We start from the raw sequence: 108,012 nt of genomic DNA on the forward strand, positions 1-108,012 counted from the left end.
CGGCGAGCTCGGCCGGCGAGACCACCGGCTCCTGGGCGCGGGACCTGGTGCGGGGCCTGGCCAGCATCGCCGCCCTGACCCCGGCGCAGGCCGCCTCGCCGGACGACTTCAAGGCGCTGGCCGACACCATCCGCAACGGGTTGCAGAGCGCCGCCAACGCGCTTGCCGACGAGCAGGGGGCGCTCGGCCAGACCGAGCAGCAGCTCACCGGCATGCAGGCGCGGCATGCCGAGATGCGCGACGCCCTGAAGGTGCAGCTCGCCGACATCGAGGAGGTGGACATGGCCGATGTGCTGACCCGGCTCCAGGCGACGCAGATCGCGCTCGAGGCCAGCTACAGGGCCATCGGCACCATCGGGTCCCTCAGCCTGGTGAGCTATTTGCGGTGATCGTCCGCGCCGGTTTCAGTCCGCGTTAAGCGACGCATGCGACCATCCGCCAACTCTCCGCCACGCGGAGCCGAAAGGAACAAGAATGTCCACGCTGGTGCTCGAATTGCGGCAGGGCGACATGATGGTCGTCAACGGCGCGCCGATCCGCTTCCGCAACCGCACGCGGATCGAGCTGGCGGCCAAGGCGCGCTTCCTCTTCGGCAAGCAGATCATGCCGCCGGAAGCCGCGACGACGCCGGCGCGCCGCATCTACTTCGCCCTGCAGACGGCCTATATCGGCACGGATGACGAGCGGGCCGGCGGCCTGCAGGCGGCGCGCGGGCTGATCGGCGAATTCCAGCACGCGACCACCTCGGCGCTGGCGCGGGACATGCTGGGCCAGGCGCTGGCCCTCGCCGAAGCGGATGACTGCTACCAGGCGCTGAAGCTGGCGCGGCGGGTGATGCGGCATGAGGAGGAGGTGCTTGGCCTCGCCCCGCTCGCCCCGGCCCGGCCGCCGGCTCATGGCGAGGGACGGACGACGCTGACGCTGCGGGCCAGCTAGCTTGATCGTTGCGGCTGCGCGGCCGCCTGCTGCGGCGTGGCGGCGGGCCCCGGCGCCGCCTGGGCACCGGAATGCTCCCGCCGACCGCGGCGCTGGGCGGCGTGATAGGCGTCCAGCTCCCGCTGGGTCGGCAGGGTGGCGGCGACGGCGCCGGAGCGGTCGCGGAACTCCATCACCACGATGCCGAGGGCGGGGTCGATCCGCAGGCTCGGATTGGGATGCACGGCCGGCAACGGGTCCCGCGGGGCGGCCGGGGCGCCTACCGACGGGCGGGCAGGAAGGGGGTCCGTGCCTCGGCTGGCGATCGGGGGGATGGCGCTCGGCAGGATCATGGCGACTGAGACGCGACATGGCGCAGCGCAGGTGAATCGGGCGTTAAGAGGCATCCCGGAAGGCGCGGCACCCGCCGGCATGCGCCGGGGCAGGGCGCGGGGCGGACCCCGCCGGCCGGGCCTGGCGCCCGGGCGCTCGCCGTGCCGGTGTGGCCTATTCGCGGCGCAGGATGCCGTCGACCAGCCGGTCGGCCCAGGGGCGGGACTGGAAGGCCTCGCGCAGCGCCGCCTCGGAATAGTCCTCGCGCAGCCATTCGAGGAAGGGCTTGCCCTCCCGCCCATGGGCGGCGGCATAGGCGAGGAAGAAGGCGTCCAGGATGCCGGTGCGGCCCTGCCGGACATGGCCGTGCCGGAGGGAGAGCTGCGCCAGCGCCTCCGCCGGCGGCCGCCCCTGCAGCAGCAGCCAGAGCCCGGCGGCGAGGCCGGTGCGGTCGGCGCCCGACTTGCAGTGCAGCAGCGCCGGCTCCTGCATGGTGCGGAAGGTCTCGGCGAGGCGGAGGATGCGGTCCTTGTGCGGCGCGCCGCGGCTCTCGAAGGGCGCGTCGATATGGACAAGGCCGAGTTCCGCCGCCGCCGCCCGGCCCAGCCGGTCGGAGCCGCAGCCCGTGCGCTCGCCGCGCAGGTTGATCACCGTCCTGAGGCCGAAGCGGCGCGCGGCGGCCCGCAGCTGCCAGGGCATCGGATGGTTAGAGCGGTAGAGCCGCCCGGCCTCCACCACCCCCCAGTTCCGCCAGCCGAGGCGCAGCAGGGCGTGGTCCACGAACAGGCTGTTGAGCCAGAGCGGCGCGGTGTCGGAGGCGGGCATGGCGAGCGGTATGCGGCCCCGCGCGGCGGATGACCAGGGGGAACGCCCAGCCGCGGGGCGGCGTTGTGGCCGCTCATCACCTGACAATGGGGGACGCCATGTCATCGAAGGCCCATCTGCCGCCGGTTCCGCCGGCCAATCGCAGCCCGCACGGCCCCGGCGCCCAGAGCCCCGAGGGCGATATGGGCGCTCAGACCGCCGAGGCGGTGAAGTCCAGCCGCGACCGCAACCTCGGCCAACAGGGCCGGCAGGGCGACATCAAGCAGAACACCACCCACCAGGGCTACCAGCAGGACCGGTAGCCCCGGCGAGGCGCCGCCTCAGTCCATCCGGGCGCCGGAGATGCGGACCATCTCCTTGAGCATCGGCCGCTGGCTGGCGGCGTGCCTCACCGCATCCTCCGGCGTGCTCCAGACGCAGCGGGCGCCCGTCTGCTCGAAGCGCCGCTGCATGGCGGGGTCCTCCGCCACCTCCTTCATCGCCGCGTTCACCCGCTCGACGATGGGCCGGGGCATCCCCGCCGGGCCGACCCAGGCGCACCAGGAGGTAACGGTGAAGTCGGGGATGCCGGCCTCCCCCATGGTCGGGACGTTCGGCAGGGAGGGCCAGCGCGCCGGGCTGGTCACGGCGAAGGCCTTGATCCGGCCTTCCTGGATCACCGGCATGTAGCTGGCGAGGTTGTCGATGGCGAAGGTCAGGTCGCCCGCCAGCATGGCCGGGATGATCTGCGCCGCGCCGCGGAAGGGGACGTGCTGGCCGTCGATCTTCTGCCGGTCGCAGAACATGCTGCCGCAGAGATGCGCGGTGGTCCCGACGCCCGGGCTGCCGAAGGAGACGCCGTTCGGCCGCACGCGGGCCCATTCGACAAATTCGCGGGCGTTGTTCGCCGGGCAGAACTGGGCCGGCGCCACCAGCACGTTCGGCAGCTCCCAATGCATGGAGATGACCGAGAAGTCCCGCTCCGGGTCGAAGGGCAGGCGGGAGTAGAGGAACTGCGCGATCGAGAGGTTGGCGATGGTCGCCGGCCCCTGGGTGTAGCCGTCGGGCGCCGCCTTGGCGATAGCGTCCATGCCGATATTGCCGCCGGCGCCGGGGCGGTTCTCCAGCACGTAGTTCTGGCCGAGCTTCTGGCCGAGCTGCTCGCAGAGCAGGCGCGCCAGCACATCGGTCGAGCCGCCGGGCGGCCAGGGAATGACCGCGCGGATCGGCCGGTTCGGCCAGTCACCGGTGGATTGGGCGCCGGCGGACTGGGCGAGGGCGGGCGCGGCGAGCAGGCTCGGTGCGCCCGCGAGCAGGGCGCGGCGGCGGATCATGGCGGTTCTCTCCCGGCGGGTGTCTGATACACCCGCAGCATGGCCTCCGCGTTGCCGCCGGGAAAGATGCCCCATGCTGATCTTCGAGACCGTCATCGGGCTCCTGCTCGCGGGCGCCCTGCTGGCCATGCTGGCGAAGCGGCTCCGCGCGCCCTATCCAGCGCTGCTGGCCCTGGCCGGGACCGGCGGCGCGCTGGTGCCGGGCCTGCCGCAGGTGACGCTCGATCCGGAGCTGGCGCTCGCCCTCTTCGTCGCGCCCACCCTGCTGGATGCGGCCTATGACGCCTCGCCGCGCGACCTCAGGGCCAATTGGCGGGCGGTCGGCGGGCTGGTCCTGGTCTGCGTGCTCTGCACCGCCTTCGCCGTCGCCTGGGTGGCACGGCTGATCGAGCCGGGGCTGCCCTGGGCGGCGGCCATCGCCCTCGGGGCCATCGTGGCGCCGCCGGATGCCTCGGCCGCGGCGGCGGTGCTGCGCCAGCTCCGCCCGCCGCACCGGGTGCTGGTGATCCTCGAGGGGGAGAGCCTGCTCAACGACGCGACGGCGCTGCTGCTGTTCCGCGTCGCGGTCGGGGCGGCCATGGGCAGGGCGGTCAGCGGGTGGGAGGTGGTGCCGCTGCTGCTGCTGACCTGCTGCGGCGGCGCGCTGTTCGGCATCGCCGCGGCCTGGCTCTGGCTCCGGCTGGAGATCCACCGGCACGACATCGCCATCTCCGTGCTGGTGCAGTTCCTCGGCACCTTCGCGGTCTGGCTGCTGGCGGAGCGGCTGGGGCTCTCGGCCATCATCACCATGGTGGCCTATGCGATGACCATCGCCCGCACCGTTCCCTCCCTTATCGGCGGGCGGGAGAGGATTGCCAGCTACGCGGTCTGGGAGGTGGCGGTCTTCGCCCTCAACATCCTGGCCTTCATCCTGATCGGGCTGCAGCTGCGCGGCATTCTGGAGCGGCTGGGCGGCTGGCAGTGGCGGGACGCCGCCTTCGCCGCCGCCGCCTGCGCCGTCGTCATCTTCATGCGCTTCGCCTGGGTGATGGGCTATGTCGGCATCGCCCGGCTCGGCAGGACGACCGAGCGCTCGCCGACCGTGAAAGGAGGCCTCGTCATCGCCTGGTGCGGCATGCGGGGGATCGTCACCCTGGCGGCGGCGCTGGCCCTGCCGGAGGGCTTCCCCTACCGCGACCTGATCCTGCTGACCGCCTTCTCGGTCACGGTCGTGACCCTGGTGCTGCAGGGGCTCAGCCTGGGCTGGCTGCTGGAGCGGCTGCGCCTGCCGGACGATAGCGGGGTGGAGCGGGAGGTGGCGCTGGCCCGGCAGGCAACGGCGCAGGCGGCGCTCGAGGTGCTGCGCTCGGCGCCCCGGGGCAGGGCGGCGGAGGTGCTGGAGCGGGAATACGTCGCCCGGCTGCGGCCGGTGGCGGGCGACGGCGAGGACCTCTCGGGCCTGCAGCGCCAAGCGGTGGCGGCGCAGCGCCGGGTGCTCCAGGCGCTGCGCTCGCATGGCACGATCGGCGATGACGCCTTTCACGTCATCGAGGAGGAGATCGACCTGCTCGACCTCACCGCCGACCCGCGCATCCGGGCCCTGAAGGCCTCCACCTGAAGGCCCTGGCCGATGGCTGAACCGGTCAGCAATCCAGGACGAGATTGCCGATATAGGCCCCCTTCTCCACCGCATCCTGCGCCGCGGCGCAATCGGCGAGCGGGGCATGGGCGGCGACCGCATGGCGGATGAGGCCGCGCTCCAGCCAGGGGGTCAGGGCGCCGATGGCGGTGGCCCGCTGGGCCGGCGTCAGCTCGTAGACGATGAAGAAGCGCAGCGCGATGCCGCGCATGATGGCGGCGCCGAAATTCACCGTGGCATCGGCCCCGTTCGCGCCATAGACGGCGCAGACCCCGCCCGGCGCCATGAGGCGCGGCAGCAGCGCGGCGCCGCTGGTGACATCGACCTCGACCACCCGGTCGACGCCGGCACCGCCGCTTAGCGCCAGGACGCGGTCGGCGACATCCTCGTTGCGGTAGTTGACCGTCTGGTCGGCGCCGGCGGCCATGGCGTGGGCCGCCTTCGCCTCGCCGCTGACCGTGGCGATGACCTGCGCCGCGCCCAGCAGCCGGGCGAACTGGATGGCGTAGTGCCCGACCGAGCCGGCCCCGCCGGTGACCAGCACCCTCTGGCCGGTGACGCCGCCATCGGTCAGCAAGGCGTGCAGCGCGGTCAGCGCCGGGATGCCGAGGCAGGCGCCCTCGGCGAAGCTGGTGCCTTCCGGCAGCGGCACGGCCTGCTCGGAGGGCAGGGCGATATGCTCCGCCGCCGTGCCGAGGGCGCGCTTCCACTGCCCGTTCCAGATCCAGACCCGCTGGCCGATGCGCTGGCGCGGCACCCCCTCCCCCACCGCCTCGACATGGCCGGCGCCGTCGCTGTGCGGGACGACGCGGGGGAAGGCCATCGGCCGGCCGCGGCCGCTGCGGCTCTTCCAATCCGACGGGTTCACGCCCGAGGCGGCCAGGCGGACCAGCACCTCGCCCGGGCCGGGGCTCGGCGTCGGCAGCTCGCCATAGGTCAGGACCTCGCCGGCCGGGCCTTGCCGGTCGTACCAGACTGCGCGCATCGGGCGTCTCCTCAAGCTTCCGTCGCAGCCTGGACCGGGGCGGCGGGGCGCGGCAATCGGCCGCTCAGGGCCATTTCGCTTCCGGCGGCAGGGACATGAGGATCGCCTCCACATTCCCGCCCGTCTTCAGCCCGAAGAGCGTGCCGCGGTCGTGGAGCAGGTTGAACTCCACATAGCGGCCGCGGCGGACCAGCTGGTGCTCGCGCTCCGCCTCGGTCCAGGGCTCGCGCATCCGGTGGCGGATGATGGCGGGGTAGCTCTCGAGGAAGGCGAGGCCGACATCCTTGACAAACTCGAAGTCGCGGTCGGCCCCATGCCCCGGCGTCCGGTCGCCGAGCCAGTCGAAGAAGATGCCGCCGAGGCCGCGATGCTCGCCCCGGTGGGGCAGCCAGAAATACTCGTCGCACCATGCCTTGAAGCGCGGGTACCAGGCGGGGTCGTGGCGGTCGCAGGCGGCCTTGTAGGCGGCGTGGAAGCGGGCCGCATCCTCCTGCGACTCCGGGGCGTCGAGCGCCATCGGGGTGAGGTCGCCCCCGCCGCCGAACCAGGCGCGGGAGGTCGAGAGGAAGCGGGTGTTCATATGCGCTGCCGGCACGCGGGGGCTGCGCAGATGGGCGACGAGGGAGATGCCGGTGGCGAAGAAGCGCGGGTCCTCCTCCGCGCCCGGGATCTGCTTGCGGAACTCCGGCGAGAATTCGCCATGGACGGTAGAGCAGTTCACCCCGACCTTCTCGAAGACCCGCCCCTTCATCACGGCCATCACCCCGCCGCCGCCGCCCTCCCGCGTCCATGCGGTGCGCTCGAAGCGGCCGGGCGGGAGGCCGGCATGCGGGCCGGTGTCGCACTCCTCCTCGATCGATTCGAAGGCTGCGCAGATCCGGTCGCGCAGGCTCTCGAACCAGAGCCGGGCCGGCTCTGCGAGGCGGTGCGTGGCCGGGTCCTGACCGGGTGGCGGGGTTTCTGTCACCGATTTCCTCTCCTTGGCGCCGCCGGGGCGTAACAATAGCCGGATGATTGCCTCCCCGGCGGATTGCCACTCTGCATAGCGTACCTTTATATGCGGCGCAGCGCGTCAGGACGCATGATCCAAGCCTGGTGGATCCCGTGCGACCCGGCCGCGGCAATCGCATTCGGCCCTCCCCTCCCGCCCCGGGAGCGGGAGAGCGCCGCGATCAAGGACGATGAGGCATGGCCAATAGCATGGCGCAAGCGGCGCCGCAGGACGGCGGGACCCGCCGGGACTTCCTGTACCTCGTGACAGGTTCCTTCGCGGCGGTCGGCGTCGGCGCGATCGCCTGGCCGTTCATCAGCTCGATGAACCCGGCGCGCGACACGCTGGCCGTCTCCACCACCGATGTCGACCTGAAACCGATCGCCGCCGGTTCCGCCATCACGGTGGTCTGGCGCGGCAAGCCGGTCTTCGTCCGGAGCCGGACCGAGGAGGAGATCAAGTCGGCCCGCGCCACGCCCCTGTCCGAATTGCGCGACCCGCAGCCGGACCAGGTACGCGTCAAGAAAGATCAATGGCTGGTGGTCGTGGGTATCTGTACCCATCTGGGATGCATTCCGCTCGGGCAGAAACCGACCGACGAGCGCGGCCCCTTCGGCGGCTGGTTCTGCCCCTGCCACGGCAGTGCCTACGACACCTCGGGCCGCATCCGTCAGGGGCCGGCGCCTCTGAACTTGGCAGTCCCGACTTACGCCTTCACCTCCGATACGCAGATCCGGATCGGCTGAGGAGCCCACCCATGGCCATTGGCCTTCATAAGAGCGACTTCAAGAACCCGGTCATCCGCTGGGTCGATGCCCGCCTGCCCATCTTCACGATGGTGCAGAAGGAGTACGGGACGTTCCCGACGCCCCGTAACTTCAACTACTTTTGGAATTTCGGCGCGCTGGCCATGATCAACCTGCTGATCATGATGGCCACCGGCATCTTCCTGGCGATGAACTACACCGCCCATACGGGCCTCGCCTTCGATAGCGTCGAGCGCATCATGCGCGACGTGAACTACGGCTGGCTGCTTCGCTACGCGCATGCGAACGGCGCCAGCATGTTCTTCATCGTGGTCTACATCCACATCTTCCGGAACTTGTACTACGGGTCCTACAAGGCGCCGCGCGAGCTGCTCTTCATGCTCGGCGTGGTCATCTTCCTGCTGATGATGGCGACGGCCTTCATGGGCTACGTGCTGCCCTGGGGCCAGATGTCCTTTTGGGGTGCCACCGTCATCACCAACCTGTTCAGCGCCTTCCCCCTGGTCGGGGAGAGCATCGTCACCTGGCTCTGGGGCGGCTTCAGCGTCGACAACCCGACGCTCAACCGCTTCTACAGCCTGCACTACCTGATGCCCTTCCTGATCCTCGGCGTCGTCTTCCTGCATGTGGCGACGCTGCACATCACCGGCTCGAACAACCCGCTCGGGATCGACCCGAAGGGGCCGCAGGACACGGTGCCGTTCCACCCGTACTACACGGCGAAGGACAGCGTCGGCCTCGTCGTCTACTTCATCGTCTTCGCGGTGCTGGTCTTCTTCTTCCCGAACGTGCTGGGCCATGCGGACAACTACATCCCCGCCAACCCGCTGGTGACGCCGCCGCACATCGTGCCGGAGTGGTACTTCCTGCCCTTCTACGCGATCTTGCGCGCGGTGCCGGACAAGCTCGGCGGCGTGCTGCTGATGTTCGGCTCCATCGCCATCCTCTTCGTGCTGCCCTGGCTCGACACCTCGCCGGTGCGCTCCATGCGGTTCCGCCCGCTGGCGCGGCCCTTTTTCATCGCCTGGTGCGCCTCGTTCCTGGTGCTGCTCTATGTCGGCGGCAAGCCGCCGGAGGAGCCCTATGTCACCATCGCCCGGGTCTGCACGGCCTACTACTTCCTGTACTTCCTGGTGATCCTGCCGCTGCTCGGGCGGCTGGAGCGGCCGCTGCCGCTGCCGGAGAGCATCGCCCGCCCGGTGCTGCGCGGCGGTGGCCCGCTGCCGGCCGGCGCCATGAGCAAGCCGATGGAGAAGGCCTGACATGCCCGCTTTCCCAAGCCTCAAGGCGCTGGTCCTCGGCCTCGGGCTGATCGCGGGGGCGACGCCTGCCCTCGCCGCCGGCGGCGCGATCGAGGTGCCGAACACCCGCTTCTCCTTCGACGGGCTGTTCGGGCATTTCGACCGCGCCTCGGCGCAGCGCGGCTTCCAGGTCTATAAGGAGGTCTGCTCGTCCTGCCATTCCATGCACCTGCTCTCCTACCGCAACCTGCGCCAGCTCGGCCTGTCGGAGACCGAGGTGGCGGGCATCGCGGCGACGGTGCAGGTGATGGACGGACCGAATGACGAGGGCCAGATGGTGGAGCGGCCGGGCCGCGCCTCCGACCGGTTCAAGAGCCCCTTCCCCAACGAGCAGGCGGCGCGGGCGGCCAATAACGGCGCCCTGCCCCCCGACCTCTCGGTTATCACCAAGGCGCGCGAGGGCGGGGCGGACTACATCCATGCCCTTCTGGTCGGCTACGAGGACCCGCCGGCCGGCATGCAGATCGCCAACGGCATGTACTACAACAAGTACTTCGTCGGCCATCAGATCGCCATGCCGGCACCGCTCAACTCCGAAGGCCAGGTCGAGTACCATGACGGCACCAAGGCGACCGTGGACCAGATGGTGACGGATGTGACGCAGTTCCTGACCTGGGCGGCCGAGCCGGAGCTCGAGGAAAGGAAGGCGCTGGGGGTGAAGATCGTCCTCTTCCTCACCGTCCTCGGCGGCCTCGCCTATGCGGTGAAGCGCAAGGTCTGGGCCGACGTGCATTGAACCCCGGCCCTGGCCGGGGCTGAGGCAAGGGCCGCCCTCGGGCGGCCCTCTGCAATTCAGCGGGCCGGGGCGGCCAGGTCCGGCGGCGGCAGGGCGGTGCCGCGTTGGATGCGGCTGCTTTCCATCGGCGACGTCACCGCGCTGCAGGCGCCGAGCAGGAGAAGGAGGCAGGCGAGGTGGGCGGTCATGCGGCTACTCCGGTCGGCGTGATGCCGCCGAGCATGGCCCGCCGCGCGCCGCCCGGCCATCGCCCGCGGTTGATCACGGGGCAAGCCCCGGCCTAAAGCCGCTCATCTTTCGGAGATGCACCCATGCCCGACATGATCGAACCCGTCATCGGCCTCATCGGCGGCTCCGGCCTCTACGACATCGACGGGCTGGAGGAGCGCGAGTGGCGCCGGGTGGAGACGCCCTGGGGCGACCCGTCGGACGAGCTGCTCTTCGGCCGGCTGGCCGGCGTCCGCTGCGTCTTCCTCCCCCGGCACGGGCGGGGGCATCCGACGCCGCCCTCGGCGCTGAACTACCGCGCCAATATCGATGCGCTGAAGCGCTCCGGCGTCACTGAGATCCTCTCGCTCTCGGCCGTCGGCTCGCTCAGGGAGGACCTGCCGCCCGGGCATTTCGTCATCGTCGACCAGTTCATCGACCGCACCTTCGCGCGCGAGAAGAGCTTCTTCGACACCGGCTGCGTCGCCCATGTCTCGGTTGCCGAGCCGGTCTGTCCGCGGCTCGGCGATACGCTGGAGGGCGCGGCGCGTGACCTCGGCCTGCCGGTCACGCGGGGCGGGACCTATCTCGTCATGGAGGGGCCGCAATTCAGCACCAAGGCGGAGAGCCTGCTCTACCGGTCCTGGGGCTGCAGCGTCATCGGCATGACCAACATGCCGGAGGCGAAGCTCGCCCGCGAGGCGGAGCTCTGCTACGCGACCGTCGCCATGGTGACGGATTTCGACTGCTGGCACCCGGACCATGACCATGTGACGGTCGACCAGGTGGTGAAGGTGCTCCTCGGGAATGCGGACAGGGCGCGGGCGCTGGTGAAGGCGGTGGTGCCGCAGCTCGGCGCGCCGCGCGGCCCCTGCCCGGCCGGCTGCGACCGCGCCCTCGACCATGCGCTGATCACCGCGCCCGAGCGGCGCGACCCCGCCCTGCTGGCGAAGCTGGATGCGGTGGCTGGGCGGGTGCTGCACCCCGCCGCCTGAGGGCGCGGCGCGGACACAAGCGCGCGAATCCGCGAGGCCGTGATCCCATCGCCTGCCCAACCCGTGGCAGGCGAGGGGGATGATCCGCGACCTCGCCACACCCGCCCCCGCCGTCTCCATCCTGACGCCGGCCTTCGATGTCGCCCGCTTCGTCGGCACCGCGGTCGACAGCGTCCTGGCGCAGAGCTTCCCCGACTGGGAGATGCTCGTCATCGACGACGGCTCGCGCGACGGCACGGCGGAGGTGGTGGCGGCGCGCGAGGACAAGCGGATCCGCCTCATCCGGCAGGAGAATGCCGGCGTCTCCGCCGCCCGCAGCCGGGCCATCGCCGAGGCGCGGGGCGAGGCGGTGCTCTTCCTCGATGCCGATGACTGGCTGGCGCCGGATGCGCTGGAGCGGCTGATGGTGGCGCTGGCCTCTGTTCCCGCCGCCATCGCCGCCCATGGCGCCTATGCGGTGATGGCCGAGGATGCGAGCCCCGGCGACCCGCCGCTGCGGCTGAAGGGTGCCCCTGCCCTCTCCGGCGACTTGCTGGAGCGACTGCTGGTGCAGAACCTCTTCGTCAATGGCGGGCACCTGCTGATCCGGCGGGAGGCGATCGCCGCCGCCGGCCCCTTCCTGCCGCATCTCCGCTACGGCGAGGACTGGGAGTACTGGATCCGCCTCGCGCTCCAGGGGCCCTTCGTCGCGGTGGAGGATGCGGAGCCGGTGCTCTTCGTCCGCGAGCGGCAGGGCAGCGCCTACCGGCGGATGGCACGCGACCCGGCGGCCTTCGCCCCGGCCATGGCCGCGATCTATGCCAACCCGCTGCTGGCGGAGCGGTTGGGGCCTCAGCGCCTTGCGCAGATGCGGCGGCGGGCTGAGGCGGAGAATGCCTGGATCGTCGGGCGGGAGCTGATCCGCCATGGCGACCGGACGGCGGGGCTCGGGCAGCTGCGCGCCTCGGTCGCGGCGGCGCCCTCGCCGAAGCGGGCGCTGCTGCTGGCGGCCGCCCATGCCCTGCCGCTGCTGCCGCGGCCGCTACATGGCCCGTTCGTGGCGTATCCGGGCTAGCCACGCCGCCACCGCGACGATCAGCATGCCGAGGCCGGCGGTGACGGCGACCGCCGGCAGCGCCTTGTTGGCGAGGAGCACGGCGAGCAGCGCCCAGAGCAGCGCGCCAGCATACCAGAGGTCGCCGCGGCCCCGCCGCAGCACGGCGCTGCCGATCCAGGCGGCGAGCAGGATCAGCCCCATCGCCACCAGCACCGGGTCGGTGCCGCCCCAGTTCACGCCCTCGGTCGCCGCCGCGCCGGAGAGGTTGACGATGCTCGCAGCCGAAACCCAGCCCGCCAGCAGCCCGAAGAGCGGCCGGACGATCCAGCGCCAGCCCGCACCCTCCGCCGGCTGCATGGCGGCGCGGAGAAAGGCCAGCAGCGCCGCCGCCAGCAGCGCGAGGATGATCGCCAGCAGGTGCCAGCCATTGGGCGTGAGTTGCGCCGCCACCATCCAGAGCAGCATCAGCGCGAAGGCCGCTGCCGCCGGGCCGCGCAGCCGGGCGAGGCGCGGGTCGGCGCGCGGCCCGGGCCGCATCTGCCAGACGCCCCAGGCCAGGGCGAGGGCGAAGATCGCGCCCCAGATCGAGAAGGCATAGGGCGCCGGCACCACCGGCGTGCGGATGCTCTGCATCGCCCAAAGCGGATGGCCCATTCCGATGAGGCTGGCCATCACCCCGGCGAAGGGCAGCAGGGCGGGGAGGAGAAGGTTCAGCATGGGCAGGAATCGAGGCATGCTGGCCACTCTGGCAGGGGAGCGCGACGCATGCACCAGCCGGCCGAACCCGATCCCTTCCTCGCCCATCGGCCGCGGCTGCTGGCGCTGGCCTACCGCATGCTGGGCGCGACCGGCGAGGCGGAGGAGGTGGTGCAGGAGGCCTGGATCCGCTGGCAGGCGGCGGACCGGCCGGGGATCGCCGATCCCGCCGCCTGGCTGGTGACGGCGGCGACCCGGCTTTGCCTCGACCGGCTGCGGCGGGGCGAGGCGGCGCGGCGCGGCTATCCCGGCCCCTGGCTGCCGGAACCCTGGCTGGAGGAGGTGCCGGCCCCGCCCGAGAGCGCGGCGCCGGACCGGAGGCTCGACCGGGCGGCCGACCTGTCCATCGCCTTCCTGCTGCTGCTCGAGCGGCTCTCGGCGCCGGAGCGGGCGGCGCTGCTGCTGCGCGACGCCTTCGGGGCGGAGTACGAGGTGATCGCCGCGGCGCTCGGCCGGACCGAGGCGGCCTGCCGGCAGCTTCTCCACCGCGCGCGGGAGCGGCTGCGGGAGGCCGGGCCGGCGCGGCAGGCGGCGAGCCCGGCGGCGCATCGGCGGCTGCTGGGCGCCTTCCTGATGGCGGCGCGCTCGGGCGATGCCGACCGGCTCCTGCGGCTGCTGGCCGAGGACGCGCAGCTGTTGACCGATGGCGGGGGCAAGGCGCAGGCGACGCTCAACCCGATCCTCGGTGCCGCCAAGGTGGCCCGCTTCGCTCTCGGCGTGCAGCGGCGCTTGCCGCCGGGCCTCGAGGCACGGCCGATCGTCGTCAACAACCAGCCGGGCCTGGCCCTCCTGCTCGGCGGCGCGCCTTGGGGCGTGCTGGGGGCCGAGGTGGCGGATGGGCGTATCCAGGCGCTCTACCTCCTCCGCAATCCCGACAAGCTGCGCAAAATTGTGCCGGGCGCTGTCACAGGCGGCGGGGGTGGCGCGTCCTTGGCGCAGCAGGCGGCTTCCCCGCCTGCCTGACCGAGGGACCAGACCGATGAGCCAGAGACTGAACCCGCCGCAGGCGAATCCGGAGCTCTACAAGGCGCTGATCGCGCTCGAGACGCAGATCCGCAACAGCGGCCTGCCGCATGGGCTGATGGAGCTGGTCAAGACCCGCGCCTCGCAGATCAACGGCTGCGCCTACTGCATCCACATGCACAGCCGGGATGCGCTGAAGGCGGGCGAGACGCCGGAGCGGCTGCTGCTGCTCTCCGCCTGGCGGGAGAGCTCGCTCTACACGGCGCAGGAGCGGGCGGCGCTGGCCTGGACGGACGCGCTGACCCTGCTGCCCCAGACAGGCGCGCCCGACCCGGACTATGCGGCGGCGGCGGAGCAGTTCTCGCCGGCGGAGCTGGTCTCGCTGACGACGCTGGTCGGCATGATCAACCTGTGGAACCGGCTGGGCGTCGGCTTCCGCCTGCAGCATCCCACCCGTTGACGCGGAAAGGGCCGGGTCCTGCGACCCGGCCCCTGATCACTGAGCCAGCGATTCACGCCCTTCGCATGCCGCTCAGGGTGACTGCGGGCCGCCTCAGCGCGAGTAGAACTCGACGACCAGGTTCGGCTCCATCTGCACCGGGTAGGGAACGTCCGAGAGCTTCGGCGCCCGGACGAAGCGGCCGCGCATGGCGCGGTGGTCGATCTCCAAGTACTCCGGCACGTCGCGCTCGCCGTTCTGCACGGCGTCCAGCACCACGGTCATCTGCTTCGACTTCTCCTTCACCTCGATCAGGTCGTTGTCCTTGACCTGATAAGAGGGGATGTTGAGCCGGCGGCCGTTGACTGTGACATGGCCGTGGTTGACGAACTGCCGCGCCGCGAAGGGCGTCACCGCCAGCTTCATGCGGTAGACGACGCAGTCCAGCCGGCGCTCCAGCAGGGCGATCAGGTTCTCGGAGGTGTCGCCCTTGCGGCGCACGGCCTCCTCGTAATACTTGCGGAACTGCTTCTCGCCGATGTTGCCGTAATAGCCCTTCAGCTTCTGCTTCGCCATCAGCTGCACGCCGAAGTCGGTCGGCTTCTGCTTGCGGCGGGCGCCATGCTGGCCGGGGATGGTCTCGCGCTTGTTGATCGGGCTCTTGGCCCGGCCCCAGAGATTGACCCCGAGGCGGCGGTTGATCTTGTACTTGGATTCAAGGCGCTTGGTCATAGGCTCATGCGTTCCGCCCCGGTTTCCGGATGCGGCCTTCCGCTAGCGATGTTGTCCCGGTAGGCCCAGGCCCGGTACGGGCAAGGGCGGGCGCGCAGCCCGAAGCTGCGTCCACGTTCCCAGGAGGAGGCGCGCGTATAGAAGCGCAGGCCCCGCCTTGTCAAACCCCGCGGCCGGCGCCTATTCCCTCCCCCATGGTGACGCGTGCGGAAATCCTCATCCTCGGCCTGACCGCCGGGGTGGTCGGCAGCCTCGTCGGCGGGCTGATGCTCGGCGTCGGCCTCGGCCTCGTCGTGCAGAACGTCCATATCGGCTGGCTGCTGGTGCTGCCGGCAGCGCCCGTCGCCGGGCTGCTCGGCTACGTTCTGGCGCGGAAGCTGGCGAACCGGCTGCCGAACCTGCAATGACGGGGTTCAGGCTTCCCTGACCGGCCGGCCTCTGCTTCGCTGCAGGCCAGCGAAGGGAGGATGCACCGCATGCCCGGCCATGACCTCGTCGCGCTCTGGGAAGCGCATTGCCGTTACGAATTCGAGACCCGCGACGTCGAGGCGACCATGGCCTCCATGGTGTCGGAGCCCTATGTGAACCACGTCCCGACCATGACCGGCGGCGTCGGGCACGACCAGCTCAAGCGCTTCTACAAGTACCACTTCATCGGCGCCAACCCGCCGGACACCGAGCTGATGCCGATCAGCCGCACCGTCGGCGAGAGCAGCATCGTCGACGAGATGCTGTTCCGCTTCACCCATACCTCCGGCATCGACTGGATGTTGCCGGGCGTGCCGCCCACGGGACGGCGGGTGGAGGTGGCGCTGGTCGCCATCGTCCAGTTCCAGGGCGACAAGCTGGTGCACGAGCACATCTACTGGGACCAGGCCTCGGTGCTGGTCCAGGTCGGGCTGCTCGACCCGAAGGGGCTGCCGGTGGCTGGCGCCGAGGCGGCGCACAAGGTCCTCGACAAGACCCTGCCCAGCAACGCGCTCATGGGCGACGGCTGGGCGCGGAGCGAGGGCAAGCCGATCTGAGTTGGCAGAGCTGATGCACGCCTCCGGGCGGTCCCGCTCCGCGGCGATCAGCTCTGGTCGAGATGGGCAGAGCTGATGCGCGCCTCCGGGCGAGCCCGCCCTGCGGCGATCAGCTCTGGTCGAGGTCCGGCCGCCCGCGGCGCATCCGCCCCTGAGAGAGCTCCGTCACCACGCCGTGCAGGGTGCGGAGCTCCTGCTCCGTCACCTCGCCGCGCTCGAACCAGTGGCGGAGGTTGCGGACCATGTTGGCCCGCTTCTTCGCGGGCTCGAGGAAGCCGGAGGCGTCGAGCTCGCTGACCAGCCGGTCGAGGAAGGCCTCGAGCAGCCCCTTGCTGGCGACCGGCGTGCCGTTGGTGACGAGGCGGCGGGGCGGCGAGGTCTCGCGCGCCGTCCACCATTCATAGGCGAAGATCATCACCGCCTGGGCGAGGTTCAGCGACATGTGCGCCGGGTTCAGCGGGTAGCGGACCAGCGTGTCGGCATGGGCCATGTCGTCGGCCTCGAGGCCCGCGCGCTCCGGGCCGAAGAGCACGGCGCAGCGCAGCCCGCGCTCGTTGACCTCGCGCACATCCTCGGCCGCGGCGCGGGCGGTGCGCAGCGGCTTGATCATGTGGCGCGGCCGCGGGCAGGTGGCGAAGACGCGGTGGCAGTCGGCGATGGCGCTCGGCACATCGGGGAAGACCTGCACCGCCTCGAGGATGGCATCCGCCCCGGAGGCGGTGCGCCAGGCGCGGTCCTGCGGCCAGCCATCCCGCGGGGCGACCAAGCGCAGGTGGAACAGCCCGCCATTCGCCATGGCGCGGGCGGTGGTGCCGATATTCTCGGCGAGCTGCGGGCGGACGAGGACGACGACCGGGCTCTCGCCCTCCACCGGCTCCAGCCGCGCAGCGGGCTTGCCGCCGCGGGTCCAGGCCTCCGGCACCACGCGATGGATGCCGAGCGCGAAGGCGAGCGGGGCCTGGAGGCGCCACGCCCCCTCCCCGGCCGGTTCCGCCAGCAGGGCCAGCGGCTCCGGGGGCAGGTCGGTTTCCAGCGCCGCGGCCAGCTCGGCGGCGAGGGCGCGGTACTCGGCCATGGGCTGCCCGGCCGCGGCGGCCAGCTCGGCCTCGGTCGCGGTGCAGCCCGGGGCATCGACATGGGCGCGGAACCAGGCCCGCTTGAGGTCAGTGAGGGCGATGCGCTTCAGCGCATCCATCCAGTCCTCGGCGGTCAGCGGCATCGGGCCCGCCCCGGACCTTCGGTGCCCGGCTGCGCCCCCTGGTCATCGCACCCGGTCACGCCCGCCGCCACGACGTGCCCTGCGGCCCGTCCTCCAGCAGGATGCCGCGCGAGCGGAGGTCGTCGCGGATGCGGTCGGCCTCGGCGAAGTTGCGCGCCTGGCGGGCGGCGAGGCGGCCGGCGATGGCCTGGTCCACCCAGCCGGTATCCTCGCCGCCGCGCAGCCAGGCCGCCGGCTCCGACGGGTAGAGGCCGAGCACCGCCGCCGCCTCGCGGAAGGCTTCCGCCGCCAGGCCGGCGACGACCGGCCAGGGCTTGCCGATCCGGTGCAGCACCGAGGTCGCGCTGCCGCCGACGCTCGCCACGTTCTCCAGCGTGCGGAGGTCGCGCAGCCGGGCCAGCGCCAGCGGGGTGTTGAGGTCGTCGAGCAGCGGCTCCAGCGCCCAGTCCACCATCGCCTCCCGCGTTGCCTCATGGCCGTCGGCGGGGGCGACGGCGCGGGCGAGCATGGCATAGCCGTCGTCCAGCTCCGCCTTCGCCTCCTCGAGCCCGGCGAAGGTGAAGTCGAGGTCGGCGCGGTAATGGGTACGCAGCAGCAGCAGGCGGAAGGCCTCGCCGGCCCAGGCGCCGCGCGCCAGGATGTCGCGCACGGTCAGGAAATTGCCGAAGGACTTCGACATCTTCTCGCCGTCGACGCGCAGCATGCCGTTGTGCAACCAGGCATTGGCCATGCGCGGCGTGCCGAAGGCGCAGCGGCTCTGCGCCACCTCGTTCTCATGGTGCGGGAAGATCAGGTCGTGCCCGCCGCCATGGATGTCGAAGATTTCTCCCAGCGCCTGCCAGGACATCGCCGAGCACTCGATGTGCCAGCCGGGGCGGCCGCGGCCCCAGGGGCTGTCCCAGCCGGGCGTCGCCTCGTCGGAGGGCTTCCAGAGGACGAAGTCGCCCGGGTCGCGCTTGTAGGGCGCCACGTCCACCCGCGCGCCGGCGACCAGCTCGTCCGGGCTGCGGCCGGAGAGGGCGCCGTAGTCCGGGAAGGAGGGCACGCTGAACAGCACATGCCCATCGGCCGCATAGGCATGGCCGCGGTCGATCAGCCGCTCGATGAGGGCAATCATCGGCGCGATGGATTGCGTCGCGCGCGGCTCCTCATCCGGCGGCAGGGCGCCGAGGGCGGTCATGTCGGCATGGAAGTCGGCGACGGTGCGGGCGGTGATGGCGGCGATCGGCTCGCCGCTCTCGGCCGCGCGCGCGTTGATCTTGTCGTCCACGTCGGTGATGTTGCGGACATAGGTGACGCGCGGATAGAGCCGCCGCAGCAGCCGGGCGAGCGCATCGAAGACCACCACCGGCCGCGCATTGCCGAGATGCGCCAGGTCATAGACCGTCGGCCCGCAGACATAGAGGCGCACATGGCCGGGATCGATCGGCGCGAACTCCTCCTTCGCGCGCGTGAGGCTGTTGTGCAGGAGGAGCTGGGTCATCGCGGGGTCCATCGTCGCAAAGGGCAGGCGGCTGAGACCGCGGGCCGGGCCCGCGGGCGGGAGAGGTTCAGCAGCGGCAGCGACGGGCCTGGCACATGGCCCATAGTCTAGGCAGGTCGCCGCCGAAGCTCAACCCTCTCCGCCGAGCCGCAGCCGCAACGCCGCCCGCTCCCGCCCGATCAGCGGCAGGAGGACCTTGAGGTCGGGCCCATGGTCCTCGCCCGTCAGCGCCAGGCGGAGCGGCAAAAAGAGCGCCTTGCCCTTGCGGCCGGTCGATTGCTTCAGCGCCTCGGTCCAGGCGCCCCAGGTCGTGCCGTCCCAGGGCGCCGGCGGCAGGGCGGTGAGGGCGGCCCGGAGGAACTCCCCCTCACCCGGCTGCACCGGCGGGACGATGCTGCCGCGCACCACCTCGAACCAGGGCTTGGCCTCGCCGAGCAGGTCGAGGTTGCCACGCACCGCGAGCCAGAACTCCTCATCGGCCCCGGCCGGCAGCTGCGCCCGCACCGCCTCGAAGGGGAGGCCATGCAGGTGCTTGCGGTTCAGGGCGAGCAGCTGCTGCACGTCGAACCGGGCGGCGGAACGCGAGATGGCGGTGAGCGCAAAGCCCGGCACCAGCTCCGCCGGCATCCCCGGCGCGGGATCGGTCGAGGTGCCGAGCGCGGCGAGGTAGCCGGCCAGCGCCGCCGGCTCCACCCCGTCGCGGCGAAGCTGGCGCAGCGAGAGGCTGCCGAGGCGCTTCGACAGCGGCCCGCCATCCGCATCGGTCAGCAGCGGCAGATGGGCGAAGGAGAGCGCCTCCGGCCGGATGTCGTCCCGCCTGGCCAGCGCCTCCCAGATGTCGAGCTGGACGCCGGTATTGGTGACGTGGTCCTCGCCGCGGATGATGTGGGTGACGCGGCTCTCGAGGTCGTCCACCACCGAGGTGAAGGTGTAGAGCGGCGAGCCGTCGGCGCGGACCAGCACCGGGTCGGAAATGGCGGAAAGCTTCACCGCGCGCCGCCCGAGCACACCATCCTGCCACTCGCGCTGAAGGCCGCCCAGTTTGAAGCGCCAGTAGGGCTGCTTGCCATTGGCCAGCGCCCGCTCGTACTGCTCCGGCGTCATCTTGAGCGCGCCGCGGTCGTAGAGCGGTGGGCGGCCCTGCTTGAGGCGGAGCTCCCGCTTGTAGCGCAGCTCCTCCTCGCTCTCGAAGCACGGGTAGAGATGGCCGGAGGCCTTCAGCCGCTCGGCCGCCGCGGCATAGATCGGCAGGCGGTCCGACTGGCGGAAGCTCTCATCCCAGTCGAGGCCGAGCCAGCGAAGGTCCTCCTGCAGCGCCTCGGCATACTCCGCCCTGGAGCGCTCGAGGTCGGTATCGTCGAGGCGGAGCAGCACGGTGCCGCCGCGCTGCCGGGCGAAGAGCCAGTTCACCAGCGCGGCGCGGGCATTGCCGACATGCAGCAGCCCGGTCGGCGAGGGGGCGAAGCGGAGCTTCATCCCTGCCCCCGCGGCGCGAGCGCCATGGTGCCGGGCCCGGCCTTGCGGCGGGTGTCGATGCACGGCACGGCCCGGGCCTCATGGTCGAGGCCGGGGGTGTGGGCTGGGTCGCCGAAGCTGCGATGCATCTCTCTCGATTCCTCGGCGGCGCCGGCTCCGGCCCGCCCATGCTCGATCCGGGCGCGGATGGCGCGGCGCGGCGCTTCCGTACCGGCGAAGCCCTCCGGTGCCCATGCCCGGTCCGGATTGCCATAATCCCCGCGGCGGACGGCGCGAAGCCTCAACCCTCCTCCTCGTCCGTCTCGTCCTCGTCGCGGCGGGGGTCGAGGGCGCGCCAGTTGCGATCCTCGGCATCGCGCACCGGCTGGGCGGCGAAGTCGGCGAGCTCGGTGGCGCTGGTCCAGGCCTGCTCGCCGGCGCCCTGCACCTCGGCATCCTCGCCGAAGGCGAACCAGCTGGCGATCACCTCATCCGCCGTCATGCCGGCGATGCGGGAGCGTTCCAGGCTGTCCCGCACATAGCGACGGGCGAAGGCATTGGCGTGCTCGATGGTGCGGAAGCCGGTCACGGTCTCGACCGGCTCGGCGCCGTTGGCGCCCGACAGGTCCATGATCCGCACCGAGAGCCCGGCCTGCAGGAAGGGATTGGGACGGAAGATGGGGTCGTCGCTCATGGCCGGAAGCTAGGGACGGGGCCGGCCAGGGTCAACGCGCCCGCCATGCTGGACTGCCATGCTGGACCGGGCGGCGGGCCGCGTGATAGCTCGCCGGGGCCGATCACGCCGGGCGGAGCACGCATGAGCCTCCAGTTGAACTACGTCCAGAGCTACGCCGCCATGGTCCGCGCCTATCTCGCGGCCCTGCCGGAGGATGAGGCGGTCGCCCGCTCGGTCGGCGGCGATCTCGAGCTCTTCGGCGTGCTGGAGCACAGCCTGCTCCGGCAATACGGGCTGCGCGAGGACAGCCGCGTCGTCGATGTCGGCTGCGGCGCCGGGCGGCTGGCGGCGCAGCTCCGGCGCTATCCGAAGCTGCGCTATCTCGGCCTCGACGTGGTGCCGGAGCTGCTCGACTATTGCCGGCGGAAGATGGCGCGGCCCGACTTCCGGCTGGAGCTGAGCCAGGGCAACCGCATCCCGCTCGCGGATGGGGAGGCGGATTTCGTCACCTTCTTCTCCGTCTTCACCCATCTCCTGCACGAGGAATCCTATGTCTACCTGCAGGAATGCACCCGGGTGCTGGCGCCGGGCGGGCGGGTGATCTTCTCCTTCTTCGAATTCGCCGTGGATGCCCAGTGGAGCGTCTTCGAGGGGAATGTCGACTGGGTGCGCAAGCGCTCCTATCTCGGCCACATCAACGTCTTTATGCATGCCGACGACCTGCAGCTCTGGGCGAAGCGCCTCGGCCTTGCCGTCATCGCCATGGAGCGCGGCGACAGGCCGAGCATCGCCGTGACGCCGGAGACCGCGACCGGGGCTGTGCCGCCGGGGAAGCGGGCGCTCGGCCAGTCCCACTGCGTGCTGGAGAAGCCGAATTCGTAACGATTCTCACCTGTCCGTTACGGGGGTGGCCCGGACGGCCGGCGCGCGATACGGAGACGACAACAACGGGAAAGACGAGCATGCGCGTCCTGGTCATCGGCGGCGGCATCGGCGGGCTGGCGACGGCGCTGGCGCTGCATGCGGCGGGGATCGAAGCCGAGGTCTTCGAGGCGGCGGCGGAGGTCCGCCCGCTCGGCGTCGGCATCAACCTCCAGCCGCATGCGGTGCGGGAGCTGACCGAGCTCGGCCTCGGCGAGGCGCTGGCGGCGAACGGCATCGCCACCCAGGAATTCCGCTACGCCAACCGCTTCGGCCAGACCATCTGGGCCGAGCCGCGCGGCCTCGCCGCCGGCTATCGCTGGCCGCAATACTCGATCCATCGCGGCCAGCTGCAGATGCTGCTCTGGGCGGCGGCCGAGGCCCGACTCGGCCCGGCGCGGCTGCATCGCGGGCGCCGGCTCGCCGGCTTCAGCCAGGACGAGGCGGGCGTCACCGCGCAGTTCGAGGATGGCGGCACGGCGCGCGGCGACGCCCTGGTCGGCGCGGACGGCATCCATTCCGCCGTGCGCGCGCTCCTTGTCCCCGGCGAGGGGCCGCCGCGCTGGAACGGCGCCCTGCTCTGGCGGGCGGTGAGCACGGCGGAGCCCTTCCTCACCGGCGCCTCCATGGTGCAGGCCGGGCACCGGGACACGAAATTCGTCTGCTACCCGATCGGCGAGGCACCGGGCGGGCGGATGCTGGTCAACTGGATCGCCGAGCAGCGCTTCCCCGCCGATACCCCCTGGGCGCGGGAGGACTGGAACCGCCCCGCCCGCATCGAGGACTTCCTGCCGATCTTCGCCGACTGGCGCTTCGCTTGGCTGGACGTGCCGGGGCTGATCCGCGCCGCCGAGGCCGTCTACGAATTCCCGATGGTCGACCGGGACCCGCTGCCGCGCTGGCGCCAGGGGCGGGTGACGCTGCTCGGCGATGCGGCCCACCCGATGTACCCGATCGGCTCCAACGGTGCCTCCCAGGCGGTGCTGGACGCGCGCTTCATCGCCCTGCAGCTCGCCCGGCACGGCGCGGTGGAGGCCGGGCTCGAGGCCTATGAGGTGGTGCGGCGCCCGGCCACCGCCGCGGTCGTCGAGGCCAATCGCGGCGACGGGCCGGACCGGGTGATGGACCTCGTCCATGCCCGCGCCCCGGACGGGTTCGAGCGGCTGGAGGATGTCATCCCGCGCGCGGAGCTGGAGGCGACGGTCAACGGCTACAAGCGCATCGCCGGCTTCGACCCGGCGACGCTCAATGCCCGCGAGAGCTGGAGCGTCACGACTGCTCCTACACCGGGACCTCGCCCGGTGGCTTGAGCGCGGTGAGCACGAAGCTGCTGCGCGTCTCCTTCACCCCCGGCATGCGCAGCAGGGCCTTCAGGGCGAAATCCGCATAGGCCTCGAAATCCGCCGCGAGCACGTGGAGCAGGTAGTCCATCTCCCCGCTCATTGCATAGGCGGCCAGCACCTCCGGTCGCTCGGCCAGCGCCTTGTGGAAGCGGTCCACCACCTCCTCCGCATGGCTCTCGAGTGCCACCATGACGAAGGCCTGGAGCGGCAGGCCGAGCCGCATCGGGTCGAGCACCGCGCCGTAGCGGGTGATGATGCCCGCCTCCTCCAGCCGGCGGACGCGGCGCTGGCAGGGGGTGGGCGAGAGGCCGACCTGCTCGGCCAGCGCCACCACGGGCAGCCGGCCGTCACGCTGCAGCGCACGCAGGATGCGGCGGTCGAGCGCATCGAGCGCGATGGGGGTTTTCGCCATCAAGGAGCCTCGGCCTAGCGGATCCCGCTCATTATAGGGCCGTCTAGGGCACACTTCGCCGGAAAACCCTCCACGACCTCGGCTAGTCTCCGGCCAAGCATGGGAGGTCCGTCATGGATGGGCTGATCGAAGGTCTGCCAGCTGGTTTGCGGGGCGACTACGCCTCCGCCGCCCCGGATTTCACGCTGGTGCAGGACATGGCGGGCTACACACCGGCCGACCACGTCACCTGGCGGACGCTCTACGTTCGCCAAGCGGCGCTGCTGCCGCGCCACGCCGCGGCGGCCTTCCGCACCGGCCTCGCCGCGCTCCCCTTCGCCGAGGGCGTCCCGGATTTCACGCAATGCTCCGCCCGGCTGCGTGCGGCCACGGGCTGGAGCCTGGTCGCGGTCCCTGGGTTGATCCCGGACGGTACCTTCTTCGGCCATCTGGCAGCGCGGCGCTTCCCCGTCACCTGCTGGATCCGCCGGCCGGAGGAGCTGGACTACATCGTGGAGCCGGACATCTTCCACGACGCCTTCGGCCATGTCCCGCTGCTGACCCAGCCCGACTTCGCCGACTTCCTCGCCGCCTATGGCCGGCTCGGCGAGGAGGCGGCGCGGATCGGCGCGCTCAAGCCGCTCGCCCGGCTCTACTGGCACATGGTCGAATTCGGCTTGATCCGCGAGGATGGCGGGCTCCGGGCCTATGGCGCCGGCATCCTCTCCTCCGCCACCGAGACGGTGCATGCGACGGAGGGCGACCGCCCGCGCCGCCTCCGCTTCGACCCGCGCCGGGTGCTGCGGAGCGACTACTTCATCGACGACCTGCAGCCGACCTATTTCGTCATCGACTCCTATGGCGAACTCTTCGCGGCGATGCAGGACCTGCCGCGTTTGCTGGCCGAGGCGCGCGATGCCGAGCCGATCCCGCCGGGTGCGGCTGCCCCTGGCGACCAACCCGTCTGAGGAGACCGAGCATGGACATCCCCCCCGATCGCACCGGCTTCGCCGGCGCCATCTCCGACCAGAACCCGATGGGCACGGACGGCTTCGAATTCGTCGAGTTCACCGGCCCGGATATGCCGGGGCTGGAGGCGCTTTTCGGCCGGCTCGGCTTCACCCGCGTCGCCGTGCATCGCAGCAAGCAGGTCTCGCTCTGGCGCCAGGGCGACATCAACTTCATCCTGAACGCCGAGCCGGAGAGCTTCGCCCAGGCCTTCCAGAAGGTGCACGGGCCGTCCGCCTGCGCCATGGCCTTCCGCGTCGCCGATGCCGCTGCGGCCTATGAGCGGGCGATCGCGCTCGGCGCCAAGCCCGTCACCGGCAAGGTCGGGCCGATGGAGCTGAACATCCCGGCGATCGAGGGCATCGGCGGCTCCCTGCTTTATTTCGTCGACCGCTACGGGGCGAAGGGGAGCATCTACGACGTCGACTTCCGCTGGATCGACGGCGCCAACCCACGGCCGGCCGGCCAGGGCCTTACGGTCATTGACCACCTGACGCACAACGTGCATCGCGGGCGGATGGATGTGTGGTGGAGCTTCTACGAGAAGCTCTTCAATTTCCGCGAGATCCGCTACTTCGACATCGAGGGCAAGCTGACCGGCCTCAAGTCGCGCGCGCTGACCTCGCCCTGCGGCCAGATCCGCATCCCGATCAACGAGTCGAGCGACGACAAGTCGCAGATCGAGGAATACCTCCGCGCCTATAACGGCGAGGGCATCCAGCACATCGCCCTCGGCACGAGCGACATCTTCGCCAGCGTAGAGGGCATGCGCGGCCAGTCCGTCGAGTTCATGGACACGCCGGACACCTATTACGAGCTGCTGCCGAAGCGCATGCCGGACCTGACCGCCGAAGAGATCGGCCGCCTGGCGCGCAACCGCATCCTCACCGACGGCGCGCCAACGCCCGAGGGCGGGCGGTTGCTGCAGATCTTCACCGGCACCGTCATCGGCCCGATCTTCTTCGAGCTGATCCAGCGCAAGGGCGACCAGGGCTTCGGCGAGGGCAATTTCCGCGCCCTCTTCGAAAGCATCGAGCTCGACCAGATCCGCCGCGGCGTGCTGGCGGCGGAGTAGCCTATCTCCGGTCCGCCGCGCGGGCGTCCATGCGGCGGGGCGCGTTCGGGTCCTGGCCGGTGAGGTCGCGGAAGAGGCGGTCCACCTCCGCCGAGCGTGCCTGGTCGGCCTGGGTTGGCCGGCCGCGGGCCCGGCTGCGCGCCTCGATCTCCGCCGGGTTGGGCTGGTGCTTCTGCCAGCCCCATTCCGGGCCGATGCGCTGCGGCGTCTCGGCGGGCTGGGCGAGCGCCGGGCCCGCCAGCAGGAGCAAACAGGCCGCGGCCAGCAGGGGCCGCCATGGCGTCAGGTCGAGCATCGCACTGACTCCTCTCCCTCCAGATTGCCAGCCTGCACCCCGCCGGTTGTCCCTGTCCTGGCCGATACCTGTCATTCCCGCAGGTTTGACCGGGCGGCCGCCTCGTCGAGCAAGGCTTGGGCGCGGCGGAGCGCCTTGCGGCGGCTGGCCGCGGCCCGAGCCTCGCGCAGCAGCCCGAGCGCCCGCTCGGCGGCGCGGCATTCGGCAAGGCCTTGCTGGGCCAGCTCGGCGCTGTCGGTGGCGAAGCCGGCGGCGCGGTTGGCCCGGTCCCGCTCCGCCAGGCCACGGAGGAGCCAGCGGCCGTAATCCCCCTCCCCGCCCGGCCTGGCTTCCGCGGCAAGCGCCGCAGAAGCCGAAGCAGCGCGGGCCTCGGCGGCGGCCAGGCGCGTATTGGCCTCCCCGAGCACGCGCCGCGCCGCGTCGCTCTCCAGCCGCCGCAGCCGTGCCAGGGCGGCGAGCGGGTCACGCGCCATCGGCATTGCCCAAGGCAGCGGCCAGGGCGGCGAATGCGCCGGCGACGCCGTCGCGCTCGCCCTTGGTCTGCGCCAGCATGGCCTCGATCCGCGGGGCAAGGCGCATCGCCTCATCCACTGCCGGATCGGCGCCAGCCTTGTAGGCGCCGAGGCGAACCAGATCCGCCATCTCCGCATGCAGGGCGAGGATGGCGCGCGCCCGGCGCATCAGCGCTGCCTCCTCCGGCCGCAGGCAGCCGGGCACGGTCCGGGAGAGGCTGCGGAGGACGTCGACCGCCGGGTAGCGCCCGCGCTCGCCGATGGCGCGGTCGAGCACCACATGCCCGTCGAGGATGCCGCGCACGGCATCGGCCACCGGCTCGTCATGGTCGTCGCCCTCGACCAGCACGGTGAAGAGGCCGGTGATGGCGCCGGTGCAGCCTTCCTCGCGCGGCCCCGCCCGTTCCAGCAGCCGCGGCAGCTCCGCGAAGACGCCCGGCGTGTAGCCGCGCGTCGTCGGCGGCTCCCCCGCGGCGAGGCCGATCTCCCGCAGGGCCAGGGCGAAGCGGGTGACGCTGTCCATCATGAGCAGGACGTGGCAGCCGGCATCGGCGAAATGCTCGGCAATCGCCATGGCGGCGAGCGCTGCCTCGCGCCGCATCAGCGGCGGACTGTCCGAGGTGGCGCAAACGACGACGCTGCGGACGAGGCCGGCGGGGCCGAGGTCGTCCTCCAGGAACTCCCGCAGCTCCCGCCCCCGTTCGCCGACCAGCGCGAGCACGGCGACGTCGCACTCAGCCCCCGTCGCCAGCATGGAGAGCAAGGTCGACTTGCCGACGCCGGAGGCGGCGAACAGGCCGAGCCGCTGGCCGCGCCGGCAGGTGGCGAAGGCATCGAGCGCCCGCACCCCGAGACCGAGCCGCGGCCCGAGGCGTGCCCGCACCCCCGCCTGCGGCGGCGCGGCCCGGACCGGGCGCGGCGTCGGCCCCGGGCGGAGCGGCCCCTTGCCGTCCATCGGCTGCCCGAGCGGGTCGACCACCCGGCCGAGCCAGCTCTCGTCGACGAAGAAGCAGGCCGGCGGGGCGAGCACGGCCGGCGTCCCCGGCGCGATCCCCTCCAGCGGCGCGAAGGCCAGGGCCCGGGCCCGGCCAGCCTGGAAGCCGACGACCTCGGCCGGAACCGGCCCCCGCTCAGGCGGCCGCAGATGAAGCCGGGCCCCAACCTGCAACCAGGGGTCGAGCCCTTCGAGGCTGAGCTGGAGGCCGCTGGCCTTTGCAACCCTTCCGTGCAGGCGCAGCGGTTCGAGCCGGCGAAGGGCGGGTTGCAGGCCCCGGAACCGGGCGACTTGCTGCTCTGGCATGGATCCAGGCCTCATCTGAGGATTTTGAAACACTGTCTCCGATCTTTATACGTCCAAAGATGAATAAGTTCTTCCAAATGCGCGGGAAAATGATATCTTTTTGCACGTAAAACGTGTATATACCCGCAACATGCGCGTGCTTCTGGTTGAGGATGATCTGACGGCATCCCGTGGCATCACCGCCATGCTGAAGGCTTCGGCCATGGTGGTGGATGCCGTGGACAGCGGCGAGGAAGCGTTGGAGCTCGTCCGTCTCTACGACTACGACATCATCATCCTCGATCTCGTCCTGCCGGACATGGAGGGCTACGAGGTTGTCCGCCGGCTGCGCGCCGGGCGGGTGGAGACGCCGGTGCTGATCATCTCCGGCCTCGCCCGGCCGCAGGCCAAGGTGAAGGGCTTCGGCGTCGGCGCCGACGACTTCATCACCAAGCCCTTCGACGGACAGGAGCTGCTGGCCCGCATCCAGGCGGTGGTGCGCCGCGCCAAGGGCTTCGCCCAGCCGAGCCTCTCGGTCGGCGGCCTCACCCTCAACCTCGGCTCGCGCGAGGTGACGGTCAGCGACCAGCAGGTCCACCTCACCGGCAAGGAATATGCGATTCTTGAGCTGCTGACCCTGCGCAAGGGCATGGTCCTCACCAAGGAGGCCTTCCTCAACCACCTCTATGGCGGCCTGGACGAGCCGGAGGTGAAGATCATCGACGTGTTCATCTGCAAGCTGCGCAAGAAGCTGGCCCAGGCCGGAGCCGACAACTTGATCGGCACCGTCTGGGGGCGCGGCTATGTCCTGCGAGACCCGGAGGCCCGCCTCGCCGCTGACTTCGTCCCGTCGCATCCGGCCGTCCCTGCTGCCGCACGCCAGGTTGCCTGACGCGGGAAAGGCCCGGTGGGCTCGTCCCACCGGGCCTTCCGAGGCCCTGGCACCGACCAGCATCAGCCCGCCAGCGCCGCCTCCGCCGGCCGCTCATAGGCACCGCGCTCGCCCGGTACCGGCACCAGCCGGTCCGACAGCCCGAGCACCGTCTCCGCCCAGCCCCAGGTAAAGCACGCCATCGGGCTGGAGCTGCGCCGCAAGGGCGTCCAACACCCTCGCCTTGGTCGGCGTGTCGAAATAGATCAACACGTTGCGGCAGAAGATGACGTCGAACCGGCCGAAGCCGCGCAGGTCGCCGAGCAGGTTGCCGCGATCGAACCTCACCATGCCCCGCAACCCGGGCGAGACCCGCCAGCGCCCGCCCTCCTGGTGGAAATGCTTCACCAGGAGGCGCGCCGGCAAACCGCGCTGCACCTCGAACTGGGTGAAGAACCCTTCCCGCGCCCGGGCAATGACCCCTTCCGCGATATCCGTGCCGATGATCTCCACGCGCCGCCCGTCCAGCGAGAGCTCGCCCAGCAGCATGGCGATGGAATAGGCCTCCTGTCCCATCGAGCAGGCCGCTGACCAGATGCGAAGCGTCGCACCGGGAGGCCGGGCGCCGGCCAGCATCGGCAGGATCTTGCGCAGATGGTCGAACGGCTTGCCGTCACGGAAGAAGCTGCTCTCATTGGTCGTGAGAGCCTCCGTCACCGCCTCGGCCAGGGTCCCGGCCTGCGGGTTGCGCAGCTTGGCCGCAAGCGCATCCAGGCTGGCGATGCCATCGCGCTTCAACAGCGGCCCGAGCCGGGTTTCCAGCATGTAGCCCTTGTCCGGGGCCAGCACGAGGCCCGAGCGGGATTTCACCAGGCCGGCGATGAAAGCGAAGCTGTCGGGCCTCATGCCATCGCTCCCTGCCGGGTGAAGCGAGGCCGGGATGCGGCCGCCGCGACGATCTGCTCCGCCAGCCCATCGGGCGGCAGCAGCGCCTGCGCCAGGCCGGCCCTCGCCACCGCACCGGGCATGCCCCAGACCACCGAACTCGCCTCGTCCTGCGCCAGCACCGCCCCCCGGCCGCAGCGACAGCGCGGCAGCCGAGCAGCCCATCCTGCCCCATACCGGTGAGGATCACGGCCACCATCGCGCCGCCGCAGGCGGCAGCCAGGCTGCGCAGCATGGGATCGACGGCAGGGCGGCAGAAATTCTCGGGCGGCGCATCCGAGCGTCGGGCGACCAGGCCCCCATCCGTCCTGCCCTCGACCAGCAGGTGCCGGTCGCCCGGCGCGAGGTAGAGGCGGCCGGGCTCCAAGGTCTCGCCATCCCGTGCTTCCGCACAGCTGGGGCCGCCAAGCCGGTCGAGGTGATCGGCGAGCATCGCGGTAAAGCCGGCCGGCATATGCTGCGCGGCGATGATCGGTACGGGCAGGCGCCGGCCGAGGCCGCGCAGCAAGGCGGCCAGCGCCTGCGGCCCCCCGGTGGAGCAGCCGATGCCAATTGCCTGCAAGCCGCGCCCCGGGGCGAGCGGCGGCGCACGCAAGGCGGCTGCGGGCCGGGCCGCCGGCCGCGACGGACCGACCCGCGCCCAGCCCTTCACCTTCGCCAGCAACTCTTCCCTGAAGGCGGGATCGGCAAGGCCGCCGCCAGCGGCGCCGGGTTTCGGGATATAGTCCGCCGCCCCCGGCGCGGAGGGCGGCCATGGTGGCGCTGGCGCCCTTCTGCGTCAGCGCGCTGGCGACGATGACCGCCGGCCGCGGCTCCTGCCGAAGCAGCAGCGGGAGGGCGGTCATGCCGTCCATCACCGGCATCTCGAGGTCGAGCAGCACCACCTGCGGTCGGGCGGCGGGCGGCAGTGCGGCGAAAGCCTCGATCGCCTGCTTCCCGTCGCCGACGCGGGAGACGACCTTGATGCCGGGATCCGCCTCTAGCACCCGTGCCAGGGCGGCACGGACGGTTGCGCTGTCGTCGCAGCGCATCACCCGCGCGAGGGCGGCGCTCATGCAGCATGGTCCTGCAGCAGCCCAGCCTGCTCGAACTTGTCGCGCAGCAACTCCTCGTCGAAGGGCTTCATGATGTACTCCTGCGCCCCGGCGCCGAGCGCCTCGATGATGCGCTCCAGCGCCGCCTCGGTGGTGCAGAGGACGATGGTCGGCCGGTCGGGGCCGAATTCCAGGCGGGCCTGGCGGAGAAAGGTGATCCCGTCCATCACCGGCATGTTCCAGTCGAGCAGGACCACCTGCGGCATGGCGGCGCGGCAGGTGGCCAGCGCCTCGGCCCCGTCGCCCGCCTCGGCGACCGCGAAACCGAGCCTCTCCAGGATCCGCCGGGCGGCCTTGCGCACGGTGCGGCTGTCATCGACCACGAGGCAGGTGGCGGAGCTTGCGCCGGTCACGATGCGGTCTTCCCTGTCCAGAGGCGCGGCTCAACCGATCGCCAAGATGCGCTCCACATCGATGACGATCAGCAGCCGTTCGCCGATGCGGTGGACGCCGCACGACACCTCGCGCCAGACCGCATCGAGCGTGACCGGGTTGGGCGCCCGCTCGGCCCGGGGCAGCGGCAGCACCTCTCCCACCTGGTCGGCCAGCAGGCTGTAGAGCTCGCCATCGCGCTCGACGACGATGCTCATCGCGCCGCGATGCCCGTCCGGCCGCGGCGGCAGGCCGAGCCGGCAGCGAAGGTCGATCGCCGTGACGATGCGGCCGCGCAGGTTCAGGCTGCCTGCAACCTCGGCCGGCGCCAGCGGGATGCGGGTGATGGCCTGAACCCCGAGGACGTCGCGGATGGCGAGCACCGGCACGCCGCAGAGCTGGTCGGCCACCGTCAGCGTCAGGTAGATCTCTTCCGCCGCATCGGCGGAAAGGCCGCTGCGTGCCAGCGGGCCCGGCGCCGGGCCGGCATGGGTCTCAGTCTGCATGGGGGCTCTCCTCAGCCGGCGACCGGGGCGCTGAGGCACTGCCGGAGGCTCTCCAGCAGCGCCGCGCGGTCGAATTTCGCCACGTAGTCGGTGAAGCCGGCGGCGCGCCCGCGCTCGATATCGGCCGGCTCGGCCTGGCCGGTGAGGGCGATCAGCGGCAGGTCGCGCCAGGCGCCGCCCTCGCGCAACGCCCGCGCCAGGGCGATGCCGTCCATCCCCGGCATGGCGATGTCGGAGATGACCGCGTCGAAGCTGGCGCCGGCCTCGCGCAGCCGCAGCGCCTCCTCGGCATCGGCGACGGCGGTCACGTCGTAGCCCGCGGCGCCGATGGCCGGGATGACGAGGTTGCGGAAGAAGGCGCTGTCCTCGACCAGCAGGATGCGCCGGCCGCTGCTCGCGCATCGCTCGCCGCCCTGGCCGAACCAGTCCTCGCCAGCCTGACGCAACCACCAGGCGGTATCCAGCATCTCCGTCACCTTGTCGCCGATCACGGTGGTGCCGAGGAAGCCGGGCCGCTCGCCGGCGCCGTCGATGGTCAGATGCTCCTCCACCACGTCGAGGATCTCGTCGACCATCAGCCCCATCGTGCGCTTGCCGTCGGAGAAGACGAGCACCGGCTGGCGCTCCGGCGCCGTGGGCTGGTCGCAGTGGCCGCTCAGCGGCACCAGCGGCATCAGCTTGCCGCGGTACTGCACGAGCGGCCGGCCGCCGGCATTCTCGATCCGCTCCCGCTCGACATCCTCGAGCCGGGCGATGAGGCCGAGCGGCACCGCCTTCGGCGTCGCATCGCCGGCGCGGAACAGCAGCAGCGCCGTGCGCTGGTCTGAATGATGGGCGACGGCCTGGCGCTTGCCGTCCCGCTCCGCCTCCCCTTCCCCGCTCTCGGCGCCGGCGCCCGTCGCGCGGGCGATGCCGTTCGGGTCGAGGATCATGATGACGCTGCCGTCGCCGAGGATGGTGTTGCCGGAGAACATCGTCACATGGCGCAGGATCGGCGCCACCGGCTTCACCACGATCTCCTCGGTGTCGAAGACGCGGTCGACGATGATGCCGAAGACATGCGCGCCGACCTGGGTCACGACGACGAAGGCGCTCTCCTCCCCGGCCGGGCTCTCCAGCTGCAGCAGGCTGGCGAGGTTGACGAGCGGCAGCAGCCGGTCGCGCAGGCGCAGCACGGAGCTGTCCTTGATGCGCTCCAGCTGCGGCGCGCCCTCGCCGCCGACGCGCACCAGTTCCACGACGCCGATCTGCGGGATGGCGAAGCGCTCGCCCCCCGCCTCGACGATCAGGGCGGAGACGATGGCCAGCGTCAGCGGGATCTTGACGATGAAGGCGGTGCCGCGGCCCTCCTTCGAGCGGACCTCGATGGTGCCGCCGATGCGCTCCATGTTGGTCTTGACGACGTCCATGCCGACGCCGCGGCCGGAGACGGCGGTGACGGCGGCCGCGGTCGAGAAGCAGGGGCGGAAGATGAAGCGCTGGACCTCCCGCTCCGGCATCGCCGCCAGTTCCGCCTCGGTGGCGAAGCCCTGCGCCAGCGCCTTCTGCCGGATGCGCTCGACATTGAGGCCGCGCCCGTTATCGCCGATCTCGATGATGATGTGGCCGCCCTCATGCGAGGCGTTCAGCATGATCCGCCCGGCCTCCGGCTTGCCGGCGGCCAGGCGCTGCTCCGGCGTCTCGCGGCCATGATCCGCCGAGTTACGGACCATATGGGTCAGCGGGTCCTTGATGAGCTCGAGCACCTGCCGGTCGAGCTCGGTCTCGGCGCCGCGCATCTCGGGCTCGATCTTCTTGCCCAGCTCGACGCCGAGGTCGCGCACCAGGCGCGGCAGCTTGGCCCAGGCATTGCCGATCGGCTGCATGCGGGTCTTCATCACCCCTTCCTGCAGGTCAGAGGTGATGTGGGACAGGCGCTGTAGCGGCACGGCGAAGGCATTGTCGGCGCCGTTGCGGGACAGCTGGAGGAGCTGGTTGCGGGTCAGGACCAGCTCGGGAGACGAGCATCATCAACCCTTCCAGCACGTCGACGGCGACGCGGATGGTCTGCGGCGGGGCATTGGCGCCGCCGGCCTCGGGCTCCGCCGCGGCAGGCGGCGATGGCGCGGCCGCCACCGCGGACGACGCGGAGGGCGGTGGCTCGGGCGCGGGCCCGGCGGCGACGGGCGCGGCCTCGCCCGAGGCGACCGCGTCGAGCGAGGCGATCAGCTGCGAATCGTCGCCCGCCGGCTCCGCCCCCGTCCCCTCCAGCGCCGCGACGATGGCGCGGATGCAGTCGATGGCGCCGAGGATGGCCGAGATGCCGGACTGGGTGGCGCGCAGCGTCCCGTCGCGATAGCGGCCGAGGACGTTCTCGGCGGCATGCGCCACGCCCTCCATCCGGGTGAGGCCGAGGAAGCCGCAGGTGCCCTTGATGGTGTGGACGATGCGGAACACCTCGGAGAGGGTCGCCACGTCGTCGGGCGCCCGCTCAAGCCGCAACAGCGCGGCGTCGAGCGCCCCGAGGCCTTCTTGCGTCTCGGTCAGGAAGTCGGCGAGCAGGTCATCCATGGCAATCCTCAAGGCGGTCTGCGGAGGGCAGACTGCGCCGCGAGGGGTGAAAAATCGGTAAAGACGCTCATCCCGGCATCATCAGCAGCGGCGCCGCCTGCCGCGCAGGCCCATGGGCCAGGCTCGCGCTCCACCCGGCCTCGGCCAGCAGGGCGTGCAGCAGCAGCCCCAGCACCTCCCGCGGGCCGGGCGGCGGCACCGCCTGGCCGGCCATCAGGGCGAGGAAGCCCGCGGGCCAGGCCGCGGCCGGGGCGCCGAAATCGGCCGCAGGCAGCACCACCAGCCCATCCAGGGGGGAGCCGGAGAGCCGGACGGTGCCGCCCCGCGGCAGCGCCTCGGCGGCGAGCAGGGCCGCATTGAGGGCGATGGGGACGAGCGGGGCCGGCAGTGCCACCGCCTGTTCCAGCCCCGCCAGGTCGAATCGGACCCGCGGCGCGGCCGGGGCGCCGCGGAGCAGGACCTCCATTGCCGCCGGCTCCATCGCTTCGGTCGGACCGCCCCAGGCCGCGCCATAAAGGCGGAGGCGCTGGCGGAGGGCGACGCCACTCTCCTGCGCCACCTCCAGCAGCTCGTCGCCGGCCTGCGGCAGCAGGTCGAGCGCGCCGGCGAGGCTGCCGATGGCGCCGCCGAGGTCGTGGCAGAGCCGGGCGCAGAGCGTCCTCGCCAGGCTGATGTCGGAAGGAGGGGTCATAGGCGGTTTCCTATGGGCCGCCCGCTGGGCTAGCGTGCCGGTGTTAGCGAAACGTTGCACGGCCTGCTTTGCAGGGGGAGTCCAGGTGCCGAGCCTACTCGAACCAGGCATGCGGGTGCGCCATCCCGGCCAGCCGGATTGGGGGATCGGGCAGATCCAGTCCGTCATCGGCGACCGGGTGACCGTCAATTTCGAGAATGCCGGCAAGGTCCTGATCAACGCCGCCGTGGTGACGCTGGAACCCCTCGCCGAGCCATGGCCCTGACGCAGGGCTGCGCCGCAGGGGCCGGGGGCTTGCGGATGACGGGGGTCGCGGCCCAAATGGGCGTCACCGTGTCATCCGCCCGGAGGGAAGCCCGTCCATGATCGATCCGTTCGGCCGACGGATCTCCTATCTCCGCGTCTCCGTGACCGACCGTTGCGACCTTCGCTGCGTCTACTGCATGGCGGAGGACATGACCTTCCTGCCGAAGCGGGAGGTCCTGACGCTCGAGGAGCTGGACCGGCTCTGCGGCGCCTTCATCGGCCTCGGCGTCGAGAAGATCCGACTGACCGGGGGCGAGCCGCTGGTGCGGCGCGGCGTCATCGGCCTGATCCGCAGCCTCGGCGGGCGGATCGGCGAGGGCGGGCTCAAGGAGCTCACCATCACCACCAACGGCACCCAGCTGCCGAAGATGGCGGATGACCTGTACGCGGCCGGCGTGCGGCGCATCAACGTTTCGCTCGATACGCTGGACCCGGGCGTGTTCAAGGCGGTGACGCGCTGGGGCGAGATCGGCCAGACGCTGGACGGCATCTTCGCCGCCAAGGCGGCCGGGCTCGCGGTCAAGATCAATGCCGTCGCACTGAAAGGCGTGAACGAGGGCGAGTACGACCGCATGCTCGCCTGGTGCGGCGAGCACGGCTTCGACCTCACCCTAATCGAGACCATGCCGCTCGGCGAGATCACGGGCGACCGGATGGACCAGTACCTGCCCCTCTCCGCGGTGCGGGACCGGCTGCGCGAGCACTGGACGCTGGAGCCGACGGATTACCGCACCGGCGGCCCGGCCCGGTACTACACGGTTAAGGAAACCGGAAGGCGGATCGGCTTCATCACCCCGATGACGCACAACTTCTGCGAAAGCTGCAACCGCGTCCGCCTGACCTGCACCGGCACGCTCTACATGTGCCTCGGCCAGGAGGATGCCGCCGACCTGCGCCAAGTGCTGCGCGACCCCGGGGCCGGCGACGGGGGCCTCCGCGCGGCGATCGAGGCGGCAATGCTGCGGAAGCCGAAGGGCCATGACTTCGTCATCGAGCGGCGCGAGGCCCGGCCGGCCGTCGCCCGCCACATGAGCGTGACCGGAGGCTGACCCCCATGACCCTGCTGCAGGATCTGGCCTCCCGCCTCGCCATCCCCGGCCTGCCGGACTGGACGGGGCTGCTCGCCCTGCTCGTCCTTCTGCTGGTCGGCCTCGCCTATCTGCTGATGCCCTTCAGCGTCTTCGGGCTGAAGGGGCGGCTCGACACGGTCGAGGCGCAGCTGGACGAGATCCAGGGTGAGCTGCGGCTGATCGCCATGCGCCTCGCCGATGCGCCGCGCCGCAGCACCGTTTCCGAGGACTGGATGGACCTGCCCCCGGCCCAGCCGGAGCCGCGGCGGCAGCCTTCCTGGCAGGAGGCCTCGCGCCGCGGCCGGGCGGAGCCGCGGATCGACTAGGCCTAGCTTGCCCTCGCGGCCCGGGCGAGGCTTGATGGCCCATCCGGCGGAGTGGGGCGATGCGCGTCAGCGTCATCCAGATGAACCAGGGCAGCGAGAAGCAGGCCAATCTCGACCAGGCGCGGCGGCTGATCGAGGCCGCGGTGGCGGCAGACAGGCCGCATCTCGTCTCCCTGCCCGAAACCTGGACCAATCTCGGCGGCGGCCGGGAGAGCCGGCAGGCGGCCGCCGAGATCCTGCCCGCGCCCGGCGAGGCGGGCGGCGCGGCCTATGAGCTGATGCGCGGCCTCGCCCGCGGCCACGGAATCCATCTCCATGGCGGCTCGATGATCGAGGCGCCGGGGCCGGAGGATGATCCGGAGAAGCTCTACAACACCACCGTGGTCTTCGACCCGGAGGGGCGCGAGATCGCCCGCTACCGCAAGATCCACATGTTCGACATCGTGGCCCCCGACGGCACCGGCTACCGCGAGAGCGCCCTCTACGGCGCCGGCGACCGGCTGGTGACCTTCGAGGCCGGCGGCATCGCCTTCGGCTGCACCATCTGCTACGACATGCGCTTCGCTGAACATTACGTGGCGTTGCGGCGCCTGGGGGCAGAGGCGATCCTCGTGCCCTCGAACTTCACCCTGCAGACCGGCAAGGACCATTGGGAGCCGCTGCTGAAGGCGCGCGCCATCGAGACCCAGTGCTGGGTCATCGCCGCGGCCTCCACCGGGCAGTACCTCGAGCGCGGGCAGCCGCGCTCGGTCTACGGGCATTCGCTGGTGGCCGACCCCTGGGGGCATGTCGTCGCCCGCGCCTCCGACGGCACCGGCTGGGCGACGGCGCGGATCGACCCGGCCATCACCGCGCGCGTCCGGCGCGACATGCCAGTGATGGACCACCGTGCCGCCCGCCGGCTCGACCTCGACGCCGCGGCGCGCGGCGCGTGACGGAGCCCGCGCCGGCGCCCTTCCCGCAGCCGGTGAGCCTGGCGCCGAGGGATTTCGCCGGGCGCATCACCTTCTTCGCCGCCGCAACCGAGGTGGCGGCGGCGGCCAAGGCCCGGCTGATCGCCCGCTACGGCGATGCGCCGGTGGAGCAGGCCCGCGCCATCGTCTCCCTCGGCGGCGACGGCTGCATGCTGGAGACGCAGCACCGGCTGCTCGGCCGCAACCTGCCGGTCTACGGGATGAATTGCGGCAGCGTCGGCTTCCTGATGAACGACTACCGCGAGGAGGCGCTGCCCGAGCGCCTGGCCGAGGCGCAGGCCGCGACGCTGCATCCCTTGCGCATGCGCGCCACCTCGGCCGACGGCACCGTGCGCGAGGCGCCGGCGATCAACGAGGTCTCGCTGCTGCGGGAGACGCGGCAGGCGGCCAAGATCCGCATCCTGGTCGACGGCAAGGAGCGCCTGGCGGAGCTGATCTGCGACGGCGTGCTGGTGGCGACGCCGGCCGGCAGCACCGCCTACAACCTCTCGGCGCATGGGCCGATCGTGCCGCTCGGCGCCAACCTCCTGCCGCTGACGCCGATCTCCGCCTTCCGCCCGCGGCGCTGGCGCGGTGCGCTGCTGCCGGGCGATGCCTCGGTCGTCTTCGAGATCCTCGAGGGGCCGAAGCGCCCGGTCGCCGCCGTCGCCGACTATACCGAGGTGCGCGACGTGCGCCTGGTCGAGGTGCGGGAGGACCGCAGCCTGGCGCTCACCCTGCTCTTCGACCCGGACCACGGCCTCAGCGAGCGGATCATCGCCGAACAGTTCACGGTTTGAGGAGCATCGGCTAGGCTCGGCGCATGGAAGGCAGCCTGCCCGCCTCGGATCGCCGCCTCATCCTCTGCATCGCCATCGGCCAGCTGATCGGCTGGGGCACGCTCTTCTCCGCCTTCCCGCTCTTCGGCGCGCCGATGGCGGCGGAGCTCGGCTGGACGAGCACCGAGTTCAATGCCGGGCTGACCCTCTCCCTGCTCGTCTCCGGCCTTGCCGCCGTGCCAGCCGGGCGCTGGGTGGACCGGCGCGGCGGGCGCTGGCTGCTGGCGCTCGGCGGCTGGGGCGGGGCGGTGCTGCTGGCGGCCTGGTCGCAGGTCTCCGCCCTGCCCGCCTATTGGGCGATTTGGGCGGCGATGGGCCTCGCCCAGGCGACGGCGCTCTGGAGCCCGGCCATGGCCGTCGTCGTGGCGCAGGCGCGGGAGCCGGTGCGGGCCATCACCGGCATCACCTTCATCACCGGCTTCACCGCGACGCTCTTCGTCCCGCTCACCGCGCTGCTGATCGAGCGCCTGGGCTGGCGCGATGCGCTGCTGGCGTTGGCGGCGCTGCAGGCCATCCCCGGCCTGCTGGCCCTCTGGCTGCTGCCGCCGGATGCGGCGCGGGCGGAAGCCGCGAGCGGCGGCAGCTCCGACCTCGGCCGGGCGATGCGGAGCCCGGCCTTCCTCGGCCTCGCCGGGGCGCTGGCGGCGCATGCCTTCATCGGCGTCGGGCTCGGCGCCCATGCCATTCCCCTGCTGCGCGAGCGGGGGTTGCCGGAGGCCTCGGTGCTCGCCCTCGTCGCACTGCATGGGCCCTTCCAGGTGGCGGCGCGGCTGGCGCTCTTCGCGCTCGGGCGGCGGGTGACGATGCGCGGCGTCGGGCGCCTCGCCTCCACCCTCGTGCCCCTCGCCATGCTGGCGCTCGGCCTGGCGCCGCCGGAATTCACCTGGATGCTGCTCTACATTCTCGGCTGGGCGATGGCCGACGGGCTGATGACCATCGTCCGCGCCGCCGGTGTCGCCGAGATCCTGGGCCGCGAGGGCTATGGCGCCATCACCGGCGCGCTGAGCGCGGTGACCGTCCTGCCGCGCACGCTGGCGCCGGTGCTGATCGCGCTGATCTCGGAGGGCGCCTGGGGCTATGGCCCAGTGCCTTGGCTGCTGGCCGGGCTCGGGGCCTTCGGCGCCGCCTGCTTCGCGCTCGCCGCTGCTCAGCGGGGCCGCTGATCCCCGCGGACCGTGCCGCCGGCCGAGCCGCCGACATAGGGCCCGCTGGTGCCGCCCGACTGGCAGGCGGCGAGCAGCAGCAGGGCGAGGAGGATCGCGCCCCTCATGCGGCGTCGTTCAGGTGGCAGGCGCTGCGATGCCCGGCGCCGACCTGTTGCAGCGCCGGCCGCTCCACCCGGCAGCGGTCGAAGGCGAAGGGGCAGCGCGGATGGAAATGGCAGCCGGACGGCGGGTTGAGCGGCGAGGGAATCTCGCCCTTCACCCCCGCGAAGGCCCGTTTGCGGGCCTCGATCCGCGGCACCTCGGCGAGCAACGCCTGGGTGTAGGGATGGTTCGGGCGCCGGAAGACCTCCTCCGACGGCGCCTCCTCCACCACGCGGCCGAGATACATGATCACCACGCGATCCGAGAGATGCTCCACCACGCCGAGGTCATGGCTGATGAAGAGATAGGTGAGGTCGAGCTCCCGCCGCAGCTTCATGAAGAGGTTGAGGATCTGCGCCTGGATGGAGACGTCGAGCGCCGCCACCGCCTCGTCGCAGACGAGGAATTCCGGCTGCACGGCAAGCGCGCGCGCGATGCCGATGCGCTGGCGCTGGCCGCCCGAGAACTGGTGCGGGTAGCGCCCCTTCAAAGCCGGGTCGAGGCCGGCACGGCGCAGCTGGTCGTCGACATAGGTCTCGATCTCGCCGCGCTTCGCCAGGCCGTGGTATTGCGGCGCCTCGCCGACGATCTCCTGCACCTTCAGCCGCGGATTGAGCGAGGCGTAGGGGTCCTGGAAGATCATCTGGGTGCGTAGCTTCGCCTCGCGCGTCTCCGCGGCGTTGAGGCTGCGGAGGTCGCGGCCGCGCCAGAGGATGCTGCCGTCGCTCGGCGGCATGATGCCGGCGACCATGCGGCCGAGCGTCGACTTGCCGCAGCCGCTCTCGCCGACGAGGCCCACCACCTCGCCCTTGCGGATGGTGAGGTCGACGCTGTCCACCGCGTGCACCACCTCCTCGCGGAGATTGGCGCCGAGGCGTTTCGCCAGGCGGCCAGCGAAGTCCAGCGTCTTCGAGAAGCGCTTGGAGACGCCGCGCAGCTCGATGATCGGCTCGGCCAAGGTCTCGGCGGCGGGCGGCGCGGTCAGGGTCTCGCTCATGCCGCCACGGCCTCCTGATGCGGGTGGATGCAGCGGGCCTGCTGGCCCGGACGGTACTCGGCGAAGGGCGGCGGCTCGGCGCAGCCCGGCTCGGCGCGCGGGCAGCGGGAGCGGAAGGCGCAGCCGGCCGGCAGGTTGAGCAGGGAAGGCGTCATGCCCGGGATCTGCCGCAGCGCCTCGCCGCGCTTGTTGCGGCTCGGCACGCTGCCGATCAGGCCGAGCGTGTAGGGATGCAGCGGCGCATCGAGCACCTGGGTGACAGGCCCGCTCTCGACCACCTTCCCGGCATACATCACCGCGATGTCGTCGGCGAGGCCGGCGACGACGGAAAGGTCATGGGTGATCCAGACCAGCGCGGTGCCGAATTGTGCGCAAAGCTTCTGCGCCTCGGCGAGGATCTGGCCCTGGATGGTCACGTCGAGCGCCGTGGTCGGCTCATCCGCCACGATCACGTCGGGCTTGTGCAGCAGCGCGATGGCAATGGCGACGCGCTGGCGCATTCCGCCCGAGAACTGGTGCGGATAGGCCTTCAGCCGCTCGTCCGGGCTCGGGATGCCGACCTGGCCGAGCGCGTCGCGGGCGCGCTGCCGTGCCTCCTCGCGGCTGACCTTGGCATGGGCCTGGACCGTCTCGATCATCTGCGTGTCGATGCGGAGGACCGGGTTGAGGGTCATCATCGGGTCCTGGAAGATCATCGCGATGCGGTTGCCGCGCAGGCCCCGCATCTCGGCTTCCGGCAGCGTCGCCAGGTCGCGGCCCTTGAACAGGATCTGCCCGCCCGCGATCCGCCCCGGCGGGTCGACCAAGCCGAGGATCGAAAAGCCGGTGACGGTCTTGCCCGAGCCGCTCTCGCCGACAAGTCCCATCACCTTGCCAGCCTCGACGGTGAAAGAAACGTCGTCCACCGCCTTCACCACGCCGGCGCGGGTGAAGAAATGCGTCTTGAGGTTCCGCACCTCCAGGGTGGGGGCGCTCACTTCTTCAGCCTCGGGTTCAGCACGTCGCGCAACTGGTCGCCGACCAGGTTGATCGAGACGATGGTCACAAGGAGGGCGATGCCGGGATAGAAGCTGATCCAGTACTTCCCGCTCAGCATGTATTCGTAGCCGTTGGAGATGAGGAGGCCGAGCGAGGGCTCCGTGATGGGCACGCCGAGGCCGAGGAAGGACAGCGTCGCCTCGAGGGCGATGGCCCGGGCCACCTGCATGGTGCCGACGACGATCAGCGGCGGCAGGCAGTTCGGCAGCAGGTGGCGGAAGATGATGCGACGTGTCGGCAGGGCGAGGCACTGTGCCGCCTCGATATACTCCCGCCGCCGCTCGACGAGAGCGGAGCCGCGCACGGTCCGGGCGTAATAGGCCCATTCCACGATCACCAGCGCGAGCACGACGTTGAAGATGCCCTTGCCGAGGAAGGCGAGGATCATCAGCGCGGCCAGGATCGCCGGAAAGGAGAGCTGGAGATCGACCAGCCGCATGATGAGGCTGTCCGTCCGCCCACCGGCATAGGCGGCCAGCATCCCGAGCGAGGCGCCGACCAGGCAGGCGATGATGGCCGAGCCCGCGCCCACGATCAGCGAGATGCGGAGGCCGTACATGATCCCCGAGAGCATGTCCCGCCCCTGGTCATCCGTCCCGAGCCAGTAGGTGAAGCCGGCGCCGCCCACCGTGCCCGGCTCCATCCGCCCGTCCATGATGTCGAGCTGGGCGAGGTCGTAGGGGTTCTGCGGCGCGATCCAGGGCGCCAGCACCGCGATGGCGACGATGGCGAGGAAGACCACCAGCCCGAAGAGCGCGATGCGCGAGGCGGCGAATTCCGAGACGAAGCGCTGGAAGGGCGTCTCGACCTTCGGCGCCGGCGCCGCGGGGGAGGCGCCGATCGTGGTGCTGCTCATTGCTTGCCCTCCAGCCGGACGCGGGGATCGAGCAGGGAATAGGTGATGTCGACGACGAGGTTGATGGTGATGAAAAGCAGCACGATCATCATCAAGTAGGCGACCATCACCGGCCTATCGAGCACGTTAATGCTGTCGATGATGAGCTTGCCCATGCCAGGCCAGGCGAAGACGCTTTCCGTCACCACCGAGAAGGCGATGGTCCCGCCAAACTCGAGGCCAACGACGGTGACGACCGGGATCAGGATGTTCTTGAAAACGTGGACGAAGGTGACACGGGCGGGCGAGAGCCCCTTGGCACGGGCGAATTTCACGTAGTCCATCAGCATCGTCTCCCGCACGCCCGCGCGGGTCAGGCGGATGACGAGGCTGATCTTGAACAGCGCCAGGTTCAGCGCCGGCATGATGAGATGGGCGATGCCGTCACTCGTCAGGAAGGACCAGCGCATGCCGAGGATGGTCACCGTCTCGCCCCGCCCGGTGCTCGGCAGCCAGCCGAGCTGCACGGCGAAAACCATGATGAGCATCAGCCCGACCCAGAAGGTCGGCAGGGAGAAGCCGAGGATGCTCGTCGCCATGATCCCCTTGCTGAGCGCGCTGTTCGGCTTCAGCCCGGCATAGAGGCCGAGCGGCAGGCCGATGATCAGCGCAGCGATGGTGGCGCCGATGGCGAGCTCGAGGGTTGCCGGCATCCGCTCGAGGATCAGCTTCAGCGCCGGCTCGTTGAAGACGAAGGAGCGGCCGAGATCGCCCTGCAGAGCGTTGCCGAGGAAGACGAGGTATTGCCGCCAGAGCGGCAGGTCGAGGCCGAGCGCCTTGACCGCCCGCTCCCGCTCGAACTGGTCGGCCTCGGGGCTGATCAGGATCTCGACCGGGTCGCCGACCGCGAAGACGCCGAGGAAGACCAGCAGCGACATGACCAGGACGACGGCGGTCGCCTGGATCAGCCGGCGGAGGAGGAAGGCCGTCATCGTGCGGCCGCCGGGCGGACATCCTGCGCCCGCGTCAGCTCATCCGCCCGCGCCTCCATGGCGAAGCCGCGGCGCATGGCCCAGGCATTCTTCTGGATGTGCAGCGGCGCGATGCCGACATCCTCCATGACGATCCGCGTCGCCTGCTGCAGCAGAACCTCGCGCTTCGCATCGTCCAGCTCGCGCATGGCCTGCTCCAGGATGCGGTCCGCCTCCGGGTTGGAGTAGCGGCCGCGGTTGGAGGCGCCATAGCCCTTCTCGCGGTCGAAGCTCGCCGTCAGGTTGCGGAGCGGATTGGACGCCTCGCCGGAGCTGGTGCCCCAGCCGATCAGGAAGGAGGAGAGCTCCTGCCGCGCCGCGCGGCCGATGAAGGTGGTCCAGGGCTGCGCCTCGACCGCCGTCCGCACCCCGGCCCGCGACCACATCTGGCCGATGGCCTGGATGATGCGGGCATCGTTCGGGTAGCGGTCGTTCGGCCCGTGCAAGGTGATGCGGAAGCCCTGCGGGAAGCCCGCCTCCGCCAGCAGCCGCTTCGCCGCCTCGGCGTCGAAGCGCGGCGGGTTAAGGCCCGCGACATAGCCGAAGCTTCCCTCCGGCAGGAACTGCCCGGCCGGGATGGCGGCACTCTCCATCACACGCTCGGTGATGGCGTTGCGGTCGATCGCCATGGACAGCGCCTGGCGCACCCGCAGGTCGCGCAGCGGGTTGCGCGGGATCGGCTTGCCCTCGTTGTCGGTGACGAAGGGTGAGGAGTCGTCCCGCATATGGTCGAAGCTGAGGAAGATGACGCGGAGCCCGGTGGTCTCGGCCAAGGCCAGCCGCTGGTCGGTGCGCAGCTTGGCGAGGTCGCTGGTCGGCACCTGGTCGATCACGTCCACGTCGCCGGCGAGCAGGGCCGCGGTGCGCGCCGCGTCGTTGGTGATCATGCGGTAGTTCACGCGGCTCCAGGCCGGGCGCGGGCCGAAGTAGCCGTCGTTCCGCTCGAACTCGATGCGGTCGCCGTTGCGATGGCTGAGCATGCGGAAGGGCCCGGTGCCCACCGCCATCGGCCCTGCATTGAAGCCCTCGGTCGTCGCGTCGGCATGCGTCTCGCGGTCGAGGATCATCACGCTGGCGAGGTCGGTCGGCATCAGCGGGTAGGGCGAGGCGGTATGGAGCCGGAGGGTATGGCTGTCGACGATCTCCACCCGGGTGATCGGCCGCGTGTAGATGGCATAGGAGGAGGGCGAATTCGGGACCTTCGGCACGCGGTCGAAGGTGAAGGCGACATCCTCCGCGGTGAAGGGCGAGCCGTTGTGGAAGGTGACGCCCTGGCGGAGCTTGAACTCCCAGACCGTGTCGGAGACCGGGCGCCAGCTCTCGGCCAGGGCCGGCATGATGCGGGCACGCGCATCCGTCTGGGTCAGGCCGCTGAAGATCATCTGCGCCACCGCCGTATTCGGCGAGAGCTGGTGATAATGCGGGTCGATCGAGGTGACCGGGGCACCGACCCCCATGGTGACGGTCTGTGCCCGCAACGGGCCGCCCGCCCATCCCGCAATTGCCAGACCGACGGCCAGACCGGCCGCGCGACGAAATGCTGTCATGATGTCCCTCGGAAGCCCCAGCAGGACGAAAGCTAGCATTCCGGTCATCCTCTCGCCAGCTTCCACCCGGATGCTGCCGGGCGCGACCGTCGATCGCGGGCGGGCATTCCACCCGAACAGGTGGCTTTGCCCCACCCGTCCGACGGGACTGTGGGCATGCGAGGCGTGAGCGGCGCGGCACCCTGCCCTCCCCGGGCGCAAGGCCGGTGCCAGGCGGTTGGCGAAGCCCGCAACCAGCGGTAACCTGCCCGCGATCCGGGAGACATGCATGAAACGCCGCACTGCCACGGGCTATGGCCTCGCCGCCGCCCTGCTCATCGCCGCCCCCGCCGTCGCGCAGACGGCCGAGACCACGCTGAACATCGGCATCGGCGGGGCCGTCACCTCGGTCGACCCGCATTTCTACAATGCCTCGCCGAACAACAGCCTGGCGATGCATATCTTCGACCGCCTGGTGGAGCGGGATGCGCGGGCGCAGCCCTATCCGGGCCTGGCGGAGAGCTGGAGGGTGATCGGCGAGACGGTCTGGGAGTTCAAGCTCCGCCCCGGCGTGAAGTGGCATGACGGGCGCGACTTCACCGCCGAGGACGTCGCCTTCACCATCGGGCGCGCGCCCAACGTCCCCGGCAGCCCGGGCGGCTTCGGCGGCTTCGTCCGCGCCATCGTGCGGGTGGAGGCGGTCGACCCGCTGACCGTCCGCTTCCACACCGCGCGGCCGCACCCGCTGCTGCCGACCGAGCTCGCCTCCGTCGCCGTCATCGCCCGCCATGCGGCGGAGGGCGCCAGCACGGAGGACTTCAACAGCGGCCGCGCGGCGATCGGCACCGGCCCCTACCGCATGGTCGCCTACCGCTCCGGCGACCGCACCGAGCTCGCCCGCAACGAGGCCTATTTCCGCGGGCCGGAGCCCTGGGCGCGGGTCAACTACCGCTTCATCGGCAATGACGGCGCCCGCACGGCGGCGCTACTTGCCGGCGATGTGGACATGATCGACCAGGTGCCCTCGACCGACCTCGTGCGGATGCGGCGGGACCCGAAGGTCACCATCTCCGAGATCCAGGGCCTCCGTCTCATCTACCTGCTGATGGACCACTCGCGGCAGCGCGACGTGCCCTTCACCAGCGACAATGACGGCAAGCCGCTTGCCGCCAACCCGTTCAACGATGTCCGCGTGCGCCGCGCGCTCTCCCTGTCGATCAACCGTCAGGCCCTGGCCGAGCGGGTGATGGAGGGCACTGCTCAGCCGACCGGGCAGTGGCTGCCGGAAGGAACCTTCGGCTACAATCCGGAGGTGCGGCCGCCCGCCTTCGATGCCGACGGCGCCAAGCGGCTGCTGGCCGAGGCGGGCTTCCCGCAGGGCTTCCGCATGACCCTGCACAGCCCGAACGACCGCTACCCGAACGACGCCAAGACGGCGCAGGCGGTGGCGCAGATGTTCACCCGCATCGGTATCCGGACGGAGGTGGAGGCAGTGCCCTGGGCCAGCTTCTCGCAGCGCTCCAACCGGCAGGAATACGCCATCCGCCTCAGCGGCTGGGGCAGCGTCACCGGCGAGGCGAGCTATGCGCTGGTCAATATCCTCGGCACCTATGACCGCGAGCGGCGGACGGGCGCCAGCAACAGCGGCCGCTATTCGAACCCGGAGCTCGATGAGTTGACCGCACGCGCCGCCGCCACGATCGACGACCGGCAGCGCGAGCAGCTGCTCCGCGAGGCGGTGAAGATGGCCATGGACGACGTCGCCATCATCCCGCTCTTCCAGCTCGTGAACAGCTGGGCGCTCAGGAAGGGCCTCACCTACGAAGCCCGCATGGACGAGCGCACCACGGCCATGGCGGTGCGAACCGCCAACTGACGGAAATAGATGAGGGGTCCGGGGAGAATACCTTCTCCCCGGCCTTTCTACTCTTCGGTGGCTGGCGCCACCGGCAGGATGGACGTCTCCTTGACGGTAGCGATGGCGAGCAGCGTCTCCACCCTTTGCACGCCGGACTGGGCGCGCAGCTCGTCATTGAGGAAGGCGTCGAGCGCCGGCAGGTCGGCCAGCCGCACCTTCAGCAGGTAGGTCCAATCGCCGGTGATGGCGTGGCATTCCAGCACCGCCTCCTGCCGCCGCATCGCCTTGCGGAAGGCGGCCTCGTCCCGCCCCGGGGCGACGGTGACGAGGATATGCACCAGCAGCGGGCAGCCCGCCGCGACCGGATCGAGATCCGCCCGCCAGCCGCGTATGACGCCGCGCTCCTCCAGCCGCTTTACCCGTTCGGCGGTGGCGGAGACCGAAAGCCCCGCCACCTTTGCCAGCTCCGCCAGCCCCGCGCTGCCGTCCAGCTGCAGCGCGACCGTGATGTTCCGGTCGATCTCATCCATGACGCAAGACTATGCGCCCGATGCCACCTTGGGAACGGAAAGAATCACACGTAGTGCTCGGCCAGCGGGCGGAAGCCGTTGAAGGCCTGGCTGGCATAGGTGGTCACATAGGCGCCGGTCGCCAGCAGCTCCACCCGGTCGCCGCAATCGAGCGAGAGCGGCAGGCGGTAGTTCGACTTCTCGTACAGCGTGTCTGTGCTGTCGCAGGTCGGGCCGGCGATCGTCACCGGACCATCCGCCTCGCCGTCATGCGGGGTGCGGAAGGCGTACTTGATCGCCTCGCCCTCGGTCTCGGCCAGCCCGCCGAACCGGCCGATATCGAGATAGACCCAGCGCACCGGGTCGTCCTTCGCCTTGCGCGAGACCAGCACCACCTCGGCGCTGACGACGCCGGCATCGCCGACCATGAAGCGGCCCGGCTCGATGACGATCTCCGGCAGGGCATTGCCGAAATGCTCGGTCATGGCGCCCATGATGGCCGCGCCGAAATCGTCGATCTCCGGCACCTCGGAGCGGTAGCGCACCGGGTAGCCGCCGCCGAGATTGACCATGCGCACCTTCACCCCCGCATCGCGCAGGTCGGTGAAGAGCATGGCGACCTTGGCGATCGCCGCCTCATAGGCATCCGTCCGCGTCTGCTGGCTGCCAACATGGAAGGAGAGGCCGAAGGGGTCGAGGCCGAGTTCGCCGGCGAGGAGCATCAGCTCGCGCGCCATCTCCAGCTCGCAGCCGAACTTCTTCGACAGCGGCCATTCGGCGCCGACATTGCCGACCAGGATGCGGCAGTAGACCCGCGCGCCGGGGGCGGAGCGGGCGAGCTTGCGCAGCTCCGCCTCGCTGTCGAAGGCGAACATGCGCACGCCGGCGGCATGGGCGGCGCGGATCGCGCTTTCCTTCTTCACCGTGTTGCCGAAGCTGATCCCCTCGGCGCGCGAGCCGGCGGCGAGGCAGGCCTCGATCTCCTCCCAGCTTGCGGCATCGAAGGAGGAGCCGAGGCCGACCAGGCGCTCCAGCACCGGCGCGGCCGGGTTGGCCTTCACGGCGTAGTAGATGCGGGCGAGCGGCAGGGCGGCCGCGAGGCGCCGGTAGTTCTCCTCAACCCGGTCGACATCGAGGACGAGGCAAGGCGTGGCCGGCGCATGGTCGCGCAGGAAGCGGGAGACCTTGGGGGTCATCGCACTATTCCCTACAGACAGTAGGACCGCCCCGGATCGGGCGGCGGCCCCAGATTGACGAAACGGTCGAACGAACCAGCGACCAAACGGACCGCGCGGCTTGCGCCTCACGGGGTTGCCAGAACGCTTGACGTCGTTGCGTAAACCTTGCGCCGCGGTGACCTTGTCTAGGCTGCGCCGTTGTGGAGGGGCGCCGGGTTCCGTGGGCTTGGGGCCAGAGGCACGTGCGTACTGCGTCTAAGCCGGCATATAGGCCCCACCCCTGGGGGTGGAAAGCGGAAAATGCAGGCCGACCCAGATTATTTTCCCGCGCCCCCGCCGGAGCACCGGAAACTACGCCGGAAGCCCGCTGCGGTTCCCGCTGATCCGCCGGTCGTGACACGGAAGGGCCGGGGAATTTGCCGCAGGCAACTCAGCAACGGTCCTTCGACGGGCGCTAGTTGCGGCCGATAATCCCCTTGGCCAGCGGGCTCGACGGGTCGGCCGCGTGCTGCCGCGGCATCCGTCCGGCCAGGAAGGCCTGCCGCCCCGCCTCCACCGCCGCCTTCATGGCGCGGGCCATCCGCACCGGGTCCTGCGCATGGGCGATGGCGCTGTTCATCAGCACCGCGTCGCAGCCGAGCTCCATGGCGAAGGCCGCGTCGGAGGCGGTGCCGACGCCGGCATCGACCAGCACCGGCACGCGCGCCTGCTCGATGATCGCCCGGATCATCACCGGGTTCTGGATGCCGAGGCCCGAGCCGATCGGCGCGCCGAGCGGCATGATGGCGACGGCGCCCATCTCCTCGAGCCGCCGGGCGGCGACCGGGTCGTCCGCGCAGTAGACCATCACCTGGAAGCCGTCCTTCAGCAGCGCCTCCAGCGCCTCGAAGGTCGCCCGCATGTCGGGGTAGAGGAAGGGCGGCGGCCCCAGCACCTCGAGCTTGACGAGGTTCCACCCCCCTGCCTCGCGGGCGAGGCGCAGGGTGCGGACGGCGTCCTCGGCGGTGAAGCAGCCGGCGGTGTTCGGCAGGTAGGTGTAGCGGCGCGGGTCCACATGGTCCTGCAGCATCGGCGCCTTCGGGTCGCCGAGATTGACCCGGCGCACGGCGACGGTGACGATCTCGGCGCCGGAGGCGTCGATGGCCCGGCCCGTCTCCTCCAGATCCTTGTAGCGCCCGGTGCCGACGATCAGGCGCGAGCGGAAGCGCAGTCCGGCGACCTCCCAGCTGTCGTCCTGGGTCGGCTGTGGCAATCCGTCCATGGTTCAGCCTCCGCCGATGAAATGTACGATCTCCAGCCGGTCGCCGGCGGCAAGTCGCGTCGCGGCATAGGTGGAGCGGGGGACGATCTCGAGGTTGCGCTCGACCGCGACCTTGCGCGTGTCGAGCCCGATCCGCTCCAGCAGCTCGGCGAGGGTGACGGGCGCCGGCTCCTGCCGGGGCTCGCCATTCACGGTGATCTGGATCTCTGCGTCCATGGCCAAGAATGTGGCGAAGCCGGGGGCCGAGGACAAGCCGGGCGCCGCGAGCCCATCCGCTTGCCCCCCGAAACCCCTCCGTGCTAGCGCAACCGCCCCGATCCCCGCCGGATATCCATCATGTCGCCCCCGCTGGTCGTCGTCCTGAATGGCCCGAACCTCAACCTGCTCGGAGTGCGGGAGCCGGACAAGTACGGCAACGCCACCCTCGACGACGTGGAGGCGCTCTGCGCCGAGGTGGCGGAGGGGCTAGGCCTCGCCATCGACTTCCGCCAGACCAATGCCGAGGGCGAGCTGATCACCTGGGTGCAGGAATGCCACGGCCGGGCAGCGGGAATCGTCATCAACCCGGCCGGCTACACCACCACCTCCATCGGGCTGATGGACGCCCTGCTGGCGGTGGGGCTGCCGGTGATCGAGGTCCACATCACCAATATCCACCGCCGGGAGGAGTTCCGGCAGCACAGCTTCGTCTCCAAGGCCGCGACGGGGGTCATCGCCGGGCTCGGCGTCCAGGGCTATGCCCTGGCGCTCGAGGCGATGGCCGGGCTGATCGGCACCGACGACCCGGACGACGACGAAGCCTGAGGACGAGCATGAGCAACGGCATCCAATTCGACCCCGAGGCGATCCGCGCCCTCGCCCAGATCCTGCGCGACACCGACCTGACCGAGATCGAGCTGGTCGAGAAGGACAGCCGCATCCGCGTCGCGCGCGAGCCGGCCGCGGCCGCCCCCCTCGCCGGCTGGCCCACCGGCATGATGCAGGCCCCGGCGCCGATGCCGCCCGCCGCGCCGCCCGCAGCCACCATCGTCAATGCCGAGGCCACCGAGGTGCCGGATGCCAAGCACCCGGGCCTGGTCGCCTCGCCCATGGTCGGCGTCGCCTATCTTTCGCCGGAGCCGGGCCAGCCGAATTTCGTCACCGTCGGCGCCAAGGTGGCGCAGGGCCAGACCCTGCTGCTGATCGAGGCGATGAAGACCTTCAACCAGATCCGCGCGCCCCGCGCCGGCACGGTCACCCGCATCCTCGTCGAGTCCGGCACGCCGGTCGAATATGGCGAGCCGCTGCTGATCGTCGAATAACCATGTTCGGCAAGGTCCTGATCGCCAATCGCGGCGAGATCGCGCTGCGCGTCCACCGCGCCTGCCAGGAGATGGGCATCCGCACCGTCGCCGTGCATTCCACGGCCGACGCCTCCGCGATGCATGTGCGCCTCGCCGATGAGAGCGTCTGCATCGGCCCGCCCGCAGCGCGGGACAGCTACCTGAACGTCGCCGCCATCCTCTCGGCGGCCGCCATCACCGGCGCGGATGCGGTGCATCCCGGCTACGGCTTCCTTTCGGAGAACGCCTCCTTCGCCGAGATGGTGGAGGCGCATGGCCTCGCCTTCATCGGCCCCTCGCCCTCGCATATCCGCATGATGGGCGACAAGATCCAGGCGAAGGACGCGATGCGCCGGCTCGGCGTGCCGCTCGTCCCCGGCAGCCTCGGGGCGCTGGCCTCCATCGAGGAGGCGCGGCAGGTGGCCTCCGAGGTGAAGTACCCCGTCCTCATCAAGGCGGCCGCCGGCGGCGGCGGGCGCGGCATGAAGGTCGCCCATTCCGAGGATGAGCTGGAGGAGGCCTGGCGCGTCGCCCGCACCGAGGCCAAGGCCGCCTTCGGCAATGACGAGGTCTATCTCGAGAAATACCTCGACCGCCCGCGCCATATCGAGCTGCAGGTCCTGGCCGACACCCACGGCAGCGTCGTCCATTTCGGCGAGCGCGATTGCTCGCTGCAGCGCCGCCACCAGAAGCTGGTGGAGGAGGCCGGCTCGCCCGTGCTGAACGCCGCCGAGCGCGATGCGCTGGGCGCGCAGGTAACGCGGGCCTTGCGCGAGCTCGGCTACCGCAATGCCGGCACCCTCGAATTCCTCTGGCAGGACGGCCAGTTCGCCTTCATCGAGATGAACACCCGCCTGCAGGTGGAGCATCCGGTGACGGAGATGGTCTGCGGCATCGACCTGGTGAAGGAGCAGCTCCGTGTCGCCGCCGGCGAGGCGCTGGGCTACGACCAGTCCGAGATCCGCTTCCACGGCCATGCCATCGAGTGCCGGATCACCGCGGAGGATCCGGAGACCTTCGCCCCCTCCCCCGGCCGGGTGCACACCTATCACGCGCCGGGTGGCCTCGGGGTGCGCGTGGATAGTGCGCTCTACTCCGGCTATGCCGTTCCGCCACATTACGACAGCCTGATCGCCAAGCTGGTGGTCCATGGCGCGACCCGGGCGGAGGCCATAGCCCGGCTGAAGCGGTCGCTCGCCGAGATGGTGGTGGACGGCATCAGCACCACCCTGCCGCTGCACCGGGCCATCATGGAGGACCCGGAATTCCAGGCCGGGGACTACACGATCCACTGGCTGGAGCGCTTCGTGGCGCGGCGGCTCGCGCAGGGCTGAAGGGGAAACCGTGGCGGCAGGCCGGCCGGCTGTCTATGCTGCCGCCATGCAGCGCCACAGCATCGCCGAGGCGAAGGAGCGCTCCCGCACCCGACCGGTCGTGCCCTCGCGCTTGGGGCAGCGGCCTCCCCGGCGGCTCGACCGCGGCGGGTCGGGGCCTGAGCCGGTGCCCCGCCGCCTGGCCGCCCCCGCATGAGCCGCCGCCATATCGACATCACGCCGGAGCTGATGCTCCGTGCCTATCGCGCCGGCCTCTTTCCCATGGCGGAGAGCCGCGGCGGCGACCGGCTCTACTGGCTCGACCCGGAGCGGCGCGGCATCATCCCGCTCTATGAGGGCTTCCACCTCCCCAAGCGGCTGATGCGCACCGTCCTCTCGGGCCCCTACGAGGTCACCGCCGACCGCGACTTCCCCGGCATCATCACCGGCTGCGCCGCCGCCGCGCCGGGGCGCGAGGACACCTGGATCAACCCGGAGATCGAGCATCTCTTCCTCGCCCTGCACCGCCAGGGCCATGCCCATTCGATCGAGGTCTGGCAGGAAGGGCGGCTGGTCGGCGGGCTCTATGGCGTCATCCTCGGCGCTGCCTTCTTCGGCGAGAGCATGTTCAGCCGGGCGCGGGATGCCTCCAAGGTGGCGCTGGTGCATCTGGTGGCGCGGCTCCGGCTCGGCGGCTTCACCGTGCTCGACAGCCAGTTCCTGACGGAGCACCTCTCCCAATTCGGCGCCCACGAGATTCCGCGCGCCGACTACAAGCGCCGCCTCGCCCATGCCGTCGCCATGCGCGCCGAGTGGCACGCCAGCTTCGATCCCGGCCTGCTGGAGGCCGAGATCCGCGCCCTCCGCGCCGCTACCCCGCATGAATGACGCGGCGGAGGCCCCGCCCCCGGCCCACCGGGTGCAGGGCGGCAGCGCGACCTCGGATGTGGTGCTCTCCGCCCATGCCGGGGGCAATGCCGCCCTGTTCCCGCGGATCCTGGCCCTGCACGTCCCGCCCGGCGCGGTGATCGCCGATGTCACCTATGGCCAGGGCGTCTTCTGGCAGCAGGTGCCGGAGGGGCTCTACCGGGTGCTGCCCTCCGACCTCGCCACCGGGACGGATTGCCGCGCCCTCCCCCATGCCGATGGCAGCATCGACGCCCTGGTGCTCGACCCGCCCTATATGGAGGGCCTGCTCCGCCCCAAGGCCGGCACGCGGGGCGGGCTCGGCAGCCATGCCGGGCTCCGCACCTACTACGCCGCCGGCGGCGAGGGCGAGGCGCCAGGCGGCGGACGCTGGCACCAGGCGGTGCTCGACCTCTACCTCGCCGCGGCGGCCGAGGCGCGTCGGGTGCTGCGCGACCACGGCATCCTCATCGTGAAGTGCCAGGACGAGGTCAGCGCCAACCGGCAGGAGCTGACCCATGTGCAGATCGTGACCGGGCTCGCCGGGCTCGGCTTCTACGCCCGCGACCTCTTCGTGCTGGTACGCCCCAACCGGCCGGGCGTCGCGCGCCTCCTCCGCCAGGTGCATGCGCGGAAGAACCACAGCTATTTCCTGGTCTTCCAGAAGGTCCCCGCCGGCCAGGCGGTCGCCCGCTACCGCACGCGGGACCTGCCGCCGCGGCGGCCGGGCTTGGCGACGGGCGCGTAAGGGCGCAAGAAGCGCCCCCGCCTTTCGTCCCGGAGCCCGCATGTCCGACCGCCTTTCCCTTCCCAAGGACCGCATCCGCGTCCTCCTGCTGGAAGGCATTTCCGACAGCGCGGTGGAGCTGCTGGCCTCGGCCGGCTACGAGAACGTCACCCGCATCCCGAAGGCGCTCGAGGGCCCGGACCTGGCCGGGGCGCTGCACGGCGTCCACCTCCTCGGCATCCGCTCCCGCACCCAGCTCACGGCCGCGGCGCTGGAGGCGGCGGACCGGCTGATCGCGGTCGGCTGCTTCTGCATCGGCACCAACCAGGTCGACCTGGAGGCGGCGAGGTTCCGTGCCATCCCCGTCTTCAACGCCCCCTTCTCCAACACCCGCTCCGTCGCCGAGCTGGTGATGGGCGAGGTGGTGATGCTGCTGCGCGGCATCCCGGACCGCTCCCGCTCCGCCCACCAGGGCGGCTGGGACAAGTCGGCCGAGGGCAGCTACGAGGTGCGCGGCCGCACCCTCGGCATCGTCGGCTACGGCAATATCGGCAGCCAGCTCTCTGTGCTCGCCGAGGCCTTCGGCATGCGGGTGATCTACTTCGACCACAGCACCAAGCTGCCGCACGGCAATGCCCGCCCCTGCGCCAGCCTCGGCGACCTGCTGGCCGAGGCCGACATCGTCACCTTGCATGTGCCGGAGACGTCGGAGACCGTGGGCATGATCGGCCCGGCGCAGATCGCGCGGATGAAGACCGGCTCCATCCTCATCAACAATGCCCGCGGCTCGCTGGTCGAGCTCGAGGCGGTGGCCGGGGCGCTGCGCGACCGCCACCTGCTCGGCTTTGCTGCGGATGTCTTCCCGCAGGAGCCGGCCCGCAACGGCGAGCGCTTCCAGAGCCCGGTCCAGGGCCTGCCGAACGTGATCCTGACGCCGCATATCGGCGGCAGCACGCAGGAGGCGCAGTCCCGCATCGGCCAGGAGGTGGCGCGGACGCTGATCGACTTCAGCGACACCGGCGCGACCATGGGGGCGGTGAACTTCCCCCAGGTGCAGCTCCCCGCCCGGGCGACCGGCGCGCGTTGGATCCATGTCCACCGCGATGCGCCGGGCATGCTCTCCCGCATCAACGAGGCCTTCGGCCGGCGCGGCCTCAACATCGCCGCGCAGTACTACCAGACCCAGGCCGAGCTGGGTTACGTCGTGGTCGAGAGCGTCGAGGCGCGGGACGAGGCGGAGGCGATCCTCGGCGAGCTCCGCGCGCTGCCGGGCACGGTGCGGGCGCGGCTCATCTACGAGCGGGAGTAGCGCCGCACCTCCCGCGGCGCGGCGGCCTCCGGGCACGCCGGCCCATGGACCCCGCCTGGGCCACGGCCCCGACGCGCAAGTCCCGACGGATCAGGGCCGCACCGGCCGCGGCAGCCGCATCGCCTGCGCGGCGGCGATCAGCCCCGGCAGGCCGAGCGCGACCGCCAGCCGCACCAGGTCCGGCACGCCATGGTAGAAGGCGGCGAAGAGCCCCGCCGCGCCGAGCAACAGCCGCGAGGCCCGGCCCATGGGCGCCAGCAGGAAGCCGGCATAGGCGGCGCAGATCGCGGTCAGCGCCCCGACCTGGATCGCCGTCGCGGTGAGGATGTCGGCGAGCGACCCGCGCAGCATGATCCCCGGGTCGTAGAGAAAGGCGAAGCCCACGGTGAAGCCGGCGATGCCGAGCCGCGTCGCATGGTTGCTCGAGACGAGCGGGGAGGCCTTGGCGATGGCCGCCGCCGCGAAGGCGGCCGCCGCCACGGGCGGCGAGGCATCCGCCAGCACCGCGAAGTAGAAGACGAAGAGATGCGCCGGCAGCAGCAGGTCCCCCGGCGGGACGCCGAGCGCCTTGCTGCCGAGCTCGAGGATCTGCGGCACGCCGATGGCGGCGGCGATGATGTAGCTCGGCGTGGTCGGGATCCCCATGCCGAGGACGAGGACGGTGAGCGCCAGCAGGATCAGCAGCAGGGCGAAATTCCCCGCCGCCAGATCCTTGATGATGCCGCCCAGCGCGACGACCAGCCCCGTCGCCGTCAGCGCCGAGACGACGATGCCGGCGCCGGCGATGGAGACGGCGAGCGGCGCCATGGTGAGCCCGGCATTGGTCAGGCTCTCCAGCACCTGCCGCCAGCCCATGCGGGTCCGCCGGCGGAGCGCGGCGACGCCCACCATGGCTAGCGTCGCCACGAAGGCGGCGTAGTTGCCGCTCCAGCGGTCCATCATCAGCCAGACCAGCATGGCGATCGGGATGACGAGATGGGCATCCTGCGCTACCTCGCGCCAGGCGGGGATGTCGCGCAGCGGCATCGGCGCCATGCCGGCCTTCTTCGCCTCGAAATGCACCGCGGCCAGGATGGCGAAGTAGTAGAGCGCCGCGCCGATGGCGGCCGCGACGACGATCTCGCCATAGGCGATGCCGGTGATCTCGGCGAGGACGAAGGCCGCCGCCCCCATCACCGGCGGCATCAGCGCCCCGCCGACCGAGGCCGCGCTCTCGATGCCGGCGGCGACGGCCGGCCTGTAGCCGATGCGGATCATCAGCGGGATGGTCATCGCCCCGGTGGTGATGACGTTGGAGACGCTGCTGCCGCTCATCGTCCCGAACAGGCCGGAGGTGATGACGGCGACCTTGGCCGGCCCGCCGGTGTAGCGCCCCGCCGCCGCCGCGCCGAGATTGGTGAAGAGCCGCCCCGTCCCGCTGCCCTGCATGAAGGAGCCGAAGACGATGAAGACGGCGATGGTCGTCGCCACGATCCCCGTCAGCGGCCCGTAGACCCCGCCCGCCGTCGGCACCAGCCAGGACGCCTCGAGGATCTCGGCGAGGGTGAAGGGCCGGCTGTTCAGCAGGCCGGGGATATGGTGGCCGAAGGCCATGTAGGCGACCGAGGCCACGATCATCCAGGCAAGCCCGACCTCCACCGCCCGCCGCGTCGCCTCCAGCAGCGTGACGATGGCGAGGACGGACAGCACCATCAGCTGCGGCCCGAAGGGATCGACATACTCCATCCGGTCCGAGACTTCGGCCCAATGCCACATGACCCAGCCATGCGGCACCGCGGCCGCGGCCGCCCAGAGCCAGTCGAGGAGGCTCGGCCGGCGCGCGGGCGAGCGGCCCGGCCGTGCCGGGTAGAGGAGGAAGAGCGGCGGGACGAAGACCAGCAGGTGGAAGGCGCGCAGCGTGATCGGCTCGGGAAAGCCGAAGCCGCCGAAATAGAGGTGGATGGCCGAGGCGCCGGCCAGCCAGAGGGTGACGATCAGCTTCAGGGGGCCGGCCAGGTCGCGCATCATGACCCTTCTTCATGCAAGGATCCTGCCGTCCCCGCCGGCCGGAGCGTGGTCGCCGCGGGCCGGGACGGCCGAAGGCGCGGACCGCCCGGCACGACGCCGGCCTAGGCCAGGACGCCGGCCTCCTTGAAAGCCTTGACGGCGCCCGGATGCAGCGGCAGGCCGCGGTACTTGGCCGAGGCGGCCGGGTCCCACGCGCCCATGCTGGCATGGATGGAGATCAGGCGCGGCCCCTTGTTGCGGATCAGCGTGCGGGTGACCTTGTAGCCCACCTCCTCCGCCACGCTCTCATGCAGCATGAGCACGCTGTCCATCATGGTGACCGGCACGTCGCCCGACTGCAGCGAGGGATAGGTCGCGGCCGGGAGGATCCCTTCCGCATAGGCATACTGCTCGATCAGGTGGCGGCGGATATCGGGCGGGAATTCCACCAGCCTGGCAGGCCGGCGCCCCTGCGCGATCTCGCTGACGATGGCGGCCGGCTTGGCCAGCGCGACGAAAAGGTAGTCGACCTGCCCGTCGGAATAGGCGGAGCCGATATCGGCATAGCTGCCGTTCAGGTAGCGCCCGCCCTCGGAACGGATCTTCTCGGGGCTGGTCCCGAGGAATTTCAGGATGCGCTGCAGCGTCATCTCGTCGGTGGAGGAGCGCTGCGGGCAGGCGATGCGCAGGCCCTTCTGCGTCAGGATCGCGCGCATGTCCTCGGGCCCGGCATCGGTGCGGCGGAGGAAGTGGAATTCGGTCGGCGAGTAGCCGGTGCCGAGGCAGCGCAGCGCCTCGTGCTTCTCCGAGTAGGGCTCCTCGCCGGCGCGGGCGGCGGCGGCGAAGGTGTCGATGCCCCAGCCCATGGGCGACTGGTTGCGGTTGACGCGGGTGGCGTTCGCCAGGCCACCGCCGGGGACGACGCGGATCTGGAGGTCCGGATTTTCGTCCTTGATGAGGGCGGAGAGGCCGGCGGCCATGGTGTACCAGCCGCCGCCGAGCGAGCCGGCGACCCATTCCAGCGTCTGCTGGGCCTGCGCCGTGCGGATGAAGGGCAGGGCCAGGGCACCGCCCGCCAGGGCGCGCCGTGTCCAGATCAGGCTCATCGTCATTCTCCCAGCCGAAACCGGGGCGGGATCATGCGGCCGCCGGGCCGCCGCCGCAACGGGCCCCGGACCCCGATCCTCGATCGGCGGATCGAGGCCCGGCATGCTCCCCGTCGCGCGATTCACGCCTCCGGGCGATGCCGCCCTTCGGCGATCGCGCTTCGGTCCTGGTCGCGCGCTTCACGCCTCCGGGCGATGCGCCCTTCGGCGATTGCGCTCAGCGGCACATCAGGACCGGCATGTCGCTGTTCTCCAGCACATGCCGGGTGACGCCGCCGAGGATGAGCTGGCGCAGCCGGGAATGGCTGTAGGCCCCCATGCAGAGCAGGTCCGCGTCGAAGTCCCGCGCCGCGCCGAGCAGCCCGGCGCCGACATCCTTGGTCATCGGCTTGAACAGCACCGGCTCCGCCTCGACCTCGTGCCAGCGGAGATAGCTGCGGATGCCCTCCACCTTCGGCCCACGCCGCTGGTACTCGTCGGCATAGAGCAGGCGGACGGCCTCCGCCCGGTGCAGCCAGGGCAGCGCCGCGGCGATGGCGGCGGCGCTCTCGGCCGAGCCGTTCCAGGCGCAGCAGACGCGGGTGCCGATGGTGCGCGGCACCTGGCGCGGCGCGATCAGCACCGGCCGGCCCGAGTCGAACAGCACCGCATGCAGCGCGTCGGAGGAGGAGACGTCCTCATCCGCCTCCGGATGCGGCACCACCGCCATGTCGTAGAGGCGGGATTGCTGGGCGACCACATCCTCCTCCCGCCCGGCGATGCTCTCGAAGGAGAGGGTCGGCCCGTCGGTCTTGAGCGCGGTCTCGGCGCTGTCGGCGATGGCGACGCCGCCCGAGGTTCCGGCGAACCGGTCGAAGAGCGCGCGGACGCGGCCGGCGCGGTCGCCGCTCTCGCGCTCGGTCGCCGCCATCATCTCCTCGATCATGGCCCCCGACAGGCCCTCGCCGGCCAGCGGCGCCACGTCCCGGGCATCGACCCGGACATGCAGGCAGTGGACATGCGCGTTCCAGATGCGCGCCACCATCAGCGCGGTGGCGAGCGCAGCCTCCCCGGCGGCGGTGCCGGTGAGGGGCAACAGCAGACGACGATAGGCCATGGCGCGTCTCCCAAACGGCGCGGAAGCCCGATTCCTAGCACGGATCGGCACCGTTGCAGCCCAAGGCTTCGCGCGCGGCCGGCAGCGGGTCGCGTGACGCATCCAGCGCCTGCCATGTCACCGGGCCCGCATCCCGCGCCGCCGCGGCCGCCAGCACCGCTGCATCGGCATCCGAGGCATCGCCGGTGCGGGCGGCGATCCGTGCCTCCAGCACGGCGCGCGGGGCGGTGAGCCAGAGCCCAACGAAGCGCACGCCCGCCGCCCGTGCCGCCGCCTCGATGGCCGCCCGCTCCCCCGGGCGAAGGAAGACGGCATCGGCGATCACCGCATGCCCGGCCCTGAGCGCCGTCTCCGCGCTCGCCGCAAGCGCGGCGAAGACCGCGGCGCTCGCCTCCGGCGTATAGGCTTCGGGCGGCAGGCGCTGCTCCGGCGGGACACCGGCCAGGCGCTTGCGGATCTCGTCGGAGCGCAGCACCAGCGCGCCCGGCGCCGGGCCGATCCCCGGCGCGAGGGAGCGGGCGAGCCGCGTCTTCCCCGTCCCCATCAGGCCGCCGATCGCCACCAGCCGTGGCGGCGCCGGGCGCAGCAGCGCCTCCGCCCGGTCCAGGTAGGAAAGGCCGCAGGCGCCGCGCCGCGCCTCCGCATGCGCCCGGATCAGCGCCCGGAGCGAAAGCCAGAGCGGCAGCGCCCCGACCAGCCCCGCATCGCCGGAGCGTGCGACATAGCGGTTCAGCACCCGGTTGGCGCCGGGGCGGCCGAGCCGGTGCTCGCAATCCATCAGCAGGAAGGCGAAGTCGTAGCCGGTATCGACCGTCGCCAGCGCCTCGTCGAATTCGAGGGCGTCGAAGGGCGTCACCCGCCCCTGCCAGAGGCAGAGATTGCCGAGATGCAGGTCGCCATGGCAGCGCCGCACCCGCCCCTCCGCCGCCCGCGCGGCGAGCAGGGGCCCAAGCCGCGCCAGCCAGCCGAGCGCCGCCTCCAGCCAGGCCGCGACCCGCCGGTCCGGCAGCCCGGCCCCGAGCGCCGCCCGCCCGTTGCCCTCGATCACCGCGCGGAAGCCGGGCGCGGCCTCGGCCGGCAGCGCGGCATGCATGGCGAAGACGGCATCCGCCAGCGCATCCAGCCTCGCCGCGTCGAGCCCTTCGGCCACCTGCGCCTCGAGGAAGTCGCCCGGCGGCAGCGGCGCCATGCGCAACACCCACTCCAGTGGCTCGCCCGCGCCGCCGAGCCGGAGCGCGCCGTCGGCCCCGCGGGTGACCGGCACCACCTCCCGGTAGAGCGCCGGCGCGAAGGGCGCGTTCAGCGCGAGTTCCCGCCGCAGCAACCTCTCCCGCTCGGCGAGGCGGGTGAAGTCGAGGAAGCCGAGCGCCACCGCCTTCTTCAGCTTCCAGGCATCCTCCCGCCCGACATAGACCGCGGAGATATGCGTCTCGACCGGCGCCGCGCCGGCGAGGCGCGCGAGCAGCGCCCCCGCCTCGGCCTGCGCGGCGGGCAGGCTCACGGATAGAGCGCCTCCACCCGCCAACCCTCGCCCTCACGGTGGAAGACCTGCCGGTCATGCAGGCGGAAGGGCATGTCGCGCCAGAACTCGATCCGCCGCGGCAGTACGCGGAAGCCGGACCAGAAGGGCGGGCGGGGAATCTCGCCGATGCCGAATTTCAGCGTGTACTCGGCCACCGCCTTCTCGAGCGCCCAGCGCCCCTCGAGCGGCCGCGACTGCCGGCTGGCCCAGGCGCCGATCCGGCTGCCCCGGGCGCGGGAGGCGTAATAGGCATCCGCCTCCTCCGCCGCGACCGGCTCGACCGGCCCCTCGACGCGCACGCTCCGCTGCAGCGTCTTCCAGTGGAAGCAGAGCGCCGCCTCCGGGTTCGACGCCAGCTCTCCGCCCTTCCGGCTTTCGAGGTTGGTGTAGAAGACGAAGCCCCGCGGATCGAGGCCCTTCAGCAGCACCATCCGCGCCGAGGGGCGGCCATCCGACGTGGTGGTCGCCAGGCAGACGGCGTTCGGGTCGTTCGGCTCGGATTTGGCCGCTTCCGCCATCCACTCCTCGAAACGGGCAAAGGGGTCGGCGGCGCTGCTGTCCATGACGGAAATCCCGGGTAACGAGGGGTGCGGGCGCTAAGGCTTGCCCGCTGGCCAGGGGTGTGCCACCACCCCAGGGCTACCACAACACTGCCAGAGCCGGTCCCTACGCACCATGTCCGACGCGCCCCTCGCAGACGCTCCCACCGGCACGCTCATGGCAGGCAAGCGCGGCCTCGTCATGGGGGTCGCCAATGACCGCTCGATCGCCTGGGGCATCGCCCGCGCCGTCGCCGCCCAGGGGGCGGAGGTCGCCTTCACCTATCAGGGCGAGGCGCTGGAGCGCCGCGTCCGCCCGCTGGCCGAGAGCGTCGGCAGCAGGTTGGTCCTGCCCTGCGACGTGACCGACGACGCCAGCGTTGACGCCGCCTTCGCCACCGTCAAGGAGGCCTGGGGCGGGCTCGACTTCCTGGTCCACGCCATCGGCTTCGCCAACAAGGACTATCTCCGCGGCCGCTACCTCGACACGCCGCGCGACGCCTTCCTCCAGGCGCTCGACATCTCCACCTATTCCTTCGTCTCGGTGAGCCAGCGCGCGGTGCCGCTGATGAAGCCGGGCGGCGCACTGCTGACGATGAGCTATCTCGGCGCCGAGCGCGTCACGCCGCATTACAACGTCATGGGCGTCGCCAAGGCGGCGCTCGAGGCGAGCGTCCGCTACCTCGCGGCCGATTTGGGTGGCATTGGCATCCGGGTGAACGCCATCTCCGCCGGGCCGATCAGGACGCTGGCGGCGAGCGGCATCGGCGACTTCCGCTACATCCTGAAGTGGAACCAGTACAACGCGCCGCTCAAGCGCAACGTCACCATCGAGGAGGTCGGCGGCGCCGGGCTCTATCTGCTGAGCGACCTCGCCGCCGGCGTCACCGGCGAGGTGCATCATGTGGACAGCGGCTTCCACATCGTCGGCATGAAGGCGGTGGATGCGCCGGACATCAGCACGGTCTGACCGCCGCGCCCGATGTCCCACAACAGCTTCGGCCACCTCTTCCGCGTCACCACCTGGGGCGAGAGCCATGGCCCGGCCATCGGCTGCGTCGTCGATGGCTGCCCGCCGCGCCTCGCCCTGACGGAAGCCGATATCCAGCCCTTCCTCGACCGCCGCCGCCCCGGCGCCTCCCGCTTCGTGACGCAGCGGCAGGAGCCGGACCAGGTCCGCATCCTCTCCGGCACCTTCGAGGGAATGACGACGGGCACCCCCATCGCCCTGCTGATCGAGAACCAGGACCAGCGCAGCAAGGACTACGGGGAGATCAAGGACCGCTTCCGCCCCGGCCATGCCGACATCGCCTATGAGCTGAAATACGGCATCCGCGACTACCGCGGCGGCGGACGGTCCTCCGCGCGGGAGACGGCGATGCGCGTCGCCGCCGGCGCCGTCGCCCGCCGGGTGCTGGAGGGCGTCACCATCCGCGGCGCCCTCGTCCAGATGGGCGACGACCGCATCGACCGCGCCGCCTGGGACTGGGCGGCGATCGAGGAGAACGAGTTTTGGTGCCCCGACCGTGACGCCGCCCCTCGCTGGGAGCAGCGGCTGCTGGAGGCGCGGAAATCCGGCTCCTCCCTCGGCGCCGTCATCGAGGTGGTGGCGGAGGGCGTGCCCCCCGGCCTCGGCGCGCCGGTCTACGGCAAGCTCGACGCCGATATCGCCGCGGCGCTGATGGGCATCAATGCGGTGAAGGGCGTCGAGATCGGCGAGGGCTTCGCCGCCGCCGCCCTCACCGGCGAGGCCAATGCCGACGAGATGCGCATGGGGCCCGATGGCCGCGTGCTCTTCGGCGACAACCATGCCGGCGGCGTGCTCGGCGGCATCTCCACCGGCCAGCCGATCGTGGCGCGCTTCGCGGTGAAGCCGACCTCCTCCATCCTCACCCCCCGCCGCTCGGTGGACCGCTTCGGCCAGGAGGTGGAGGTCACGACCAAGGGCCGCCACGACCCCTGCGTCGGCATCCGCGCCGTGCCGGTCGGGGAGGCGATGCTGGCCCTGGTGCTGGCCGACCACCTCCTGCGCCACCGCGCCCAGAACCCGGACGCGCCGACCGAGGCTCGCCTGCCCCGCAACTAGGGCGGCTTCCTGCATCGGCTCGCGGCGGTCGCTCTGGCTCCCCGGTGATCGTGGTCTAGGCGAAGACGAAGTCGCCCGCCGTCAGCGACGACCTGGCGATGCCCGCCAGGGTGATGCCGTCATCGCCATTGAGGCCGACGACCGCGCCGCCAGCCTGGTCGCGGACCTGGTCCATGATGTTGGCGGTGCCGAGCCCGGCGAAGCCCACCAGGCGGATTTGGTCGATGCCGGGAGCGAAGTCGCCGATGAGGTCGGCGCCCGCGCCATCGGCCAGGAGGAAGCTGTCCGCGCCCGTCCCGCCGAACAGCACGTCGCCGCCGCCGCCGCCATCCAGCGTATCCGCCCCGTCCCCGCCAATCAGGCAGTTCGCGCTGGCATTCCCTGTGATGGCATCATTCCCCGCCCCGCCCGTGGCATTCTCGATCACCGCGCCGAAGGCGATGGCCAGGTTGCCGTGCCCGTCATAGGTCGGGGTCGGCGCCTCCGTGGCGAAGGCCGGGATCTCCAGCCGCTTCTCGGTCACGGTATCGCGCATGGCGATGCTGGAGAAATGCCCCTCGCGCAGGTCGATGACGGAGTCCAGCACCTGGTTGGAGGTGTCGAGGGTATCGGTCCCGCCGGCATCCCAGATGGTCTGGAAGAAGCGGGCATTGGGTGCCCAGGAATAGCTGTCGTCGCCCGCCGCCTGGGTCATGTTGGCGCCGTAGAGCGCCTGCACGGCGGCAATGTCCTCGAGCATCGGCCCGCTCGGATAGAGCGGCATCCGCACCCAGGTGTAGTCCTCCGCGGTGCCGGTGACGCTGACCACCGAGGCGTTGCCCGGCGCAGCGTAGTTCATGATCGAATGGCTGAGATCCTGCTCCGCGCCCGGCAGGGTCAGGCTGCCCTCGAAGGGATGCTTCAGCCCGAGCGCATGGCCCAGCTCGTGGGTCAGCGTCGCAAGCCCGTACTGGCCCGGCGCCACCTGCGCATTCTCCGGATAGCGCCCGAGATAGACATCGCCGCCCAGCTCGGCCGGCTGCCCGCCCACGAAATAAGGGTAGTAGGAGTAGCCGCCATACCCCATCTCTTGGCTGCCGATGCGGATGTCGCCGCCCTGGCCGGCATCGGGTACCTCGATGAAGGCCAGGTTAGCGACCGCCGCCCAGGACCCGAGTGCCGCCCGCGCCGCCGCCTGCATCGAGGCGTCGAGCGGCGTGAAACCGGGGTGGTTCGTCGGCGCTTCATAAGCGGGAACGGCCTGCATGAAGCTGTAGGTCACCGTGGCCGGCGTGCCGGGCGCATCGGGGTAGTTCCAGCGTGCCGTCGGGAGGCCGTCCAAATAGGCGAGAAGCGGGTCGAATTCGGCCATGAAGTTCCTGCTGCAAACGGAAACGCGAGCAGAGCCAGAAGCGCAGTCCACCCGGACAGGGTTTCAGGACCCGGCGCAAGCCTCTTGACGAATTCCTTGTGGAGGCGCTTAGCACCCGCAACGAGAAGGATGAGACGAAGCCATGACCTTCGCCGATCCGCAGCCGGCGCAGCTGACGAGGGGGAGCAGCTTTCCCGCCTCGCCCAGCCTGACCGGCGCCAACCCTGGCCTCGATGCCTTCGTCGCGCTCTGCGGCGAGGCGACCTGGGCCGCCCGGCTCGCCGATATCGGCAATCGCGCCCAGGCGAACTCCCTCACCGGCCGCGCTGCCCAGCAACGCCACGCGCTGGAACTGGCCCTCGCCCGCATCTCCGGCCGCCGCGCCCTGACCCGTGCCACCAGCACCGAACGGCTGGTTCGCGCCTTCGCCGAGGAAGCCGTTAGCCTTGCCGACAGCCTGCCTGAGGACCGACGGGCCCGCATGCGCGACGAGATCATGGCCGGCCTCACCGGCGAGGCGACGCTCATCCCCCTGTTCCACCTGCTGCGCACCGCCGCCCTGCTGCGCGAGAGCGGCTTCTCCGTCCGCTTCACCGGCCTTGCCGAGGGCACGCCACACGACCTGATGGCGGAACGGGAGGGCGCCAGCGCGGAAGTGATCTGCGAGACGGTCTCAGCCGAGGAGGGCCGTCCGGTCCATCGCTGCGACTGGTATGCCCTGATCGACCGTCTCAATCCTGAGCTTCAGTGCTGGCTCGCCCGCCATCCCGGCCGCTACCTGCTGAAGATGACCCTGCCCGAAGGCATCTCCGGCCCCGAGCAGCTGGCCGGCCTGCGGGAGCGAATCATCGGCATGCTCGCCGCCGGCAGGCGGCAGGAGGCCGGCAGCGAGGCCGTACTGAAGCTCGATCCCCTGGTCCTCGGCGGGCCGCGGCAGGGCGTGGCCGGCCTCTCCGCTCGGCTGCGCGCGCAGTTCGGACCGGAGGCGCATCTCGCCATCACCACCGATGCGGCGACCGGCAGCGTCTTCGTCCTCGCCGCCCGGGCCGGGCGGGAGAACGAGATCGCCGGCGCCGTCGCCCGCCGCCTCGGCCTGATGGCGGAGGCACGCCTCTCCGGCCGCAGGCCCGGCATCGCCGCCGTCTTCCTCGAGGATGTGGACCGCACCGAATGGCGCGGCCTGCGTGAGCAGCTGGAGCTGGAGGGCGCCGTGCGCCGCTTCCTGACGACGCCGCCGGCGCGCCGCGTGGTCGCCGTCACCTGCGCCTCGCGCTTCGAGATGTTCGGCGCCGCCCCGCCGGATGCCGCGGCCGAGCCGGCGCTCCGCTTCCGCAACCCCTCCCATCCCGCGGCCAAGATCCAGGCCCTGGCGCCGGCCATCCTCTCCTCGATGTAGCGGCTTGTTGATCGGGGAGCGGAAGGAAACCGTCTTCAATCTGCCACGTTTCCAAGCGGCATTGATCGACGCTGCCACAGCCGGCGAGGCCGGCACGGCAGAGGGGAATGGAGCCGCATGACCGACCTCGACTTCCAGGCGAAGCTCGACGAGCTGGACCAGCTGTTGAACGACCCGGATGTGCGGATGGACCCGCACCGCGTCTGGACCCTGCTCGCCGAGATCAGCGCTGCGGAGGCCCAGATCGCGGCCGAGTAAGGCTCAGGCCACCTCGAACAACCCGGCGGCGCCCTGCCCGCCGCCGATGCACATGGTGACCACGACATAGCGGCCGCCACGCCGCTTCGCCTCGATCAGCCCATGCCCGGCCATGCGGGCGCCGCTCATCCCATAGGGATGGCCGACCGCGATCGCCCCGCCATCGACATTGAGCCGCTCATCCGGAATGCCGAGCCGGTCCCGGCAATAAAGCACCTGGCAGGCGAAGGCCTCGTTCAGCTCCCAGAGGTCGATATCCTCGACCTTGAGCCCATGCTGGGCGAGCAGCTTCGGCACGGCGAAGACCGGGCCGATGCCCATCTCCGCCGGGTCGCAGCCGGCGACCGCCATGCCGCGGTAGATGCCGAGCGGCGTAAGCCCCCGCCGCGAGGCCTCCCGCTCCTCCATCAGCACCGCCGCCGAGGCGCCATCCGAGAGCTGGCTGGCGTTGCCGGCGGTGATGAAGCGCCCCTGCTTCACCTGCTGCCCGTCGGCCAGCACCGGCTTCAGCCCGTTGAGGCCGGCGAGCGTGGTGTCCGCCCGGTTGCCCTCGTCCTTCGTCAGCGTCACCGGCTTGTGGCTGATCTCGCCCGTCTCCTTGTTGGCGACGGCCATGACGCTCGGCAGCGGCACGATCTCGGCGTCGAAGCGGCCCGCCGCCTGGGCCTCGGCGGTGCGCTGCTGGGAGCGCAGCGCATACTCGTCCTGCGCCTCGCGCGAGACCCCGTAGCGCTCGGCGACGATCTCCGCCGTCTCCAGCATGGACATGTAGAGCTGCGGCACATGCTCGGTGAGCCAGGGGTCGCGCGTGCGGTAGCGGTTCATCTTGTCGTTCTGCACGAGCGAGATGGATTCCAGCCCGCCGCCGACCGCGACCTGCATCCCGTCCGCCACGATCTGCTTCGCGGCTGTGGCGATGGCCATGAGGCCGGAGGAGCATTGCCGGTCCACCGTCATCCCCGGCACGGTCTGCGGCAGGCCCGCGCGGAGGGCGCATTGCCGCGCCAGGTTGCTGCCCTGGCTGCCCTGCTGGAGGGCGGCGCCCAGGACCACATCCTCGACCTCGGCCGGGTCGATCCCGGCCCGCCTCACCGCCTCGGCGATGGCATGGCCGCCCAGCGCCTGGGCCTGGGTGTCGTTGAAGGCGCCGCGATAGGCCCGGCCGATGGGCGTGCGGGCGGTGGAGACGAGGACGGCGGTGCGCATTCTTGGTTTCCTCCCGAAGGCAGCCGATGTCAGGCGCCGAGGATCTTCCAGATCCCATCGGCATGGATCACGGTGCGGTCGCCGACCGTGACCAGCCCCCGCACGAACACCACGGAGCGGGTGCTGCGCAAGACCTCCGCCCGACCCTCAACGAACTCGCCCGCCCGGGCCGGCGAGATGAACTGCGTGCTGAGCTGCACGGTGGTGCAGGGCTTCCGCCCCGCGGCCTCCCAGACCGTCATGCCGAGCACGTCGTCGGCGAAGCTCATCAGCATGCCGCCATGGACGACGCCGCCGAGATTGAGGTGCCGCGCCTCGGCTGGGAAGCCGTAGCGGAAGCCGCCCTCCTCCCGCCTGTACCAGAAGGGGCCGATCAGGGCGGGGTAGCCTTCCGGCCGCATGGGCCTCCAGCCGGCGGAGGCGGGGTCGAAGAGGGTCGGTGCGTCGCTCATACGGCGAGCTTATCCCGCAGTGCAGCAATCAGGAACTCCCGGTTCCCCTCCGGCCCGAGCAACGGGCTCGGCTCCACGCCCAGCACCCGCCAGCCGGGCAGCGCGCCCCACCACTCCTCGATCTTCCGGCAGACGCTGCGGTGTACGGCCGCATCCCGCACCACCCCCCCCTTGGCGATGGCGGGCCCGACCTCGAATTGCGGCTTGATCAGCGCGACCGCCCAGGCCCCCGGCGCGCAGAGCGAGAGCGGCTGCGGCAGCACCACCTGCAGCCCGATGAAGCTCGCATCGCAGACCAGCACCTCCGGCACCGCATCGAGCTGCGCGGCCTCGAGGTAGCGTGCATTCACCCGCTCCATGACGGTGACGCGCGGGTCGTTCCTCAGGCTCCAGGCGAGCTGCCCATGCCCCACATCGATGGCGAAGACCCGTGCCGCCCCGTGATGCAGCAGCACATGGGTGAAGCCGCCCGTGGAGGCGCCGACATCGATGGCGACCCTGCCCCCCGGCGAGAGCCCGAAATGCCTTATAGCATGGTCGAGCTTCACCCCGCCGCGCGAGACCCAAGGGTGATCCTGGCCGCGGACCTCCAGCGGCGTACCGGGCGGGAGCATCTGCCCCGCCTTGTCGATCCGCCGCGTCTCGGAGAAGACCTTGCCGGCGAGGATCAGCGCCTGGGCCCGGGTTCGGCTTTCCGCCAGCCCCCGGTCCACCAGCGCCTGGTCGGCCCGCTCCTTCGCTATGGGCTCAGGCCCGCGCCGGCCGCGCCGCGGCGCCGGCGCCGAGCGCCGTCACCGCCATGGCGACGATCTGCGCGGCGTTCAGGCCCGCCTCGTCATACTGCTTCTTCGGGTTGTCATGGTCGATGAAGCAGTCCGGCAGGACCATCGGCCGCACCTTCAGCCCGTGATCGAGCATCCCGCGCAGCGCCAGGTGCTGCAGCACGAAGCTGCCGAAGCCGCCGACCGAGCCCTCCTCGATGGTGATCAGCACTTCATGCTCCCGCGCCAGCCGCTCCACCAGGTCGGTGTCGAGCGGCTTGGCGAAGCGGGCATCGGCGACGGTGGTGGAGAGGCCGCGCTGGCCGAGCTCCTCCGCCGCCTTCAGGCATTCGCGGAGGCGCGCGCCGTAGGAGAGGATGGCGACGCTCGTCCCCTCCTTCAGGATGCGCCCCTTGCCGATCTCGAGCGGCGTGCCCCGCTTCGGCAGTTCGAGGCCGAAGCCCTCGCCGCGCGGGTAGCGGAAGGCGCTCGGCCGGTCGTCGATGGCCGCCGATGTGGCAACCATGTGCATCAGCTCCAGCTCATCGGCGGCGGCCATCAGCACGATGCCCGGCAGGCAGCCGAGATAGGCGATGTCGAAGCTGCCGGCATGCGTCGCGCCATCGGCGCCGACCAGCCCGGCGCGGTCCATGGCGAAGCGCACGGGCAGCGACTGCAGCACCACGTCATGCACGACCTGATCGTAGCCGCGCTGCAGGAAGGTCGAGTAGATGGCGCAGAAGGGCTTCATCCCCTCCGTCGCCATGCCGGCGGCGAAGGTGACGGCATGCTGCTCCGCGATGCCGACATCGAAGCTGCGCTTGGGGAATTTCGTGGCGAAGGCGTCGAGCCCCGTCCCCGCCGGCATCGCCGCGTTGATAGCGACGATGCGCTCATCGGCCTCGGCCTCCGCGATCAGCGCATTGGAGAAGACCTTGGTATAGCTCGGCGGGCCGGGGGGCGGCTTCTGCTGCTCGCCGGTGACGACGTTGAACTTGACGACGCCGTGGTACTTGTCGGCGCTCGCCTCGGCCGGGGCATAGCCCTTGCCCTTCTGCGTCACCACATGCAGCAGCACCGGCTCGCCTAGCTCGGTGTCGCGCAGGTTGCGCAGGATCGGCAGCAGGTGGTCGAGGTCGTGCCCGTCGATCGGCCCGACATAGTAGAAGCCGAGCTCCTCGAAGAGCGTGCCGCCGGTCAGCAGCCCGCGCGCATACTCGTCCGCCCGCTTGGCGGCGCGCTCGATCGGCGCCGGGAAGCGCCGCGCCAGCTTCGCCATCATGTCGCGGATGGAGAGGAAGGGCCGCGAGGAGACGACCTTCGAGAGGTAGGCGCTCATCGCGCCGACGGGCGGCGCGATCGACATGTCGTTGTCGTTGAGGATGACGATGAGGCGAGACTTCTCCGCGCCCGCATTGTTCATCGCCTCATAGGCCATGCCCGCGCTCATCGCGCCGTCGCCGATGACGGCGACGACGTTGCGCGGGTCGCCCTTCAGCTCGCTCGCCACCGCCATGCCGAGGCCGGCGGAGATGGAGGTCGAGGAATGCGCCGCGCCGAAGGGGTCGTACTCGCTCTCGCTGCGGCGGGTGAAGCCGGAAAGGCCGCCGCCCTGGCGCAGCGTGCGGATGCGGTCGCGCCGCCCGGTCAGGATCTTGTGGGGATAGGCCTGGTGGCCGACATCCCAGATCAGCCGGTCCCGCGGCGTCTCGAAGACGGCGTGGACGGCGACCGTCAGCTCGACGACGCCGAGCGAGGCGCCGAGATGCCCGCCGGTCTGGCTGACCGCATGGATGGTCTCGGCCCGGAGCTCGGAGGCCAGCTGCTTGAGCTGGTCGCCCGAGAGGTTGCGCATGTCGGCCGGGATCTTGACACGGTCGAGGAGCGGGGTGGCGGAGGGAGTGGACATCAGCTCCTCCGCTCGATCACGAAATCAGCGAGCATGCGCAACAGGTCAGCCCTCTCTCCGAAGACGTCAAGGTGGGATTTGGCCTGGGCCACCAGCCGCTCGGCCTGCAGCCGCGCGCGGTCGAGGCCAAGGAGCGAAACGAGCGTCGCCTTGCCGGCCTCGGCATCCTTGCCGGTGCGCTTGCCCGCCTCCTCGGCAGTGACGGTCGCGTCCAGCAGGTCGTCGGCGATCTGGAAGGCGGCGCCGAGGTCACGGCCGTAGCCGAGCAGGGCATGACGCTGCGAGGCCGCGGCCTTGCCGAGCACCGCCCCCGCCTCGGCCGAGAATTCGATCAGCTTGCCGGTCTTCAGCGTCTGCAGCCGGCCGATCGCCGCCTCGTCGAGCGGCGCCCCGCCCTCCTCGGCCAGCATGTCGAGCATCTGCCCGCCGCACATGCCGCGCGCGCCTGCGGCCTGGGCCAGGCAGCGCACCAGCTCGATGCGCACCGCTGGGTCGGGGTGGGTGTCCTCATGCGCCAGCGCGGCGAAGGCCTGGGTCTGCAGGGCATCGCCGGCGAGGATGGCGGTGGCCTCGTCGAAGGCGCGGTGCACGGTCGGCTTGCCGCGGCGCAGGTCGTCGTCGTCCATCGCCGGCAGGTCGTCATGGACGAGGCTGTAGGCGTGCAGCATCTCGATCGCGCCCGCGACCCGGAGCGCCGCGTTGCGGGAGACGCCGAACTGCCGCGCCCCCTCCAGCACCAGGAAGCCGCGCATCCGCTTGCCGCCGCCGACCGCGGCGTAGCGCATGGCCGCATAGAGCCGGGCCTCGGGCCCCTCCTCCGGCGGCAGGAGGATGTCGAGGGCCTGGTCGATCTCCTCCGCCGCCATCGCCATGGCGCGGCGGAGGTCCATAGTCTCGGTGATCATGCTCATCTCATTCCACGTCGCGGAGGGTCGGGCCACCCGGCCCGTCGACGATCGCCTGGACCTTCGCCTCGGCCTCCGCCAGCTTCTGCTCGCAATGCTGGCGGAGCACGGCGCCGCGCTCGTAATCCGCGATGGCCTGGGCGAGCGTGCCCCGGCCGCCTTCCAGCGACTTCACAATCTCTTCCAGCTCCGCCAGCGCGTCCTCGAAGGACAGGGTGGCGAGGTCCTCCGGCGGGGATGGCCGCCGCGCAGGGGCCGTCTGGCCTTGCGCCTCTCCCATACGGTGCTCCTGGTTCGAACCCCCAGCATACAGGCCTTGCCCATTTGGTAACACCGGCTGCTTTGCTTCTGTGGCCCGGCGTTTCCTTTTTGGCACGCTGGCCTGGGCGCGCCGCGAGAAATCAGCTCTTGCAAGGGGTTGGCGAAGCCCGAGCCGCTCCGCAGCCGCATCAATCCGGCCCGAGGCCGGCCATCCGCTCCAGCACGGCGCAGACCGCCGCCGTGTCCTCGCCGCCCAGGCCCTGGGCCATGGCGGCGGCGTAATAGGGCTGGCTCGCGCTGAACAGCGGCACCGGGCAGCCGAGCGAGGCGGCGAAGTCGCCGATCACCGCCATGTCCTTCTGCCACATCGAGACGCGCATGGTGGGCGGCGCGTAGCGCCGCTCCGCCATCATCGGCGCCCGCAGTTCGAAGACGCGGGAGTTGCCGGCGCCGCCCCGCACCAGCTCCACCACCTGGTCCGGGTCGAGCCCCGCCCTCCGCGCCAGCACCATGGCCTCGGCCGAGGCGAGGTTGTGGATGGCGACCAGCAGGTTGGCGACGAATTTCATCCGCGTGCCGTTGCCGAACTCGCCGAGGTCATGGACCGCCCGGGCGAAGCCGCCGAAGAAGGGCGCGAGCCCGGCGATCGCCGCGCTGTCCCCGCTGGCATAGACGACCAGGTCGCGGTGGACCGCCTGCGCCCCGGTGCCGGAGATCGGGCAGTCGAGCATGCGGTGCCCGGCCGCACCCAGCACCCCGGCCGCCGCCTGCTTGTCCGCCAGCGCGAAGGTGCTGGTCTCCACCAGCAGGCGGGGCGGCAGCCCGGCCGCGGCGAGCGCGGCGGCCGTGGCGTGCAGCGCCTCCGGCCGCGGCAGGCTGGTGAGCAGCAGCGGCACGCCCTGCGCCAGCGCCACCGCATCCTCCGCGATGGCGATACCCGCGGTGGCCAGTTCCACGCGGCGCGCCGGGTTGGTGTCGAAGCCCGAGACCTGCCAGCCTGCCTCCCGCAGGTTGCGCGCCATGGCGCTGCCCATGATGCCGAGGCCGATGACGCCGGCTGCCTGTTCCATGATGTCGCCTCCCGCCCGCCAGTCTCGCCCGCCCTTGGCGGCCGGCGCAACGCCGGCCACTCTCCGCCGCACGAGGGGGTGCGGCATGCCGATCGAACAGGCGCTTGAATGGATCAGCCAGCACCGGACGGGTGTGGTGATGCTCGTGGTCGTGCTGCTGGTCTCGCTGGCGGCGCGGCGGTAGCCCGGCCTTGACCCCGGCGCCGCCGGCTCCGCAAGCTTCCCCGCAGGGGCCGGCGCGGAGCGGGCCCCATGGGGAGGAGACGCCGCCATGCGGGCCAAGCGCCGCCTGATCCTTGCGCTCGCTGCGGCGCCTCTCGCGGCCCGGGCCCAGAATGGCCGCTATCCGGACCGCCCCATCCGCATCGTCGTCCCCTTCGCCCCGGGCGGGCCGACCGATGTCATGGCCCGCGTGCTCTCCGCCGGGCTGACGGCCTCGCTCGGGCAGCCGGTCGTCGTCGAGAACCGGGGCGGCGGGGGCGGGAATGTTGGCGCCGCCCATGTCGCCCGCAGCGCGCCGGACGGCCACACGCTGCTGCTGGTCTCCACCGGCTTCGTCGTCAACCCGAGCCTCTTCCGCAGCCCGGGTTATGACCCGGTCCGGGATTTCGCGCCGGTGACGGAGCTCGCCGCCTCCCCCAACGTCATCATCGCCGGCGCCCGGTCGGGCATCGGCTCCCTCGCCGAGCTGGTCGCGGCGGCGAGGGCGCGGCCGGGCGGGCTCGACATCGCCAATCCCGGCACCGGCTCCACCCCCCACCTCACCGCGGAGCTGCTGCGGCTGCGGGCGGGGATCGAGCTGGTGCAGATCACCCACAACAGCGCCGCGCTCGCGGTGCAGTCGGTGCTGGGCGGCACCACCCCGGTCGGCGTCGCGGCGCTGCCGCCGGCGCAGCCGCATATCCACTCCGGCGCGGTCCGGGCGCTCGCCATCACCAGCGCCGGGCGCTGGCCGGACCTGCCCGATGTGCCGACCATGCAGGAGCTCGGCTATGCAGGGTTCGTCTCCGAGACCTTCCAGGCGCTGCTCGCCCCCGCCGGCACGCCGCCCGCCATCGTCGAGCGCCTGGCGCGGGAGAGCATCGCCACCCTCGCCGAACCCGCAACCCGCGCCAGGCTCCGCGCCGCCGGCTTCGGCATCGAGGCGCAAGGTCCGGCGGCGCTGGCCGGGCGCATCGCCCGCGAGGTGCCGCTCTGGCGCGACATCATCCGCCAGGCGGGGATTCCGCCCGAATAGCGCTGCCGCTTGACGGCATGGCGCAACCCGGCTTGGCTTCGTTGGGCACGCGCTCCGGCAGAGGGCAGCGGCGCCAGGGAGAGACGCCAGATGACGGCATTCGGGACCACCCGGCGCGGCCTCTTGGGGGCCGGCGCCGCCCTCACCATCCCCGCGACGGCGGCACGCGCCCAGGGGCCGGCGCGCGGCGGAGACCCGCTGCGCGTCGGGGTGATGACCGACCTCTCGGGCCCCTTCGCCGGCGCCGGCAGCCAGCCGCTCTTCTGGGGTGCCGAGGTGGCGATCGAGCTCTTCAACGAGCGCGGCGGCGTCGACGGCCGCCCCGTCCAGGCCGTCACCGCCGACAGCCAGAGCAAGGCCGATGTGGCGATCAACGAGATGGAGCGCCTGCTCGGGCAGGAGAAGCTCGAGGTGGTGACGGGCATCTACTCCTCCGCCCATGCCGTGCCGCTCTCCGGCCGCTTCGAGCAGGCGAAGAAGATGATGTGGATCACCTCCGCCATCGCGACCGCGGTGCTGAAGGACAAGAATTTCCGCTACGTCTTCCGCCCCACCGTGCATTCCGACCAGTATGGCGAGGGCTCGATCTCCGCCATCGCCGAGAACGCCCAGGCCAAGCTCGGCATCGCGCCCGACAAGGTGAAGCTCGGCGTCATCTACGAGGACGGGCCCTACGGCACCGGCGTCGCCGCCGCGATCGAGGCGAATGCCAAGCAGCGCAACATGCCGATCGTCCTCAAGGAGGCCTATTCCTCGACCGCGCCTGACCTCTCGACGCTGGTGACGAAGCTGCGGCGGGAGCGGCCGGACATCGTCCTCCAGGTCGGCTACAACCCGGACATCACCCTCTTCCTCCGCCAAGCGAAGTCGGGTGGCCTCCGGTTCAAGATGCTGGTCGGCCATGGCGCCGGCTGGTCGCAGATCGACCGGCTGACGGAGACCTTCGGCCAGGACGTGAACTTCATGTGCAATGTCGACCCGGCGGCGACGCAGATGCTCGACTGGAGCAAGCTGCAGCCCGGCGTCGGTGACCTGGCGAAGACCTTCATGGACCGCTTCCAGGCCAAGCACAGGCTCAGCGACCCGCCGACCCACGCCTCCATGGGCTTCAACAACACCTGGATCTTCCTCGAGCACGTCCTCAAGCCCGCCGTCCGCAAGAGCGGCGGCATGTCGGCCGATGCACTGCGCGAGGCGGCGCTGGCGGTGGACGTGCCGGAGGGTGGGACGATCCAGGGCTATGGCGTGAAATTCGCCCCGCCCGGCGACCCGATGTCCGGCCAGAACCAGCGCAGCCTCGCCGTCGTCATGCAGTTCGAGAACGGCAAGTCGAAGGTGGTCTGGCCCGGCTCGCTCGGCCAGCCGATCGTGATGCCGCTGCCGGCCAGCAACGCCTACGCCGCGCGATGAGCGCGGCGCCGCTGCTGGAGGTCGCGGGGCTCACCAAGCGCTTCGGCGGCTTCACCGCCGTCGATGCCGTCTCCTTCGCGGTCGGCCGGGGCGAGATCCTCGGCCTGCTCGGCCCGAACGGCTCCGGCAAGAGCACGACCTTCAACTGCATCGCCGGCATGCTGCGCCCTACGGCGGGATCGGTGCGGCTCGCCGGCGAGGAGATCGGCGGGCTGACGGCGGACGAGACCTGCCGGCGCGGCATCGGCCGCACCTTCCAGATCCCCCGCCCCTTCCGCGGCCTCTCCCTGCTGGAGAATGCCGCCCTCGCCGCGCATTACGGCGCCGGCGGCCGCATTACCCGGGAGGAGGCGGAGACGCGCGCCCGCGACGCCCTCCGCCTCGCCCAGCTTCCGGACGACCCGCATGCGACGACCCATGGCCTCGGCGCCGCCGGGCTGAAGAAACTGGAGCTCGCCCGGGCGCTCGCCACCCAGCCGCGCCTGCTGCTGGCCGACGAGAGCCTCGGCGGCCTCGACACCGGCGAGATGCACCAGGCCGCGGCCATGCTGAAGCGCATCCGCGACGAGCGCGGCATCACCATCGTCTGGGTCGAGCACATCATGGGCGTGCTGCTTTCCGTCGTGGACCGCGTCGTGGTGCTCGACCACGGCGCCGTCATCTTCCAGGGCACGCCCGAGGCGGCACAGGCCGACGAGCGCGTCGCCGAGGTCTATCTCGGGCCGCCCGAGAGCCGCGCCGCATGAACGGGGCCTTGGAGCTCGCCGGCATCCATGCCGGCTATGGCGACTTCCAGGCCCTCTTCGGCATCGGCCTCCGCGTCGAGCCGGGCGAGGCGGTCGGCGTCGTCGGGCCGAACGGCGCCGGCAAGACCACCCTGCTCCGCGTCATCTCCGGGCTGATCCGCCCGACCGCGGGCAGCCTCCGCTTCGGCGGGCAGGACCTGGCGGCGACGCCCGCCCATCTCCTGCCCTCGCTCGGCATCGCCCATGTGCCGGAGAACCGCCGCCTCTTCCCCCACCTCACGGTCGAGGAGAACCTGAAGGTCGGCGCCTTCTCCCCCGCCGCCCGCGCCCATTTCGCCGAGCGGCGCGACCGGGTCTACGACCTCTTCCCCCGCATGAAGCAGCGCCGCCACCAGCTGGCCGGCACCCTGTCGGGCGGCGAGCAGCAAATGTGCGCCATCGGCCGGGCGCTGATGTGCGCCCCGCGCATCCTGCTGCTGGACGAGCCCTCGGCCGGCCTTGCCCCGATCGTCGTGCAGCAGGTCTTCGACCTGGTGCGGAGGATCCGCGAGGAGGGGCTGACGGTGCTGATCGTCGAGCAGAACGTGGCTCAGGTGCTGCGCGTCGTCGACCGCGCCTATGTGCTGGAGACCGGCCGCGTCGCCGCCGAGGGGCGCTCCGCCGAGCTCGTCGCCGACCCGGCCATCCGCCGCAGCTATCTCGGAGGGCACTGACCGATGGATCCCTTCCTGCTGGAAGCCCTCGTCAACGGCATCCTGCTCGGCGGCGTCTTCGCCCTGCCGGCGCTCGGCCTCAACCTCGTCTTCGGCGTCGTGGACGTGGTCTGGCTTTGCTATGCGGAGCTGGTGATGGTCGGCATGTATGCCGTCTGGTTCCTCTACACCCAGGCGGGTTGGCCGCTCTGGATGGCCTTCGCCGCCTGCCTGCCTGTCGTCTCGGTGCTCGGCATCCTGCTGCACCAGCTCGTCGTCCGGCCGCTGCTCGCGGCCCCGCCGATCAACCAGGTGCTGGCGACGGGCGGCGTGCTCTTCCTGCTCCAGGGGGCGATGACGCTGATCTTCCGCACCGACTTCCGCAGCCTCGGCGTCGACATGCCGCCGATGGAGGTGGGCGAGATCTTCGTGAGCGGCACCAAGCTGGCGGCCTTCTGCGCCGCGCTGGTGGGTGCGGCGCTGCTCTGGGCCTTCCTGAAATTCACCTATGTCGGCACCGCCATCCGCGCCATCGCCCGCGACCGGGAGGTGATGCCGCTGATGGGCGTTGACCCGCAGCGCATCTACCTCATCGCCTCCGCCGTGGGCGGGGCGCTGGCCGGCCTCGCCGCCTGTCTGCTCGTCGTGCAGCTCGACGTGCATCCCTTCGTCGGCCTCTCCTTCGGCCCGATCACTTTCATGATCTGCGTCATGGGTGGCCTCGGAAACATGCTCGGCGGCTTCCTCGCCGCCTTCCTGATGGGGATCATCGTCTCGGTCGGCGGTTTCTGGGGCACGACCGAATTCTCCTATGTCGTCGCCTTCGGCTTCTTCATCGTCACCATCTTCGCCCGGCCGCGGGGGCTCTTCGCCCGATGAAATACGTCATCCCCCTGCTGCTGGCGCTGGCCTGTCTGCCGCTGCTCTCGCCGCCCGACTACTTCCTCCATCTCGGCGTGACGGTACTGCTGACCGCCGTCGCCGGCACCGGCTGGGCGATGATGGGGCGCTACGGCCTCGTCTCCTTCGGCCATGGCGCCTTCCTCGGCATCGGCGCCTATACCATGGCGCTGCTCTGGAACATGGCCGGGCTCAGTCCCTGGATCGGCATCCCCGTCGCCGTGGCGCTCGCGGCCCTTACCGGCGTCATGCTCGGCTATCCCTGCTTCCGGCTGAAGGTCGTCGGCCACTACTTCGCCCTGGTGACGCTGGCCGCCGGCGAGATCGTCCGCATCCTCATCACCGCGCTCCGCGAGCATACGGGCGGCTCGCTCGGCATGACGCCGAACCGCGTCCCGCCCGAGCAGGGGCTGATAGCGATGCAGTTCGACAAGGCCGGCTTCTGGTGGCTGGCCCTGCTCGCCTGGGCGACCGGGCTGCTTGCCTGGTGGCTGCTCGACCGCTCCATGGCCTCGAAGGCGCTGGCCGCCATCTCGGAGGATGAGGAGGCCGCCGCCTCCATCGGCATCCGCGTGACGCGGGAGAAGCTGCGCGTCACCCTGATCTCGACGGCGCTCGCGGCACTGGCCGGCGCGCTGATGGCGCAGTACCGGATGTACCTGAACCCGGAATCGCTGGCCGGCCTCGGCATCTCGCTGCAGATCGTCTTCGGCGCCATCGCGGGCGGGATGTACGCGCCGCTCGGCCCGACCGTCGGCGCCATCATCACCATCGGCCTCGAGGAGGTGCTGCGCATCGCCTTCGGCACCGAGTTCACCGGCGGCGCGCCCTTCATCTACGGCATCCTGCTCGTGCTCTTCATGATCTACCTGCCGCGGGGCATCGTCGGCATCGTGGAGCGCAAGCGGCGCAGCGCGGGCGCGCCGCTCGGCCTGCCGGCGGTCGCCAAGTGATCGCCATCGGCCGCCCGCGGCCCAAGGACCGGGCGAGATGGGAGGAGCTGTTCCGCGCCTATATCCGCTTCTATGAGCGGGAGCTGCTGCAGGCGATGTACGACAGCGCCTGGGCCGCGTTCGAGGCCGATACGCGCATGCATGCGCTGGGGGCGAGGCTCGAGGGCCAGCTGGTCGGCATCACCCATTTCCTGGTGCATGCCAACACCTCCTCCGATGACGTCTGCTACCTGCAGGATCTCTTCACGGCGGAGGAGGCGCGCGGCCGCGGCGTGGCGCCGGCCCTGATCCTGGCCGTGGCGGACTGGGCCCGGGCGCGCGGCTGCCCGCGGCTCTACTGGCAGACGCAGGAGGGCAATGCGCAGGCCCGCTGCCTCTACGATCAGGTGGCGGTGAACCCGGGCTTCATCCGCTACGACATCATGCTGGATCAGCCCGCTCCGCCAGCAGCCTGAGGCTGCGCGGTGCGAGCGCGCCCGAGGCCCCCGCGCTGTCGGCCAGGACCTGCCAGGCGAAGCCCGGCCGCGGCGCGGGCAGGGCGAGCGTGACCGGCTCCTCGCCGCCATTCAGCGCCACCGCCACCCGGTCCCCCTCGGCATGGAGCAGGACGAGCAGGCTGCGGCCCCCATCCCAATCGGGCTCGCCGCCCTCCGGCCGATGCCATTCCACATCGGGGATGCCGCCCGCATCGGTGGCGGCGCCGGTCAGCCTCCGCCCGCCGTGCAGGGCCGGATGGGAGAGGCGCGCCCGCACCAAAGCGGCGGTGAACTCGACTAGCCACTCATCCATCTCCTCCCAGTCGAACCAGGAGATGGGGTTGTCCTGCGCATAGGCGTTGTTGTTGCCGCCCTGGCTGCGCCCCGCCTCGTCGCCCATCGAGAGCATCGGCGTCCCCCGCGCCGTCAGCAGCAGGGCGAGCAGCGCCCGCACGTCGCCGGCCCGCCGGGCGAGCACGCCGGCATCCTCGGTCGGCCCCTCGACGCCATGGTTCCAGGAGAAATTCTCCGCCGTCCCGTCTCGGTTCTCCTCGCCATTCGCGTGGTTCCGCCGCTCCGTGTAGGCGGTAAGGTCGGTCAGGGTGAAGCCGTCATGCGCGGTGATGAAGTTGACGCTGTCCGTCACCGGCCGGTCGGCGCCGAACACATCCGCGGAGCCGGCGAAGCGCGTCGCCAGCTCCCCCAGCAGCCCGCCATCGCCGCGCCAGAAGCGTCGCGCCGTGTCGCGGAAGCGGTCGTTCCACTCGCCCCAGCCGGCCGGGAAGCGGCCGAGCTCATAAGTGCCGATATCCCAGGGCTCGGCGATGATCAGCAACTCGCGCAGCACCGGGTCCTGCCGCATGGCGGAGAGCAGCGGCGCATCCGGGTCGAAGCCGTGCTCGCGCCGCCCGAGCGTCGCCGCCAGGTCCAGCCGGAAGCCGGCGATGCCAGACTGCACCGCCCAGTGCCGCAGCGCGTCCATCACCAGCCGCAGCGGCCAGGGCCGGTCGAGGGCGAGGGTATTCCCCGTCCCTGCGTCATTGGCATAGCCGGCACCGCGCGTGCGGTAGAAGGCGCGGTTGCCGAGGCCACGCAGCGAGAGCGTCGGCCCCGCCGCATCCCCCTCGCCACTGTGGTTGAAGACGACGTCGAGGATGGTACCGATCCCCGCCGCCCGCAGCGCCGCGACCGCCGCCCGCACCTCCGCCATGCCGCCCGGCGCCAGGCGCGGGCAGGGCACGAGGAAGGCGACCGGGTTGTAGTTCCAGTAATTGGTGAGGCCGAGCGGCGCCAGGTGCCGCTCGTCGATCCCCGCCGCCACCGGCAACAGCTCCAGATGCGTCACGCCGAGTCGCTGCAGATGCGCGATCGCCGCCGGATGGCCGAGCGCGGCGAAAGTGCCGCGGATCGCCTCCGGAATTGCCGGGTGGCGCATGGTGAAGCCGCGCACATGCGCCTCGTAGATCACCCGCGGCCCCTGCGGCAGCGGCGGCAGCGGCGCGGACGGCTCCGCCGGCGCGGCGACGATCGCCTTCGGCAGGAAAAGCGCGCTGTCCGTCCCGTCCGGCCGCTCGCCCGTGTCGAAGAGCGCTGGATGCAGGCGGAAGCCGCGGTCGAGCGCCACCGCCCAGGGGTCGACCAGCAGCTTCGCCGGGTTGAACCGATGCCCCTCCTCCGGCGCCCAGGGCCCTTCGGCGCGGAGGCCGTAGCGCGCCCCCGCCCCGACGCCCGGCACATGCCCATGCCACAGGGCCCCGATGCGCTCGGTCAGCCGGTGCCGCGCCACCTCCCGCTCGCCCTCGAAGAGGCAGAGATCGACCGCCGCCGCATCCGGCGCGACCACGCCGACCCGCACGCCGTCGCCCTCGAGGACGACCCCAGGCTGCGGCTCAGCCATGCGCCAGCTCCCGGAACAGCGCCGCATAGCGACCGGCCGAGCGCGCCCAAGAGACATCGGCCGCCAGCGCATTCCGCCGCATCGCCGCCCAAGGCGCCCCGTCGCGCCAGAGTGCCGCGGCCCGACGCAGCGCCCCCGCCAGCGCCTCGGCCGAAGGCGGGGCGAATTGAAGCCCCGTCGCCGCCCCGGCCGCCAGCGCGGCCTCGTTCGCGTCGATCACCGTATCGGCGAGCCCGCCGACCCGCGCCACCACCGGCGCCGCGCCGTAGCGCAGTGCACAGAGCTGGGCGAGGCCGCAGGGCTCGAAGCGCGAGGGCACCAGCACCGCATCCGCCCCGCCATAGCCGAGCCGCGCCAGGCCCTCATCGAAGCCGATCACCGCCCCGACACTGCCGGGATGGGCTGCCGCCGCCTCCCGGCACCGCGCCTCCAGCCCCCGGTCGCCGGTGCCGAGGATGGCGAGTTGCGCGCCCTCCGCCAGCAGCGCCGGCAGCGCGTCCAGCACCAGGTCGATGCCTTTCTGCCAGGCCAGCCGTCCGACGAAGAGGAAGAGCGGCCCGCCCTCCTTCAGCCCGAACCGCGCCTGCAGCGCCGCCTTGTTTGCCGCCCGCCCCTCCGGCGCGGCGGCCGAGAAGCGCGCCGCCAGGTGCCGGTCCGTCGCCGGGTCCCATTCCGCCGTGTCGAGGCCGTTGAGGATGCCGCTCACCACCGCCGCGCGATGCCGCAGCAGCCCGTCGAGCCCCATCCCGCCCTCCGGCGTCCCGATCTCCGTCGCATAGGTCGGCGAGACGGTGGTGATCCGGTCGGCATAGTGCAGCCCTGCCTTCAGGAAGCCGACGCCGCCGAAATACTCCACGCCCTCCACGGCGAAGGCCTCCGCCGGCAGGCCGAGACGCGGGAAGAGCTCCGCCGGATACCACCCCTGGAAGGCGAGGTTGTGGATGGTGAAGACCACCGGCCGCGCCCCCCGCAGAAAGGCCCCGGTCAGGCCCGCCTGCCAGTCATGCGCATGGACGGCGTCGAACCCCTCGGCCGCCTCCGCCGCCGCCCGGCCTAAGGCCGCGAAGCGGATCGCATTGTCCGGCCAGTCCCGCCCATCCGGCCCGAGATAGGGGTTGCCCGGCCGGTCGAAGAGACCCGCCGCCTCCAGCACCAGCAGATCGAGCCCCGCCGTCCGACCGCGCAGCAGCCGCGCCGGCCCGCCGAAAAGCTCCGGCCAGTCGCGCACCGCCTCCGCCCCCTCGAGCGCCGCCAGCACCGCCGGGTAGCCCGGGACCAGCGTCGTGACGCCGATCCTCTCCCCCGCCAGCGCCCCCGGCAGGGCGCCCACCACATCCGCAAGCCCCCCCGTCTTCACCAGGGGGAAACATTCCGAGGCAACCGCCAGGACGCGCAGGCTCATCCCTGCAGCCGGTCCAGCATCGCCTGGGTGACGAGGCAGATGCCCTTGCCGGTGCGGCGGAAGCGCCGCGCATCCTCCTCCGGGTCCTCGCCGACAACGAGGCCGGGCGGGATGCGCACGCCCCGGTCCACGACCACATTGGTCAGCCGCGCATGCTGGCCGACATCGACCTGCGGCAGCAGCACCGCCCCATCGACCTTCGACCAGCTATGCAGCCGCACCCCGGTGAAGAGCAGCGAGCGCCGCGCCGAGGCGCCCGAGATGATGCATCCACCCGAGACCAGTGAGGAGATCGCCTCCCCCCGCCGCCCCACCACGTCATGGACGAATTTCGCCGGCGGCGTGATCTCGGCATAGGTCCAGATCGGCCAGTCGCGGTCGAACAGGTCGAGCGGCGGGACGATGTCGGTCAGGTCGATATTGGCTTCCCAATAGGCATCGACCGTCCCCACATCCCGCCAGTAAGGTTGGAATTCGGAGGAGGAGCGCACGCAGGACCGCTCGAAGCGATGCGCGACGGCGGTGCCGTGCCGCACCAGCCAGGGGATGATGTCCTTGCCGAAGTCATGCTCCGAGTTCGGATCCTCCGCATCGCGCCGCAGCAGGTCGAGCAGGAAGCGCGTCTCGAAGACATAGATGCCCATGCTGGCGAGCGCGAGCTCCGGCCGGTCCGGGATGCCGGGCGGGTCGGCCGGCTTTTCGATGAAGTCGACGATGCGCCCCGTCGGGTCGACCTTCATCACGCCGAAGCCGCTCGCCTCGGGCCGCGGCACCGCCATGCAGGAGACGGTGACGTCGGCGCCGGTCTCGACGTGCTGCGCCAGCATCTTCTCGTAGTCCATCTTGTAGATGTGGTCGCCGGCCAGCAGCACGATGTGCCGCGGCGCCATGTCGGCGATGATGTCGGCGTTCTGGAACACCGCATCCGCCGTGCCGAGATACCAGTTCTGCTCGGAGACCCGCTGGCTGGCGGGCAGGATGTCGAAGCTCTCGTTCCGCTCCGGCCGGAGGAAGGTCCAGGCCCGCTGCAGGTGGCGGATCAGGCTGTGCGCCTTGTACTGCGTGGCGACCGCGACGCGCCGGATGCCGGAGTTGACCGCGTTGGAGAGGGCGAAGTCGATGATCCGCGACTTGCCGCCGAAATAGACCGCCGGCTTGGCCCGGCGGTCCGTCAGCTCCATCAGCCGGCTGCCGCGCCCGCCGGCGAGCACGAAGGCCATGGCCGTGCGGGCCAGGGGCCCATGGGCGCGTTCGGGCCCATACTCACGGCTGTTCGGCATCCCTGTCTCCCCCCATTGGCGACCGGATGAGATTGCCGGGAATTCGATCCGCGCGACAGTTGCGAATCGACACTCCCATCATCACGCCCGCGTCGCCCAAGGGGTGGAGCGGCGCCTATTTCCGCACCGGCACCCGCCAGATCTCCTCGGCATATTCCCGGATCGTCCGGTCGGAGGAGAACCAGCCCATATTCGCGGTATTGAGGATGGCCGAGCGCTGCCAGGCCGCCTCGTCCGACCAGCGCGCCGCGACGTCGCGCTGCGCCTCGAAATAGGCGTCGAAATCGGCCGCGACCATGAAGTAGTCGCTGCCGCAGAGCGCATCCACGAGGTCCGTGTAGCGGCTGCGGTCATCCGGCGAGAAGACGCCCGAGCGCACCGCCTCCAGCACCTCGGACAGCCGCGGCGAGGCCTCGACCGCCGCCGAGCCCTGGATGCCGTCGCGCCGCCGCTGCTCCACTTCCTCGGTCGTCATGCCGAAGATGAAGATGTTCTCGGCGCCGACATGCTCCAGCATCTCGACATTGGCGCCGTCCAGCGTGCCGATGGTGAGCGCGCCGTTGAGCCCGAGCTTCATGTTGCCCGTGCCCGAGGCTTCCATCCCCGCCGTCGAGATCTGCTCGGAGAGGTCGGCCGCCGGCACGATGATCTCGGCGAGCGAGACGTTGTAGTTCGGCATGAAGGCGACCTTCAGCAGGTTCCGCACCGTGGGGTCGCTGTTGATGACCCGCGCCACGTCATGCGCCAGCTTGATGATCTGCTTCGCCCGGTGGTAGCTCGCCGCCGCCTTGCCGGCGAAGATCTTGACCCGCGGCACCCAGTCCCGCGTCGGCTGCGAGCGGATCGCGTCATAGAGCGCGATGGTCTCGAGCACGTTCAGCAGCTGCCGCTTGTACTCGTGGATGCGCTTGATCTGCACGTCGAACATGGCATGCGGGTCGACGCGGATGTCGAGCTGGCTGCGGATCAGCGCCGCCAGCGCCTCCTTGTTCTGCCGCTTCACGGCGAGGAACCTCGCCTGGAAGGCGGCATCGCCGGCCAGCGGCGCCAGCGCCTTCAGCGCCTCCGGCTCGTCGAGGAAGCGCGGCCCGATCGTCTCGGCGAGCAGCCCCGTCAGCCCCGGGTTGCACTGCTGCAGCCAGCGCCGGAAGGTGACGCCATTGGTCTTGTTGACGACCTTACCCGGCTCCAGCTGGTGGAAATCCTTGAAGACGGTCTTCTTCAGGAGGTCGCTGTGCAGCGCCGAGACGCCGTTCACCTTGTGCGAGCCGACGAAGGCGAGGTGCCCCATCCGCACCCGCCTGCCATGTCCCTCCTCGATCAGCGAGACGGAGGAGAGCAGGCGGTGGTCGGCGGGATGCGCCGCCCGCACCCGGTCCAGGTGGAAGGCGTTGATCAGGTAGATGATCTGCATGTGGCGCGGCAGCAGCCGCTCCATCAACGGCACCGCCCAGCTCTCCAGCGCCTCCGGCAGCAGGGTGTGGTTGGTGTAGCTGACCGTGCCCTGGGTGATCTCCCAGGCCTCGTCCCAGGGGATGCCGTGCAGGTCGACGCAGATGCGCATCAGCTCGGCGATGGCGATCGCCGGATGCGTGTCGTTGAGCTGGATCGACACCCTGTCCGGCAGCGACCTCAGGTCGCCATAGACGCGGAGGTGCCGGCGCACCAGGTCCTGCAGCGCGGCGGAGGCGAAGAAGTATTCCTGCTTCAGCCGCAACTCCTGCCCCGCCGGGCTCTCGTCGGAGGGGTAGAGCACCTTGCAGATGCTCTCCTGCCGCACCCGGTCGGCCAGCGCGCCGACATGGTCGCCCCAGTTGAAGGCATCGAGCTTCAGCGGATCCGCCGCCCGCGCCGACCACAGCCGCAGCGTGTTCACGTGCTCGCCGCGCCAGCCGACCACCGGCGTGTCGTAGGCGACGGCCTGGACCGTCTCGGCCGGATGCCAGACATGGCGCATCCGCGCCTCGGAGACGATCACCGCCTCGACGCTGCCGCCGAAGCCGATGTCATAGGCGATCTCCGGCCGGGCATATTCCCAAGGGTTGCCGAAATTGAGCCAGTCCTCCGGGTATTCCTGCTGCCAGCCGTCGCGGATGATCTGGCGGAACAGCCCGTGCTCGTAGCGGATGCCGTAGCCGAAGGCGGGGATGGAGAGGCTCGCCATGCTCTCCATGAAGCAGGCGGCGAGCCGGCCGAGGCCGCCATTGCCGAGCGCCGCATCCGGCTCCGCCTGGCGCACCTTCTCGAAATCGACGCCAAGCGGCGCCAGCGCCTCGGCCACCATCTCGGCCAGGCCGAGATTGGTCACGCCATCCCGCAGCAGCCGGCCGATCAGGAATTCGAGCGACAGGTAGTAGACCTGCTTCTGCCCGCCCTCATAGGCGGCGCGCGTCACGCTCAGCCAGCGGTCGATGATCCGGTCCCTGACGGCCAGCGCCGTCGCCATGAACCAGTCGCGGTCGCGCGCGCCCGCCTGGCTCTTGCCGAGGTCGTAGGTGAGCTTGCGGACGATGGCGGCCCGCAAGGTCTCGGCATCGAGCGCCTCGGCCGGAACCGGAACGAAAGAATTGGCCAGCGTGTCCACGGATTTCCAACCTCTTGCAGGGACCCTGGCGGCACCGCCGCACCATTCACGCAATAGTGCCAGACCCTTGCGTGAAACTGAACCGGCATCGTGCTCAGCCCGGTTCGTTGGCATTGGGGAAGAAAAGCTGCTCGCCGCCGATCCGGTACCCGGCGATGGCGGCCTGTCCGGCCGGGCCGGTGATCCAATCGATGAAGGCCTGCGCTTCCCCGGCCTTTACCGCGGGATGACGCTGCGGGCTAACGGGCAGAACGCCGTACTGGTTCAGCAGCCGGGCATCTCCTTCCACCAGGATTTTCAGCCCCTGCCGGTTGCGGAAGGCGAGCCAGGTGCCGCGGTCGGCCAGCAGATAGGCCTCCTGCGCGGCGGCGGTGTTGAGCGCCGGCCCCATCCCCTGCCCCACTTCGCGGTACCACTGCCCGCGGCCCCGGACCGGATCGATCCCCGCCTCCTGCCAAAGCCGCAGCTCCGCCCCATGCGTCCCGCTGCGGTCGCCGCGCGAGACGAAGGGGAGTCGCTTCGTTGCGATGCGGCGCAGCGCCTCCGCCACGTCGCGCGTGCCGGCGATGCCGGCCGGGTCCGCCGCCGGCCCGATCAGGACGAAGTCGTTGTACATCACCCCCCGCCGCGGCCCGCCATGGCCATCGGCGACGAAGCGCTCCTCCGCCGCCCGGTCGTGCACGAGGAGGGCATCGGCATCGCCCCGCCGCCCGACATCGAGCGCCTGCCCCGTCCCGAGCGCCACGACCCGGACGCCGATGCCGGTGTCGCGGGTGAAGATCGGCAGGATATGGCCGAAGAGCCCCGACTGCTCCGTGCTGGTGGTCGAGGCCAGGGTGATGAACCGCTCCTCGGCCGCCACCGGCCGCGCGAAGCCGGTCAGCAGGAGGCCGAGCAGAAGGCGGCGTCTCACCACAGCAACTCTCCCTGGAGAAAGGCCGCGGCCTCCGCACTCGCGGGACGGGCGAAGAAGGCCGCGGCGGGGGCCTGCTCCACCACCCGCCCGCGATGCAGGAAGACCACCTCCCCGGCCAGCCGCCTGGCTTGGCCCAGATCGTGCGTGGTCATGACGAGTTTCGTCCCCCGTGCGGCGATGCGGCCGATGATCTCCTCCACCGCCCGCGTCGCCGCCGGGTCGAGGCTGGCGCTGGGCTCGTCGAGGAATAGTACCTCCGGCTCCAGCGCCGCCGCCCGAGCGAGGGCCAGCCGCTGCTGCTCGCCCCCCGAGAGGCGCCGCGCCGGCCGCCCGGCCAGGGTCGAGAGCCCGACCTCCGCCAGCGCCGCCTCCGCCCGCCGCATCCGCTCGGGCCGGGGAATGCCCGCCAGGGCCAGCGGGTACCGCACATTCGCGAGTGCCGAGCGCCGCAGCAGCACCGGCCGCTGGAAGACCATCGCCCCGCGGATCGCCGCCTCGGGCGTGATCCGACCGCTGCCCGGCCGCAGCAGCCCGTGCAGCAGCCGCAGCAGCACCGACTTCCCCGCCCCGTTCGGCCCGAGGATCAGCATCGGCGCTCCCGGCTCAATGGTGAGCGACACCCCGCTCAGGATCTCGACGCCCCCGGCGGCATAGCCGATCGATTCGGCCCGGATCGGCAGCATCAGCCGGCCCGGCGCAGCGCCACGTCACGCAGCCCCTGGGCCAGCGCATTCACCCCGAGCACGATCACCATCAGCACCAGGCCGAGGGCGAGGGCCAGCGGCAGGTCGCCCTTGCTGGTCTCGAGCGCGATGGCCGTCGTCATCGTCCGGGTGAAGCCCTCGATGTTCCCGCCGACCAGGATCACCGCCCCGACCTCGGCGCTTGCCCGCCCGAAGCCGGCGAGCAGCACGGTCAGCAGGGCGAAGCGCCCGTCCCAGAGCAGGGTCGGCACCGCCCGCCAGGGCCCGGCGCCGAAGGAGCGCAGCGCCTCGGCATATTCCTCCCACAGCGCCTCCAGCACCCCGCGGGCGAGCGCGGCGAGGATCGGTGTGATCAGCACCGCCTGGGCGATCACCATCGCCCCCGGGGTGAAGAGCAGGCCCCAGCCGCCGAGCGGCCCGGAGCGGGAGAGCAGCAGGTAGATCAGCAGCCCGGCGACCACCGGCGGCAGCCCCATCAGCGCATTCAGCGCGACGACGACGGCCCGCCGGCCCGGGAAGCGCGCCACCGCCAACAGCGCCCCGAGCGGCAGCCCGACCAGCGCCGCGATGCCGAGCGCGGCGAGGCTCACCCGCAGCGACAGGCCGAGGATGGCGAGCATCCCCGCATCCCCATCGCGGACCAGCGCGATGGCAGCCATGAAGGCGGAACCCAGATCCTGCACCACTGCTCCCCGGAAGCGGCGGGAGGGTGCTGGCGCCGGCCCCCGCGGTCAATCTCCCCTTGCGGCCGGCCGATGCGGCGGCTCTCCTGCGCTCCCGGGGAGGACCGCCATGGAAAGCCTGCTGCCCATCGCCGCCCGCGCGGGCGCGCTGCTGAAGGCCCGCGGCGAGACCATCGCCGTCGCCGAGTCCTCGGCCGGCGGCCTGGTCTCCGCCGCGCTGCTCGCGGTCCCAGGCGCCTCGGCCTATTTCCTCGGCGGCACCGTGGTCTACACGCGGACGGCGCGTGAGGCCCTGCTCGCCATCCCGCCCGAGCGGCTGAACGGCGTCCCGCCCTCCACCGAAGCCTATGCGGCGATGATGGCGGAGGGGATGCGCGCCCAGCTCGGCACGGTCTGGGCCCTCGGCGAGACCGGCGCTACGGGCCCCGCGGGGAATCGCTACGGCTACCCGGCGGGCCATGCCTGCCTCGCCGTCGCCGGTCCCGTGGCGCGGACGCTCACCGTCGAGACCGGCCATCGCGACCGCATCGCCAACATGCGCGAATTCGGCACCCGCCTGCTCGGCCTGCTGGTCGAGGCGCTGGAGGCGGCGCCATGACCGGGTATTTCGCCTGGCACGAGCTGATGGTCCCCGACCCCGCCGCCGCGGCCGCCTTCTATGGCGCCGTGGCCGGCTGGGGCAGGCGCGACGCCTCGACCGAGGCCCAGCCCTACACCCTCCTCACCGCCGAGGACCGGCCCGCCGCCGGCCTCCTCCCGCTGACGCCGGAGGATCGCGCCAAGGGCACCCTCCCCGGCTGGATCGGCCATGTGCTGGTCGCGGACCTCGAGGAGACCCTCGCCCGCGCCGCCTCGCTTGGCGCCACGATCCTCGTGCCGCCCCGCGCCATCGAGATCGGCCGCTTCGCCGTGATCGTCGATCCACAAGGTGCCGTCCTCGCCCTCTTCGCCGGCACCCTGCCGCCGCCGCCCATGGGCAGCCCGGGCCATGTCGGCTGGAACGAGCTGGCGGCGACCGACTGGCCCGCCGCATTCGAATTCTACGCCACCCTCTTCGGCTGGCAGCGGCTGGAGGCGGTGGATATCGGCCCGATGGGCACCTACCAGACCTTCGGCCCCAGCGGCGGCCCGGCGATCGGCGGCATGTTCAACCGCCCGTCCGCCATTCCCCGCCCCTTCTGGGCCTTCTACATCGTCGCCGGTGACATCGACGCGGCAGGCGAGCGGGTCCGCACCGCCGGCGGCCAGGTGGCCAACGGGCCGATGGCTGTGCCGGGCGGCGCCTGGATCCTGCACGGGCTCGACCCGCAGGGCGCCTTCTTCGCCCTGCTTGGGACGCGCGCTACCCCCTGAACTGCGCGCCCGCATCCACGTCGATCGTCGTGCCGGAGAGGTAGCCGCCGCGGGGGCTAGCGCAGAACACGGCGAGGTCGGCGATCTCCTCCGGCTTGCCCGCGCGGCCGAGCGGCAGCCCGGCCAGCATCTCCTCCCAGCGGCCCTCGTCGCCGAATTTCGTCTTCGCCCGCGACTTGGAGAGGGCGATGATCCGGTCCGTCATCGTCGCCCCCGGCGCGATGCCGACCACGCGGACGCCCTTGTCGGTCGACTTGCCGCCGAGCGCCGCGGTGAAGGCGATCAGCGCCGCGTTGCCCGAGGCGCCGCAGATATAGTCCGCCCGCGGCGCCCGCCCGGCCATGCCGATGATGTTGACGACGGTGCCCGCACCCTTCGCCTCCATCCGCGGCACATAGAGCCGGCAGAGATGGATGTAGCCGAAGACCTTCAGCGCCCAGGCCTCCTGCCAGCGGGCGAGGTCGATATCGGCGAGCGTCCCGCCCGGGATGGCGCCGGCATTGTTCACCAGCACGTCGATGTCGGGATGCGCCGCCGCCAGCGCCTCCCGCGCCCCCGCATCGCCGAGATCCCCCACATGGATGGCGATGTTGACGTTGTGCCGCCCGCGGATGCCCTCCGCCGCCCGCTCCAGCGCCGCCGCGTCGCGCGAGGCGAGCACCAGGTCGCATCCCTCGGCCGCGAAGGCCCCGGCGCAGGCAAGGCCGATCCCCTTCGACCCGCCGGTGACCAGCACCCGCTTGCCGGCAATCCCCATCTCCATGGCGTATTCCTCCCGCTCAGGGCGGGAAGCCTACAGCCGCGGCGCGACGCCCGACACCCCGCTCGCCTGCTCCAGCTGGGACAGCGCCAGGAGATAGGCATAGCGCGCCTGGTTCGCCTGCACGCGCGTCGCGTTCAGCACGCGGAGCGCATCCAGCACGTCGAGCAGCGTCCGCCCGCCGGCGACATAGGCCTGCTCGGTGCTGCGATAGGCCTCCTCCGCCCGGCCGAGCGCGCCGCCGGCATAGAGGTTCAGCAGCGCCCGCGCCTGCTCCACCCCCGCCCAGGCCGCGGCGAACTCGGCCCGCGCCTGCAGCAGCGTCGCCCGCGACAGCGCATCCGCCTGGCCCTGCTGCGCGGCCGCCGCCGCAATGTTTCCCTCGACGATGCGGGAGGTGAAGATCGGCACCGAGAGCTGCAGGCCGAAGCTGTTCAGGGCATCCAGCCGGTCCCGCGAATCGGGCAGGTCCTGCGACAGCGCCGAGCGGCTCCAGCCCGCATCCACCGTGACGTCGCGCGAGCGGCTCGCCTCGGCGAGCTGCCGGTTGGCCGCCGCCGCGGCGGCCTGCCGCTCGGCCGCCACCACGTCGGGCCGGCTGAGCACGCCCTGCGCCAGCGCCTCCCGCCCGATGCCGAGATCGGGGACGGCGTCGAACCGGCCGCGTACGTCGAAGGCCACCGGCGACAGGATGGTGCGCACCGCGGTCGGCGCGCTGGCCGGCCCCGCCGGCGTCCCCGTCCGCCCCTGCTGCCCGGGCGGCGGCGCCAGCGCGCCCGTCGCCGCCGGGTTGATGCCGAGCGAGGAGAGCGTCCCCGCCCCCGGCGTGAACACCGCCGGATCGGCCGAGAGCAGCGCCGCCACGGCCGCGATGCCCGCCGCATAGGCCTGGGCGTTGCTCGTCACGTCGCCCTCGAACTGCAGCCGGCTCGCCTGGAAGCGCAGCAGGTCGCCCTCGGGGATGGCGCCGTCGCGGAACTGTCGCCGCAGCAGCTGCTCCGTCCGGTCGAGGCTCGCCCGGTTGCCGAGCGCGACCTCGAGGTTGGCCCGCGCCAGCAGCGCGCCGAGGAAGGCCTGGCGGAGCTGGAAGAGCTGGGTGCGCAGCGCGTCCAGCACCTGCGCCTCCGCCCCCTCGATCTGCCGCTCGGCGAAGCGGGTGCGGAGCGTCCGCTTGCCGCCGCGCTCCACCAGGACGGTGAGGCCGACGCTGATGTTCTTCGCCGGGCTGAGGTAGCGGGCGCCGCGCAGCGCGCCGTTCCGCGTCTCGCCGAACTGGGCGAAGCTGTTGCCGACCGAGACGGTGGGCGCCGGCCGCGAGGAGGCCACCAGTCGCTGCGCCCGCGCCGCGTCCACCCCGCGCCGCGCCGCGATCACGGCGAGGTTGCGCTCGACAAGCGCCGCCTCCGCCTCGTCGAGGGAGAGCGGGCGGGCGCCCGGCCCGATCGGCAGCGGCATCATGCCCGGCGGCGGTGCGGCGGGAGGCGTCTGAGCCTGGACGGGAAGGCCGGAGAGCAGGGCGCAGCCGAGCAGGGCCGCGCGGAAGGACAGCCTCATGCCCGCACCGCTCCGCCCGGGGCCGCCGCCTCGGCCCGGCGGATATGCCGCGGCTTGCCGAAGAGGTCGATCATCGCCGGGAAGACCACCAGGATGAAGAGCGGCACCAGCCCGATCCCACCCACCACGACCAGCGCCAGAGGCTTCTGCACGTCAGCGCCGATGCCGGTCGCCAGCGCCATCGGCAGCAGCCCGGTGAAGCTGGCGAAGCAGGTCATGAAGACGGGCCGCATCCGGTCCCGCCCAGCCTGGTCGAGCGCGGTGCGCCAGGGCATCCCCTCCAGCCGCAGGTGGTTGAAATGGGAGAGCATGATGATGCCTTCCATCACGGTGATGCCGAAGAGCGCGAGGAAGCCGATGGCCGCCGGCACGCTGAAGTTGAGCCCCGCCACGGCCAGCGCCGCGATGCCGCCGGTGATCGACATCGGTACGATGCCGAAAACCAGCAGCGTCTCGCGCAGCGTGTTGAACTGCACGTACAACAAAACGAGGATCAACGCGAGCGCGGCCGGCACCACCACCAGCAGCCGGCCGATCGCCTCCTGGAGGTTGCGGAACTCGCCCAGCCAGTCGAGCCGGTAGCCGGGCGGCAGCTCCACCCGGGCGGCGACGAGGGCCTGCGCCTCGGCGACGGTGCTCGCCGGGTCCCGCCCGCGCACGCTGAAGCGGATCGGCACGTAGCGCGAGGCATCCTCCCGGTAGATGTAGGAGACGCCGGAGACCAGCTTGATCTCCGCCACGTCGGAGAGCGTCGCCCCGCGCAGCCCGCCGACGGGAATGCGCCCGATCGCCTCCAGGCTGTCGCGGTAGGGCGCGTCCAGCCGCACGACGATCGGGAAATTGCGGTCGCCGCCCGGCTCGTAGAGCCGCCCCGCCTCGCGCCCGCCGATCGCCGCCTGGACCACCTCGTTCACGTCGTCGACCGCGAGCCCGTAGCGCGCCGCCCGCGCCCGGTCGATCTGCACCGCGACCGTCGGCTGGCCGAGCGAGCGGAAGACGGCGAGGTCCGCCACACCCTCGACGCCCGCCATCACATGGCGGATCTCCTCCGCCTTGCGGGCGATGATGTCGAGCTCCGGCCCGTAGACCTTGACGGCATTGGCACCCTTCACGCCGGAGGCCGCCTCCTGGACGTTGTCGCTGATCGCCTGGGAATAGCTGAACTCGACGCCGACGAAGCGGCCGGACAGGCGCTCCTGCATGGCGCGGACCAGCCCGTCGCGGTTCGGCGCCGTGGTCCAGGCGTCCGGCGGCTTCAGGGGGAGGAAGAACTCCGCATTGAAGAAGCCGGCGCTGTCCGTCCCGTCATCCGGCCGGCCCTGCTGCGAGGTGGCGGTGATCACCTCGGGGAACTCCATCAGCGTCCGGCGGATGCGGTTGACCGTGTCGTTGCCCTCCTCGAGGCTGATCGTCCCCGGCATGGAAGCGCGGACCCAGAGGTTGCCCTCCTCCAGCGTCGGCAGGAACTCGGCGCCGAGCTGCGCCATCAGGAGAAGCGAGCCGGCGAAGAGCGCGGCCGCCAGCAGCAGGCAGAGGGCGCGGGCCCGCATCGCCGCGGCATAGAGCCGGCTGTGCCCCCAGCGGAGCGCCCGGACCAGCAGCGTGTCGCGCTCCTTGCTGTCCTCGCGCAGCAGGGCGGCGGCGAGCGCGGGCGTGATGGTGAAGGTCGCCAGCAGCGCGCCGATGATCGCATAGGCATAGGTCTTCGACATCGGGCCGAAGATGCGCCCCTCGATCCCGCCCAGGGTGAAGAGCGGGATGAAGGCGGCGATGATGATCAGCGCCGAGAAGAAGATCGCCTTGTCGACCTCGCCGGCCGCCCGCAGCACGGTCAGCGACAGGCCCGAGAGCTCCCGCGAATTGGCCGGGGCGATGTAGCGGTGCGCCGGGTTCCGGCTGAGGCCGAGGTGGCGGTAGATGTTCTCGACCATGATGACGGTCGCATCCACCAAGAGGCCGAAGTCGAGCGCGCCGAGGCTGAGCAGGTTGGCGCTCTCGCCGCGTGCCATCATCAGCAGGATCGCGAAGAGGAAGGCGAAGGGCACCGTCGCCGCCACCACCAGGGCGCCGCGGAAGTCGCCGAGGAAGAGCCACTGGATGATGAGGATGAGGGCGACGCCCTCGATGATGTTGTGGACGACCGTGCGGGTGGTGATCTTCACCAGGTCCTCGCGGTCGTAGAGCGGCACGATCTTGACGCCGGGCGGCAGCACGCCCCCGGCGTTGACCCGCGCCACCTCCTCCTGCACGCCGCGGATGGTCGGCAGGGTCTGCTCGCCGCGCCGCATCAGCACGGTAGCCAGCACCACGTCGTCGTTGTTCTCCTGGCCGGCGATGCCGAGCCGCGGCAGGTTGCCGATCTCGACCGTCGCCACGTCGCCGAGCAGGACAGGCACGCCGCCCTCGGCCGAGACGACGACGCTGCGGATGTCGTCGAGGCCGCGGATCAGCCCGATCCCTTGCACCACCGCCGCCTGCGGCCCGATGCGGATGGTGCCCGCGCCCACCGTCGCATTGCCCGCCCGCACCGACTGGATCACCTGCGGCAGGGTCAGGCCGAGGGCCGCGATCCGCCTGAGGTCGACGACGACGTTGTAGCTCTTGGTCAGGCCACCGAAGGAGGTGACGTCGACGACGCCCGGGACGCGCTTGAAGCGCCGGTCGAGCACCCATTCCTGCAGGGTCTTGAGGTCGGCGAGCGAGTAGCCGGGCGGGCCGATCAGCCGGTAGCGCATGATCTCGCCGATCGGCGAGAGCGGGCTGATCTGCGGCTGCACGCCCTCCGGCAGCCCGCTGAGCTGGCCGAGCCGGTTCAGCACCTGCTGCAGCGCCTGGTCGTAGGTGTAGTTGAAGTTGAACTGCACCCGCACGTCGGAGAGGCCGAAGAGGCTGGTCGAGCGGACGGAGGTGAGGTTGGGCAGCCCCGCCATCGCCACCTCGACGGGGATGGAGACGTAGCGCTCGATCTCCTCGGCGCTCTGCCCCGGGTTCTGGGTGATGATCACCACCTGGGGCGGCACCGGGTCCGGATAGGCCTCGATGTTCAGCTTGGTGAAGGCGACCAGCCCGACGATGATGAAGGTAAAGAACAGGAGAATGACCAGCGGCCGGCGCTGGAGGGAGAAGGCGACAATCTGACGCATGCTGGTCTTTCCGACATTGCCGGGGCAGCCGGCTTCTTATTCTGCCCCGGATGGCCTCCTGGCGGCCATGCTTTTGCGGCGGCGGCTCAGTCGATGCGCGCCGCGCGGTCGATGAAGAGCGCGCCGCCGGTGACGACCCGGTCGCCCGCCTTCAGCCCCTCGGTCACCTCCACCATGTCGCCCGAGCGGATGCCGGGCTTGATGCGGCGGAGGATGAAGCGGTTGTCGTCGAGGGCGAGCCAGACGCTCGCCTCGGCGCCGCGGTAGATGATGGAGTTGACGGGGACGCCGACATTCTGCTCGCCCTCGCCGACCGAGATGCGGAAGGTGGCGAACATCTCGGGCTTCAGCAGGTGCTCGGGGTCCAGCACCTCGGCGCGGACGGTGAGGCGCCGCGTGGTCGCGTCGAGGCCGGTGCCCATGGTGGCGATGCGCGCCTCGAAGCGGTGGCCCGGCAGGGCGCCGACGCTGACATCGACCGGCTGGCCGATCCTGATCATCGGCGCGTCCAGCTCCCGCACCGCCGCGACGAGCCACATGGTGGAGAGGTCGGCGATGGTGAAGACCGGGTCGGAGGCGCCGGTCGAGAGCCACTGGCCCGGGCCGACGCGGCGCTGCACGACGGTGCCGCCGATCGGCGCCTTCACCGGCACCACGGCATTGACCATGCGGGTCTGCTCGATCCGGGCGATCTCGTCCATGCTGCGGCCGAGCACGCGGAGCTTGTCGCGCGAGGCGGAGAGCGTCGCCTCCGCGCTGCGGAGGTCGGCCATGGCGGTCATGGCGGCGGTGCGGGCCTGCTCCACGTCGCGCTGCGAGGCGGCGCGGGCGCCGAACAGGCTGACCTGCCGCGCCTCCTCGCGCCGCGCCTGGTCGAGCGTCGCGCGGGCCTTGTTGGCGGCATCGGAGGCGGACAGCAGGTCGTTGGCGGCGCCGGCGAGGTCGGTGGTCTCGATCTCGAGGATGGTGTCGCCCGCCTTCACCTCGTCGCCCATGCGGACCAGGACGCGGACGACGCGGCCGTTATAGGGCGAGAAGACGGGGGTGGAGCGGTCCTCGTTGTAGGCGATGCGGCCTTCCGCCACGCGCTCGGCGCGGAAGGCGTGGGAGTGCATCTCCTCGATCCTGAGCGCCCGCATCTCGGTATCGGACAGGCGGAACTCGCCCTGGGTCAGCGGTTCGGTCTGGGTGGCGGCGGGGGAGGTCGGGATGGCCCCGGCGGCCTTGCGGGACTGGTCGTACCAGTAGTAGCCACCGGCCGCCGCGGCGAGGACCAGCCCGAGCGCCAGCCAGAGCCTGCCACGGCCGCGCGGCGCCTCGGCCGGTTCCGGGGCCGGCTGCGGGGCAGCCGCCGCGCTGGCTTCGGGCAGCGGCTTCTGGGCTGCGGCGGCCTGCAGGCTCAAGGCGTCCACCGTCGATGCGAAACCATCGGTCCCCTTCGGCGGCGGCAGGTGTGTGGCGTTCATGGCGTTCCCGGACCTGGCGAAGCGTTTTTTTCCGTCGTTCCCCGGCGTGCCTCTGGCAGCGCCTTGCGGCCGGGCTGGTCCGGCTCCGTCATGATGCATCATGCACGGCCTGGACTTACAGAGACATTGGGCAAAACCTGAAACCTAGGCCATCTCTTATACGCTTTATGGGTGATAAATCTCGCGAATAAGACGAGTTGCGGAACCTCCCCGTCGACCGGGTAGCATCGCCGCGTCGCCTGCCGTGAAGGAGCGCGCCCGTGCCTCTCGATACCGCCCGATTTCTCGCAGATCTGGACCGGCTGCGGCAGATCGGCACCTGCCGCACCGGCGTGCACCGCCCGACCTTCGGCGCCGAGGACATGGAGAGCCGGCGCTGGCTCGCCGGGGCCATGGAGGCGGCGGGGCTCGAGGCGCGGATCGACGGCCTCGGCAATGTCCTCGGCCGCCACCGCGGGCCCGGGCCGCACCTGCTGGCGGGAAGCCATATCGAGACGCAGAACCAGGCCGGCTGGCTGGACGGCGTGCTGGGCGTGGTCGCGGCGCTGGAGCTCGCCCGCGCCGGGCTGCCGGTCGATGTCTGCGCCTATGCGGATGAGGAGGGGCATTGGGGCGATTTCCTCGGCAGCCGCAGCCTCACCGGCGCGGTGGATGAGGCGGAGCTCGATGCGGCGCGCAACCGCCATGACGGCAGGCCGCTGCGCGAGGCGCTGCGGGAGGCGGGGCTCGCCGGGTGCCCGCGGCTTCACCTGGAGCCCGGGCGGTACAAGGGGGCCTTCGAGCTACACATAGAGCAGGGAACGCAGCTCGAGCGCTCCGGGATGCGCATCGGCGTGGTGACGGGCATCGTCGGCATCCGCTCCTGGCGGATCACCGTCACCGGCCAGCAGGACCACACGGGCGGGACCACCATGGCAGAGCGGCGGGATGCCGGGCTCACGGCGGTGCGGCTGCTGGCGGCGCTCGATGCGGCAATGCCGATGGCCGCCGGCGAGCGCAGCGTCTGGACCACCGGCCGCATCCTGCTCGAGCCGAACGCGCCGATGATCATCCCCGGGCGGGCCGAGATCGTCTTCTCCTTCCGTGACCTGTCGCCCGAGGTGATGGACCGGATGGAGGACTGCCTCCGCCGCGTGGTGCAGGAGAGCAACCGGCGGGAGCGCTGCCCCGCGGTGCTGGAGCCGATCAGCCAGACCGCCCCCTCCCCTTGCGACCCGGCGATGCGGGCGGCGCTGCGCGAGGCGGCGGAGGCGCTCTGCCCCGGCGCCTGGGCGGAGATGCCGAGCGGGGCGATCCATGACAGCCAGATCCTCGCCCGCGTCATGCCGGTGGCGATGCTCTTCGTCCCCTCGATCGGCGGCATCAGCCATCACTGGGCGGAGGACACGAAGCGGGAGGACCTGGCGCTCGGGATGGAGGTGCTGTTCGAGGGCGCGCGGCGCTTCCTGGAGGCCTGAGGCCTCAGCGGCGGGACTGGCCCCAAATCTCGTACTCGCCCTCATGCGGGACGGGGAGGCTGCCGAGGCCGCGGCAGGTCGAGCCGAGGCGCGCCGCCAGCGCCCGGGAGGGCGCGTTCTCGGCCCGGATCACATGGATGACCTCCGGCCAGTCGAGCGTCCCGAAGCTCCAGGCGATCGCGGCCCGGGCCGCCTCCTCGGCATAGCCCTGGCCCCAGGCGGTGCGGACCAGCCCCCAGCCGACCTCGGCGCCCGGCCAGCCATGCGGCCGCCAGGGGCCGACGCGCCCGATCCAGCGCCCCGTCTCCCGCTCGATCACCGAGAACATGCCGAAGCCGTGTAACGCCCAGGAGCCGGCGACGGTGGCGAGGCCGCGCCAGGCCCCGAGCGGGGTCTGCACCCCGCCGATGAAGCGGGCCGAGGCCTCGTCGCCCATCAGCTCGATCCAGCCGGCGAGGTCCTCCTCGCGCGGCGGGCGGAGGAGGAGGCGCGCGGTCTCGAGGCGCGGGCCGTCCATGTCGTCAGATCATCAGCTCGATCAGGAAGGGGCCGGGGCGGGCGAAGCTCTGCGCCATAAGGTCGCCGAGCGCCTCGAGCGTCGTCGCCTGCGCCGCCTCGACACCCATGGAATTGGCGAGCTGGACCCAGCCGATATCGGGGTTGCCGAGGTCGAGCATGTCCATCGCCGTCCGCCCCGGATTGGCGCCGACATTCTGGTACTCGCCGAGCAGGATCTGGTACTTGCGGTTGGAGAGCAGCACGGTCGTCACCGGCAGCTTCTCGCGCGCCTGGGTCCAGAGGCCCTGGACCGTGTACATGGCGCTGCCGTCGGCCTGCAGGCCGATGACGCGGCGGCCGCCACCGGCCAGGGCTGCGCCGACCGCGACGGGGATGCCGTAGCCGATGGCGCCGCCGCAATTCTGCAGCCAGTCATGCGCCGGCGCCGCCACCGTCTCGGGGAAGAAGCCGCGGCCATAGGTGACGGATTCGTCGACCACGATCGAGCCTTCCGGCATCAGTGCGGCAACGGCGCGGGCAAGGCCCTCCGGCGAGAGGGCGCCGCGCGGCGCCTCCGGCCGGGCGCCGGCGGAGGGGATGGCGGCGGCCGGGGCGCCGAGCTCATCGGCCAGTGCGGCGAGCGCCGCTTCCGCATCCTGCTCGTAGCGGGTCAGGACATGGACAGAGGCATCGGCGGGGTAGAGGCGGCTCGGCTTGCCGGGATAGCCGAAGAAGCCGATCGGCTCCTTCGCATTGACCAGGACGAGGTGCTGGACATCGGCGAGCGCGGCCAGCGCTTGGTCCACCACATAGGGCACGCGGTCGAGCGGCAGGCGGCCCTGGCCGCGCTGGGTGCGGGCATTCGACCCCTCGGCCATCAGCCGGCAGCCGGTGGCGGCGGCGATGCGGTGGGCCTGGCGCTGCGCGCCCTCGGTCAGGGCGAGGCCGCCGAGCAGGAGCATCACGCCCTTCTTCTCGCGGAGCAGCCGGGCGGCCTGCCGGACGGCGTGCGGGTCCGCCTGCGGCGCGGCGGGGACGGGGAGCGCCTGGGCGACGACGCCGCCCTCGTTCCAGGAGCTGTCGGAGGGGAGGATGAGCGTGGCGATCTGGCCCGGCGAGGTGCGAGCGGCCTGGACGGCGGTGGCGGCATCGGCGCCGACATCCTCCGAGCGCGTCGAGGTGCGGGTCCAGGCCGAGACACCCCTCGCCCAGCCCTCGGTATCGGCGGTCAGCGGCGCGTCGAAGGGGCGGTGGTAGACCGCCTGGTCGCCGACGATGTTGACGATGCCGGAGCGGGCGCGGCGGGCGTCGTGCAGGCCGGCCAGGCCGTTGGCGAGGCCGGGGCCGCAATGCAGCAGGGTGCAGGCCGGCTTGCCGGCGATGCGCCAGTAGCCGTCCGCCGCGCCGGTGACGATGTTCTCCTGCAGGCCGAGGACGCAGCGCATGCCGGGGATGCGGTCGAGGGCTGCCACGAAATGCATCTCGCTGGTGCCGGGGTTGGAGAAGCAGACATCGACCCCTCCCCCGAGCAGGGTCTTCACCAGGCTTTCGGCTCCGTTCACGGCGCATTCCTCTCGCAGGTCTTGGGGCGCAGGGTGCAGGGGCTTGCGGCGGTGGGCAAGATGGGGTGCGGCATGGCATTCTGTTGCGGAACCGAGGGGGAGTGATCCATGACCGCCAACCGCTTCATCGTCTCGCGCCGCGTGGCGCTGGGCCTCGCCACCGGGCCGCTGCTGGTGGCGGCCGGCCCCGTGCGGGCGCAGCCGCGGCTCGACAAGGTGAGCTTCGTCACAAACTGGCGCGCCCAAGCCGAACATGGCGGCTTCTACCAGGCGCAGGCGGCGGGGCTGTACCGGGCGGCGGGGCTCGAAGTGGAGCTGCGCTCGGGCGGGCCGCAGATCAACCCGGCGCAGCTCTTGATCGGCGGGCGCGTCGACATGGCGATGGGCAACGGGCTCGGGGCGCTGGGCTTCGTGCGCGAGGGCATCCCCTTCCTCTGCGTCGCCGCGGTGTTCCAGAAGGACCCGGTGGTGCTGATCGGGCATCCGGGCCAGGGCATCGACGGCTTTTCCTCTCTGAAGGGGCGGCCGGTACTGATCAGCGCGGAACCGCGTGTCACCTGGTGGCCCTATGTGCGGCAGAAATTCGGGCTGAGCGACGAGCAGGTGCGACCCTACACCTTCAGCCTGGCGCCCTTCCTCGCCGACAAGCGGGTGGTGCAGCAGGGCTATCTGGGGAGCGAGCCCTTCTCCATCCGGCAGCAGGGCGTGGAGCCGGTGGTGCTGCTGGTGCATGACAGCGGCTTCCAGGACTACGGCACCACCATCAATGTCGGGGCCAAGACGCTGGCCGAGCGGCGCGAGGTGATCGGGCGCTTCGTCGATGCCAGCATGGCCGGCTGGGACCAGTACCTGAAGGGCAAGGCCGGCGGCTTCGACACGGACGGCGCCAACCGGCTGATCCGCCAGCAGAACCAGGAGATGGGCGAGGACCTCATCGCCTATGGCACCGAGATGATGAACAAGGAGGGCATCGTGCGCTCGGGCGATGCCGCGCGCCTCGGCATCGGGGCGATGACGGAGGCGCGGTGGGGCGCGCTCTACGAGGCGGCGACGCAGGTGGGCGTGGTGCCGCAGGGGATGGAGTGGCGGCGGGCCTTCGATCTCGGGCTGGTCGGGAAGGGCATCGGCCGCGCCTAAAATGCTCAAGGCCGCGCCGCGGAAGTCCCTGGTCCGGCTCGTTTTGCCTTGACAATTCTAGGACTTTAATCCTTTATGCCGGTCCCGGCGCTGGGCCGGCATGGAGGCAGGGCATGCTCATCCGGATCTCGCCGCAATGGCAGATCACCATCCCGACCGCTTTGCGGGGAGCGTTCGGGCGCGCGTCGCAGGCGGAGGTACGCATGGAGCGCGGGGTGATGATGGTGCGGCCGGTCATCGCGCCCTCCGCCGACTGGGTGGAGAGCCAGTTCGCCCCGCAGGGCATCACCAAGGAGGTGCTGTGGGAGGCGATGCGGGTGATCGAGGGGCGGCGGCGGAAGGCGGAGAGCGGGAGTTGATTATCTTCCTATAGTCCGGATGTGCAGCCGGAGGCAAGGGACTTCCGCCGCGGCGGGCGGCCCTTGCCGCCCGCGCCTTCCTCCCTTCATTCTTATCCCGATGCGCTCCCTCCCTTCCCCCTTCGCGTGACGCTCGTCGCCCTCGACGGCGTCGGCAAGCGCTTCGCCAGCGGGACGGAGGCGCTCAGGGGCGTCGACCTCAGGATCGAGGCAGGGGAGTTCCTGTCGCTGCTCGGGCCGTCGGGCTGCGGGAAGTCGACGCTGCTGCGGCTGATCGCCGGGCTCGCCGAGCCGAGCGCGGGGCGGATCGAGCGCCAGGCCTCGCGGCAGGTGGGCTTCGTCTTCCAGGAGGCGACGCTGCTGCCCTGGTCGGATGCCATCACCAATGTGCGGCTGCCGCTGCGGCTCGCCGCCCTGCCGCGGCCGGAGCAGGAGGAGCGGGCGGCGGAGGCGCTGCGCCAGGTCGGGCTCGGCGGGTTCGAGCGGGCCTATCCGCGCGAGCTTTCGGGGGGCATGCGGATGCGCGTCTCCATCGCCCGCGCCCTGGTGACGCGGCCGAGCCTGCTGCTGATGGACGAGCCCTTCGCCGCGCTCGACGAGCTGACGCGGCACCGGCTGAACGACGACCTGCTGGCGCTCTGGGCGAGGAGCGGGGTGACGGTGGTCTTCGTCACCCATTCGGTCTTCGAGAGCGTCTATCTCTCCTCGCGCATCCTCGTCATGGCGGCGCGGCCGGGGCGCGTCGCGGCGGAGGTTCTCGTCGCGGCACCGGCGCCAAGGCCGGAGGGGTTCCGCACCTCGGCCGAGTATGCGGCGCTCTGCCGGCGGACGACCGAGGCGCTGGAGGGGGCGATGCGGGCATGAGGCGCTGGGCGGACTGGCTGGCGCCGAGCCTCGTCGGGCTGCTGGTGCTCGGGGGGTGGGAGGCGGCGGTGCGGCTGCTGGAAGTGCCGGCCTACAAGGTGCCGGGGCCGGTCGCCATCGCGCAGGCCCTGGTCGCCGACTGGCCGCTCTTCCGGTCCTCCATGCTGGTGACGCTGAGGATCGCGCTGCTGGCCCTGCTGCTGGCGGTGACGCTGGGCGGGCTGCTCGCCATCGCCTTCGCGCAGTCGCGTTGGGTGGAGCGGGCCTTCTTTCCCTATGCCGTCGTGCTGCAGGTGACGCCGGTGGTCGCCATCGCGCCGCTGATCCTGATCTGGGTCGACGACGTCACCGTCAGCCTGCTGGTCTGTGCCTGGATCGTCGCCTTCTTCCCCATCCTCTCCAATACCGTGCTCGGGCTGAACAGCGCGGACCGCAACCATGTGGAGCTGTTCCGGCTCTATGGGGCGACGCGATGGCAGACCTTGTGGCTGCTGCGGCTGCCGGGGGCGCTGCCCTTCTTCCTAGCGGGCCTGCGCGTGGCGGGCGGGCTGGCGCTGATTGGGGCCGTCGTCGCCGAGTTCGTCGCGGGGGCGGGCGGGACGGGGTCGGGGCTCGCCTTCCGCATCCTCGAGGCGGGGTACCAGCTGAAGATCCCGCGCATGTTCGCCGCACTTGCGCTGATCTCGGCGCTCGGCATCGCCATCTTCGCGGTGCTGGGGCTGGTGCAGCACCTGCTGCTGCGGCGCTGGCACGAGAGCGCGATGAAGGCCGAAAGCTAGCCGGGCGGGCCCGCGGCGCGGGACAGGGCGGCGTTCTGGTAGCGGGGGTCGTCGGTGACCTCCGCGCCGAGCCAGGCGGGGCGGGCGAAGGGCTCGTCGGGCGAGGCGAGCTCGATCTCCGCGAGGACGAGGCCGGCGAGGTGGCCGGCGAATTCGTCGATCTCCCAGGTGAGGCCGTCGAGCGCGAGGCGGTGGCGGGTCTTGTCGATGACCGGGGGCGGGCAGAGCGTGGCGAGCATCGCCGCCGCATCCTCGGGCGGGATCGGGTACTCGTATTCGGCGCGGGCGAGCAGGCCGGGACCCTTGATCGTCAGGAAGGCCAGCTCGCCGGCCTGGCGGATGCGCACCACCGGCGTGCCCGCATGCAGGTAGCCCTGGCGGAGGCGGGTGCCGGAGCCGGCCTCGGCGCGCCAGGCGCCGGAGGTGACGAGGAATTTGCGTTCGATCTCGGTGCCCATGCCCGCGGTGTTTAGGGCATGGGGGCGGGAACGCTAAGCAGGGTAGCGATCAGGCGGGCGGGATGCGGATCACCATGCCAGGGCCCGGCAGGCTGCCGCCGAGGATCGGGGCATTGGCGTCGAGCAGGCGGCGCTCGTCGCCGCCGAGGTGGCGGGCGGCGAGCGTCGCCAGCGTCTCGCCCGGTTGCATGGTGTGGAAGAGGCTGCGGCCGGGGCCGAAGCGGGTGCCGGTCTCGATCTCGGCCTGGTGGATGGCGGTCTCGGCGGCCTCGGTGCTGGCGGCGCCGGCGGGCAGCTTGGCGAAGGCGCCGAGGCTGTCGAGCAGGCCTGGGGTGTGGGCGGGGGTCAGCTTGTCGACCACGCGGGCGACGCCCTGGAGGTTGCCGATGGCCAGGACCAGGAGCTCCGCGGCCTCACCATCCGGGACCTGGCCTTCGAGGGTGACGGTCTCGCCTTGGCGCGCGATGCGGATGCCCTGGTGCGGCAGGCCGAGGCGGTCGAGATGGGAGTCGATCGCCTCGGGCGCGGCGGGCAGGCCGGCTTCGGTGGGGAAATCGTAGCTGGGCATCGGGCTCTCCTTCGGACCGGCAACGTATGGTGGAAGGGCGGGTTGCGCCGGGGGCCAGGGCCCCTCACCTTCCGGCCCATGGAAACGCCGCTTCTCCTCCAGCCCGATCCTGCCGACCCGCGCCTCACCCGGCGGGTCTCCGGCGTCGACCAGACCGGGGCGCGGGTCGAGGCGAGCGTCACGGTCGAGCGGCCGCTGACGCTGTACCTGAACGGGCAGGAGATCGTCACCATGATGACGATCCTCGACCGGCCGGAGGAACTGGCGCTCGGCTACCTGCTGAACCAGGGGATGCTGCGGCGCGACGATGCGGTCCAGGGCGTCGAGTATGACGAGGATCTCGGCGTCGTCGTGGTGCGGACGGAGCGGCGCACCGACTACGAGGAGAAGCTGAAGAAGAAGACGCTGACGAGCGGCTGCGCGCAGGGCACCGCCTTCGGCGACCTGCTCGAGGATTTCGCGGCGCGCCGGCTGCCGCCCGCCGAGCTGCGGACGAGCTGGCTCTACCGGCTGCTGCACCGGATCAACACGCTGCCGACGCTCTACCTGGAAGCGGGCGCCATCCATGGCTGCGCGCTGTGCGAGCGCGACCGGCCGCTGGTCTATATGGAAGACGTCGGGCGGCACAATGCGGTCGACAAGATCGCGGGCTGGATGTTCCGCGCGGGCTGCGAGCCGGGCGACAAGATCTTCTACACGACGGGTCGGCTCACCTCGGAGATGGTGATCAAGACGGTGCGCATGGGCATCCCCATCCTCGTCTCGCGCAGCGGCTTCACCGCCTGGGGGGTGGAGCTGGCGCGGGAGGCGGGCGTGATGCTGATCGGGCGCTGCAAGGGAAAGCGCTTCACCGCGCTCTCGGGGGAGGAGCGCATCGTCTTCGATGCCGACCTCGCCTATGTCGAGGAGGAGAGCGCGAAGCACTGGCGGAAGAACGGGCGCGATGAGTAGCACTGTCGCGGTGGTGCTGGCGGGCGGGCTGGCGCGGCGGATGGGGGGCGGCGACAAGCCGCTCCGGCTGCTCGGCGGGCGGCCGCTGCTCGACCATGTGCTGGCGCGGGTCGGGCCGCAGGTGGCGCGCATGGTCATCAATGCGAATGGCGATCCGCGGCGCTTCGCGGCCTATGGGCTGCCGGTCGTAGCCGACCCGCTGCCCGATCATCCGGGGCCGCTGGCCGGGGTGCTGGCCGGGCTCGACTGGGCGGCGGCGCAGGCCGGGGTGACGGATGTGCTCTCGGTGCCGGGGGATTGCCCCTTCCTGCCGGAGGACCTGCTGGCGCGGCTGGAGGCGGCGCGGCGGGCGGCGGGGGTGCCGATGGCCTGCGCCGCCTCGGGGGGCTGGACGCATCCGCCGGTGGCCCTTTGGCCGGTCGCGCTGCGCGGCGAGCTGCGGGCGGCGCTGCTGGCCGGGGAGAAGAAGATCGACCGCTGGACGGCGCGCTTCGGCTGCGCGGGCGCGGAATGGCCCGTGGCGCCGGTCGACCCATTCTTCAACGCCAATGCGCCGGAGGACCTCGCGGAGGCGGAGCGGCTCTTGTCTTCTGGCCTCGGCGGACCCATAGGAAACGGCAACGGAACCAGTGCCGGAGATTCGTCGTGAAAGCCTTCCTCGCCGGCGTCCTGGCGGCCGCCGCCATCGCCATCGCCGCCGCCGTCGTGCTGGACACCGAGGTCCAGCAGAGCGCAGCCGACCACTTCCAGACCCAGGGCGTGCGGCTTTAGCCTCTCCTCTCCGGGTGCCGCAGGATGCGGCCTCCGGCATGGGAGGAAGGACAATGAGCGAAACCTATAGCGGGGCCTGCTTCTGCGGCGCCGTCGAGCTGCGGGTGAGCGGGGCGCCGCAGGCCATGGGCTATTGCCATTGCAGCTCCTGCCGGTCCTGGTCGGGCGGGCCGGTGAATGCCTTCACCATCTGGGCGCCGGAGGCGGTCGAGGTGGTGAAGGGGGCGGAGCATGTCGCCACCTTCGCCAAGACGGAGATGAGCCACCGCCAGTATTGCCGGCTCTGCGGCGGGCACTTGATGGCGCAGCACCCGCCGCTCGGCGCCATCGACGTGTTCGCCGCCACCCTGCCGGAGCTGCCCTTCGCGCCGCAGCTGCATGTGAACTATGCCGAGACCGTGCTGCCGATGCGGGACGGGCTGCCGAAGCTGCGCGACTTCCCGAAGGAGTTCGGCGGCTCCGGGGAGGTGATGGCCGAATAGCGGGAGCGGCTTGACGGGCCGGCGGGGCTGCCGACAGAGTATTCGAAACGGCATTGCATCGGCCGGCCCGGGAAGGGCCGCAGCGGAGGACGCAGCGGTCGTGAGCCTCTATGCGCTCGGCGAGGCGGCGCGGCGGCAGCCCGCGATCGGCTATGCGGCGGCCCTGCTCGGGCCGCTGCTCGGCCTCGGCGTGCGGCTCGCGCTGGCGGAGCGGCTGCAGGGCTTTCCCTTCCTCACCTTCTTCCCGGGCATCCTGGCGGCCGCCTTCCTCGGCGGGCGCTGGCCGGGGCTCGCCGCGGTGCTGCTCTCGGGGCTGGCGGCGAACTTCTTCCTGATAGAGCCGAGGCAGACGCTCGCCCTCGGCTCGCCCTCGGGCTGGATGGCGATGACGATCTACTTCGCCATCGCCGGCGGCATGGCGCTGCTGGTCGACCTGGCGATGCGGAGCGGGGCCGCGCTGCGGGCGGCGAATGAGCGGCTGGAGGCGGCGGTCGCCGAGCGGACGCGGGAGCTCACCCTGGTGAATGCCGAGCTGCGCGACGAGATCGCGCGGCGCGACCGCAGCGAGGCGCAGCTCCGCCAGCTGCAGAAGATGGAGGCGATCGGCCAGCTCACGGGCGGCATCGCGCATGACTTCAACAACATGCTGGCGATCGTCATCGGCAGCCTCGACGTCATGAAGCGGCGGCTGGCCGATGGGCGCGGCGATGTGGAGCGCCATGTCGATCATGCGATGGATGGTGCCAGGCGGGCGGCGGTGCTGACGCACCGGCTGCTCGCCTTCGCCCGGCGGCAGCCGCTGGCGCCCGCCGTGGTCGACGCCAATGCGCTG

General features: G+C 71.5%; 116 protein-coding genes and 2 pseudogenes (2 of these 118 only partly in view). 55 read left to right on the plus strand and 63 right to left on the minus strand.

What is annotated here, in order from left to right; translation table 11 throughout:
- Positions 1-389, plus strand: the final stretch of a protein-coding gene (locus AC5JJ1_RS01185) for a flagellin (RefSeq protein WP_495783274.1). Its footprint begins 400 nt before the window's first position; only the last 389 of its 789 coding nucleotides appear in the window; the start codon falls outside the window, past its left edge; its stop codon occupies positions 387-389.
- Positions 390-474: 85 nt separating this feature from the next.
- Entirely contained in the window at positions 475-936 is a 462-nt protein-coding gene (locus tag AC5JJ1_RS01190) for a flagellar biosynthesis repressor FlbT (protein ID WP_495783275.1), read from the plus strand.
- Here the strand turns inward: AC5JJ1_RS01190 and AC5JJ1_RS01195 are convergent.
- Together AC5JJ1_RS01195 and AC5JJ1_RS01200 are read right to left on the minus strand one after the other, a co-directional pair.
- Positions 933-1,268, minus strand: a complete 336-nt coding sequence (locus AC5JJ1_RS01195; RefSeq protein ID WP_495783276.1) for a hypothetical protein — start codon at positions 1,266-1,268, stop codon at positions 933-935. The two genes, AC5JJ1_RS01190 and AC5JJ1_RS01195, sit on opposite strands and share 4 nt — an antisense overlap.
- Positions 1,269-1,422: 154 nt before the next feature.
- A complete protein-coding gene (locus AC5JJ1_RS01200; protein WP_495783277.1) occupies positions 1,423-2,073 on the minus strand; it encodes a tyrosine-protein phosphatase in 651 nt (216 codons plus the stop codon).
- A gap of 98 nt (positions 2,074-2,171) precedes the next feature.
- Here AC5JJ1_RS01200 and AC5JJ1_RS01205 point away from each other — a divergent pair, with 98 nt between their 5' ends.
- Positions 2,172-2,375, plus strand: a complete 204-nt coding sequence (locus AC5JJ1_RS01205) for a hypothetical protein (RefSeq protein ID WP_495783278.1) — start codon at positions 2,172-2,174, stop codon at positions 2,373-2,375.
- 18 nt (positions 2,376-2,393) lie between these two features.
- On the opposite strand, the gene AC5JJ1_RS01210 is transcribed toward AC5JJ1_RS01205, so the two are convergent.
- Entirely contained in the window at positions 2,394-3,386 is a 993-nt protein-coding gene (locus tag AC5JJ1_RS01210; protein WP_495783279.1) for a Bug family tripartite tricarboxylate transporter substrate binding protein, read from the minus strand.
- A 73-nt stretch (positions 3,387-3,459) separates the two neighbouring features.
- On the opposite strand from AC5JJ1_RS01210, the gene AC5JJ1_RS01215 reads away from it, so the two are divergent.
- The gene (locus AC5JJ1_RS01215; protein WP_495783280.1) at positions 3,460-4,983 is read left to right on the plus strand and encodes a cation:proton antiporter; all 1,524 of its coding nucleotides are present in this window, start codon (positions 3,460-3,462) and stop codon (positions 4,981-4,983) included.
- Between the two features lie 25 nt (positions 4,984-5,008).
- On the opposite strand, the gene AC5JJ1_RS01220 is transcribed toward AC5JJ1_RS01215, so the two are convergent.
- Together AC5JJ1_RS01220 and hemF are read right to left on the minus strand one after the other, a co-directional pair.
- On the minus strand, positions 5,009-5,989 hold the full coding sequence (locus AC5JJ1_RS01220) for an NADPH:quinone reductase (protein WP_495783281.1): 981 nt from the start codon (positions 5,987-5,989) through the stop codon (positions 5,009-5,011).
- 64 nt (positions 5,990-6,053) lie between these two features.
- Positions 6,054-6,956 (minus strand): oxygen-dependent coproporphyrinogen oxidase, encoded by a 903-nt coding sequence (hemF, locus tag AC5JJ1_RS01225; protein WP_495783282.1) that lies wholly within the window; start codon positions 6,954-6,956, stop codon positions 6,054-6,056.
- Positions 6,957-7,177: 221 nt separating this feature from the next.
- On the opposite strand from hemF, the gene petA reads away from it, so the two are divergent.
- Genes petA through AC5JJ1_RS01240 form a run of 3 tightly spaced genes read left to right on the plus strand, consistent with a single transcriptional unit; the run spans position 7,178 to position 9,784 of the window.
- Positions 7,178-7,726: a ubiquinol-cytochrome c reductase iron-sulfur subunit gene (petA, locus tag AC5JJ1_RS01230; protein ID WP_495783283.1), complete on the plus strand. Its 549-nt coding sequence runs from the start codon at positions 7,178-7,180 to the stop codon at positions 7,724-7,726.
- Between the two features lie 11 nt (positions 7,727-7,737).
- Complete coding sequence (locus AC5JJ1_RS01235; RefSeq protein WP_495783284.1) at positions 7,738-9,009, plus strand: cytochrome b; 1,272 nt, start codon at positions 7,738-7,740, stop codon at positions 9,007-9,009.
- 1 nt (position 9,010) lies between these two features.
- Positions 9,011-9,784: a cytochrome c1 gene (locus AC5JJ1_RS01240; RefSeq protein WP_495783285.1), complete on the plus strand. Its 774-nt coding sequence runs from the start codon at positions 9,011-9,013 to the stop codon at positions 9,782-9,784.
- 56 nt (positions 9,785-9,840) lie between these two features.
- On the opposite strand, the gene AC5JJ1_RS01245 is transcribed toward AC5JJ1_RS01240, so the two are convergent.
- Positions 9,841-9,972: a hypothetical protein gene (locus AC5JJ1_RS01245; RefSeq protein WP_495783286.1), complete on the minus strand. Its 132-nt coding sequence runs from the start codon at positions 9,970-9,972 to the stop codon at positions 9,841-9,843.
- 123 nt (positions 9,973-10,095) lie between these two features.
- Between AC5JJ1_RS01245 and AC5JJ1_RS01250 the strand changes: the two genes are divergently transcribed.
- On the plus strand, positions 10,096-10,986 hold the full coding sequence (locus AC5JJ1_RS01250; RefSeq protein ID WP_495783287.1) for an S-methyl-5'-thioadenosine phosphorylase: 891 nt from the start codon (positions 10,096-10,098) through the stop codon (positions 10,984-10,986).
- A 79-nt stretch (positions 10,987-11,065) separates the two neighbouring features.
- Positions 11,066-12,040, plus strand: a complete 975-nt coding sequence (locus AC5JJ1_RS01255) for a glycosyltransferase family 2 protein (protein WP_495783288.1) — start codon at positions 11,066-11,068, stop codon at positions 12,038-12,040.
- Here the strand turns inward: AC5JJ1_RS01255 and AC5JJ1_RS01260 are convergent.
- Positions 12,008-12,739 (minus strand): TspO-related membrane protein, encoded by a 732-nt coding sequence (locus AC5JJ1_RS01260; RefSeq protein WP_495783289.1) that lies wholly within the window; start codon positions 12,737-12,739, stop codon positions 12,008-12,010. The genes AC5JJ1_RS01255 and AC5JJ1_RS01260 overlap by 33 nt on opposite strands.
- A 48-nt stretch (positions 12,740-12,787) precedes the next feature.
- On the opposite strand from AC5JJ1_RS01260, the gene sigJ reads away from it, so the two are divergent.
- A complete protein-coding gene (sigJ, locus tag AC5JJ1_RS01265) occupies positions 12,788-13,741 on the plus strand; it encodes an RNA polymerase sigma factor SigJ (protein WP_495783290.1) in 954 nt (317 codons plus the stop codon).
- Between the two features lie 16 nt (positions 13,742-13,757).
- Entirely contained in the window at positions 13,758-14,201 is a 444-nt protein-coding gene (locus AC5JJ1_RS01270; RefSeq protein ID WP_495783291.1) for a carboxymuconolactone decarboxylase family protein, read from the plus strand.
- 93 nt (positions 14,202-14,294) lie between these two features.
- On the opposite strand, the gene rpsD is transcribed toward AC5JJ1_RS01270, so the two are convergent.
- Entirely contained in the window at positions 14,295-14,912 is a 618-nt protein-coding gene (gene rpsD / locus AC5JJ1_RS01275; protein ID WP_495783292.1) for a 30S ribosomal protein S4, read from the minus strand.
- A gap of 194 nt (positions 14,913-15,106) precedes the next feature.
- Between rpsD and AC5JJ1_RS01280 the strand changes: the two genes are divergently transcribed.
- Positions 15,107-15,319, plus strand: coding sequence for a hypothetical protein (locus AC5JJ1_RS01280; RefSeq protein WP_495783293.1), 213 nt, complete (start codon positions 15,107-15,109; stop codon positions 15,317-15,319).
- A 69-nt stretch (positions 15,320-15,388) separates the two neighbouring features.
- Positions 15,389-15,937: an ester cyclase gene (locus tag AC5JJ1_RS01285; RefSeq protein WP_495783294.1), complete on the plus strand. Its 549-nt coding sequence runs from the start codon at positions 15,389-15,391 to the stop codon at positions 15,935-15,937.
- Between the two features lie 109 nt (positions 15,938-16,046).
- Here the strand turns inward: AC5JJ1_RS01285 and AC5JJ1_RS01290 are convergent, their stop codons facing one another.
- The 5 genes from AC5JJ1_RS01290 to AC5JJ1_RS01310 form a co-directional block, all read right to left on the minus strand.
- On the minus strand, positions 16,047-16,859 hold the full coding sequence (locus AC5JJ1_RS01290; RefSeq protein WP_495783419.1) for an RNA methyltransferase: 813 nt from the start codon (positions 16,857-16,859) through the stop codon (positions 16,047-16,049).
- A gap of 352 nt (positions 16,860-17,211) precedes the next feature.
- Positions 17,212-18,639, minus strand: coding sequence for a cysteine--tRNA ligase (gene cysS / locus AC5JJ1_RS01295; protein ID WP_495783295.1), 1,428 nt, complete (start codon positions 18,637-18,639; stop codon positions 17,212-17,214).
- Between the two features lie 129 nt (positions 18,640-18,768).
- Positions 18,769-20,115: a glutamate--tRNA ligase gene (gene gltX / locus AC5JJ1_RS01300; RefSeq protein WP_495783296.1), complete on the minus strand. Its 1,347-nt coding sequence runs from the start codon at positions 20,113-20,115 to the stop codon at positions 18,769-18,771.
- Positions 20,112-20,399: a hypothetical protein gene (locus AC5JJ1_RS01305; RefSeq protein ID WP_495783297.1), complete on the minus strand. Its 288-nt coding sequence runs from the start codon at positions 20,397-20,399 to the stop codon at positions 20,112-20,114. The genes gltX and AC5JJ1_RS01305 overlap by 4 nt, the downstream gene beginning before the upstream one ends.
- A complete protein-coding gene (locus AC5JJ1_RS01310; protein ID WP_495783298.1) occupies positions 20,396-20,788 on the minus strand; it encodes a hypothetical protein in 393 nt (130 codons plus the stop codon). The genes AC5JJ1_RS01305 and AC5JJ1_RS01310 overlap by 4 nt, the downstream gene beginning before the upstream one ends.
- 123 nt (positions 20,789-20,911) lie before the next feature.
- On the opposite strand from AC5JJ1_RS01310, the gene AC5JJ1_RS01315 reads away from it, so the two are divergent.
- Together AC5JJ1_RS01315 and AC5JJ1_RS01320 are read left to right on the plus strand one after the other, a co-directional pair.
- A complete protein-coding gene (locus AC5JJ1_RS01315) occupies positions 20,912-21,652 on the plus strand; it encodes a class I SAM-dependent methyltransferase (protein WP_495783299.1) in 741 nt (246 codons plus the stop codon).
- An 80-nt stretch (positions 21,653-21,732) separates the two neighbouring features.
- Positions 21,733-23,001, plus strand: a complete 1,269-nt coding sequence (locus AC5JJ1_RS01320) for a flavin-dependent oxidoreductase (protein WP_495783300.1) — start codon at positions 21,733-21,735, stop codon at positions 22,999-23,001.
- Here AC5JJ1_RS01320 and AC5JJ1_RS01325 read toward each other — a convergent pair.
- On the minus strand, positions 22,973-23,446 hold the full coding sequence (locus AC5JJ1_RS01325) for an Lrp/AsnC family transcriptional regulator (protein ID WP_495783301.1): 474 nt from the start codon (positions 23,444-23,446) through the stop codon (positions 22,973-22,975). The two genes, AC5JJ1_RS01320 and AC5JJ1_RS01325, sit on opposite strands and share 29 nt — an antisense overlap.
- 113 nt (positions 23,447-23,559) lie before the next feature.
- Here AC5JJ1_RS01325 and phhA point away from each other — a divergent pair, with 113 nt between their 5' ends.
- A complete protein-coding gene (gene phhA / locus AC5JJ1_RS01330; RefSeq protein WP_495783302.1) occupies positions 23,560-24,393 on the plus strand; it encodes a phenylalanine 4-monooxygenase in 834 nt (277 codons plus the stop codon).
- 11 nt (positions 24,394-24,404) lie between these two features.
- Positions 24,405-25,508, plus strand: coding sequence for a 4-hydroxyphenylpyruvate dioxygenase (gene hppD / locus AC5JJ1_RS01335; protein ID WP_495783303.1), 1,104 nt, complete (start codon positions 24,405-24,407; stop codon positions 25,506-25,508).
- Position 25,509: 1 nt separating this feature from the next.
- Here hppD and AC5JJ1_RS01340 read toward each other — a convergent pair whose 3' ends face one another.
- From AC5JJ1_RS01340 to AC5JJ1_RS01350, 3 genes are all read right to left on the minus strand, one after another.
- Positions 25,510-25,803: a hypothetical protein gene (locus tag AC5JJ1_RS01340; RefSeq protein WP_495783304.1), complete on the minus strand. Its 294-nt coding sequence runs from the start codon at positions 25,801-25,803 to the stop codon at positions 25,510-25,512.
- A 71-nt stretch (positions 25,804-25,874) separates the two neighbouring features.
- Positions 25,875-26,282, minus strand: coding sequence for a hypothetical protein (locus AC5JJ1_RS01345; RefSeq protein WP_495783305.1), 408 nt, complete (start codon positions 26,280-26,282; stop codon positions 25,875-25,877).
- Entirely contained in the window at positions 26,266-27,615 is a 1,350-nt protein-coding gene (locus tag AC5JJ1_RS01350) for a FliI/YscN family ATPase (RefSeq protein WP_495783306.1), read from the minus strand. The genes AC5JJ1_RS01345 and AC5JJ1_RS01350 overlap by 17 nt, the downstream gene beginning before the upstream one ends.
- Before the next feature lie 130 nt (positions 27,616-27,745).
- On the opposite strand from AC5JJ1_RS01350, the gene ctrA reads away from it, so the two are divergent.
- Positions 27,746-28,486, plus strand: coding sequence for a response regulator transcription factor CtrA (gene ctrA, locus AC5JJ1_RS01355; RefSeq protein ID WP_495783307.1), 741 nt, complete (start codon positions 27,746-27,748; stop codon positions 28,484-28,486).
- Between the two features lie 93 nt (positions 28,487-28,579).
- On the opposite strand, the gene AC5JJ1_RS01360 is transcribed toward ctrA, so the two are convergent.
- The 8 genes and pseudogenes from AC5JJ1_RS01360 to AC5JJ1_RS01395 form a co-directional block, all read right to left on the minus strand.
- Positions 28,580-29,371: a CheR family methyltransferase gene (locus AC5JJ1_RS01360; protein WP_495783420.1), complete on the minus strand. Its 792-nt coding sequence runs from the start codon at positions 29,369-29,371 to the stop codon at positions 28,580-28,582.
- A pseudogene (locus tag AC5JJ1_RS01365) lies at positions 29,368-30,062 on the minus strand (CheB methylesterase domain-containing protein). Before AC5JJ1_RS01365 ends, AC5JJ1_RS01360 begins: the two are co-directional and overlap by 4 nt.
- Positions 30,063-30,156: 94 nt before the next feature.
- Positions 30,157-30,465, minus strand: a pseudogene (locus AC5JJ1_RS01370) (response regulator); the annotation flags it as partial.
- The gene (locus AC5JJ1_RS01375) at positions 30,462-30,857 is read right to left on the minus strand and encodes a response regulator (protein WP_495783308.1); all 396 of its coding nucleotides are present in this window, start codon (positions 30,855-30,857) and stop codon (positions 30,462-30,464) included. The pseudogene AC5JJ1_RS01370 and the gene AC5JJ1_RS01375, both read right to left, overlap by 4 nt.
- Before the next feature lie 30 nt (positions 30,858-30,887).
- Complete coding sequence (locus tag AC5JJ1_RS01380) at positions 30,888-31,382, minus strand: chemotaxis protein CheW (protein WP_495783309.1); 495 nt, start codon at positions 31,380-31,382, stop codon at positions 30,888-30,890.
- Positions 31,383-31,393: 11 nt separating this feature from the next.
- On the minus strand, positions 31,394-33,373 hold the full coding sequence (locus AC5JJ1_RS01385; protein ID WP_495783421.1) for a hybrid sensor histidine kinase/response regulator: 1,980 nt from the start codon (positions 33,371-33,373) through the stop codon (positions 31,394-31,396).
- Positions 33,276-33,932: an Hpt domain-containing protein gene (locus AC5JJ1_RS01390; protein ID WP_495783310.1), complete on the minus strand. Its 657-nt coding sequence runs from the start codon at positions 33,930-33,932 to the stop codon at positions 33,276-33,278. The genes AC5JJ1_RS01385 and AC5JJ1_RS01390 overlap by 98 nt, the downstream gene beginning before the upstream one ends.
- Before the next feature lie 67 nt (positions 33,933-33,999).
- A complete protein-coding gene (locus tag AC5JJ1_RS01395; RefSeq protein ID WP_495783311.1) occupies positions 34,000-34,623 on the minus strand; it encodes a histidine phosphotransferase family protein in 624 nt (207 codons plus the stop codon).
- A gap of 109 nt (positions 34,624-34,732) precedes the next feature.
- Between AC5JJ1_RS01395 and AC5JJ1_RS01400 the strand changes: the two genes are divergently transcribed.
- From AC5JJ1_RS01400 to AC5JJ1_RS01425, 6 genes are all read left to right on the plus strand, one after another.
- Positions 34,733-34,888, plus strand: a complete 156-nt coding sequence (locus AC5JJ1_RS01400; protein ID WP_495783422.1) for a DUF3553 domain-containing protein — start codon at positions 34,733-34,735, stop codon at positions 34,886-34,888.
- A 97-nt stretch (positions 34,889-34,985) separates the two neighbouring features.
- The gene (moaA, locus tag AC5JJ1_RS01405; protein ID WP_495783312.1) at positions 34,986-35,978 is read left to right on the plus strand and encodes a GTP 3',8-cyclase MoaA; all 993 of its coding nucleotides are present in this window, start codon (positions 34,986-34,988) and stop codon (positions 35,976-35,978) included.
- 5 nt (positions 35,979-35,983) lie between these two features.
- On the plus strand, positions 35,984-36,325 hold the full coding sequence (locus AC5JJ1_RS01410; RefSeq protein WP_495783313.1) for a hypothetical protein: 342 nt from the start codon (positions 35,984-35,986) through the stop codon (positions 36,323-36,325).
- Between the two features lie 59 nt (positions 36,326-36,384).
- Positions 36,385-37,260: a carbon-nitrogen hydrolase family protein gene (locus tag AC5JJ1_RS01415; protein ID WP_495783314.1), complete on the plus strand. Its 876-nt coding sequence runs from the start codon at positions 36,385-36,387 to the stop codon at positions 37,258-37,260.
- A 32-nt stretch (positions 37,261-37,292) separates the two neighbouring features.
- Positions 37,293-38,078, plus strand: a complete 786-nt coding sequence (locus tag AC5JJ1_RS01420) for an NAD kinase (protein WP_495783423.1) — start codon at positions 37,293-37,295, stop codon at positions 38,076-38,078.
- 23 nt (positions 38,079-38,101) lie between these two features.
- Complete coding sequence (locus AC5JJ1_RS01425; protein ID WP_495783315.1) at positions 38,102-39,280, plus strand: MFS transporter; 1,179 nt, start codon at positions 38,102-38,104, stop codon at positions 39,278-39,280.
- Here the strand turns inward: AC5JJ1_RS01425 and AC5JJ1_RS01430 are convergent.
- The 6 genes from AC5JJ1_RS01430 to AC5JJ1_RS01455 are packed head-to-tail and all read right to left on the minus strand — an operon-like array spanning position 39,265 to position 44,872.
- Positions 39,265-39,387, minus strand: a complete 123-nt coding sequence (locus AC5JJ1_RS01430; protein ID WP_495783316.1) for a hypothetical protein — start codon at positions 39,385-39,387, stop codon at positions 39,265-39,267. The genes AC5JJ1_RS01425 and AC5JJ1_RS01430 overlap by 16 nt on opposite strands.
- Positions 39,384-40,421, minus strand: coding sequence for an ABC transporter ATP-binding protein (locus AC5JJ1_RS01435; protein ID WP_495783317.1), 1,038 nt, complete (start codon positions 40,419-40,421; stop codon positions 39,384-39,386). The genes AC5JJ1_RS01430 and AC5JJ1_RS01435 overlap by 4 nt, the downstream gene beginning before the upstream one ends.
- Complete coding sequence (locus tag AC5JJ1_RS01440; RefSeq protein WP_495783318.1) at positions 40,418-41,398, minus strand: ABC transporter ATP-binding protein; 981 nt, start codon at positions 41,396-41,398, stop codon at positions 40,418-40,420. The genes AC5JJ1_RS01435 and AC5JJ1_RS01440 overlap by 4 nt, the downstream gene beginning before the upstream one ends.
- Positions 41,395-42,315, minus strand: a complete 921-nt coding sequence (locus AC5JJ1_RS01445; RefSeq protein WP_495783319.1) for an ABC transporter permease — start codon at positions 42,313-42,315, stop codon at positions 41,395-41,397. Before AC5JJ1_RS01445 ends, AC5JJ1_RS01440 begins: the two co-directional genes overlap by 4 nt.
- Entirely contained in the window at positions 42,312-43,286 is a 975-nt protein-coding gene (locus AC5JJ1_RS01450) for an ABC transporter permease (RefSeq protein ID WP_495783320.1), read from the minus strand. The genes AC5JJ1_RS01445 and AC5JJ1_RS01450 overlap by 4 nt, the downstream gene beginning before the upstream one ends.
- Positions 43,283-44,872: an ABC transporter substrate-binding protein gene (locus tag AC5JJ1_RS01455; RefSeq protein ID WP_495783321.1), complete on the minus strand. Its 1,590-nt coding sequence runs from the start codon at positions 44,870-44,872 to the stop codon at positions 43,283-43,285. Before AC5JJ1_RS01455 ends, AC5JJ1_RS01450 begins: the two co-directional genes overlap by 4 nt.
- 268 nt (positions 44,873-45,140) lie before the next feature.
- Between AC5JJ1_RS01455 and AC5JJ1_RS01460 the strand changes: the two genes are divergently transcribed.
- On the plus strand, positions 45,141-46,727 hold the full coding sequence (locus AC5JJ1_RS01460) for an ABC transporter substrate-binding protein (RefSeq protein ID WP_495783322.1): 1,587 nt from the start codon (positions 45,141-45,143) through the stop codon (positions 46,725-46,727).
- A 47-nt stretch (positions 46,728-46,774) separates the two neighbouring features.
- On the opposite strand, the gene AC5JJ1_RS01465 is transcribed toward AC5JJ1_RS01460, so the two are convergent.
- The 4 genes from AC5JJ1_RS01465 to thiS all read right to left on the minus strand — a co-directional run bounded on the left by AC5JJ1_RS01465 (position 46,775) and on the right by thiS (position 49,873).
- Positions 46,775-47,239, minus strand: coding sequence for an Lrp/AsnC family transcriptional regulator (locus AC5JJ1_RS01465; protein WP_043338641.1), 465 nt, complete (start codon positions 47,237-47,239; stop codon positions 46,775-46,777).
- Between the two features lie 44 nt (positions 47,240-47,283).
- Positions 47,284-48,414, minus strand: coding sequence for a type III PLP-dependent enzyme (locus tag AC5JJ1_RS01470; RefSeq protein WP_495783323.1), 1,131 nt, complete (start codon positions 48,412-48,414; stop codon positions 47,284-47,286).
- A 436-nt stretch (positions 48,415-48,850) separates the two neighbouring features.
- The gene (locus AC5JJ1_RS01475) at positions 48,851-49,657 is read right to left on the minus strand and encodes a thiazole synthase (protein ID WP_495783324.1); all 807 of its coding nucleotides are present in this window, start codon (positions 49,655-49,657) and stop codon (positions 48,851-48,853) included.
- Between the two features lie 3 nt (positions 49,658-49,660).
- On the minus strand, positions 49,661-49,873 hold the full coding sequence (gene thiS / locus AC5JJ1_RS01480) for a sulfur carrier protein ThiS (RefSeq protein ID WP_495783325.1): 213 nt from the start codon (positions 49,871-49,873) through the stop codon (positions 49,661-49,663).
- A gap of 120 nt (positions 49,874-49,993) precedes the next feature.
- Between thiS and aroQ the strand changes: the two genes are divergently transcribed.
- From aroQ to serA, 7 genes are read left to right on the plus strand one after another with little or no spacing between them, the layout of a single operon-like run.
- On the plus strand, positions 49,994-50,461 hold the full coding sequence (gene aroQ, locus AC5JJ1_RS01485; protein WP_495783326.1) for a type II 3-dehydroquinate dehydratase: 468 nt from the start codon (positions 49,994-49,996) through the stop codon (positions 50,459-50,461).
- 8 nt (positions 50,462-50,469) lie between these two features.
- Positions 50,470-50,958: an acetyl-CoA carboxylase biotin carboxyl carrier protein gene (gene accB, locus AC5JJ1_RS01490; RefSeq protein ID WP_495783327.1), complete on the plus strand. Its 489-nt coding sequence runs from the start codon at positions 50,470-50,472 to the stop codon at positions 50,956-50,958.
- A gap of 2 nt (positions 50,959-50,960) precedes the next feature.
- Positions 50,961-52,313, plus strand: a complete 1,353-nt coding sequence (gene accC, locus AC5JJ1_RS01495) for an acetyl-CoA carboxylase biotin carboxylase subunit (RefSeq protein ID WP_495783328.1) — start codon at positions 50,961-50,963, stop codon at positions 52,311-52,313.
- A 46-nt stretch (positions 52,314-52,359) separates the two neighbouring features.
- Entirely contained in the window at positions 52,360-52,509 is a 150-nt protein-coding gene (locus AC5JJ1_RS01500; RefSeq protein ID WP_495783329.1) for a hypothetical protein, read from the plus strand.
- Positions 52,506-53,180, plus strand: a complete 675-nt coding sequence (gene aat / locus AC5JJ1_RS01505; RefSeq protein WP_495783330.1) for a leucyl/phenylalanyl-tRNA--protein transferase — start codon at positions 52,506-52,508, stop codon at positions 53,178-53,180. The genes AC5JJ1_RS01500 and aat overlap by 4 nt, the downstream gene beginning before the upstream one ends.
- The gene (locus tag AC5JJ1_RS01510) at positions 53,173-53,946 is read left to right on the plus strand and encodes a hypothetical protein (RefSeq protein WP_495783331.1); all 774 of its coding nucleotides are present in this window, start codon (positions 53,173-53,175) and stop codon (positions 53,944-53,946) included. The genes aat and AC5JJ1_RS01510 overlap by 8 nt, the downstream gene beginning before the upstream one ends.
- A gap of 40 nt (positions 53,947-53,986) precedes the next feature.
- On the plus strand, positions 53,987-55,234 hold the full coding sequence (serA, locus tag AC5JJ1_RS01515; protein WP_495783332.1) for a phosphoglycerate dehydrogenase: 1,248 nt from the start codon (positions 53,987-53,989) through the stop codon (positions 55,232-55,234).
- Between the two features lie 90 nt (positions 55,235-55,324).
- Here serA and AC5JJ1_RS01520 read toward each other — a convergent pair whose 3' ends face one another.
- The 5 genes from AC5JJ1_RS01520 to pdxH form a co-directional block, all read right to left on the minus strand.
- The gene (locus tag AC5JJ1_RS01520) at positions 55,325-57,241 is read right to left on the minus strand and encodes a TRAP transporter permease (protein WP_495783333.1); all 1,917 of its coding nucleotides are present in this window, start codon (positions 57,239-57,241) and stop codon (positions 55,325-55,327) included.
- A gap of 101 nt (positions 57,242-57,342) precedes the next feature.
- A complete protein-coding gene (locus tag AC5JJ1_RS01525) occupies positions 57,343-58,326 on the minus strand; it encodes a TAXI family TRAP transporter solute-binding subunit (RefSeq protein WP_495783334.1) in 984 nt (327 codons plus the stop codon).
- Between the two features lie 217 nt (positions 58,327-58,543).
- Positions 58,544-59,422 carry a universal stress protein gene (locus AC5JJ1_RS01530; protein WP_495783335.1) on the minus strand — a complete coding sequence of 293 codons (879 nt, stop codon included), beginning with the start codon at positions 59,420-59,422 and terminating at the stop codon, positions 58,544-58,546.
- A 34-nt stretch (positions 59,423-59,456) separates the two neighbouring features.
- Positions 59,457-60,923 carry a bifunctional aminoglycoside phosphotransferase/ATP-binding protein gene (locus AC5JJ1_RS01535; RefSeq protein ID WP_495783336.1) on the minus strand — a complete coding sequence of 489 codons (1,467 nt, stop codon included), beginning with the start codon at positions 60,921-60,923 and terminating at the stop codon, positions 59,457-59,459.
- Positions 60,920-61,507 carry a pyridoxamine 5'-phosphate oxidase gene (gene pdxH / locus AC5JJ1_RS01540; protein ID WP_495783337.1) on the minus strand — a complete coding sequence of 196 codons (588 nt, stop codon included), beginning with the start codon at positions 61,505-61,507 and terminating at the stop codon, positions 60,920-60,922. Before pdxH ends, AC5JJ1_RS01535 begins: the two co-directional genes overlap by 4 nt.
- A 112-nt stretch (positions 61,508-61,619) precedes the next feature.
- Here pdxH and fabI point away from each other — a divergent pair, with 112 nt between their 5' ends.
- Positions 61,620-62,453: an enoyl-ACP reductase FabI gene (gene fabI / locus AC5JJ1_RS01545; RefSeq protein WP_495783338.1), complete on the plus strand. Its 834-nt coding sequence runs from the start codon at positions 61,620-61,622 to the stop codon at positions 62,451-62,453.
- Between the two features lie 12 nt (positions 62,454-62,465).
- A complete protein-coding gene (gene aroC, locus AC5JJ1_RS01550; RefSeq protein WP_495783339.1) occupies positions 62,466-63,569 on the plus strand; it encodes a chorismate synthase in 1,104 nt (367 codons plus the stop codon).
- A 55-nt stretch (positions 63,570-63,624) separates the two neighbouring features.
- Here the strand turns inward: aroC and AC5JJ1_RS01555 are convergent, their stop codons facing one another.
- Positions 63,625-64,920: a M10 family metallopeptidase gene (locus tag AC5JJ1_RS01555; RefSeq protein ID WP_495783340.1), complete on the minus strand. Its 1,296-nt coding sequence runs from the start codon at positions 64,918-64,920 to the stop codon at positions 63,625-63,627.
- A 142-nt stretch (positions 64,921-65,062) separates the two neighbouring features.
- On the opposite strand from AC5JJ1_RS01555, the gene AC5JJ1_RS01560 reads away from it, so the two are divergent.
- Both AC5JJ1_RS01560 and AC5JJ1_RS01565 read left to right on the plus strand, forming a co-directional pair.
- Complete coding sequence (locus AC5JJ1_RS01560; protein WP_495783341.1) at positions 65,063-66,316, plus strand: hypothetical protein; 1,254 nt, start codon at positions 65,063-65,065, stop codon at positions 66,314-66,316.
- Between the two features lie 117 nt (positions 66,317-66,433).
- Positions 66,434-66,574, plus strand: a complete 141-nt coding sequence (locus AC5JJ1_RS01565; RefSeq protein WP_495783342.1) for a peptide chain release factor 1 — start codon at positions 66,434-66,436, stop codon at positions 66,572-66,574.
- Positions 66,575-66,577: 3 nt separating this feature from the next.
- Here AC5JJ1_RS01565 and AC5JJ1_RS01570 read toward each other — a convergent pair whose 3' ends face one another.
- The 7 genes from AC5JJ1_RS01570 to AC5JJ1_RS01600 all read right to left on the minus strand — a co-directional run bounded on the left by AC5JJ1_RS01570 (position 66,578) and on the right by AC5JJ1_RS01600 (position 73,138).
- A complete protein-coding gene (locus AC5JJ1_RS01570) occupies positions 66,578-67,780 on the minus strand; it encodes an acetyl-CoA C-acyltransferase (RefSeq protein ID WP_495783343.1) in 1,203 nt (400 codons plus the stop codon).
- Positions 67,781-67,809: 29 nt separating this feature from the next.
- Positions 67,810-68,232: a PaaI family thioesterase gene (locus tag AC5JJ1_RS01575; RefSeq protein ID WP_495783344.1), complete on the minus strand. Its 423-nt coding sequence runs from the start codon at positions 68,230-68,232 to the stop codon at positions 67,810-67,812.
- Positions 68,229-68,975: a TlyA family RNA methyltransferase gene (locus AC5JJ1_RS01580; RefSeq protein ID WP_495783424.1), complete on the minus strand. Its 747-nt coding sequence runs from the start codon at positions 68,973-68,975 to the stop codon at positions 68,229-68,231. Before AC5JJ1_RS01580 ends, AC5JJ1_RS01575 begins: the two co-directional genes overlap by 4 nt.
- Positions 68,976-68,979: 4 nt before the next feature.
- Positions 68,980-70,902, minus strand: a complete 1,923-nt coding sequence (gene dxs, locus AC5JJ1_RS01585) for a 1-deoxy-D-xylulose-5-phosphate synthase (protein WP_495783345.1) — start codon at positions 70,900-70,902, stop codon at positions 68,980-68,982.
- Positions 70,902-71,807, minus strand: coding sequence for a polyprenyl synthetase family protein (locus AC5JJ1_RS01590; RefSeq protein ID WP_495783346.1), 906 nt, complete (start codon positions 71,805-71,807; stop codon positions 70,902-70,904). The genes dxs and AC5JJ1_RS01590 overlap by 1 nt, the downstream gene beginning before the upstream one ends.
- Positions 71,808-71,814: 7 nt before the next feature.
- Positions 71,815-72,087: an exodeoxyribonuclease VII small subunit gene (locus tag AC5JJ1_RS01595; protein WP_495783347.1), complete on the minus strand. Its 273-nt coding sequence runs from the start codon at positions 72,085-72,087 to the stop codon at positions 71,815-71,817.
- 169 nt (positions 72,088-72,256) lie between these two features.
- On the minus strand, positions 72,257-73,138 hold the full coding sequence (locus tag AC5JJ1_RS01600; protein ID WP_495783348.1) for an NAD(P)-dependent oxidoreductase: 882 nt from the start codon (positions 73,136-73,138) through the stop codon (positions 72,257-72,259).
- A gap of 271 nt (positions 73,139-73,409) precedes the next feature.
- Between AC5JJ1_RS01600 and AC5JJ1_RS01605 the strand changes: the two genes are divergently transcribed.
- The 7 genes from AC5JJ1_RS01605 (at position 73,410) to AC5JJ1_RS01635 (ending at position 79,531) form a co-directional block, all read left to right on the plus strand.
- Positions 73,410-74,375: a tripartite tricarboxylate transporter substrate-binding protein gene (locus AC5JJ1_RS01605; protein WP_495783349.1), complete on the plus strand. Its 966-nt coding sequence runs from the start codon at positions 73,410-73,412 to the stop codon at positions 74,373-74,375.
- Between the two features lie 90 nt (positions 74,376-74,465).
- Positions 74,466-75,785: an ABC transporter substrate-binding protein gene (locus AC5JJ1_RS01610; protein WP_495783350.1), complete on the plus strand. Its 1,320-nt coding sequence runs from the start codon at positions 74,466-74,468 to the stop codon at positions 75,783-75,785.
- Positions 75,782-76,531 (plus strand): ABC transporter ATP-binding protein, encoded by a 750-nt coding sequence (locus AC5JJ1_RS01615; RefSeq protein WP_495783351.1) that lies wholly within the window; start codon positions 75,782-75,784, stop codon positions 76,529-76,531. Before AC5JJ1_RS01610 ends, AC5JJ1_RS01615 begins: the two co-directional genes overlap by 4 nt.
- On the plus strand, positions 76,528-77,244 hold the full coding sequence (locus tag AC5JJ1_RS01620) for an ABC transporter ATP-binding protein (RefSeq protein ID WP_495783352.1): 717 nt from the start codon (positions 76,528-76,530) through the stop codon (positions 77,242-77,244). The genes AC5JJ1_RS01615 and AC5JJ1_RS01620 overlap by 4 nt, the downstream gene beginning before the upstream one ends.
- Before the next feature lie 3 nt (positions 77,245-77,247).
- Complete coding sequence (locus AC5JJ1_RS01625) at positions 77,248-78,102, plus strand: branched-chain amino acid ABC transporter permease (RefSeq protein WP_495783353.1); 855 nt, start codon at positions 77,248-77,250, stop codon at positions 78,100-78,102.
- Positions 78,099-79,076 carry a branched-chain amino acid ABC transporter permease gene (locus AC5JJ1_RS01630; RefSeq protein WP_495783354.1) on the plus strand — a complete coding sequence of 326 codons (978 nt, stop codon included), beginning with the start codon at positions 78,099-78,101 and terminating at the stop codon, positions 79,074-79,076. The genes AC5JJ1_RS01625 and AC5JJ1_RS01630 overlap by 4 nt, the downstream gene beginning before the upstream one ends.
- Positions 79,073-79,531, plus strand: a complete 459-nt coding sequence (locus AC5JJ1_RS01635; RefSeq protein ID WP_495783355.1) for a GNAT family N-acetyltransferase — start codon at positions 79,073-79,075, stop codon at positions 79,529-79,531. The genes AC5JJ1_RS01630 and AC5JJ1_RS01635 overlap by 4 nt, the downstream gene beginning before the upstream one ends.
- Here AC5JJ1_RS01635 and glgX read toward each other — a convergent pair.
- The 7 genes from glgX to AC5JJ1_RS01670 form a co-directional block, all read right to left on the minus strand.
- A complete protein-coding gene (glgX, locus tag AC5JJ1_RS01640; RefSeq protein ID WP_495783356.1) occupies positions 79,497-81,449 on the minus strand; it encodes a glycogen debranching protein GlgX in 1,953 nt (650 codons plus the stop codon). The genes AC5JJ1_RS01635 and glgX overlap by 35 nt on opposite strands.
- Positions 81,442-82,845 (minus strand): glycogen synthase GlgA, encoded by a 1,404-nt coding sequence (gene glgA, locus AC5JJ1_RS01645; protein WP_495783425.1) that lies wholly within the window; start codon positions 82,843-82,845, stop codon positions 81,442-81,444. The genes glgX and glgA overlap by 8 nt, the downstream gene beginning before the upstream one ends.
- Before the next feature lie 2 nt (positions 82,846-82,847).
- Positions 82,848-84,131 carry a glucose-1-phosphate adenylyltransferase gene (gene glgC, locus AC5JJ1_RS01650; RefSeq protein ID WP_495783357.1) on the minus strand — a complete coding sequence of 428 codons (1,284 nt, stop codon included), beginning with the start codon at positions 84,129-84,131 and terminating at the stop codon, positions 82,848-82,850.
- Positions 84,132-84,246: 115 nt separating this feature from the next.
- Complete coding sequence (locus AC5JJ1_RS01655; protein ID WP_495783358.1) at positions 84,247-86,715, minus strand: glycogen/starch/alpha-glucan phosphorylase; 2,469 nt, start codon at positions 86,713-86,715, stop codon at positions 84,247-84,249.
- A gap of 94 nt (positions 86,716-86,809) precedes the next feature.
- Positions 86,810-87,628 carry an ABC transporter substrate-binding protein gene (locus AC5JJ1_RS01660; RefSeq protein WP_495783359.1) on the minus strand — a complete coding sequence of 273 codons (819 nt, stop codon included), beginning with the start codon at positions 87,626-87,628 and terminating at the stop codon, positions 86,810-86,812.
- A complete protein-coding gene (locus AC5JJ1_RS01665) occupies positions 87,625-88,314 on the minus strand; it encodes an ATP-binding cassette domain-containing protein (RefSeq protein WP_495783360.1) in 690 nt (229 codons plus the stop codon). Before AC5JJ1_RS01665 ends, AC5JJ1_RS01660 begins: the two co-directional genes overlap by 4 nt.
- On the minus strand, positions 88,314-89,018 hold the full coding sequence (locus tag AC5JJ1_RS01670) for an ABC transporter permease (RefSeq protein ID WP_495783361.1): 705 nt from the start codon (positions 89,016-89,018) through the stop codon (positions 88,314-88,316). Before AC5JJ1_RS01670 ends, AC5JJ1_RS01665 begins: the two co-directional genes overlap by 1 nt.
- A gap of 109 nt (positions 89,019-89,127) precedes the next feature.
- Between AC5JJ1_RS01670 and AC5JJ1_RS01675 the strand changes: the two genes are divergently transcribed.
- The gene (locus AC5JJ1_RS01675) at positions 89,128-89,616 is read left to right on the plus strand and encodes a CinA family protein (RefSeq protein ID WP_495783362.1); all 489 of its coding nucleotides are present in this window, start codon (positions 89,128-89,130) and stop codon (positions 89,614-89,616) included.
- A complete protein-coding gene (locus AC5JJ1_RS01680; protein WP_495783363.1) occupies positions 89,613-90,371 on the plus strand; it encodes a VOC family protein in 759 nt (252 codons plus the stop codon). Before AC5JJ1_RS01675 ends, AC5JJ1_RS01680 begins: the two co-directional genes overlap by 4 nt.
- On the opposite strand, the gene AC5JJ1_RS01685 is transcribed toward AC5JJ1_RS01680, so the two are convergent.
- The 4 genes from AC5JJ1_RS01685 to AC5JJ1_RS01700 all read right to left on the minus strand — a co-directional run bounded on the left by AC5JJ1_RS01685 (position 90,361) and on the right by AC5JJ1_RS01700 (position 97,294).
- A complete protein-coding gene (locus tag AC5JJ1_RS01685) occupies positions 90,361-91,134 on the minus strand; it encodes a short-chain dehydrogenase/reductase (RefSeq protein WP_495783364.1) in 774 nt (257 codons plus the stop codon). The genes AC5JJ1_RS01680 and AC5JJ1_RS01685 overlap by 11 nt on opposite strands.
- Positions 91,135-91,164: 30 nt before the next feature.
- Complete coding sequence (locus AC5JJ1_RS01690; RefSeq protein WP_495783365.1) at positions 91,165-92,685, minus strand: TolC family protein; 1,521 nt, start codon at positions 92,683-92,685, stop codon at positions 91,165-91,167.
- Positions 92,682-95,828 (minus strand): efflux RND transporter permease subunit, encoded by a 3,147-nt coding sequence (locus AC5JJ1_RS01695; protein ID WP_495783366.1) that lies wholly within the window; start codon positions 95,826-95,828, stop codon positions 92,682-92,684. The genes AC5JJ1_RS01690 and AC5JJ1_RS01695 overlap by 4 nt, the downstream gene beginning before the upstream one ends.
- An 86-nt stretch (positions 95,829-95,914) precedes the next feature.
- Positions 95,915-97,294: an efflux RND transporter periplasmic adaptor subunit gene (locus AC5JJ1_RS01700; RefSeq protein ID WP_495783367.1), complete on the minus strand. Its 1,380-nt coding sequence runs from the start codon at positions 97,292-97,294 to the stop codon at positions 95,915-95,917.
- Between the two features lie 260 nt (positions 97,295-97,554).
- On the opposite strand from AC5JJ1_RS01700, the gene AC5JJ1_RS01705 reads away from it, so the two are divergent.
- Positions 97,555-98,751 carry a Zn-dependent hydrolase gene (locus tag AC5JJ1_RS01705; RefSeq protein WP_495783368.1) on the plus strand — a complete coding sequence of 399 codons (1,197 nt, stop codon included), beginning with the start codon at positions 97,555-97,557 and terminating at the stop codon, positions 98,749-98,751.
- Between the two features lie 4 nt (positions 98,752-98,755).
- Here the strand turns inward: AC5JJ1_RS01705 and AC5JJ1_RS01710 are convergent, their stop codons facing one another.
- Together AC5JJ1_RS01710 and AC5JJ1_RS01715 are read right to left on the minus strand one after the other, a co-directional pair.
- Positions 98,756-99,268 carry a GNAT family N-acetyltransferase gene (locus AC5JJ1_RS01710; RefSeq protein WP_495783369.1) on the minus strand — a complete coding sequence of 171 codons (513 nt, stop codon included), beginning with the start codon at positions 99,266-99,268 and terminating at the stop codon, positions 98,756-98,758.
- A 4-nt stretch (positions 99,269-99,272) separates the two neighbouring features.
- Complete coding sequence (locus tag AC5JJ1_RS01715) at positions 99,273-100,811, minus strand: acetolactate synthase large subunit (RefSeq protein ID WP_495783370.1); 1,539 nt, start codon at positions 100,809-100,811, stop codon at positions 99,273-99,275.
- Positions 100,812-100,919: 108 nt separating this feature from the next.
- On the opposite strand from AC5JJ1_RS01715, the gene AC5JJ1_RS01720 reads away from it, so the two are divergent.
- The 4 genes from AC5JJ1_RS01720 (at position 100,920) to AC5JJ1_RS01735 (ending at position 103,950) form a co-directional block, all read left to right on the plus strand.
- Complete coding sequence (locus AC5JJ1_RS01720; RefSeq protein WP_495783371.1) at positions 100,920-101,948, plus strand: ABC transporter substrate-binding protein; 1,029 nt, start codon at positions 100,920-100,922, stop codon at positions 101,946-101,948.
- 113 nt (positions 101,949-102,061) lie between these two features.
- A complete protein-coding gene (locus tag AC5JJ1_RS01725) occupies positions 102,062-102,307 on the plus strand; it encodes a hypothetical protein (protein WP_495783372.1) in 246 nt (81 codons plus the stop codon).
- Between the two features lie 126 nt (positions 102,308-102,433).
- On the plus strand, positions 102,434-103,171 hold the full coding sequence (locus AC5JJ1_RS01730) for an ABC transporter ATP-binding protein (RefSeq protein ID WP_495783373.1): 738 nt from the start codon (positions 102,434-102,436) through the stop codon (positions 103,169-103,171).
- Positions 103,168-103,950 (plus strand): ABC transporter permease, encoded by a 783-nt coding sequence (locus tag AC5JJ1_RS01735; protein ID WP_495783374.1) that lies wholly within the window; start codon positions 103,168-103,170, stop codon positions 103,948-103,950. The genes AC5JJ1_RS01730 and AC5JJ1_RS01735 overlap by 4 nt, the downstream gene beginning before the upstream one ends.
- On the opposite strand, the gene AC5JJ1_RS01740 is transcribed toward AC5JJ1_RS01735, so the two are convergent.
- Entirely contained in the window at positions 103,947-104,408 is a 462-nt protein-coding gene (locus tag AC5JJ1_RS01740; RefSeq protein WP_495783375.1) for a CYTH domain-containing protein, read from the minus strand. The genes AC5JJ1_RS01735 and AC5JJ1_RS01740 overlap by 4 nt on opposite strands.
- A gap of 49 nt (positions 104,409-104,457) precedes the next feature.
- Positions 104,458-104,976: a BON domain-containing protein gene (locus AC5JJ1_RS01745; RefSeq protein ID WP_495783376.1), complete on the minus strand. Its 519-nt coding sequence runs from the start codon at positions 104,974-104,976 to the stop codon at positions 104,458-104,460.
- Positions 104,977-105,054: 78 nt separating this feature from the next.
- Between AC5JJ1_RS01745 and fdhD the strand changes: the two genes are divergently transcribed.
- The 5 genes from fdhD to AC5JJ1_RS01770 form a co-directional block, all read left to right on the plus strand.
- Entirely contained in the window at positions 105,055-105,927 is an 873-nt protein-coding gene (gene fdhD, locus AC5JJ1_RS01750; RefSeq protein WP_495783377.1) for a formate dehydrogenase accessory sulfurtransferase FdhD, read from the plus strand.
- Entirely contained in the window at positions 105,920-106,576 is a 657-nt protein-coding gene (mobA, locus tag AC5JJ1_RS01755) for a molybdenum cofactor guanylyltransferase MobA (RefSeq protein ID WP_495783378.1), read from the plus strand. The genes fdhD and mobA overlap by 8 nt, the downstream gene beginning before the upstream one ends.
- On the plus strand, positions 106,573-106,698 hold the full coding sequence (locus tag AC5JJ1_RS01760; RefSeq protein WP_495783379.1) for a hypothetical protein: 126 nt from the start codon (positions 106,573-106,575) through the stop codon (positions 106,696-106,698). Before mobA ends, AC5JJ1_RS01760 begins: the two co-directional genes overlap by 4 nt.
- A 53-nt stretch (positions 106,699-106,751) precedes the next feature.
- Positions 106,752-107,180 (plus strand): GFA family protein, encoded by a 429-nt coding sequence (locus AC5JJ1_RS01765; protein ID WP_495783380.1) that lies wholly within the window; start codon positions 106,752-106,754, stop codon positions 107,178-107,180.
- A 100-nt stretch (positions 107,181-107,280) separates the two neighbouring features.
- Positions 107,281-108,012: the beginning of an ATP-binding protein gene (locus AC5JJ1_RS01770; protein WP_495783381.1), read on the plus strand. The gene runs 894 nt beyond the window's last position; 732 of the gene's 1,626 nt are visible here — the first part of the coding sequence; it begins with the start codon at positions 107,281-107,283; its stop codon lies beyond the right edge, outside the window.

It is taken from the genome of Belnapia sp., from assembly GCF_059504005.1.

Bases quoted from the DNA above. Each gene is read 5' to 3' on its own strand.
- moaA (WP_495783312.1), top strand. From the start codon at position 34,986: ATGATCGATCCGTTCGGCCGACGGATCTCCTATCTCCGCGTCTCCGTG.
- AC5JJ1_RS01690 (WP_495783365.1), bottom strand. From the start codon at position 92,685: ATGAGGCTGTCCTTCCGCGCGGCCCTGCTCGGCTGCGCCCTGCTCTCC.
- AC5JJ1_RS01560 (WP_495783341.1), top strand. From the start codon at position 65,063: ATGACCTTCGCCGATCCGCAGCCGGCGCAGCTGACGAGGGGGAGCAGC.
- AC5JJ1_RS01740 (WP_495783375.1), bottom strand. From the start codon at position 104,408: ATGGGCACCGAGATCGAACGCAAATTCCTCGTCACCTCCGGCGCCTGG.
- petA (WP_495783283.1), top strand. From the start codon at position 7,178: ATGGCCAATAGCATGGCGCAAGCGGCGCCGCAGGACGGCGGGACCCGC.
- AC5JJ1_RS01595 (WP_495783347.1), bottom strand. From the start codon at position 72,087: ATGGGAGAGGCGCAAGGCCAGACGGCCCCTGCGCGGCGGCCATCCCCG.
- AC5JJ1_RS01360 (WP_495783420.1), bottom strand. From the start codon at position 29,371: ATGAGGCCCGACAGCTTCGCTTTCATCGCCGGCCTGGTGAAATCCCGC.
- AC5JJ1_RS01710 (WP_495783369.1), bottom strand. From the start codon at position 99,268: ATGGACGGCCCGCGCCTCGAGACCGCGCGCCTCCTCCTCCGCCCGCCG.
- AC5JJ1_RS01435 (WP_495783317.1), bottom strand. From the start codon at position 40,421: ATGAGCGAGACCCTGACCGCGCCGCCCGCCGCCGAGACCTTGGCCGAG.
- AC5JJ1_RS01555 (WP_495783340.1), bottom strand. From the start codon at position 64,920: ATGGCCGAATTCGACCCGCTTCTCGCCTATTTGGACGGCCTCCCGACG.
- AC5JJ1_RS01625 (WP_495783353.1), top strand. From the start codon at position 77,248: ATGGATCCCTTCCTGCTGGAAGCCCTCGTCAACGGCATCCTGCTCGGC.
- AC5JJ1_RS01765 (WP_495783380.1), top strand. From the start codon at position 106,752: ATGAGCGAAACCTATAGCGGGGCCTGCTTCTGCGGCGCCGTCGAGCTG.
- gltX (WP_495783296.1), bottom strand. From the start codon at position 20,115: ATGAAGCTCCGCTTCGCCCCCTCGCCGACCGGGCTGCTGCATGTCGGC.
- AC5JJ1_RS01695 (WP_495783366.1), bottom strand. From the start codon at position 95,828: ATGCGTCAGATTGTCGCCTTCTCCCTCCAGCGCCGGCCGCTGGTCATT.
- mobA (WP_495783378.1), top strand. From the start codon at position 105,920: ATGAGTAGCACTGTCGCGGTGGTGCTGGCGGGCGGGCTGGCGCGGCGG.
- AC5JJ1_RS01240 (WP_495783285.1), top strand. From the start codon at position 9,011: ATGCCCGCTTTCCCAAGCCTCAAGGCGCTGGTCCTCGGCCTCGGGCTG.
- pdxH (WP_495783337.1), bottom strand. From the start codon at position 61,507: ATGGACAGCAGCGCCGCCGACCCCTTTGCCCGTTTCGAGGAGTGGATG.
- AC5JJ1_RS01235 (WP_495783284.1), top strand. From the start codon at position 7,738: ATGGCCATTGGCCTTCATAAGAGCGACTTCAAGAACCCGGTCATCCGC.
- cysS (WP_495783295.1), bottom strand. From the start codon at position 18,639: ATGACCCAGCTCCTCCTGCACAACAGCCTCACGCGCGCGAAGGAGGAG.
- AC5JJ1_RS01445 (WP_495783319.1), bottom strand. From the start codon at position 42,315: ATGAGCAGCACCACGATCGGCGCCTCCCCCGCGGCGCCGGCGCCGAAG.
- AC5JJ1_RS01680 (WP_495783363.1), top strand. From the start codon at position 89,613: ATGACCGGGTATTTCGCCTGGCACGAGCTGATGGTCCCCGACCCCGCC.
- AC5JJ1_RS01630 (WP_495783354.1), top strand. From the start codon at position 78,099: ATGAAATACGTCATCCCCCTGCTGCTGGCGCTGGCCTGTCTGCCGCTG.
- AC5JJ1_RS01400 (WP_495783422.1), top strand. From the start codon at position 34,733: ATGCGGGTGCGCCATCCCGGCCAGCCGGATTGGGGGATCGGGCAGATC.
- accB (WP_495783327.1), top strand. From the start codon at position 50,470: ATGAGCAACGGCATCCAATTCGACCCCGAGGCGATCCGCGCCCTCGCC.
- glgC (WP_495783357.1), bottom strand. From the start codon at position 84,131: ATGCCGAACAGCCGTGAGTATGGGCCCGAACGCGCCCATGGGCCCCTG.
- AC5JJ1_RS01575 (WP_495783344.1), bottom strand. From the start codon at position 68,232: ATGAGCGACGCACCGACCCTCTTCGACCCCGCCTCCGCCGGCTGGAGG.
- dxs (WP_495783345.1), bottom strand. From the start codon at position 70,902: ATGTCCACTCCCTCCGCCACCCCGCTCCTCGACCGTGTCAAGATCCCG.
- AC5JJ1_RS01380 (WP_495783309.1), bottom strand. From the start codon at position 31,382: ATGCAGACTGAGACCCATGCCGGCCCGGCGCCGGGCCCGCTGGCACGC.
- AC5JJ1_RS01250 (WP_495783287.1), top strand. From the start codon at position 10,096: ATGCCCGACATGATCGAACCCGTCATCGGCCTCATCGGCGGCTCCGGC.
- AC5JJ1_RS01590 (WP_495783346.1), bottom strand. From the start codon at position 71,807: ATGATCACCGAGACTATGGACCTCCGCCGCGCCATGGCGATGGCGGCG.
- AC5JJ1_RS01610 (WP_495783350.1), top strand. From the start codon at position 74,466: ATGACGGCATTCGGGACCACCCGGCGCGGCCTCTTGGGGGCCGGCGCC.
- AC5JJ1_RS01685 (WP_495783364.1), bottom strand. From the start codon at position 91,134: ATGGAGATGGGGATTGCCGGCAAGCGGGTGCTGGTCACCGGCGGGTCG.
- AC5JJ1_RS01200 (WP_495783277.1), bottom strand. From the start codon at position 2,073: ATGCCCGCCTCCGACACCGCGCCGCTCTGGCTCAACAGCCTGTTCGTG.
- AC5JJ1_RS01220 (WP_495783281.1), bottom strand. From the start codon at position 5,989: ATGCGCGCAGTCTGGTACGACCGGCAAGGCCCGGCCGGCGAGGTCCTG.
- serA (WP_495783332.1), top strand. From the start codon at position 53,987: ATGTCCGACCGCCTTTCCCTTCCCAAGGACCGCATCCGCGTCCTCCTG.
- AC5JJ1_RS01475 (WP_495783324.1), bottom strand. From the start codon at position 49,657: ATGGACGGATTGCCACAGCCGACCCAGGACGACAGCTGGGAGGTCGCC.
- AC5JJ1_RS01745 (WP_495783376.1), bottom strand. From the start codon at position 104,976: ATGCCCAGCTACGATTTCCCCACCGAAGCCGGCCTGCCCGCCGCGCCC.
- AC5JJ1_RS01310 (WP_495783298.1), bottom strand. From the start codon at position 20,788: ATGAGCGACGACCCCATCTTCCGTCCCAATCCCTTCCTGCAGGCCGGG.
- AC5JJ1_RS01325 (WP_495783301.1), bottom strand. From the start codon at position 23,446: ATGGCGAAAACCCCCATCGCGCTCGATGCGCTCGACCGCCGCATCCTG.
- sigJ (WP_495783290.1), top strand. From the start codon at position 12,788: ATGCACCAGCCGGCCGAACCCGATCCCTTCCTCGCCCATCGGCCGCGG.
- AC5JJ1_RS01500 (WP_495783329.1), top strand. From the start codon at position 52,360: ATGCAGCGCCACAGCATCGCCGAGGCGAAGGAGCGCTCCCGCACCCGA.
- AC5JJ1_RS01460 (WP_495783322.1), top strand. From the start codon at position 45,141: ATGAAACGCCGCACTGCCACGGGCTATGGCCTCGCCGCCGCCCTGCTC.
- thiS (WP_495783325.1), bottom strand. From the start codon at position 49,873: ATGGACGCAGAGATCCAGATCACCGTGAATGGCGAGCCCCGGCAGGAG.
- AC5JJ1_RS01190 (WP_495783275.1), top strand. From the start codon at position 475: ATGTCCACGCTGGTGCTCGAATTGCGGCAGGGCGACATGATGGTCGTC.
- AC5JJ1_RS01260 (WP_495783289.1), bottom strand. From the start codon at position 12,739: ATGCTGAACCTTCTCCTCCCCGCCCTGCTGCCCTTCGCCGGGGTGATG.
- AC5JJ1_RS01315 (WP_495783299.1), top strand. From the start codon at position 20,912: ATGAGCCTCCAGTTGAACTACGTCCAGAGCTACGCCGCCATGGTCCGC.
- ctrA (WP_495783307.1), top strand. From the start codon at position 27,746: ATGCGCGTGCTTCTGGTTGAGGATGATCTGACGGCATCCCGTGGCATC.
- rpsD (WP_495783292.1), bottom strand. From the start codon at position 14,912: ATGACCAAGCGCCTTGAATCCAAGTACAAGATCAACCGCCGCCTCGGG.
- AC5JJ1_RS01320 (WP_495783300.1), top strand. From the start codon at position 21,733: ATGCGCGTCCTGGTCATCGGCGGCGGCATCGGCGGGCTGGCGACGGCG.
- AC5JJ1_RS01390 (WP_495783310.1), bottom strand. From the start codon at position 33,932: ATGGATGACCTGCTCGCCGACTTCCTGACCGAGACGCAAGAAGGCCTC.
- AC5JJ1_RS01665 (WP_495783360.1), bottom strand. From the start codon at position 88,314: ATGCTGCCGATCCGGGCCGAATCGATCGGCTATGCCGCCGGGGGCGTC.
- AC5JJ1_RS01470 (WP_495783323.1), bottom strand. From the start codon at position 48,414: ATGACCCCCAAGGTCTCCCGCTTCCTGCGCGACCATGCGCCGGCCACG.
- AC5JJ1_RS01415 (WP_495783314.1), top strand. From the start codon at position 36,385: ATGCGCGTCAGCGTCATCCAGATGAACCAGGGCAGCGAGAAGCAGGCC.
- AC5JJ1_RS01255 (WP_495783288.1), top strand. From the start codon at position 11,066: ATGATCCGCGACCTCGCCACACCCGCCCCCGCCGTCTCCATCCTGACG.
- AC5JJ1_RS01615 (WP_495783351.1), top strand. From the start codon at position 75,782: ATGAGCGCGGCGCCGCTGCTGGAGGTCGCGGGGCTCACCAAGCGCTTC.
- AC5JJ1_RS01215 (WP_495783280.1), top strand. From the start codon at position 3,460: ATGCTGATCTTCGAGACCGTCATCGGGCTCCTGCTCGCGGGCGCCCTG.
- AC5JJ1_RS01350 (WP_495783306.1), bottom strand. From the start codon at position 27,615: ATGCCAGAGCAGCAAGTCGCCCGGTTCCGGGGCCTGCAACCCGCCCTT.
- AC5JJ1_RS01725 (WP_495783372.1), top strand. From the start codon at position 102,062: ATGCTCATCCGGATCTCGCCGCAATGGCAGATCACCATCCCGACCGCT.
- AC5JJ1_RS01285 (WP_495783294.1), top strand. From the start codon at position 15,389: ATGCCCGGCCATGACCTCGTCGCGCTCTGGGAAGCGCATTGCCGTTAC.
- glgX (WP_495783356.1), bottom strand. From the start codon at position 81,449: ATGGCTGAGCCGCAGCCTGGGGTCGTCCTCGAGGGCGACGGCGTGCGG.
- AC5JJ1_RS01675 (WP_495783362.1), top strand. From the start codon at position 89,128: ATGGAAAGCCTGCTGCCCATCGCCGCCCGCGCGGGCGCGCTGCTGAAG.
- AC5JJ1_RS01450 (WP_495783320.1), bottom strand. From the start codon at position 43,286: ATGACGGCCTTCCTCCTCCGCCGGCTGATCCAGGCGACCGCCGTCGTC.
- accC (WP_495783328.1), top strand. From the start codon at position 50,961: ATGTTCGGCAAGGTCCTGATCGCCAATCGCGGCGAGATCGCGCTGCGC.
- AC5JJ1_RS01735 (WP_495783374.1), top strand. From the start codon at position 103,168: ATGAGGCGCTGGGCGGACTGGCTGGCGCCGAGCCTCGTCGGGCTGCTG.
- AC5JJ1_RS01510 (WP_495783331.1), top strand. From the start codon at position 53,173: ATGAATGACGCGGCGGAGGCCCCGCCCCCGGCCCACCGGGTGCAGGGC.
- AC5JJ1_RS01600 (WP_495783348.1), bottom strand. From the start codon at position 73,138: ATGGAACAGGCAGCCGGCGTCATCGGCCTCGGCATCATGGGCAGCGCC.
- phhA (WP_495783302.1), top strand. From the start codon at position 23,560: ATGGATGGGCTGATCGAAGGTCTGCCAGCTGGTTTGCGGGGCGACTAC.
- AC5JJ1_RS01345 (WP_495783305.1), bottom strand. From the start codon at position 26,282: ATGCCGATGGCGCGTGACCCGCTCGCCGCCCTGGCACGGCTGCGGCGG.
- AC5JJ1_RS01340 (WP_495783304.1), bottom strand. From the start codon at position 25,803: ATGCTCGACCTGACGCCATGGCGGCCCCTGCTGGCCGCGGCCTGTTTG.
- AC5JJ1_RS01620 (WP_495783352.1), top strand. From the start codon at position 76,528: ATGAACGGGGCCTTGGAGCTCGCCGGCATCCATGCCGGCTATGGCGAC.
- AC5JJ1_RS01270 (WP_495783291.1), top strand. From the start codon at position 13,758: ATGAGCCAGAGACTGAACCCGCCGCAGGCGAATCCGGAGCTCTACAAG.
- aroC (WP_495783339.1), top strand. From the start codon at position 62,466: ATGTCCCACAACAGCTTCGGCCACCTCTTCCGCGTCACCACCTGGGGC.
- AC5JJ1_RS01280 (WP_495783293.1), top strand. From the start codon at position 15,107: ATGGTGACGCGTGCGGAAATCCTCATCCTCGGCCTGACCGCCGGGGTG.
- AC5JJ1_RS01205 (WP_495783278.1), top strand. From the start codon at position 2,172: ATGTCATCGAAGGCCCATCTGCCGCCGGTTCCGCCGGCCAATCGCAGC.
- AC5JJ1_RS01525 (WP_495783334.1), bottom strand. From the start codon at position 58,326: ATGAGCCTGATCTGGACACGGCGCGCCCTGGCGGGCGGTGCCCTGGCC.
- fdhD (WP_495783377.1), top strand. From the start codon at position 105,055: ATGGAAACGCCGCTTCTCCTCCAGCCCGATCCTGCCGACCCGCGCCTC.
- AC5JJ1_RS01395 (WP_495783311.1), bottom strand. From the start codon at position 34,623: ATGACCCCTCCTTCCGACATCAGCCTGGCGAGGACGCTCTGCGCCCGG.
- AC5JJ1_RS01455 (WP_495783321.1), bottom strand. From the start codon at position 44,872: ATGACAGCATTTCGTCGCGCGGCCGGTCTGGCCGTCGGTCTGGCAATT.
- AC5JJ1_RS01430 (WP_495783316.1), bottom strand. From the start codon at position 39,387: ATGAGGGGCGCGATCCTCCTCGCCCTGCTGCTGCTCGCCGCCTGCCAG.
- AC5JJ1_RS01520 (WP_495783333.1), bottom strand. From the start codon at position 57,241: ATGATGCGCGACCTGGCCGGCCCCCTGAAGCTGATCGTCACCCTCTGG.
- hppD (WP_495783303.1), top strand. From the start codon at position 24,405: ATGGACATCCCCCCCGATCGCACCGGCTTCGCCGGCGCCATCTCCGAC.
- AC5JJ1_RS01465 (WP_043338641.1), bottom strand. From the start codon at position 47,239: ATGGATGAGATCGACCGGAACATCACGGTCGCGCTGCAGCTGGACGGC.
- AC5JJ1_RS01245 (WP_495783286.1), bottom strand. From the start codon at position 9,972: ATGACCGCCCACCTCGCCTGCCTCCTTCTCCTGCTCGGCGCCTGCAGC.
- fabI (WP_495783338.1), top strand. From the start codon at position 61,620: ATGTCCGACGCGCCCCTCGCAGACGCTCCCACCGGCACGCTCATGGCA.
- aroQ (WP_495783326.1), top strand. From the start codon at position 49,994: ATGTCGCCCCCGCTGGTCGTCGTCCTGAATGGCCCGAACCTCAACCTG.
- AC5JJ1_RS01565 (WP_495783342.1), top strand. From the start codon at position 66,434: ATGACCGACCTCGACTTCCAGGCGAAGCTCGACGAGCTGGACCAGCTG.
- AC5JJ1_RS01410 (WP_495783313.1), top strand. From the start codon at position 35,984: ATGACCCTGCTGCAGGATCTGGCCTCCCGCCTCGCCATCCCCGGCCTG.
- AC5JJ1_RS01530 (WP_495783335.1), bottom strand. From the start codon at position 59,422: ATGGCCTATCGTCGTCTGCTGTTGCCCCTCACCGGCACCGCCGCCGGG.
- AC5JJ1_RS01605 (WP_495783349.1), top strand. From the start codon at position 73,410: ATGCGGGCCAAGCGCCGCCTGATCCTTGCGCTCGCTGCGGCGCCTCTC.
- AC5JJ1_RS01425 (WP_495783315.1), top strand. From the start codon at position 38,102: ATGGAAGGCAGCCTGCCCGCCTCGGATCGCCGCCTCATCCTCTGCATC.
- AC5JJ1_RS01720 (WP_495783371.1), top strand. From the start codon at position 100,920: ATGACCGCCAACCGCTTCATCGTCTCGCGCCGCGTGGCGCTGGGCCTC.
- AC5JJ1_RS01700 (WP_495783367.1), bottom strand. From the start codon at position 97,294: ATGAACGCCACACACCTGCCGCCGCCGAAGGGGACCGATGGTTTCGCA.
- AC5JJ1_RS01210 (WP_495783279.1), bottom strand. From the start codon at position 3,386: ATGATCCGCCGCCGCGCCCTGCTCGCGGGCGCACCGAGCCTGCTCGCC.
- aat (WP_495783330.1), top strand. From the start codon at position 52,506: ATGAGCCGCCGCCATATCGACATCACGCCGGAGCTGATGCTCCGTGCC.
- AC5JJ1_RS01195 (WP_495783276.1), bottom strand. From the start codon at position 1,268: ATGATCCTGCCGAGCGCCATCCCCCCGATCGCCAGCCGAGGCACGGAC.
- AC5JJ1_RS01570 (WP_495783343.1), bottom strand. From the start codon at position 67,780: ATGCGCACCGCCGTCCTCGTCTCCACCGCCCGCACGCCCATCGGCCGG.